At 72.8% G+C, this 113,772-nt stretch carries 104 protein-coding genes (1 of these 104 only partly in view); 61 read left to right on the plus strand and 43 right to left on the minus strand.

Annotation, left to right across the window (positions count from 1 at the left end; genetic code table 11):
- The coding region (locus tag AB0E05_RS02140) for a hypothetical protein (protein WP_361957288.1) at positions 1-339 on the minus strand (339 nt) is incomplete at its 3' end.
- A gap of 167 nt (positions 340-506) precedes the next feature.
- Between AB0E05_RS02140 and AB0E05_RS02145 the strand changes: the two genes are divergently transcribed.
- From AB0E05_RS02145 to AB0E05_RS02200, 12 genes are all read left to right on the plus strand, one after another.
- On the plus strand, positions 507-653 hold the full coding sequence (locus tag AB0E05_RS02145; RefSeq protein WP_361957291.1) for a hypothetical protein: 147 nt from the start codon (positions 507-509) through the stop codon (positions 651-653).
- Positions 654-766: 113 nt separating this feature from the next.
- Positions 767-4,006: a lantibiotic dehydratase gene (locus tag AB0E05_RS02150; RefSeq protein ID WP_361957294.1), complete on the plus strand. Its 3,240-nt coding sequence runs from the start codon at positions 767-769 to the stop codon at positions 4,004-4,006.
- Positions 4,003-5,355 (plus strand): lanthionine synthetase C family protein, encoded by a 1,353-nt coding sequence (locus AB0E05_RS02155; RefSeq protein ID WP_361957297.1) that lies wholly within the window; start codon positions 4,003-4,005, stop codon positions 5,353-5,355. The genes AB0E05_RS02150 and AB0E05_RS02155 overlap by 4 nt, the downstream gene beginning before the upstream one ends.
- 788 nt (positions 5,356-6,143) lie before the next feature.
- Positions 6,144-6,299, plus strand: a complete 156-nt coding sequence (locus tag AB0E05_RS02160; RefSeq protein WP_361957300.1) for a hypothetical protein — start codon at positions 6,144-6,146, stop codon at positions 6,297-6,299.
- Positions 6,300-6,329: 30 nt separating this feature from the next.
- Positions 6,330-7,625 carry an alpha/beta fold hydrolase gene (locus AB0E05_RS02165; RefSeq protein WP_361957303.1) on the plus strand — a complete coding sequence of 432 codons (1,296 nt, stop codon included), beginning with the start codon at positions 6,330-6,332 and terminating at the stop codon, positions 7,623-7,625.
- Positions 7,626-7,637: 12 nt separating this feature from the next.
- On the plus strand, positions 7,638-8,264 hold the full coding sequence (locus AB0E05_RS02170) for an MBL fold metallo-hydrolase (protein ID WP_361957306.1): 627 nt from the start codon (positions 7,638-7,640) through the stop codon (positions 8,262-8,264).
- Between the two features lie 56 nt (positions 8,265-8,320).
- Positions 8,321-9,100 (plus strand): exodeoxyribonuclease III, encoded by a 780-nt coding sequence (locus tag AB0E05_RS02175; protein ID WP_361957309.1) that lies wholly within the window; start codon positions 8,321-8,323, stop codon positions 9,098-9,100.
- A gap of 132 nt (positions 9,101-9,232) precedes the next feature.
- On the plus strand, positions 9,233-9,679 hold the full coding sequence (locus tag AB0E05_RS02180; protein WP_361957312.1) for a DUF6278 family protein: 447 nt from the start codon (positions 9,233-9,235) through the stop codon (positions 9,677-9,679).
- A 216-nt stretch (positions 9,680-9,895) separates the two neighbouring features.
- Positions 9,896-10,642, plus strand: coding sequence for an amino acid ABC transporter ATP-binding protein (locus AB0E05_RS02185; RefSeq protein ID WP_361957316.1), 747 nt, complete (start codon positions 9,896-9,898; stop codon positions 10,640-10,642).
- Positions 10,643-10,654: 12 nt separating this feature from the next.
- Entirely contained in the window at positions 10,655-11,569 is a 915-nt protein-coding gene (locus AB0E05_RS02190; protein WP_361957319.1) for a glutamate ABC transporter substrate-binding protein, read from the plus strand.
- A 16-nt stretch (positions 11,570-11,585) separates the two neighbouring features.
- Positions 11,586-12,230, plus strand: a complete 645-nt coding sequence (locus AB0E05_RS02195; RefSeq protein ID WP_361957322.1) for an amino acid ABC transporter permease — start codon at positions 11,586-11,588, stop codon at positions 12,228-12,230.
- Positions 12,227-13,102, plus strand: a complete 876-nt coding sequence (locus tag AB0E05_RS02200; RefSeq protein WP_361957325.1) for an amino acid ABC transporter permease — start codon at positions 12,227-12,229, stop codon at positions 13,100-13,102. The genes AB0E05_RS02195 and AB0E05_RS02200 overlap by 4 nt, the downstream gene beginning before the upstream one ends.
- 182 nt (positions 13,103-13,284) lie before the next feature.
- Here the strand turns inward: AB0E05_RS02200 and AB0E05_RS02205 are convergent, their stop codons facing one another.
- Positions 13,285-14,016, minus strand: coding sequence for a hypothetical protein (locus AB0E05_RS02205; protein WP_361957328.1), 732 nt, complete (start codon positions 14,014-14,016; stop codon positions 13,285-13,287).
- 91 nt (positions 14,017-14,107) lie between these two features.
- Here AB0E05_RS02205 and ggt point away from each other — a divergent pair, with 91 nt between their 5' ends.
- The gene (ggt, locus tag AB0E05_RS02210; protein ID WP_361957331.1) at positions 14,108-15,928 is read left to right on the plus strand and encodes a gamma-glutamyltransferase; all 1,821 of its coding nucleotides are present in this window, start codon (positions 14,108-14,110) and stop codon (positions 15,926-15,928) included.
- Positions 15,929-16,124: 196 nt separating this feature from the next.
- Complete coding sequence (locus AB0E05_RS02215) at positions 16,125-16,928, plus strand: glycoside hydrolase family 75 protein (protein ID WP_361957334.1); 804 nt, start codon at positions 16,125-16,127, stop codon at positions 16,926-16,928.
- Positions 16,929-16,957: 29 nt separating this feature from the next.
- Here the strand turns inward: AB0E05_RS02215 and map are convergent, their stop codons facing one another.
- A complete protein-coding gene (gene map / locus AB0E05_RS02220) occupies positions 16,958-17,725 on the minus strand; it encodes a type I methionyl aminopeptidase (RefSeq protein WP_361957337.1) in 768 nt (255 codons plus the stop codon).
- A gap of 41 nt (positions 17,726-17,766) precedes the next feature.
- Between map and AB0E05_RS02225 the strand changes: the two genes are divergently transcribed.
- The 3 genes from AB0E05_RS02225 (at position 17,767) to AB0E05_RS02235 (ending at position 21,275) form a co-directional block, all read left to right on the plus strand.
- Entirely contained in the window at positions 17,767-18,021 is a 255-nt protein-coding gene (locus AB0E05_RS02225; protein ID WP_361957340.1) for a helix-turn-helix transcriptional regulator, read from the plus strand.
- Positions 18,022-18,079: 58 nt separating this feature from the next.
- Positions 18,080-19,303, plus strand: a complete 1,224-nt coding sequence (locus AB0E05_RS02230; protein WP_361958115.1) for an AAA family ATPase — start codon at positions 18,080-18,082, stop codon at positions 19,301-19,303.
- A 355-nt stretch (positions 19,304-19,658) separates the two neighbouring features.
- Positions 19,659-21,275, plus strand: coding sequence for a VWA domain-containing protein (locus AB0E05_RS02235; RefSeq protein WP_361957343.1), 1,617 nt, complete (start codon positions 19,659-19,661; stop codon positions 21,273-21,275).
- Between the two features lie 15 nt (positions 21,276-21,290).
- On the opposite strand, the gene AB0E05_RS02240 is transcribed toward AB0E05_RS02235, so the two are convergent.
- Positions 21,291-21,971 carry an NAD(P)H-binding protein gene (locus tag AB0E05_RS02240; protein WP_361957346.1) on the minus strand — a complete coding sequence of 227 codons (681 nt, stop codon included), beginning with the start codon at positions 21,969-21,971 and terminating at the stop codon, positions 21,291-21,293.
- Between the two features lie 82 nt (positions 21,972-22,053).
- Here AB0E05_RS02240 and AB0E05_RS02245 point away from each other — a divergent pair, with 82 nt between their 5' ends.
- The 8 genes from AB0E05_RS02245 (at position 22,054) to AB0E05_RS02280 (ending at position 30,795) form a co-directional block, all read left to right on the plus strand.
- Positions 22,054-22,464 (plus strand): helix-turn-helix domain-containing protein, encoded by a 411-nt coding sequence (locus tag AB0E05_RS02245; protein ID WP_361957349.1) that lies wholly within the window; start codon positions 22,054-22,056, stop codon positions 22,462-22,464.
- On the plus strand, positions 22,461-22,865 hold the full coding sequence (locus tag AB0E05_RS02250; RefSeq protein ID WP_361957352.1) for a PPOX class F420-dependent oxidoreductase: 405 nt from the start codon (positions 22,461-22,463) through the stop codon (positions 22,863-22,865). Before AB0E05_RS02245 ends, AB0E05_RS02250 begins: the two co-directional genes overlap by 4 nt.
- A 203-nt stretch (positions 22,866-23,068) precedes the next feature.
- On the plus strand, positions 23,069-23,911 hold the full coding sequence (locus AB0E05_RS02255; RefSeq protein WP_361957355.1) for a nitrilase-related carbon-nitrogen hydrolase: 843 nt from the start codon (positions 23,069-23,071) through the stop codon (positions 23,909-23,911).
- Positions 23,908-25,200 carry an aspartate aminotransferase family protein gene (locus tag AB0E05_RS02260; RefSeq protein ID WP_361957358.1) on the plus strand — a complete coding sequence of 431 codons (1,293 nt, stop codon included), beginning with the start codon at positions 23,908-23,910 and terminating at the stop codon, positions 25,198-25,200. The genes AB0E05_RS02255 and AB0E05_RS02260 overlap by 4 nt, the downstream gene beginning before the upstream one ends.
- A gap of 67 nt (positions 25,201-25,267) precedes the next feature.
- The gene (gene hydA / locus AB0E05_RS02265; RefSeq protein WP_361957361.1) at positions 25,268-26,671 is read left to right on the plus strand and encodes a dihydropyrimidinase; all 1,404 of its coding nucleotides are present in this window, start codon (positions 25,268-25,270) and stop codon (positions 26,669-26,671) included.
- Positions 26,672-26,693: 22 nt separating this feature from the next.
- Positions 26,694-27,710, plus strand: a complete 1,017-nt coding sequence (locus AB0E05_RS02270; RefSeq protein ID WP_361957364.1) for a TIGR03842 family LLM class F420-dependent oxidoreductase — start codon at positions 26,694-26,696, stop codon at positions 27,708-27,710.
- Positions 27,711-27,749: 39 nt separating this feature from the next.
- Positions 27,750-28,625, plus strand: coding sequence for a PhzF family phenazine biosynthesis isomerase (locus AB0E05_RS02275; protein ID WP_361957367.1), 876 nt, complete (start codon positions 27,750-27,752; stop codon positions 28,623-28,625).
- Positions 28,626-28,767: 142 nt separating this feature from the next.
- Positions 28,768-30,795 (plus strand): serine/threonine-protein kinase, encoded by a 2,028-nt coding sequence (locus AB0E05_RS02280; protein WP_361957370.1) that lies wholly within the window; start codon positions 28,768-28,770, stop codon positions 30,793-30,795.
- Between the two features lie 66 nt (positions 30,796-30,861).
- Here AB0E05_RS02280 and AB0E05_RS02285 read toward each other — a convergent pair whose 3' ends face one another.
- Positions 30,862-31,929: a biotin/lipoate A/B protein ligase family protein gene (locus tag AB0E05_RS02285; RefSeq protein WP_361957373.1), complete on the minus strand. Its 1,068-nt coding sequence runs from the start codon at positions 31,927-31,929 to the stop codon at positions 30,862-30,864.
- Between the two features lie 74 nt (positions 31,930-32,003).
- A complete protein-coding gene (locus AB0E05_RS02290) occupies positions 32,004-32,237 on the minus strand; it encodes a hypothetical protein (protein WP_361958118.1) in 234 nt (77 codons plus the stop codon).
- A 65-nt stretch (positions 32,238-32,302) separates the two neighbouring features.
- On the opposite strand from AB0E05_RS02290, the gene AB0E05_RS02295 reads away from it, so the two are divergent.
- A complete protein-coding gene (locus AB0E05_RS02295; protein ID WP_361957376.1) occupies positions 32,303-32,689 on the plus strand; it encodes a TetR/AcrR family transcriptional regulator C-terminal domain-containing protein in 387 nt (128 codons plus the stop codon).
- Positions 32,690-32,755: 66 nt separating this feature from the next.
- Here the strand turns inward: AB0E05_RS02295 and AB0E05_RS02300 are convergent, their stop codons facing one another.
- Positions 32,756-33,538: a TIGR02569 family protein gene (locus AB0E05_RS02300; protein ID WP_361957379.1), complete on the minus strand. Its 783-nt coding sequence runs from the start codon at positions 33,536-33,538 to the stop codon at positions 32,756-32,758.
- Between the two features lie 172 nt (positions 33,539-33,710).
- Between AB0E05_RS02300 and AB0E05_RS02305 the strand changes: the two genes are divergently transcribed.
- The 6 genes from AB0E05_RS02305 to AB0E05_RS02330 all read left to right on the plus strand — a co-directional run bounded on the left by AB0E05_RS02305 (position 33,711) and on the right by AB0E05_RS02330 (position 39,607).
- The gene (locus AB0E05_RS02305; protein WP_361957382.1) at positions 33,711-34,514 is read left to right on the plus strand and encodes an inositol monophosphatase family protein; all 804 of its coding nucleotides are present in this window, start codon (positions 33,711-33,713) and stop codon (positions 34,512-34,514) included.
- Positions 34,515-34,662: 148 nt separating this feature from the next.
- Entirely contained in the window at positions 34,663-36,081 is a 1,419-nt protein-coding gene (locus AB0E05_RS02310; RefSeq protein WP_361957385.1) for an NAD(P)/FAD-dependent oxidoreductase, read from the plus strand.
- Positions 36,082-36,122: 41 nt separating this feature from the next.
- Positions 36,123-36,653 carry an O-acetyl-ADP-ribose deacetylase gene (locus AB0E05_RS02315; protein ID WP_361957388.1) on the plus strand — a complete coding sequence of 177 codons (531 nt, stop codon included), beginning with the start codon at positions 36,123-36,125 and terminating at the stop codon, positions 36,651-36,653.
- A gap of 94 nt (positions 36,654-36,747) precedes the next feature.
- Positions 36,748-38,229, plus strand: a complete 1,482-nt coding sequence (locus AB0E05_RS02320; protein ID WP_361957391.1) for an AlkA N-terminal domain-containing protein — start codon at positions 36,748-36,750, stop codon at positions 38,227-38,229.
- A gap of 107 nt (positions 38,230-38,336) precedes the next feature.
- Positions 38,337-38,825, plus strand: a complete 489-nt coding sequence (locus AB0E05_RS02325) for a methylated-DNA--[protein]-cysteine S-methyltransferase (protein ID WP_361958121.1) — start codon at positions 38,337-38,339, stop codon at positions 38,823-38,825.
- Positions 38,826-38,887: 62 nt separating this feature from the next.
- On the plus strand, positions 38,888-39,607 hold the full coding sequence (locus tag AB0E05_RS02330) for a Sir2 family NAD-dependent protein deacetylase (protein ID WP_361957394.1): 720 nt from the start codon (positions 38,888-38,890) through the stop codon (positions 39,605-39,607).
- Positions 39,608-39,635: 28 nt separating this feature from the next.
- On the opposite strand, the gene AB0E05_RS02335 is transcribed toward AB0E05_RS02330, so the two are convergent.
- The 3 genes from AB0E05_RS02335 to AB0E05_RS02345 all read right to left on the minus strand — a co-directional run bounded on the left by AB0E05_RS02335 (position 39,636) and on the right by AB0E05_RS02345 (position 42,026).
- Positions 39,636-40,256 (minus strand): DUF6506 family protein, encoded by a 621-nt coding sequence (locus tag AB0E05_RS02335; RefSeq protein WP_361957397.1) that lies wholly within the window; start codon positions 40,254-40,256, stop codon positions 39,636-39,638.
- 122 nt (positions 40,257-40,378) lie between these two features.
- Positions 40,379-40,903 (minus strand): NUDIX hydrolase, encoded by a 525-nt coding sequence (locus AB0E05_RS02340; RefSeq protein ID WP_361957400.1) that lies wholly within the window; start codon positions 40,901-40,903, stop codon positions 40,379-40,381.
- Between the two features lie 10 nt (positions 40,904-40,913).
- Positions 40,914-42,026, minus strand: coding sequence for an ADP-ribosylglycohydrolase family protein (locus AB0E05_RS02345; protein ID WP_361957403.1), 1,113 nt, complete (start codon positions 42,024-42,026; stop codon positions 40,914-40,916).
- 62 nt (positions 42,027-42,088) lie between these two features.
- Between AB0E05_RS02345 and AB0E05_RS02350 the strand changes: the two genes are divergently transcribed.
- Positions 42,089-43,795 carry a GNAT family N-acetyltransferase gene (locus AB0E05_RS02350; protein WP_361957406.1) on the plus strand — a complete coding sequence of 569 codons (1,707 nt, stop codon included), beginning with the start codon at positions 42,089-42,091 and terminating at the stop codon, positions 43,793-43,795.
- Positions 43,796-44,132: 337 nt separating this feature from the next.
- Here the strand turns inward: AB0E05_RS02350 and AB0E05_RS02355 are convergent, their stop codons facing one another.
- From AB0E05_RS02355 to AB0E05_RS02400, 10 genes are all read right to left on the minus strand, one after another.
- Positions 44,133-45,971, minus strand: a complete 1,839-nt coding sequence (locus AB0E05_RS02355) for an AMP-binding protein (protein WP_361957409.1) — start codon at positions 45,969-45,971, stop codon at positions 44,133-44,135.
- 122 nt (positions 45,972-46,093) lie between these two features.
- Positions 46,094-46,948 carry a CDP-diacylglycerol--serine O-phosphatidyltransferase gene (pssA, locus tag AB0E05_RS02360; protein ID WP_361958124.1) on the minus strand — a complete coding sequence of 285 codons (855 nt, stop codon included), beginning with the start codon at positions 46,946-46,948 and terminating at the stop codon, positions 46,094-46,096.
- Positions 46,941-47,600 carry a phosphatidylserine decarboxylase gene (locus AB0E05_RS02365; protein WP_361957412.1) on the minus strand — a complete coding sequence of 220 codons (660 nt, stop codon included), beginning with the start codon at positions 47,598-47,600 and terminating at the stop codon, positions 46,941-46,943. The genes pssA and AB0E05_RS02365 overlap by 8 nt, the downstream gene beginning before the upstream one ends.
- Before the next feature lie 181 nt (positions 47,601-47,781).
- The gene (locus AB0E05_RS02370) at positions 47,782-48,987 is read right to left on the minus strand and encodes an acyl-CoA dehydrogenase family protein (RefSeq protein ID WP_361957415.1); all 1,206 of its coding nucleotides are present in this window, start codon (positions 48,985-48,987) and stop codon (positions 47,782-47,784) included.
- A complete protein-coding gene (locus AB0E05_RS02375; RefSeq protein ID WP_361958127.1) occupies positions 48,984-49,502 on the minus strand; it encodes a MaoC family dehydratase in 519 nt (172 codons plus the stop codon). The genes AB0E05_RS02370 and AB0E05_RS02375 overlap by 4 nt, the downstream gene beginning before the upstream one ends.
- A gap of 5 nt (positions 49,503-49,507) precedes the next feature.
- Complete coding sequence (locus AB0E05_RS02380) at positions 49,508-50,479, minus strand: CoA ester lyase (RefSeq protein WP_361957418.1); 972 nt, start codon at positions 50,477-50,479, stop codon at positions 49,508-49,510.
- Positions 50,476-52,488, minus strand: coding sequence for a protein meaA (locus tag AB0E05_RS02385; RefSeq protein ID WP_361957421.1), 2,013 nt, complete (start codon positions 52,486-52,488; stop codon positions 50,476-50,478). Before AB0E05_RS02385 ends, AB0E05_RS02380 begins: the two co-directional genes overlap by 4 nt.
- A 22-nt stretch (positions 52,489-52,510) precedes the next feature.
- Positions 52,511-53,881 (minus strand): crotonyl-CoA carboxylase/reductase, encoded by a 1,371-nt coding sequence (gene ccrA / locus AB0E05_RS02390; protein ID WP_361957424.1) that lies wholly within the window; start codon positions 53,879-53,881, stop codon positions 52,511-52,513.
- Positions 53,882-54,357: 476 nt separating this feature from the next.
- A complete protein-coding gene (locus AB0E05_RS02395) occupies positions 54,358-55,239 on the minus strand; it encodes a TetR family transcriptional regulator (RefSeq protein ID WP_361957427.1) in 882 nt (293 codons plus the stop codon).
- 83 nt (positions 55,240-55,322) lie between these two features.
- Positions 55,323-57,116: a 3-hydroxyacyl-CoA dehydrogenase family protein gene (locus AB0E05_RS02400; protein WP_361957430.1), complete on the minus strand. Its 1,794-nt coding sequence runs from the start codon at positions 57,114-57,116 to the stop codon at positions 55,323-55,325.
- A 421-nt stretch (positions 57,117-57,537) separates the two neighbouring features.
- Here AB0E05_RS02400 and AB0E05_RS02405 point away from each other — a divergent pair, with 421 nt between their 5' ends.
- Positions 57,538-58,107 (plus strand): adenylosuccinate lyase, encoded by a 570-nt coding sequence (locus tag AB0E05_RS02405; RefSeq protein ID WP_361957433.1) that lies wholly within the window; start codon positions 57,538-57,540, stop codon positions 58,105-58,107.
- 52 nt (positions 58,108-58,159) lie between these two features.
- Here the strand turns inward: AB0E05_RS02405 and AB0E05_RS02410 are convergent, their stop codons facing one another.
- The gene (locus tag AB0E05_RS02410; protein WP_361957436.1) at positions 58,160-58,750 is read right to left on the minus strand and encodes a hypothetical protein; all 591 of its coding nucleotides are present in this window, start codon (positions 58,748-58,750) and stop codon (positions 58,160-58,162) included.
- Positions 58,751-58,948: 198 nt separating this feature from the next.
- Here AB0E05_RS02410 and AB0E05_RS02415 point away from each other — a divergent pair, with 198 nt between their 5' ends.
- Positions 58,949-60,391 carry a helix-turn-helix domain-containing protein gene (locus AB0E05_RS02415; RefSeq protein WP_361957439.1) on the plus strand — a complete coding sequence of 481 codons (1,443 nt, stop codon included), beginning with the start codon at positions 58,949-58,951 and terminating at the stop codon, positions 60,389-60,391.
- A gap of 11 nt (positions 60,392-60,402) precedes the next feature.
- Here AB0E05_RS02415 and AB0E05_RS02420 read toward each other — a convergent pair whose 3' ends face one another.
- Both AB0E05_RS02420 and AB0E05_RS02425 read right to left on the minus strand, forming a co-directional pair.
- Positions 60,403-60,918, minus strand: a complete 516-nt coding sequence (locus AB0E05_RS02420) for a GNAT family N-acetyltransferase (protein WP_361957442.1) — start codon at positions 60,916-60,918, stop codon at positions 60,403-60,405.
- Positions 60,919-60,998: 80 nt separating this feature from the next.
- On the minus strand, positions 60,999-62,057 hold the full coding sequence (locus AB0E05_RS02425; protein ID WP_361957445.1) for an Rv2578c family radical SAM protein: 1,059 nt from the start codon (positions 62,055-62,057) through the stop codon (positions 60,999-61,001).
- 198 nt (positions 62,058-62,255) lie between these two features.
- Here AB0E05_RS02425 and AB0E05_RS02430 point away from each other — a divergent pair, with 198 nt between their 5' ends.
- From AB0E05_RS02430 to AB0E05_RS02450, 5 genes are all read left to right on the plus strand, one after another.
- Positions 62,256-62,702, plus strand: a complete 447-nt coding sequence (locus AB0E05_RS02430; protein ID WP_361957448.1) for an SRPBCC family protein — start codon at positions 62,256-62,258, stop codon at positions 62,700-62,702.
- A 313-nt stretch (positions 62,703-63,015) separates the two neighbouring features.
- Positions 63,016-65,454, plus strand: coding sequence for an MFS transporter (locus AB0E05_RS02435; protein ID WP_361957451.1), 2,439 nt, complete (start codon positions 63,016-63,018; stop codon positions 65,452-65,454).
- A 181-nt stretch (positions 65,455-65,635) separates the two neighbouring features.
- The gene (locus tag AB0E05_RS02440; protein ID WP_361957454.1) at positions 65,636-68,173 is read left to right on the plus strand and encodes a SpoIIE family protein phosphatase; all 2,538 of its coding nucleotides are present in this window, start codon (positions 65,636-65,638) and stop codon (positions 68,171-68,173) included.
- Between the two features lie 145 nt (positions 68,174-68,318).
- A complete protein-coding gene (locus AB0E05_RS02445) occupies positions 68,319-69,065 on the plus strand; it encodes a class I SAM-dependent methyltransferase (RefSeq protein WP_361957457.1) in 747 nt (248 codons plus the stop codon).
- A gap of 199 nt (positions 69,066-69,264) precedes the next feature.
- Positions 69,265-70,101, plus strand: coding sequence for an urea carboxylase-associated family protein (locus AB0E05_RS02450; RefSeq protein ID WP_361957460.1), 837 nt, complete (start codon positions 69,265-69,267; stop codon positions 70,099-70,101).
- Between the two features lie 127 nt (positions 70,102-70,228).
- Here the strand turns inward: AB0E05_RS02450 and AB0E05_RS02455 are convergent, their stop codons facing one another.
- Positions 70,229-70,945 carry a GntR family transcriptional regulator gene (locus AB0E05_RS02455; protein WP_361957463.1) on the minus strand — a complete coding sequence of 239 codons (717 nt, stop codon included), beginning with the start codon at positions 70,943-70,945 and terminating at the stop codon, positions 70,229-70,231.
- Positions 70,946-71,229: 284 nt separating this feature from the next.
- Here AB0E05_RS02455 and AB0E05_RS02460 point away from each other — a divergent pair, with 284 nt between their 5' ends.
- The 9 genes from AB0E05_RS02460 to AB0E05_RS02500 all read left to right on the plus strand — a co-directional run bounded on the left by AB0E05_RS02460 (position 71,230) and on the right by AB0E05_RS02500 (position 82,642).
- Positions 71,230-72,744: an APC family permease gene (locus tag AB0E05_RS02460; RefSeq protein WP_361957466.1), complete on the plus strand. Its 1,515-nt coding sequence runs from the start codon at positions 71,230-71,232 to the stop codon at positions 72,742-72,744.
- Positions 72,741-73,712: a hypothetical protein gene (locus tag AB0E05_RS02465; RefSeq protein WP_361957469.1), complete on the plus strand. Its 972-nt coding sequence runs from the start codon at positions 72,741-72,743 to the stop codon at positions 73,710-73,712. Before AB0E05_RS02460 ends, AB0E05_RS02465 begins: the two co-directional genes overlap by 4 nt.
- A gap of 72 nt (positions 73,713-73,784) precedes the next feature.
- Positions 73,785-74,387 (plus strand): urea carboxylase-associated family protein, encoded by a 603-nt coding sequence (locus tag AB0E05_RS02470; RefSeq protein ID WP_361957472.1) that lies wholly within the window; start codon positions 73,785-73,787, stop codon positions 74,385-74,387.
- The gene (locus tag AB0E05_RS02475) at positions 74,384-75,997 is read left to right on the plus strand and encodes an amidohydrolase (RefSeq protein ID WP_361957475.1); all 1,614 of its coding nucleotides are present in this window, start codon (positions 74,384-74,386) and stop codon (positions 75,995-75,997) included. The genes AB0E05_RS02470 and AB0E05_RS02475 overlap by 4 nt, the downstream gene beginning before the upstream one ends.
- The gene (locus AB0E05_RS02480; RefSeq protein WP_361957478.1) at positions 75,994-77,373 is read left to right on the plus strand and encodes an amidase; all 1,380 of its coding nucleotides are present in this window, start codon (positions 75,994-75,996) and stop codon (positions 77,371-77,373) included. Before AB0E05_RS02475 ends, AB0E05_RS02480 begins: the two co-directional genes overlap by 4 nt.
- A 47-nt stretch (positions 77,374-77,420) precedes the next feature.
- Positions 77,421-78,254 (plus strand): M55 family metallopeptidase, encoded by an 834-nt coding sequence (locus AB0E05_RS02485; protein ID WP_361957481.1) that lies wholly within the window; start codon positions 77,421-77,423, stop codon positions 78,252-78,254.
- On the plus strand, positions 78,247-79,611 hold the full coding sequence (locus tag AB0E05_RS02490; protein ID WP_361957484.1) for a M20/M25/M40 family metallo-hydrolase: 1,365 nt from the start codon (positions 78,247-78,249) through the stop codon (positions 79,609-79,611). The genes AB0E05_RS02485 and AB0E05_RS02490 overlap by 8 nt, the downstream gene beginning before the upstream one ends.
- 11 nt (positions 79,612-79,622) lie before the next feature.
- On the plus strand, positions 79,623-81,632 hold the full coding sequence (locus tag AB0E05_RS02495; protein WP_361957487.1) for a prolyl oligopeptidase family serine peptidase: 2,010 nt from the start codon (positions 79,623-79,625) through the stop codon (positions 81,630-81,632).
- The gene (locus tag AB0E05_RS02500; RefSeq protein ID WP_361957490.1) at positions 81,629-82,642 is read left to right on the plus strand and encodes an LD-carboxypeptidase; all 1,014 of its coding nucleotides are present in this window, start codon (positions 81,629-81,631) and stop codon (positions 82,640-82,642) included. The genes AB0E05_RS02495 and AB0E05_RS02500 overlap by 4 nt, the downstream gene beginning before the upstream one ends.
- Before the next feature lie 367 nt (positions 82,643-83,009).
- Here AB0E05_RS02500 and AB0E05_RS02505 read toward each other — a convergent pair whose 3' ends face one another.
- Positions 83,010-84,101, minus strand: coding sequence for an adenosine deaminase (locus AB0E05_RS02505; protein ID WP_361957493.1), 1,092 nt, complete (start codon positions 84,099-84,101; stop codon positions 83,010-83,012).
- A gap of 23 nt (positions 84,102-84,124) precedes the next feature.
- Positions 84,125-84,871: a GntR family transcriptional regulator gene (locus tag AB0E05_RS02510; RefSeq protein WP_361957496.1), complete on the minus strand. Its 747-nt coding sequence runs from the start codon at positions 84,869-84,871 to the stop codon at positions 84,125-84,127.
- A 169-nt stretch (positions 84,872-85,040) separates the two neighbouring features.
- Between AB0E05_RS02510 and AB0E05_RS02515 the strand changes: the two genes are divergently transcribed.
- From AB0E05_RS02515 to AB0E05_RS02530, 4 genes are all read left to right on the plus strand, one after another.
- The gene (locus tag AB0E05_RS02515) at positions 85,041-85,292 is read left to right on the plus strand and encodes a lipopolysaccharide assembly protein LapA domain-containing protein (RefSeq protein WP_361957499.1); all 252 of its coding nucleotides are present in this window, start codon (positions 85,041-85,043) and stop codon (positions 85,290-85,292) included.
- Between the two features lie 66 nt (positions 85,293-85,358).
- Complete coding sequence (locus tag AB0E05_RS02520) at positions 85,359-85,937, plus strand: GNAT family protein (protein WP_361957502.1); 579 nt, start codon at positions 85,359-85,361, stop codon at positions 85,935-85,937.
- A 31-nt stretch (positions 85,938-85,968) separates the two neighbouring features.
- Positions 85,969-86,865 (plus strand): arginase family protein, encoded by an 897-nt coding sequence (locus tag AB0E05_RS02525; protein ID WP_361957505.1) that lies wholly within the window; start codon positions 85,969-85,971, stop codon positions 86,863-86,865.
- Positions 86,866-87,000: 135 nt separating this feature from the next.
- Complete coding sequence (locus AB0E05_RS02530) at positions 87,001-88,971, plus strand: DUF5107 domain-containing protein (RefSeq protein WP_361957508.1); 1,971 nt, start codon at positions 87,001-87,003, stop codon at positions 88,969-88,971.
- Between the two features lie 42 nt (positions 88,972-89,013).
- Here the strand turns inward: AB0E05_RS02530 and AB0E05_RS02535 are convergent, their stop codons facing one another.
- The 3 genes from AB0E05_RS02535 to AB0E05_RS02545 form a co-directional block, all read right to left on the minus strand.
- Positions 89,014-89,367, minus strand: a complete 354-nt coding sequence (locus AB0E05_RS02535; protein ID WP_361957511.1) for a VOC family protein — start codon at positions 89,365-89,367, stop codon at positions 89,014-89,016.
- An 80-nt stretch (positions 89,368-89,447) separates the two neighbouring features.
- Positions 89,448-90,269 (minus strand): class I SAM-dependent methyltransferase, encoded by an 822-nt coding sequence (locus AB0E05_RS02540; RefSeq protein ID WP_361957514.1) that lies wholly within the window; start codon positions 90,267-90,269, stop codon positions 89,448-89,450.
- Between the two features lie 102 nt (positions 90,270-90,371).
- The gene (locus tag AB0E05_RS02545; RefSeq protein ID WP_361957517.1) at positions 90,372-91,856 is read right to left on the minus strand and encodes a phosphatase PAP2 family protein; all 1,485 of its coding nucleotides are present in this window, start codon (positions 91,854-91,856) and stop codon (positions 90,372-90,374) included.
- Between the two features lie 190 nt (positions 91,857-92,046).
- On the opposite strand from AB0E05_RS02545, the gene AB0E05_RS02550 reads away from it, so the two are divergent.
- Together AB0E05_RS02550 and AB0E05_RS02555 are read left to right on the plus strand one after the other, a co-directional pair.
- A complete protein-coding gene (locus AB0E05_RS02550) occupies positions 92,047-93,276 on the plus strand; it encodes an aminotransferase class I/II-fold pyridoxal phosphate-dependent enzyme (protein ID WP_361957520.1) in 1,230 nt (409 codons plus the stop codon).
- 122 nt (positions 93,277-93,398) lie between these two features.
- Positions 93,399-94,430 (plus strand): MBL fold metallo-hydrolase, encoded by a 1,032-nt coding sequence (locus AB0E05_RS02555; RefSeq protein WP_361958130.1) that lies wholly within the window; start codon positions 93,399-93,401, stop codon positions 94,428-94,430.
- 11 nt (positions 94,431-94,441) lie between these two features.
- Here the strand turns inward: AB0E05_RS02555 and AB0E05_RS02560 are convergent, their stop codons facing one another.
- Positions 94,442-95,107: a VTT domain-containing protein gene (locus AB0E05_RS02560; protein ID WP_361958133.1), complete on the minus strand. Its 666-nt coding sequence runs from the start codon at positions 95,105-95,107 to the stop codon at positions 94,442-94,444.
- A gap of 29 nt (positions 95,108-95,136) precedes the next feature.
- Positions 95,137-95,913, minus strand: a complete 777-nt coding sequence (locus AB0E05_RS02565; RefSeq protein WP_361957523.1) for an MBL fold metallo-hydrolase — start codon at positions 95,911-95,913, stop codon at positions 95,137-95,139.
- A 422-nt stretch (positions 95,914-96,335) separates the two neighbouring features.
- Here AB0E05_RS02565 and AB0E05_RS02570 point away from each other — a divergent pair, with 422 nt between their 5' ends.
- From AB0E05_RS02570 to AB0E05_RS02585, 4 genes are all read left to right on the plus strand, one after another.
- A complete protein-coding gene (locus AB0E05_RS02570; RefSeq protein ID WP_361957526.1) occupies positions 96,336-98,528 on the plus strand; it encodes a phage holin family protein in 2,193 nt (730 codons plus the stop codon).
- 175 nt (positions 98,529-98,703) lie between these two features.
- A complete protein-coding gene (locus tag AB0E05_RS02575; protein ID WP_361957529.1) occupies positions 98,704-99,108 on the plus strand; it encodes a hypothetical protein in 405 nt (134 codons plus the stop codon).
- Positions 99,109-99,193: 85 nt separating this feature from the next.
- Positions 99,194-99,364 carry a hypothetical protein gene (locus AB0E05_RS02580; protein WP_361957532.1) on the plus strand — a complete coding sequence of 57 codons (171 nt, stop codon included), beginning with the start codon at positions 99,194-99,196 and terminating at the stop codon, positions 99,362-99,364.
- Positions 99,365-99,591: 227 nt separating this feature from the next.
- Entirely contained in the window at positions 99,592-100,014 is a 423-nt protein-coding gene (locus tag AB0E05_RS02585) for a hypothetical protein (protein WP_361957535.1), read from the plus strand.
- On the opposite strand, the gene AB0E05_RS02590 is transcribed toward AB0E05_RS02585, so the two are convergent.
- The 12 genes from AB0E05_RS02590 to AB0E05_RS02645 form a co-directional block, all read right to left on the minus strand.
- Positions 100,004-100,819, minus strand: coding sequence for a helix-turn-helix transcriptional regulator (locus AB0E05_RS02590; RefSeq protein ID WP_361957538.1), 816 nt, complete (start codon positions 100,817-100,819; stop codon positions 100,004-100,006). The two genes, AB0E05_RS02585 and AB0E05_RS02590, sit on opposite strands and share 11 nt — an antisense overlap.
- Positions 100,820-100,892: 73 nt before the next feature.
- A complete protein-coding gene (locus AB0E05_RS02595) occupies positions 100,893-101,312 on the minus strand; it encodes an SsgA family sporulation/cell division regulator (protein WP_361957541.1) in 420 nt (139 codons plus the stop codon).
- A gap of 103 nt (positions 101,313-101,415) precedes the next feature.
- Complete coding sequence (locus AB0E05_RS02600) at positions 101,416-102,633, minus strand: MAB_1171c family putative transporter (RefSeq protein WP_361957544.1); 1,218 nt, start codon at positions 102,631-102,633, stop codon at positions 101,416-101,418.
- Between the two features lie 15 nt (positions 102,634-102,648).
- Complete coding sequence (locus AB0E05_RS02605; RefSeq protein ID WP_361957547.1) at positions 102,649-103,215, minus strand: hypothetical protein; 567 nt, start codon at positions 103,213-103,215, stop codon at positions 102,649-102,651.
- A gap of 325 nt (positions 103,216-103,540) precedes the next feature.
- Positions 103,541-105,259 carry an ABC transporter ATP-binding protein gene (locus tag AB0E05_RS02610; RefSeq protein WP_361957550.1) on the minus strand — a complete coding sequence of 573 codons (1,719 nt, stop codon included), beginning with the start codon at positions 105,257-105,259 and terminating at the stop codon, positions 103,541-103,543.
- On the minus strand, positions 105,256-106,020 hold the full coding sequence (locus AB0E05_RS02615) for a methyltransferase domain-containing protein (protein WP_361957553.1): 765 nt from the start codon (positions 106,018-106,020) through the stop codon (positions 105,256-105,258). Before AB0E05_RS02615 ends, AB0E05_RS02610 begins: the two co-directional genes overlap by 4 nt.
- Positions 106,017-106,628, minus strand: a complete 612-nt coding sequence (locus tag AB0E05_RS02620) for a hypothetical protein (RefSeq protein WP_361957556.1) — start codon at positions 106,626-106,628, stop codon at positions 106,017-106,019. Before AB0E05_RS02620 ends, AB0E05_RS02615 begins: the two co-directional genes overlap by 4 nt.
- Positions 106,625-108,514: an alpha/beta fold hydrolase gene (locus AB0E05_RS02625; RefSeq protein WP_361957559.1), complete on the minus strand. Its 1,890-nt coding sequence runs from the start codon at positions 108,512-108,514 to the stop codon at positions 106,625-106,627. Before AB0E05_RS02625 ends, AB0E05_RS02620 begins: the two co-directional genes overlap by 4 nt.
- A gap of 87 nt (positions 108,515-108,601) precedes the next feature.
- Positions 108,602-108,784: a hypothetical protein gene (locus AB0E05_RS02630; protein WP_361957562.1), complete on the minus strand. Its 183-nt coding sequence runs from the start codon at positions 108,782-108,784 to the stop codon at positions 108,602-108,604.
- Positions 108,785-109,250: 466 nt separating this feature from the next.
- Positions 109,251-109,895, minus strand: a complete 645-nt coding sequence (locus tag AB0E05_RS02635) for a response regulator transcription factor (protein ID WP_361957565.1) — start codon at positions 109,893-109,895, stop codon at positions 109,251-109,253.
- Positions 109,896-109,959: 64 nt separating this feature from the next.
- Positions 109,960-110,622, minus strand: a complete 663-nt coding sequence (locus AB0E05_RS02640) for a GNAT family protein (protein WP_361957568.1) — start codon at positions 110,620-110,622, stop codon at positions 109,960-109,962.
- Positions 110,619-112,049 carry an aminobutyraldehyde dehydrogenase gene (locus AB0E05_RS02645; protein ID WP_361958136.1) on the minus strand — a complete coding sequence of 477 codons (1,431 nt, stop codon included), beginning with the start codon at positions 112,047-112,049 and terminating at the stop codon, positions 110,619-110,621. The genes AB0E05_RS02640 and AB0E05_RS02645 overlap by 4 nt, the downstream gene beginning before the upstream one ends.
- 443 nt (positions 112,050-112,492) lie before the next feature.
- Here AB0E05_RS02645 and AB0E05_RS02650 point away from each other — a divergent pair, with 443 nt between their 5' ends.
- Positions 112,493-113,569 (plus strand): beta-ketoacyl-ACP synthase 3, encoded by a 1,077-nt coding sequence (locus AB0E05_RS02650; protein ID WP_361957571.1) that lies wholly within the window; start codon positions 112,493-112,495, stop codon positions 113,567-113,569.
- Positions 113,559-113,772: the 5' portion of a phosphopantetheine-binding protein gene (locus AB0E05_RS02655; RefSeq protein WP_361957574.1), read on the plus strand. The gene runs 44 nt beyond the window's last position; only the first 214 of its 258 coding nucleotides appear in the window; the start codon lies at positions 113,559-113,561; its stop codon lies beyond the right edge, outside the window. The genes AB0E05_RS02650 and AB0E05_RS02655 overlap by 11 nt, the downstream gene beginning before the upstream one ends.

Genomic DNA, 113,772 nt, shown 5'->3' on the forward strand with positions numbered 1-113,772 from the left:
CTCAAACGAAGCCTTCCCCGCACTCACAGGGCCAGGAACCAGGCCGAACTCGCCGCCGAAACCCGCAGGTTCTTCCACCGTCGACAGCGTCAGCCCCACGTCGTCACCGGCTACTTCAAAGCCCCGCACGTCCACTACATCCTCGACGAGTGAACCCAATGAGTTTCTGATCAATAGGGCGCCGAGCCTGGCCTGGTCGCACAAGCCGATCAGCTGCGTCGGCCGCTTGTGAGGCAGCGGCAAGGTGTTGAGCACCAGTGTGCCGGACATGGTGCTGTGCCCGGTGAAGGACACCGGCAGGACCGGTGTGTCCGGGTACCGGGCGAGCACGGCGTCCATGTTGACAGGGCTGCTCAGGCCGCGCGGCTGGGAGCGCCGGACCGTGAATTAGGTCTCCTTAAGCGGCAGTTTGGAAGACCCGCCTAAATCTTCGTCCCGTACCACGGCGCGATGGGCGACCGGCCGAACCGGCCGTCATAGCGACCGCGAATCCTTGGAGGAACACCATGACCACCGTCCTCACCGCAGAGCTGGAGTTCGACCTGGACCTCGACCTGGAGATCGTGGTCCAGGAGTCGCCCGGCATGGAGGCAAAGTCCTACACGGGTACCGGTACCTGCCTCTCCTGCCCGATCACCTCCTGGCACTGCTGATCGGTCCGGAAGCCGACCGGCTGACCGGGCGCCGGGCGGCGCGACCTGTCAGGGGCGCGCCGCCCGGCGTACTCCCGCCACTACCACGCACAGAACGGACCAGGGACGGATACATGACGGACAGCGTGCTCTTCGACGCCGCCGATGTGCTGCTGTTGCGTGCGGCGGTCGGCCCCCTGCCGCCCGTGCCCGACGAATCCGCTGGCCTGTACGGCTGCTTCGCATCCGAGGCCGCACTGCGGGCCGAGGTCGTGCGGCTCTCCGCGGAACCTGCCTTCCTGGCCGCCGTGCGGCTGGCCAGCCCGAGCCTCGCCGACGAAGTTGAGAAGGTTCGGGCGGGTGTTCCGCTCAAGCGCAAACGCCTGACCCGGGCGCTCGTCTCGCTGGCCAAGTACCACCTTCGAACGACGTACCGGCCCACTCCCTTCGGTCATTTCGCGGGCGTGACTCTTGCCGAGGTGGGTCCCACTCCCGAACAGAGGGTGGGCACCGCGCACCGGACACTGAGCCGCCCCGATGCGGCTTGGCTGTACGGCGTCCTCGCCACCGACGTCGTCACCACTCCCGGCCTGCGCGAACGCGCTGCCCTGACTGCTAACCCGCTGCGTACCGTCCGAGATGGCCGTGTAGTCCTCGTCGACCACCATGACCCCACGGGCAAGCGACAGTTGTCGCATTCGGTGCGGCTGACCGGCGTCGTGAAGCAGGTCTTGGAGCGGGCCGCCGCTCCGGTCGCCTGGCCCGACCTCGTTGGGATGCTGATTGACCAGTTCCCACAAGTTCCGGCCGCGACCGTCGAGCGGAGCGTGGAGCAACTGGTGCGCAACGGTTTCTTGCTGAGCGACCTGGTGCCGCCGCCCGACCACACCGCCCCGCTCGACCATGTGCTGGAACGGCTGGCAGGCAACGACTGCTCTGTGACCCGAGCCCTCGCCGCGATCCGTGCTGGGCTGGCCGCCCTGGACACCGCACAGCCTGCCGACCGGCGCAGGGAGCTCGCTGAGGTCACCGCCCGGATGCGGGAACTGTATGAGGCCGACGACGTGATCCAGTCCGATCTGGGGCTCGACGCGTGCCTCGTCCTGCCGACCGAGGTCGCTCTGGAGGCCGCGCGAGCCGCTGCCGCCCTGTGGCGCACGGCGACCGCCCCGCCCGGCATGCCGCATCTGCGCGCCTACCACCTGGCCTTTCTGGAGCGGTACGGCACCGACCGGGGTGTACCACTGCTCGAACTTCTCGACGAGGCACGGGGTCTTGGCCTCCCGGCGAACTACCGAGGGGCCGGTGGCGCTGACGGTTCGCTCGTCGAACCGTCGGCAGCCGACCGGCGCCGCGATCAACTCCTCGGCGAGCTGGTGCTTGGCGCCCTCTCGTACAGAGGCGTTGGCGAGATCGTGCTCGACGAGACGACCCTGGGCGCCCTCACGGCCACGGAAACCGGGATCGAACCGACCGCCGGTTCAGGCGCGCCCGACGCGTCCGACGGCTTCGGCGCCGTCCGTCGGACGCCCGCGTCTCTGGAACAGGGTGCCGAGATCGTCGCCGACAGTTGGGAAGCGCTGTGCGCGGGAGAGTTCCGGCTGGTCCTCGGCGCGAACCCAGGCTCACCCCGAGCCGGGGCCACGTTCTCCCGCTTCGCGCCTGTCCTGGGCGGGGCCAGCGGCCCACTCGGTGCGGTCGTCGCGCGCGCTGAGGAGGCGGCCATGGAGGCGGAGCCCGGGGAGCTGATGGCCACGGTGGCCTACTGTCCCCGGGTGGCCCGCTCCGCGAACGTGGCCACCGTGCCGCAGTGGCTCTCGCACCGGATTCCTCTGGGCGTCCCGCAGGCCGCCCGCGACGATGTCACTGACCTGCGCCCCGAGGAACTCGCCGTCCACGCGGACCTGGACGGGCTGAGGGTCGTACATATACCGACCGGCCGTCTGGTGCGCCCGGTGTCGTATTCGATGCTGAACCCCGGCAGCGGCCATCTTCCTTACGTGGCACGCTTCTTGATCGACCTTGGCTATGAGGGACAGGACTGGTGCACTCCCTGGAACTGGGGGGCTTGGGCCTCGGCGCCCGCCCTGCCCCGGGTCCGTCTGGGCCGTACGGTGCTGTCCCCTGCTCGCTGGCTCCCGGATCGCACGTTGAGGGAGAGCGCTGCGGAGACCGAAGGCGCGTCCCCTGACTGGCACGACGCGGTCGCCGCGTGGCGGCAACGCCTGCACGTACCCCGATACACACGGCTCACCCGGGTGGACAACCGGGTGACGGTCGATCTCGACAACCCGCTCCATCTGCTGGTCCTGCACGACGAGATGAAGCGTCCCCGAGGTCTGGTGATCACCGAGTGGTACGGCGGCCCGGACGGCGCGGGCTGGTTCACCGCCGCAGACGGCCCGCACGCCTGCGAGTTGGTTGTCCCTCTCTTCGCCAGGCGCCAGAAGACCGCCACGGCTAAGCCTCGTACGGTCCCCGCCCGGTCACCCAGGCCTGTGGCCGGGGCCGAGGTACCGGCCCGGACGCTGAGGGCAGCAGCCCTGCCTGGTGGCGAATGGTTGTACGCCAAGCTCTACGTTCCCGACTCCCTTCAACAGCGGGTTCTTGCCAAGCATCTGGGGCGACTCGTCGACTCCGCGGCGGTACGCGCCGCTGGCGCCGACAACTGGTTCTTCTTGCGGTACGCGGACCCCGACTCCCATCTGCGCCTGCGCTTTCACGGCAAGCCGGAGGTCCTGTGGCCGGTGCTGCTGCCTGCCGTACGGGAATGGGCCGAGGAACTGCGGGATGCTGGGTTGACCGACCGGCTGGTGCTCGACACGTACGACCCCGAAATCGAGCGATACGGCGGACCAGCCGCACTCGGCCATGCCGAGCGGGTCTTCCACACCGACAGTGCCGTGGTTCTCGCCCGGCTCGCCCCGTTGGCCGCCGCCCCGCCGTCCGTCACTCAGACGGCGCTCGGGGTCCTCGGTCTCCTTATCGGTCTTGGCAGCCCGCAGGAGATCCTCGGCTGGCTCGACGACACACGGTTCCTCACCCGGCGTTCCGAGGTGGCACGCGCCACGAAGGAGGACGTCGCCGACCGGCTCGACAGGAGGCTGGCGAGCGGTACAGACCCGGCGGAGTCACCGGGCCTCGCCGCCGCCTTGGCCGCGCGTGGAGTGGCGCTGGCCGGGTTGCGGGAGGTCCTTGCCACCGCCCCGGCGGGGGCGGGATCCGGAGACCGGCGCGCCGCGGTCGCGATGAGTCTCGCCCATATGCACTGCAACAGACTCCTGGGGCCCCGGCGCGACGAGGAGATCCTTGCCCACGTGACGGCCCGCGAGGGCCTCGCCCTCCACCTAAACAGGAAGAGGCATGGCCGATGACCCTCGTCCATGATCTGGGGGCAGCGGCACTGGAGACCGCACGCAATGTCGCGGAGCGGCTCCGCGATCCGGCGAGGGTCGCCAGGATCGCGGTGGCCGCGTTCGCCGACGTCCCGGCTGACCTGATGCTGCCCGGCTGGCAGCCGGCGTCCTTGCTCCTCGGCCACCCCGGTGTCGGCCTGCTCCACATGGGCTGTGCATCCGATGACGATCAGTGGTCCGCGGTGGCCCACGCCCACCTCGCCGCAGCCGTCGCCGTGGTCCCGAGCAGGGGGCCGGCGGCCGTGGGCAACCTCGTGCTGCCCTCCCTGCTGGGCGCCGAGAACACCGGGGGTTACATACGCTTGCTCGACCGGAGTACCGGCGTGCTCGCCGACCACACCCGAGCCCGGGTCGCCGCGCTCCGCGCCCGCCGCGCCGCAGGCTTCTCGTACCTGGATTACGACGTCGTCACGGGGCTCACTGGCCAGGGCCGGGTGCTCCTCGCCGTGGCTGGCCGGGGTGACGAACGGGCGGCGGACGCGCTTGCGGGTGTCCTCGCTTTCCTGGTTGAGCTCACCGAGCCGCTGTCGGTCGACGGCGTGAACGTCCCAGGATGGTGGTGTGCGCCGGACTGTTACCCGGTTCCCCGGGACCGGACCACCTACCCGCGCGGTGACTTCAACGTGGGTGCCGCCCACGGCATCTGCGGCCCACTCGCCCTGCTGTCGCTGGCGTACCGGGCAGGCCACCGGGTGCCAGGAACCCTGGCCGCGGTCCGGCGGATCACCGACTGGCTGTTGAGCCACGCTTATGCCGACGAGCGGGGCCACACGTCGTGGCCCGGCCGGGTCGCTTTCGAGGAGGAGACCGGTGCCGCGCGGGTCGCCCCGAGTACGACCGCACGACCAGGGTGGTGCTACGGCATCTCGGGTATCGTCGGCACTCTCCACCTGGCGGGTATGGCGCTCGCCGATGAGTCGACGTCGCGGCTGGCCGTGGTCACTCTCTCGGCTCTTTTGCGTCGGCCGATCGCCGAACTTGGCGGCGAGGACCCGGGTTTCTGCCACGGTCTCGCCGGTGTCTTGCATGCCGGAGTCCGGCTGGCCAGGCAGACGGGTGACGCGGAACTGTGGCGCGGTGCCGACCGCCTGGCAGCGGCACTGACCTCCTTGTACGACGTTGGCTCCGTCTTCGGCTACCGGCAGTTGGTTCGCACGGCCGCCGGGCCGGTCTACCTGGAGAGTCCTGCCCTCATTGACGGCGCGGCCGGCGTGGCCCTGGCCCTCCTCACCTATGCGCAGACCCGTGGCACGGGCCCGCAGGACCCACCGCCTACGGCCTGGGACGCGGTCTTCCTGACCTCATGATCATGACTGGGCGTTGTTCCTGCTGAGTCGTCGCTTCGCGCAGGTCGTCTGGGTCCCGCTGCGCCTGCGCGGACAGTAACGGGCGGACAGGAACAGTACGAGCGTTTCGTCGCCTCCGCCGCCCCGACTCGGCGTTGACCTCCGAGAACCTGTACGCCGTGTGGCACGGGCCTGGTGGTCCGGTCACCGTGGCGCCGCTGTTCGTGCTGGACGACTACTCGTTCCGGCGGCCCGGAGCCACCACCAAGGAGCGTTCTTCTCGCCGTCGCCGAGGTGAACGGCATCGTCTGCACGGATGAGTTCGTCCTCCACTCCAATCCGTATCCGAGCCGCAGGGGGGCGGTGTGAGGCCAGAGCCGCCGTGGGCGGGGGAGCGATTCACGGCCCGTGCACCAGACCTGCCGGCCGTGCTCGTCAGCTGCTATCCGCGCGTCTGCGAACCGATCCGCATCCTGCGGCATTCCGACTTCGAGCAGCGCAGCGGTGCGGTGTGGACCGCGGCACGGCAACATCGGTGATTGTGTCGCCTGTGCCCGTGAGACATCCGGACCTTCGACGCCGAGGGGATCGCCGATCCCATCAGTGGACGGCCGTGTCAGCTCAGGCTGACCCTGCCTCGGTCCGGATTACCCTGACTACGGCTACGTCCCGGTGGACGAGATAGGGGAGGCCCGGAACATCGAGCAACCCCGCTGACGGGCATACCGGAGCATGGAGCTGCTGGGGCTCTGTCAGGTGCGCCTGCACGATGCCGGGCGTCCTGCTCCACGCACCTCGCCAACAAGGGCGTGCCGGATCACCTGTTGGCTCGGTGGGCGGGACACACGAACGTCAAGGCCACGAAGAAGTGGTATGTCGAGCCGGGTGTGGAGGACCTTCGTGGAGCTGTCACAGTGTGGGGTGGACTGCATGGATCCGGAGAGGGACAGACCACGCGGTCGTGAGAGATCGTGAGATATGAGAGCGTGATGCGGATGCCCGAGACGACACTGCAAACCCTGCAATACCGCTGTGACGGGCCGGAAGACGCCCCGGTCGTCGTTCTGGGGCCGTCCCTGGGCACGACGTGGCACATGTGGGATCGTCAGATCGCCGAGCTCTCCCGAGCCTGGAGAATCTTCCGCTTCGACCTGCCCGGCCACGGCGGCGCGCCCGCGCGCCCCGCGTCCTCCGTGGCCGATCTCGCCGACCGGCTGTTGGCCACCCTCGACGGGCTGGGCGTCCAGCGCTTCGGGTACGTGGGGTGTTCCATCGGCGGCGCCGTCGGACTGGACCTCGCGCTGCGGCGGCCGGACCGGGTCGCGTCGCTCGCGCTGGTGGCCGCGTCGCCGCGGTTCGGGACCGCGGACGAGTTCCGGCAGCGCGGGGTGGTGGTGCGGACGAACGGGCTCGACCCCATGGCGCACGCCGCTCCCGAGGCGTGGTTCACCCAGGGCTTCGCCGCGGCCCAGCCCGCCATCGTCGAGTGGGCCGTACAGATGGTGCGCACCACCGACCCGGGGTGCTACATCGCCGCCTGCGAGGCGCTGGCCGCCTTCGACGTACGGTCGGAGCTGGGGCGCATCGGCGTCCCCACCCTGGTCGTGGTGGGCTCCGAGGACAAGGTGACCGGGCCCGCCGAGGCCCGCACCCTGGTCGCCGGGATACGCGACGCGCGGCTGGCGCTGGTGCCGGGGGCGAGCCACCTCGCGCCCGTGGAGCAGCCCGCGGCCGTCACCGACCTGCTGGTGCGGCACTTCTCCACGGTCCCCCAGGACACCCTCTCGGCGATCCCCGTCCAGCAGCAGGCCATGCCGTCGGTGTCGATGCCGGCGATCTCGCCGCCCGTGGCCCCCGTGGCGCAGATCACCGCCGCGCCCCCGCCGCCCGAGCTGCCGGAGCAGGGCCGGCCCGATCCGTACGAGCCGGGGATGAAGGCGCGCCGGGAGGTCCTCGGCGACGCGCACGTCGACCGGGTCGTCGAGGACTCCGACGGCTTCAACGAGCCCTTCCAGGACCTGGTGACCCGCTACGCCTGGGGCGAGGTGTGGACGCGCGAGGGGCTGGACCGGCGCACCCGGAGCGTCGTCACGCTCACGGCGCTGGTCGCGGGCGGCCATCTGGACGACCTCGCGGTCCACACCCGCGCCGCCCTGCGCAACGGCCTCACGCCCGACGAGCTGCGGGAGATCCTGCTGCACGCCGCGGTGTACTGCGGGATCCCAGCAGCGAACGCCGCGTTCTCGGTCGTGCGCACCGTGGTGCAGGAGGAGACGACCCCGCGGACGTAGCAGGATGGGTGCATGAGGCTGACCAAGAAGAAGCACTCCTGCATCCGGCTGGAGAAGGACGGAGCCACCCTCGTCGTCGACCCCGGTGCCTTCAGCGAGGAGGACGCCGCCGTCGGGGCGGACGCCGTGCTGGTCACGCACGAGCACCCCGACCACTACGACGAGGGGCGGCTGCGCGCCGCGCTGGAGGCCGGCGCGGAGGTGTGGACGCTGCGGAGCGTCGCCGCCGAACTCGCCGCGGCGTACCCCGGCCGGGTGCACACCGTGGGCCACGGCGACACCTTCACCGCGGCCGGCTTCGACGTCGAGGTGCACGGCGAACTTCACGCCGTGATCCACCCGGACCTCCCGCGGGTCACCAACGTCGGCTTCCTGGTCGACGACGCCGTCTTCCACCCCGGCGACGCCCTGACCGTGCCCGAGCGCCCGGTGGACACGCTGATGCTGCCGGTGATGGCGCCCTGGAACAAGGTCTCCGAGGTGATCGACTACGTACGGGAGGTCGGGCCGCGGCTGACGATCGACATCCACGACGCCCTGCTCACCGAGCTGGCGCGGCCCATCTACGACCGGCACGTGAGCACCCTGGGGCGGGCCGAGCACCAGCGGCTGGCCCCCGGCGACGTACGGGAGCTGTGAGCGCCCGACCCCCCGGCGACCGGTGACTGTCACACCCCGGCAGTAGGCTTCGTGCCATGCGGATCGCCACGTGGAACGTCAATTCGATCACCGCCCGGCTGCCCCGGCTGCTGGCCTGGTTGCAGAGCAGCGGCACCGACGTGCTGTGCGTGCAGGAGACCAAGTGCACCGCCGAGCAGTTCCCCGCTGACGAGCTGCGCGAGCTGGGCTACGAGTCCGCGGTCCACGCCGACGGCCGGTGGAACGGCGTCGCGCTGATCTCCCGCGTCGGCCTGGCGGACGTGGTGAAGGGGCTGCCCGGCGGCCCGGCGTACGACGGCGCGCAGGAGCCGCGGGCGATCTCCGCCACCTGCGGCGGGGCCCGCCTCTGGTCGGTGTACGTGCCGAACGGCCGGGAGGTCACCCACGACCACTACGCCTACAAGCTGGAGTGGCTGGCCGCGCTGAAGACGGCGGTGGCGGCGGACGCCGCGGGCGCCCTCCCCTTCGCCGTCCTCGGGGACTACAACATCGCGCCCGCCGACGAGGACGTGTGGGACCGCTCCGTCTTCGAGGGCAGCACCCACGTCACCGAGCCGGAGCGGGCCGCGCTCGCCGCGCTGCGCGAGACGGGCCTCACGGACGTCGTCCCGCGCCCCCTGAAGTACGACCACCCGTTCACGTACTGGGACTACCGCCAGCTGGCCTTCCCGAAGAACCGCGGCATGCGCATCGACCTCGTGTACGGGAACGCCCCCTTCGCGGCCTCTGTGAAGGACGGCTACGTGGACCGCGAGGAGCGCAAGGGCAAGGGCGCGTCGGACCACGCGCCGGTGGTGGTGGACCTCGACGTCTGAGCCCGGCGCCCGGGGCGGCGGCGCGAGCGGTCGCCGTCGCAGTTCGGGTCCGCAGGATCTTCACCGCTCCCGGGGATCCTTGACGCGCGTCCTTGTGGTCCGTGCGCCGGGGAAGATGCGAGGCTGACTGGTATGAACATCCCTTTCCTGGACAACTGGCTCAAGCGGCACGGCCCCGAGCGGAAGGACGCCCTCGCGGCGGCCGTGGACGATCCCGAGCGCGCCGCGGCCATCGCGGAGTTGTTCGCCGAGTGCGAGCTGCTGCGGGTCCGGGTGGAGCGCATGGGGCTCGAACTGGACGACAGCCCCGCCTCCTTGTCCGCCCTGGACCAACTCCCGCCGCGCTGGCGGGACGACCAGGAGGAGCTGCCCTGGTTCGGCAACGACGCGGGGCTCTATCTCGGTACGGTGATCGTACGGACGATCGACGGTGCGTCCTGGCACCTGTGGCCCGGCGGCCACCCGGTGGTGCGGCTCGCCTCCGGCCGGGAGATCGGCGTGGTCGAGGCCGGGCTCGACTGGGCCCTGTACGGCGCCCCCGAGCTCTCCCGGGTGTACGCGGAAGCGGCCGAAGCCTGAGCCCGTACGGCTCCGTGCCCGTACCGAACGCCCGTACCGAGTGTCCGTGCCGAACGCCCGTGCCCAACGCCCGTGCCCGTTCCGTGCCCAGATGAGCTGATCTATCAGCCAATAAATACGGCTTATGCCCCTTTTGTGCGTGTCGTGCGCTAAGTCCCCTATGGGGGCGGATAGTTTGCGCTGACCTCGTCACAGCGACAAGTGGGTGGGCAGCGTATGGCCGTCGTCGATCCGTTGATCGAACTGCGGGATGTGAACAAGCACTACGGGCAGTTGCACGTCCTGCGGGACATCAACCTCTCCGTCGGCCGCGGGGAGGTGGTCGTCGTCATCGGCCCCTCCGGGTCCGGCAAGTCGACCCTGTGCCGGACGATGAACAGACTGGAGGCCATCGAGTCCGGCAGCATCACGATCGACGGGGAGCCGCTGCCGGAGGAGGGCAAGGGACTCGCCCGGCTCCGCGCCGACGTCGGCATGGTCTTCCAGTCCTTCAACCTCTTCGCGCACCGCACGGTGCTCGCCAACGTCTCCCTCGCCCCCGTGAAGGTCCGCGGCCGGAAGAAGGACGACGCCGACCGGCGCTCCCGCGAACTCCTCGACCGCGTCGGACTCGCCTCCCAGGCGGAGAAGTACCCCGCCCAGCTCTCCGGCGGCCAGCAGCAGCGCGTGGCCATTGCCCGCGCCCTCGCCATGGAGCCCAAGGTCATGCTCTTCGACGAGCCGACCTCGGCGCTCGACCCGGAGATGATCAACGAGGTGCTGGAGGTCATGCAGCAGCTCGCCCGGGACGGCATGACGATGGTCGTGGTCACCCACGAGATGGGGTTCGCCCGTTCCGCGGCCAACCGCGTGGTCTTCATGGCGGACGGCCGCATCGTCGAGGACCGCGCCCCCGAGGACTTCTTCACCCACCCGGAGAGCGACCGCGCCAAGGACTTCCTCTCCAAGATCCTCAAGCACTGACGGGGGGACACCATGCCGCGCACCCGACGCGCCCTCGTAGCGCTCGCACTCCTGCTCACCGCCGTCCTCGCCGCCGCGTGCGGCAAGGAGGGCAGCCCGCCCGTCAAGGGACCGCAACCCGACGAGCTGCCCGTCTACCCGGTCAACACCGACTTCCAACTGCCCGAGTCCCCGACCTGGCGCAAGGCCAAGAGCCGGGGCCACCTCGTCGTCGGGGCCAAGGAGGACCAGCCCTACCTCGGTGAGAAGGACCCCGCGACCGGCGTGTACTCGGGCTTCGACATCGAGATCGCCAAGATGGTGGCCGCCTACCTCGGCTTCGGCCGCGACGAGGTCCGCTTCCGCACCATCGCCTCCGCGAACCGCGAGACCGCGCTCCAGAACGGCCAGATCGACTACTACGTCGGCACCTACACCATCAACGACATGCGCAAGAAGCTCGTCGGCTTCGCGGGCCCGTACTACATGGCGGGGCAGTCCCTGCTGGTGCGGGCCGACGAGCACGACATCAACGGCCCCGACGACCTCGACGGCAAGCGCGTCTGCTCGGCCACCGGCTCCACGCCCTACCAGCGCATCCAGAGCGACTACCCCAAGGCGATCCTCGTCGGCTACGACACCTACTCCATCTGCGTCGACAACCTCCTGACCTACCAGGTCGACGCCGTCACCACCGACAACGCCATCCTCATCGGCTACGCGGCCAAGGCGCCCGACGAACTGAAGATCGCCGGCAAGCCGTTCTCCCAGGAGCCGTACGGCATCGGCGTCCCCCGCTCCGACAACGCTCTGCGCTTCGCCATCGACGACGCGCTGGCCGCCGGCGAGAAGAACGGCTACTGGAAGCAGGCGTACGACGCCACCCTCGGGCTCTCCGGCGTACCGGCGCCACAGCCGCCCCCCATCGACCGCTATCCGGCGAGCTGAGGAGGAGCCACCGCGCATGGACGTACTGACCGACAACATCTCCCTCTACTGGCAGGGCTTCCTCGGCACCGTCGAGCTCACCTTCTACTCGTCGGTGCTCGCCCTCGCCCTCGGCTTCCTGATGGCCTCCTTCCGGGTCGCCCCCGTCGGCTCGCTGCGCGCCTTCGGCACGGTCTGGGTGACCGTGCTGCGCAACACCCCGCTCACCCTGCTCTTCTTCGCGGTCGTCCTCGGCCTGCCGCGGTTCGGGATCGTGCTGCCCTTCGAGGTGTTCGCCGTGCTCGCCCTCGGCTGCTACACCTCCGCCTTCATCTGCGAGGCGCTGCGCTCCGGCATCAACACCGTGCACAAGGGGCAGGGCGAGGCGGCACGCAGCCTCGGCATGACCTTCGGACAGACCCTGAGCACGGTGATCCTGCCCCAGGCGTTCCGCCGGGTGATCCCGCCCGTCGGCTCCACCCTGATCGCGCTCGCCAAGAACTCCGCGATCGCCGGCGCCTTCAGCGTCACCGAACTGCTCAGCACCTACAAGACGCTCAGCGAGCTGGGCTACAACATCATCTGGACCTTCGTCTGGATCGCCGTCGGCTACCTCATCATCACCCTGACCATCAGTGCGCTGTTCAACGTGCTGGAGAAGCGCTACGGAGTCGCCGGATGACCGATTCCACCGCCCTGTACGACATCCCCGGGCCGCGGGGCCGGCGGCGGCACCGGATCTACGGAATCGTGTCGACCCTCGCCATCCTCGCCCTGCTGGGCTGGATCCTGTACCTCCTCTTCGACACCGGACAGTTCACCGCGGAGAAGTGGACCCCGTTCGAGTACAAGGGGATCCAGGAACTGCTGCTCCAGGGGCTCGGGAACACCCTGAAGGCGTTCGCGTACGCGGCCGTGCTCTCCCTGCTGCTCGGCGGGCTCCTCGCCACCGGCCGGCTCTCCGAGCACAAGCCGGTGCGCTGGCTCTCCACCCTGCTGGTGGAGTTCTTCCGGGCCATGCCGGTACTGGTGATGATCTTCTTCATCTTCGTGGCGCTGAAGGTGCAGCCGCTGCCCGCGCTGGTCGCCGGGCTGACGCTCTACAACGGCTCGGTCCTCGCCGAGGTCTTCCGCACCGGCGTGAACTCGGTGGACCGCGGGCAGCGGGAGGCGGCGTACGCGCTCGGCATGCGCAAGACGCAGGTCATGTCGTACGTGCTGGTGCCGCAGGCGGTCCGGGCCATGCTGCCGGCCATCATCAGCCAGCTGGTGGTCGCGCTGAAGGACACCTCACTCGGCTATCTGATCACCTATGAGGAGTTCCTGCACGCGGGCAAGTTGATCGCTTCCAACCTCGACTACGACCTGCCGTTCATCCCGGTCGTGATGGTGATCTCGCCGATCTACATCGGGATGTGCATGCTGCTGTCCTGGTTCGCCAACTGGGTGGCCAAACGGCAGCGCAGGAACCCGAAGACGGAGGCGGTGGACGTGGCGCCCGCGGAGCCGGGGACGCTGCTGCCCGGCGCTCCGACCGCCCCCGACCGGCCCTGAGCCCTGCGCCTCCCCAGCCCCCGGCGGGGCCCCGGCGGCAGCCGGTGATCACTTCCCGTACGACCGGACCGTTCCCGAAGGCGGCCGGGTCGACGACGGGAAGAAGGTCAGTTGCCGCGGACCGCCGAGGCCGAGCGGGTCCCCGCCGCCGCAACGACGCGGCGGGGGCCGGCCTCCCGCCCTCAGCCACTGCCGTCCGCCGCCGCGACCGGCGCGGTCCTCGCGGCCGTGGTGACGTCGGCGACCAACTCGACCACGTCGGGCCCGTACGCGTCCGAGTTGACGACCCGCAGCAGCAGGCAGAAGGAGTCCTTGCCGTGCGCGCGGGCCAACTCGCCGTGATGACGGGCGAGATAGCGGGCCGCGGCCTGGTTGTTGATCGACCGCTGACCGCACAGCAGGAACACGGGCCGCTCCTGCCCGTGGGGAGTGACCCGGGCCAGCAGCGCGTACTCCTCGGTGCCCCGGTCCGCGCCGTAGACCTGCGAACCGATCCGATACGCGTTGAGGTGGGGACCCACGCCTTCCGTGTCGATCCGCACCCCCGGCAGCAGGATGCGCAGATGCGCTTCCACCCGGCGATTCGACACGGGCCCACCCACGCAGAACTCCGTCTGCTCACCCACCCCCTGATGGGCTCCGTCGTGCCAGACGACCTGCATCTGCGCGCCGCAGTCCTTGATCAGCCCGGAGAGCTCCAGCAGGGCGAAGACGTCGAAACGGCGCACACCGCCGTCTTGCCCCGCCTGCCGGTTGACGACCAGCAGGGCCTGCGAGTTGGCCGGGAGGCCGAAGAAGTCCTGCATGCGGGCCAGCCGGCGGCGCCAGCGGGCGGTGCGGGCCAGCCAACCCAAGGTGCCGCTGATCCCGGCGGCGACGAGCCCCAACACGATGTTGCGTATGTCGTCGTTCATGTGTGCGGATGCTATCCGTCGCGGGCGGCGCCCCTGACGGTGTCGGCCACGGCCGCTACGCTGCGCGCACAGGTGTCGATCGGAGGTACGAATGCTTCGCTCCACCGCACGGACCACAGCACCGCTCGCCGTCGCGCTGACCGCCGTCTTACTCGGCGCGGCGGCCCCGCCCGCCGCCGGCGCCGCACCGCCGGGGCCCGCCGCGGCTCCGGTGAAGGTCCCGGTCGCCGTCGGGCACGGCGGCGCCGTCGCCAGCGCCGACGCGGACGCCTCCGCAGCCGGCATCGAAGTGCTGCGGCGCGGCGGGAACGCCGTGGACGCGGCCGTCGCGACCGCCGCCGCCCTCGGCGTCACCGAGCCGTACTCCGCGGGCATCGGCGGTGGCGGCTACTTCGTCTACTACGACGCGAAGAGCCGCACCGTCCGGACCGTCGACGGACGCGAGACCGCGCCCCGCTCCGCTGACGCGTCGCTCTTCCTGGAGGACGGCAAGCCCATCCCGTTCGAGCAGGTGCAGACCAGCGGGTTGAGCATCGGCACTCCCGGCACCCCGGCGACCTGGGAGACGGCGGTCCGGGCCTGGGGCAGCAGATCCATGTCCGACATCCTCCAGCCCGCGGAGAAGTTGGCGCGGGAGGGCTTCACCGTCGACGCCACCTTCCGCGCCCAGACCGAGGCGAACCAGGCGCGGTTCGCGGACTTCCCCGACACCGCGAAGCTCTTTCTGCCGAGCGGCCGGCTCCCGGTCGTCGGCAGCACCTTCACCAACCCCGACCTCGCCCGCACCTACCGTCACATCGGCCGCGACGGCGTCGAGGTGATGTACCGCGGCGACATCGCCCGCGACATCGTACGGACGGTGCGCAAGCCCCCCGTGCGGCCCGACACCACCCGCGTCGTGCGCGCCGGCGATCTGACGACCCGGGACCTGCGCTCGTACGCCACGCTCCGCCCCGCCCCCGCGAAGGTGGGCTACCGGGGGCTGGACGTCTACGGTGCGGCGCCGTCCTCCTCCGGCGGCATCGGCGTCGGGCAGGCGCTGAACATGCTGGAGCGCACCGAGCTGAAGAAGGCGTCCCCGGCCGCGTACCTGCACCGCTTCATCGAGGCCAGCAGGGTCGCCTTCGCCGACCGCGGGCGCTGGGTGGGCGACCCGGCGTTCGAGGACGTGCCCGCCAAGGCGCTGCTCTCCCAGCGGTTCGCCGACGCCCGCGCCTGCCTGATCAAGGACGACGCGGTGCTGACCAGCCCGCTGGCCCCCGGCGACCCGCGGAACCCGAAGCCCTGCGCCAGCGCCGGCGCCGCCGCGCCCACGACGTACGAGGGCGACAACACCACCCACCTCACCACCGCGGACAAGTGGGGCAACGTGGTCTCGTACACCCTCACCATCGAGTCGATCGGCGGCAGCGCCATCACCGTGCCCGGCCGGGGCTTCCTGCTCAACAACGAGCTGACCGACTTCTCCTTCGTCCCGGCCAACCCGGCGGTGCACGACCCGAACCTGCCGGGACCGAGCAAGCGGCCCCGGTCGTCGAGTTCGCCGACGATCGTCCTCGACGACGGTCGCGCGGTGCTCGCGCTGGGCTCGCCGGGCGGCGCCACCATGATCACCACCGCGATCCAGGTCCTGACCGGACGGGTGGACCGGGGCCTGCCGCTGGTGGAGGCGATCGCCGCGCCGCGCGCCAGCCAGCGCAACCAGGCGACCACGGAGCTGGAGCCGGCGCTGTGGGACGGCGCGCTCCGGGGCGAACTGGAGCGCATCGGCCACCAGTTCCGGCTGAACAAGGAGATCGGCGCGGCCACCGGGATCGAACGGCTGCCCGACGGGCGCTGGCTGGCCGCGGCGGAGAAGGTGCGCCGGGGCGGCGGCTCGGCGATGGTGGTCCGGCCCGCCGGTCGACCGTAACCGCCCTCCCTCGTACGGGCGTACTCCATCCGGCTCTTCGTGCGACGGGCCCGCGCGGCGTCAACAGCCGTGCGGGCCCGCTCACATGGGGGCCGGCGCCACCCGTCCGGCCGCCCGGGGTGGGGGATCGCTCCTGACGGAGAACGGGTAAAGACGCTTTTCCGCGCGGTATCCGCACAGAAAGGCGACCCAGCCCATGCACTCTCGCCCCATCGCCCTCACCGCCGTGCTCGCGGCGGCGCTCCTCGCGGCGGCCACCCCCGGGCCGCGGGCGTCCGCGGGCGTCGCGCAGCCGCCGCAGGACGATGCCCGCGGCGGCGCATCACGCGAGGCCCGGGCGGTCCGCGCCACGCTGATCGCCCGCGACACCGGCGAGGTCCGGGCGGCCCGCAGCGCCGGCGAGGCCCGCGAGGGCGCGGTGAGCGCGGCCGAACTGCTGGCGAAGGTCAAGGACTGCACCCCGATCTCCCGGGGCTCGTACCGCAAGGACGCCGGCGCGAAGGCGACCGTGCCGGTCTGCGGCACGGACGAGGTGGTGCACTGGACGGCGGACATGGACGTCTCCTGCGACGGCCAGTCCACCCCGCAGTGCAATGCGCAGACCGACCCGTGGTTCATCGAGGACACCGCCTTCCGGCAGTCCGACGGCAAGCCGCTGAACGCGGCGACCCTGCCCTACGTCGTGGTGCCCGGGCCCAGCGAGACGTGGCGGCACGCCGAGTCCGGGGTGCGCGGCGGGACCGTGGTCGCGGTCGTCCACGACGATCGGGTGCGCTACGGCGTCGTCGGGGACACCGGCCCCAAGGACGTGATCGGCGAGGTGTCGCAGGCGATGGCCCGCTCGCTCGGCGTCAATGCCGACCCGGTGGCCGGGGGAGTCGCGTCGGACGTCACGTACGTCCTGTTCCGCGACTCCAAGGCCAGCCCGATCGAGAGCCACTCGGCGGCGACGAGCCTCGGCGCGGAACTGGCCCGCGGCTTCGTCAACGGCACCGGCTGATCCGTCGGCCCGCCGGGGCCCGGCGGAGCTCAGGGCGCGGTCAGCACCCGCGGGCCGTCGGCGGTGACGGCGACGGTGTGCTCGGCGTGCGACGCCCGGCTGCCGTCGAGCGTCCGGACCGTCCAGCCGTCCTGCGCGGTGTACGTGTCGTCCGCGCCCGACGAGATCAGCATCGGCTCGATCGCCAGCACCATGCCGTGCCGCAGCGGGAGGCCGCGGCCGGCGCGCCCCTCGTTGGGCACGGTCGGGTCCTCGTGCATGGAGCGGCCCACGCCGTGGCCGCCGAAGCCGTCGGGGATGCCGTACCCCGCGGCGCGGCACACCCGGCCGATCGCATGGGCGACGTCCCCGATGCGGTTGCCGACGACGGCCGCGGCGATGCCCGCGCGCAGCGCCTCCTCGGCGGTGCTGATCAGACGGCGGTCCTCGGGGCGGGCGCGGCCGACGGTGAACGAGATCGCCGCGTCGCCGACCCAGCCGTCGAGGACCGCCCCGCAGTCGACGCTGACGAGGTCGCCGTCGCGCAGGCGGTAGCCGTCGGGGATGCCGTGCACCACGGCGTCGTTCACCGAGGTGCACACCACCGCAGGGAAGGGGACGGGGGCCCACTGCGGGTGGTAGTCGAGGAACGGCGAGCCCGCGCCGGCCCCGTCCAGGACGGCCCGCGCGGCCCGGTCCAGGTCCGTGAGCTCCACGCCCACCGCGGCGGCCTCGCGGGCGGCGGCGAGGGCCTGTGCCACGACCCGTCCGGCGGCGCGCATCGCTTCGATCGACTCGTCCGTCTTGATCGTCACCATGCCAATTACTATACCGGTCCCTCCGGTATTAGAATGACGGCATGGTGCGCACCCCCCTGACCCCAGAAGAGCGCGAACGCGGCGAACGGTTCGGCCGGCTGCTGCGCGACGCCCGCGGCGACCGCAGCATGGTGGACGTGGCCGCGCAGGCCGGGATCTCCGCGGAGACCCTGCGCAAGATCGAGACGGGTCGGGCGCCGACCCCCGCGTTCTTCACCGTCGCGGCCCTCGCCGCGGCCCTCGGGCTGTCCATGGACGAACTGGCCGCCGACTGCGTCCCCGTCTCTGCCGCCTAAGGTGTGGGGTCCGTCACCGGCGAGGAGTCTGCCCATGGGCGCGCAGGACGCGCACGACATGCTGAACGAGCACGACCAGCGCGACGAGCGCGGAGCGGATGGTGCGCAGGACACCGCGGGGCTGCTGCGGGCGATCTGCGACGAGCTGTCGGACCGCTTCTACGAACGGGCCGACGTCGTGCGCACGCTGGTGGTGACGCTGCTCGCCGGACGCCACTCGCTGGTGCTCGGCCCGCCCGGCACCGCGAAGTCCGAGCTGGCCAGGGAGCTGACCGGCCGGGTCGAGGGGGCGGCGTACTGGGAGATCCTGCTGTCCAAGTTCACCGCCCCGACCAGGATGTTCGGCCCGATCGACGTCGCCGCGCTGGCCCGGGGCGAGTACCGCCAGGTGTACGACGGGCGCGCCACGACCGCGCACATCGCCTTCATGGACGAGATCTTCAAGTGCTCCACGGCCGCCCTCAACGAGACCCTGGGCTATCTCAACGAGCGGATCTACCACCCCGAGAGCGGCGGCGAACCGATCCGCTGCCCCCTGATCGGGGCCATCACCGCGAGCAACGAACTCCCCGACGGCGAGGACTCGGCCGCGATCTACGACCGGCTGCTGGTGCGCATCGAGGTCGGCTACCTCGCTGACCCCTCGAACTTCGCCGCGCTCGTCCGCTCCGCCGTCAGCCGCCCGACGCCGCCGCGGCGCACCTCGATCGAACTCACCGCGCTCCAGCGGGCCGTGAGCGACGAGGTGCCCGCCGTGGCCGTGCCCGACGCGATCGTGGACGCGATCTGCACCCTGCGGGCCGCCCTGCGCCGCAAGGAGATCGTCGCCTCCGACCGCCGTTGGCGGCAGGCGGTGGGGCTGCTCCAGGCGTCCGCGTACCTCGACGGCCGCCCGGCGGTCGCCGAGACCGACCTGTCGGTGCTCACCCATGTGCTGTGGTCGTCCCCGGCCGAGCGCCCGACCGTCGAGCGCGAGGTGCTGCACCTGGTCAACCCCGACGCCCGGGAGGCGCTCGACCTGGCCGACGCCATCGAGGAGCTGGAGGTCCAACTGGACGCGATGGCCGGGCAGTCCCGCGAAGCCCTGAGCGAATGGGTCATCACCAAGGCGCACAACAAGCTCGCCACCGCCGGCCGGCGACTGGCGGAGCTGCGCGCCGAGGCGGCCGGCGCCGGCCGCTCCACCGCGGCCATCGACCGCGTCACCGGCCGCCAGCGCGCGGTCCGCGCCCGGGTGCTGTCCGAAGCGCTCGGCCTGGACGCGAGCCTGGTGCAGAGCTAGGGCGTGTCTGTCGGCTGTGCCCTTGGCCGCGCTCTGGAGAGCACCGTGGTGCGGTCCGTGAGCCGTGCTCCCTCGTGCCTCTGGACCGAGCCGCCGTGGCCCGCGGGAGCGTTGGCCACTGCGGCCCGGCGGGTGGCCCTGCCCCCTACGCCCGGAGGGCATGGGGGACCCCCAGCGTGGCCTGCGGATCTTGCTGGGGCGCGCAGGGTGCGAGGGCCCGAGAGGAGCGGGCGACGCTACTCTGCGGACACGCCAAGGGCATCGTCTGACGCATCCCGTCCGCGCCGTGGGTTCGGCCAGGAGCGCGTTCGTCCGTAGCCCTTCCCGCGGGGGCGAGGAACTCGATCGGAGGGGCATGAGGACGACACCCAGCAGGCTCGACGCCTTGGCGAGCCGGTCCGGGACGTGGCTGGCCCGGTCTTCCCGGGGGGACGAGGCGCACACCGCGGGCGTGGTTGCCGACGCCTTCGACCCGATCGCCTGGCGGGACACCCTCGCGCAGTCCGCCGGGCTGCGCGAACTGGCGGCGGAGCTGGCCGAGCGTCACGACCACGCCGCCGACCTCCTCGGCGACGTCTTCCTCGCCGCCTACAAGGCCGCACCGCAGGTGCGTCAGCCCGCCGAGATGCGCCCCTCCCACCTCGTCAACCACCAGGTGATCAGCGCGCTGATGGAGTCACCGCGCTTCGCCGAGCTGCGCCGGGAGACGGCCGGCGACCCGTACGCCGCCGCCCTCGCCGTGCTCGCCCAGGCGTCCGAGCTGCGCCTGCTGCTGGATCGGGTCAAGGACGCCCAGGCGCGGGCCGAGCAGGCGCACGGCGCCGAGCAGGACGCCGTACGCGCGGCTGCCGCCGTCAGCCGGGCGCTCCGGCAGACCGCCGAAGCCTCCGACGACGGCGATGGTGACGATGGCGACGACGGGGCCGTGGAGCGGGCGATCGAAGCCGCTGAGACGGCCGACTCCGCCGCCCGGCAGGCCGCGCACGCCGCCGCGCAGGCCCTCGCCGCCGCAGCCCCCGGCGTCCGCAGCGCCGCACGGAACGCGGCGGCGAAGGCCGCCAGGGCCGTACGGCAGGAGGCCGAGCTGATGCGCGCCTGGGGCGTCGGCCCCGGCGAGCTGGAGCGCATGCCGTACGACGAACGCGCCCGACTCGCCGAACGGCTGCGCACCAGCCGCCTCGCCCAGTGGGCGGAACTGATCGGCCGCTTCCGCCAGATGGCCAGCGGCGAACGCGCCCGCAAGGTGGAGCACGCCACCGGCGAACTGGTCGGCGTCACCCTCGGCGACGACCTCTCCCGCGTCGTCCCGTCCGAACTGGTCGCCCTCGGACTGCCCGAGCTGCGCGCCGTGTTCGCCGCCCGCTACGCCGCCGGCGAGCTGATGCTGTACGACAGCCGCGGCGAGCAGACCACCGGCCGCGGCGCCGTCGTCGCCTGCGTGGACACCTCGCACTCCATGTACGTGGAAGGGCCCGGCGGCGTCTCCCGGGAGGCGTGGGCCAAGGCGTGCGCGCTGGCGCTGCTGGACCAGGCCCGCCGCGCCAAGCGGGACTTCGTGGGCATCCTGTTCTCCTCCGCCGACCGCCACCACGTCGTCCGCTTCCCGGCCGACCGGCCCGCCGGCATCGCCGACGTGCTCGACTTCGCGGAGAGCTTCCTCGGCGGCGGCACCAGCTACCAGACGCCCCTGTCGGTCGCCGGCGACCTCCTCGCGGAGGAGTTCGCCGACACCGGGCGCGCCCGCGGCGACATCGTGCTGATCACCGACGACGAGTGCGACGTCACCGAGGAGTGGATGCGCGGCTGGCAGGACGTCCGGCGCCGGCTGGGCTTCCGCGTCTTCGGCGTCGCCATCGGCGCCCCGCGCGCCACCGAGACGGGCTCGGCGCTGGACGCCCTGTGCGACAACCTCCGCGCCGTCGACGACCTCACCGACGTGCACGCCGCGGCGGACCTCTTCCGCGTGATCTGAGCCGGGGACCGGCGGTCACGCGGACACGGCCAGCTGGATGCGGTGGTGGCGCGGGGCTTCGACCTCGTCGAGGAGGGCCAGCGCCAGGTCGGCGTGGGAGATCCGGCCGCCGCCCTCGAAGAGGGTGCCGTCGGCCGTGCGGTAGCGGCCGGTGCGCGGGACCTCCGGAGCCAGCTCCAGGGGCGGGCAGACCATCAGCCAGTCCAGTGCGTCCGCTGAGGCGCGCAGCGCGTCGAACTCCGCGACGTGCCCCTGCGAGAACACCCGGTGCTGCTCGGGGAAGTCCGGCCCGTCCATCATCCGCACGCCCGGCGACACTTCAAGCGTGGACGCTATGCCGAGGGCCAGGAACCGCCGTACCCCCGCCTGCGCCAACCCGCTGACCATCGCCTTAGCCGCGCCGACGAAGAACTCCTCGGAGCCGACGTCCATTCGGACCGCCGCATTGATCGCCGCCCGGTGGCCCGGTGCGAGGGCCGCCACCGACGCGGCGTCCGTCGCGTCGCCCCGCGCCACGGTGACGCCGTCGCCCGCGAGGTCCCGGTGCCGCGCCGGGTCCCGTACGACCGCCGTCACCGGGTGCCCGCGGCGCACCGCCTCCGCGACCGCGGCCCGGCCGACCCGGCCGCCCGCTCCGAAGACGAGGACCGCCGCCCCGCCGCCCGTTCCCTGTGTGTGCGTCATGTCGTCGCTCATGGCCGCGACCGTACGGCGGCACCCTCCGGTTACTTCAACGGTACCGGGCCGGGCGCCCCGTCCGGTGGGGGAGCATGAGGGCATGGACGCCGTACGGGAACCCCTGCACCGGGACATGTTCGAAGACGCCTGCCTGGCCCCGATCCAGCCCTTCCGCTTCGGGGACAAGTGGTCCGCCCTGGTGCTGCGCTGTCTGGAGGGCGGCCCGCGCCGCTTCGGTGAACTCCGGGTGCCGCTGCACTGGATCACCCCCAAGGTCCTCACCGAGACCCTGCGCGCGATGGAGCGCAAGGGCTTCGTCAGCCGCACCGCGTACGAGGAGAGCCCGCCGCGCGTCGAGTACGGGCTCACCGCGCTCGGCCGGTCCGCGGTCGGTCCGCTGAACGTGGCCTGCGCCTGGGCGCGCGAACACCTGTCGGAGCTGTCGGCCGCGCAGGAGCTCACCGCCCCGGGCGGCGGAGCGGGTCCCGACGGCGTACCCTCGGGCCCGTGACAGCAGCCGCCGCATTCGCCCCCGCGCGCTACATCAGCGTGACGACGTACCGGAAGAACGGCACCGGAGTCGCCACCCCCGTCTGGTTCGCCGAGGACGCGGGGAAGTTGTACGTCTGGACCAACAGCGACTCGTGGAAGGTCAAGCGGCTGCGCCACGACGACCGGGTCTCCGTCGCCGTCTGCGACATGCGCGGCAAGGTCGCGGAGGGCGCGCTCACCGCGGAGGGCACCGCCGTCCTCCTCGACCGCTCGGGCACCGACGCCGTCCGGGCGCTCATCGCCCGCAAGTACGGCTGGCAGTTCACCCTCGTCGACCTCCCGGCCCGGCTCGTACGGCGCGGTCGGACCCCGCACACCGGCATCGCCGTCACCCTGGGCGACGACGCGGCCGGCGCCTGAGCACGCCGGCGGCTCCGCGGGGCCGCCGTCCGGGTGAAACGCGATCGGCACCCCCCGTTCGCGGCGATGGTCTTGCCCCCGTGTGTGACGGGGCTTACGTTCTCCATCTACGTTCCGCGTCTACGTGCGTAGAGGCGACGCGCCGTCGCGACGGGCCGTTGCGACGGTCGGCGTTCGCCGACGCCCGGCCGAAGGAGCAGCAGATGGCCCATGTCGTACGCGCCGCACTCGTCCAGGCGACCTGGACCGGCGACACGGAGTCGATGATCGCCAAACACGAGGCGCACGCTCGCGCCGCCGCGGAGCAGGGCGCCCGGGTCATCGGCTTCCAGGAGGTCTTCAACGCCCCCTACTTCTGCCAGGTGCAGGAGCCCGAGCACTACCGCTGGGCCGAACCCGTGCCCGACGGGCCCACGGTGCGGCGGATGCAGGAGCTGGCGCGGGAGACCGGGATGGTGGTCGTGGTCCCGGTGTTCGAGGTCGAGGGCGCCGGCTTCTACTACAACACCGCCGCCGTCATCGACGCCGACGGCTCCTACCTCGGCAAGTACCGCAAGCACCACATCCCCCAGGTCAAGGGGTTCTGGGAGAAGTACTACTTCCGGCCCGGCAACGCCGGCTGGCCCGTCTTCGACACCGCGGTCGGCAAGGTCGGGGTGTACATCTGCTACGACCGGCACTTCCCCGAGGGCTGGCGACAGCTCGGCCTCGGCGGCGCCCAACTGGTCTACAACCCCTCCGCGACCTCGCGCGGCCTGTCCGCCTACCTCTGGCAGCTGGAGCAGCCGGCGGCGGCCGTGGCGAACGAGTACTTCGTCGCCGCGATCAACCGCGTCGGCCGGGAGGAGTACGGCGACAACGACTTCTACGGCACCAGCTACTTCGTCGACCCGCGCGGCCGGTTCGTCGGCGACCTCGCCAGCGACGAGGACGAGGAACTGGTCGTCCGGGACCTCGACTTCGACCTGATCGACGAGGTCCGCCAGCAGTGGGCCTTCTACCGCGACCGGCGCCCCGACGCCTACCAGGGGCTGGTGCAGCCGTGACCGACTCCGTCACCCCGCTGCACGAGCGGCACCGGGCCGTGCTGCCCGACTGGCTGGCCCTCTACTACCGGCGCCCCATCGAGATCACCCACGGCGAGGGCCGGCACGTCTGGGACGCGGACGGCAACCGCTACCTCGACTTCTTCGGCGGCATCCTCACCACCATGACCGCGCACGCCCTGCCCGAGGTCACCAAGGCGGTGGCTGACCAGGCGGCGCGGATCGTGCACTCCTCCACGCTGTACCTCAACCGGCCGATGGTGGAGCTGGCCGAACGCATCGCGGCGCTCTCCGGCATCCCCGACGCCCGGGTCTTCTTCACCACCTCGGGCACCGAGGCCAACGACACCGCCCTGCTGCTCGCCACCGCCCACCGCGGCACCAACCAGGTGCTGGCGATGCGCAACAGCTACCACGGCCGCTCGTTCTCGACCGTGTCCATCACCGGCAACCGCGGCTGGTCACCGACGAGCCTGTCCCCGCTGCAACGGCTGTACGTCCACGGCGGGGTGCGCACCCGCGGCCCGTACGCCCCGCTGACCGACGAGCGCTTCATCGACGCGTGCGTGGCCGACCTGGAGGACCTGCTCGGCCACGCCCGCGCCCCCGCCGCGCTGATCGCCGAGCCGATCCAGGGCGTCGGCGGCTTCACCTCCCCGCCCGACGGGCTGTACGCCGCGTTCCGCGAGGTCCTCGACCGGCACGGGGTGCTGTGGATCTCCGACGAGGTGCAGACCGGGTGGGGGCGGACCGGGGACCACTTCTGGGGCTGGCAGGCCCATGCCCGCAACGGCCCGCCCGACCTCCTCACCTTCGCCAAGGGCATCGGCAACGGCATGTCCGTCGGCGGCGTCGTCGCCCGCGCCGAGGTCATGAACTCCCTGGACGCCAACTCCATCTCCACCTTCGGCGGCTCGCCGATCACCATGGCCGCGGGGCTCGCCAACCTCGCGTACCTGCTGGACCACGACCTCCAGGGCAACGCCCGACGCGTCGGCGGGCTGCTGATCGAACGGCTGCGGGCGGTCGCCGCGGGCGTGCCCGCGGTCCGCGAGGTGCGGGGCCGGGGCCTGATGATCGGCATCGAGCTGGTCCGACCGGGCACGGAGCACGCCGATCCGGAGGCGGCGTCGGCCGTGCTGGAAGCGGCCCGCGAGGGCGGGCTGCTGATCGGCAAGGGCGGCGGCCACAACACCAGCACCCTGCGGATCGCCCCGCCGCTCACCCTCACCGTCGCCGAAGCGGAAGAGGGCGCGGCCGTCCTGGAGCAGGCCCTGCACGCCCTGTGACGTCCCGTCCGCACCGTACGCCGACACCGGCACCGCAGGTCCACGTACGAAAGGGAGCGCACCAGCCATGAGCAGCACCCGCACCCTGATCCGCGGCGGTCTGGTCGTCACCGCGGCGGAGGAGACCCACGCCGACGTCCTGGTGGAGGACGGTCGCATCGCCGCGCTCGCCGCGCACGGCTCCTCCGTCGCACAGGGCTGGACGGCCGACCGCGTCATCGACGCCTCCCACAAGTACGTCATCCCGGGCGGGGTCGACGCGCACACCCACATGGAGCTGCCGTTCGGCGGCACCTTCGCTTCGGACACGTTCGAGACCGGGACACGGGCCGCGGCCTGGGGCGGCACGACGACGATCGTCGACTTCGCGGTGCAGTCGCAGGGCCACTCGCTGCGGGCGGGCCTGGACGCCTGGTACAAGAAGGCCGACGGAAAGTGCGCCGTCGACTACGCGTTCCACATGATCGTGTCGGACGTCAACGAGCGCACCCTCAAGGAGATGGACCGACTCGTCGAACACGGCGTGACCTCGTTCAAGCTGTTCATGGCCTATCCGGGCGTCTTCTACTCGGACGACGGGCAGATCCTGCGCGCCATGCAGCGGGCCTCGGACAACGGCGGGCTGATCATGATGCACGCCGAGAACGGCATCGCCATCGACGTGCTCGTCGAACAGGCCCTCGCGCGCGGCGAGACCGACCCGCGCCACCACGGCGAGGTCCGCAAGGTGCTGCTGGAGGCCGAGGCCACCCACCGCGCCATCCAGCTCGCGAGGGTCGCGGGCGCCCCGCTGTACGTCGTCCACGTCTCGGCGCAGGAGGCGGTGGAGGAGCTGGCCGCCGCTCGGCACAAGGGCCTGCCGGTCTTCGGGGAGACCTGCCCGCAGTACCTGTTCCTGTCCACCGACAACCTCGCGGAACCCGCCTTCGAGGGCGCCAAGTACGTCTGCTCCACCCCGCTGCGCCCCCGCGAGCACCAGGCGGCGCTGTGGCGGGGGCTGCGCAGAGACGACCTCCAGGTGGTCTCCACCGACCACTGCCCGTTCTGCTTCCGCGGGCAGAAGGAGCTGGGCCGCGGGGACTTCTCCAAGATCCCCAACGGGCTGCCGGGGGTGGAGCACCGCATGGACCTGCTCCACCAGGCCGTGGTGGACGGGCACATCAGTCGTCGGCGCTGGATCGAGATCGCCTGTGCGGCCCCGGCCCGGATGTTCGGCCTCTATCCGCAGAAGGGCACCATCGCGCCGGGGGCCGACGCCGACGTGGTCCTCTACGATCCGCACGCCGAGCAGGTCATCTCCGCCCGGACGCACCACATGAACGTGGACTACTCGGCGTACGAGGGCAGGCGGATCACCGGACGCGTCGACACCGTCCTGTCCCGCGGCGAACTGGTCGTCGACCGCGGCGAGTACACCGGTCGCGCCGGCCACGGCACGTTCGTCCCCCGCTCCATCTGCCAGTACCTGTAAGTGGACGTAAGGAGCCGCCGGCATGGACTTCGGACTCGTCTTGCAAACCGACCCGCCCGCCTCGCAGGTGGTGGACCTCATGCGCCGCGCCGAGGGCAAGGGCTTCGGCTACGGCTGGACCTTCGACTCGGCAGTGCTGTGGCAGGAGCCGTTCGTCATCCACAGCCGGATCCTGGCCGAGACGCAGCGGCTGGTCGTGGGGCCGATGGTGACCAACCCGGGCACCCGCACCTGGGAGGTGACCGCGTCCACCTTCGCCACCCTGAACGACATGTACGGCAACCGCACCGTCTGCGGCATCGGGCGCGGCGACTCCGCGATGCGGGTCGCCGGGCGCCGGCCGAACACCCTGGCCCGCCTCGGCGAGGCCATCGAGGTGATCCGCGACCTCGCGGAGGGCCGCGAGGCGGAGGTGGACGGCACCCGACTGCGCATCCCGTGGATCGAGGACGGCCGGCTGCCGGTGTGGATGGCGGCGTACGGGCCGAAGGCGCTGGCCCTGGCCGGGCAGCGGGCGGACGGGTTCATCCTCCAGCTCGCCGACCCCTTCCTCACCGAGTGGATGGTCAAGGCCGTCCGTCGGGCCGCCGCCGACGCCGGCCGTGACCCCGCCGCGCTCACCGTCTGCGTCGCCGCCCCCGCCTACGTCACCGCCGACGACTCGCCCGGGGCCCTGGCCCACGCCCGGGACCAGTGCCGCTGGTTCGGCGGCATGGTCGGCAACCACGTGGCCGACCTGGTGGCCAAGTACGGCGAGCACTCGTCGATGGTCCCCGACGAGCTGACCGCGTACATCAAGGACCGGCACGGCTACGACTACCGCCACCACGGCCGCGCCGGGAACCCCGACACCGACTTCGTCCCCGACGAGATCGTGGACCGCTTCTGCCTCGTGGGCCCCGTCGGGGCCCACGTCGAAAAGCTCCGCGCCCTGCGGGACCTCGGCGTCGACCAGTTCGCCGTCTACGCCATGCACGACGCCCGGGAGCACGTCGTCGACGTCTACGGCGACCAGGTCATCCCAGCCGTCAACACCTGACCAGGAATAGCGGCGGGACCGTCCCCGGTTGCCACCAGCATGACGACGAACGCGCCCCGGCCCGAGGTCCTGCGGTACACCGCCTTCTCCAGCGACCCCGACGGCGGGAACCCCGCGGGCGTCGTCCTGGACGCCACCGGCCTCGACGACGGCGACATGCTGGCCGTCGCCGCCGACCTCGGGTACTCGGAGTCCGCGTTCCTGACCGCACCCCCCACGGGCCTCGGCGACGGGGAGGAGCGGGCGTACGGCATCCGCTACTTCAGCCCCAGGGCCGAGGTGCCGTTCTGCGGGCACGCCACCGTCGCGACCGCCGTCGCCCTCGCCGAGCGAACGGGCCCCGGGAAGCTGGTGTTCGCGACGCGCGCCGGCACCGTGCCGGTCGAGGTGACCGAGGAGGGCGGGACGGTCCGGGCCACGCTCACCAGCGTCGAGCCGTCCGTCGAGGAGATCGCCGACGCCGACCTGACGGAGGCGCTCGCCGCGCTCGGCTGGCCGGCCGCCGACCTCGATGCGGCCTTCCCGCCCCGGGTCGCGTTCGCCGGCGCCCGCCACCTCGTCCTCGCGGCGGCCACCCGCGCGCGCCTCGCGGACCTCAGTTACGACTTCGCGCGCCTCGAAGCGCTGATGCACCGTCTGGACCTGACCACCCTCCAGTTGGTGTGGCGGGAGTCGGCGACCGTCTTCCACGTCCGTGACCCGTTCCCCGTCGGCGGCGTCGTCGAGGACCCGGCGACCGGCGCCGCGGCTGCCGCGTTCGGTGCGTACGCCCGTGAGCTGGGCCTGGTCCCCGCGGACGCCGTCCTCACCCTGCACCAGGGCGAGGACCTGGGCCGCCCCGGCGAGTTGACGGTGACGCTGCGCGCGGGCGATGCGCGCGTCCGCGTCAGCGGCGCGGGGGCGCGCATCGGCTGAGCGCCGGCCAAGGGGGAACGTCGAGCGGACGAGGTGTCCCCACGGTGTCGCCCAGTTCCTCGGGAACCTTCATCTCACCTCTCTCTGCGCCCCTTTGACTGAGCGTCTACTGTTTGCCTGGTCCAGGTAGCAAGGGGGGCACATGCAAGGTGAAGACAGGGCCGGGGCCAGCGGTGGAGCCGACGACCGCCGGGCGGGGAACTCCCCTCAGAACGCGGAATCCGGGGCGACGCAGCGGTGGCCCCGGACTCAGCCCGACGAAGCACCCGCGCCCGACCGCCCCAATGTGGTGATCGAGGGCCGTTACGAGCTGCTGGAGCCGGTCGGCAGCGGCGGCATGGGCGAGGTGTGGAAGGCCCGTGACCTGCGGCTGCGCCGATTCGTCGCCGTCAAGGGGCTGCTCGACCGGAACGCGATGACCGCTGACACCCAGGCCGCCGCCATGGCGCGGGCGCGCCGGGAGGCGGAGGCGATCGCCAAGATCGAGCATCCGAACGTGGTGACGGTCCACGACCAGGTCGAGACCGACAACCAGGTCTGGATCGTGATGAAGCTGCTCGACGCCGGGTCGCTCGCGTCCCTGCTGCGCGCGCAGCAGGTGCTCGCCGTGCCGAGGGCGGCGCACATCGGCCACCAGATCCTCAAGGGCTTGGCCGCGGTGCACGCGGAGTCGGTCGTCCACCGCGACGTGAAGCCGGGCAACGTGTTGGTCAGGGACGACGGGCACGTGATCCTGGTGGACTTCGGGATCGCGACGTTCGAGGGCGCGACCCCCTTGACCCGGTCCGGCAGCGTCATCGGCACGCCCCCGTACATGGCGCCCGAACTCTTCGCCCCCGGCTCCCGCGGCCCCACCCCCGCCTCCGACCTGTGGGCGCTGGGCATCACGCTGTACCAGATGGTGGAGGGCCGCCTCCCCTTCGCCGGCAGCGAGGTCTGGGAGGTCCAGCAGAGCATCCTGGAGTCGCCGCACCCGACCCTGCAGTACGCCGGCCCCCTCACCCCGGTGATCCAGGGGCTGTTGCACCCGGATCCCCACGAGCGCCTGGACGCGGCCACGGCGGACGCGATGCTGCGCGAGGTGTTGGCCGCCCCGCCGCCCCCGACCCCGGCCAAAGCGGTGACGCCGCCGGCGCCCGTGCACGGATCGGAACCCGAGCCGAGGGGCACCGGTTCCGCCGAGCGGTCTCGGCCCGCCCCGCCGCCCGCGGAGCCCGCGGGCAATCGCCTGCGGTCCGCCCTGAGGAAGAGACCGAAGGCGCTGGCGGCGGCCCTGTGCGCGGTGCTGCTGGCCACCGCCGGCTGGTTCGTGACGAACGGCTCCGACGCGGGCGAGAAGGACAAGGACGGCAGCGCCACCGGCTCGGACGGCCGGGGCGGCGGCGCCGCGACGCAGACGTGGAAGCAAACGCACCCCAAGCTGCGGATCGGCGTCAAGGACGACCAACCGGGCCTGAGCGAGCGGGTGAAGGGGGAGAAGGACGCGTACGCGGGCTACGACATCGACGTGGCCTACGCGGTCGCCCATCACATGGGGTACACGAACAGGGACGACGTCGAACTCGTCCCGGTCACCACCGAGAACCGCAGCAGCTACCTGAAGAACAAGTCGGTGGACCTCGTCATCGCCTCGTACAGCATCAGGAAGGACCGCGAGGTCGACTTCGCCGGCCCGTACTACACGGCGGGCCGGGGGTTCCTGGTGCGCGAGAAGTCGAGCAAGTACACGATCAACGACTCCAGCGACCTGAAGAAGGAGGGCGTGGAGGTGTGCACCGCCCGGGACTCGACGTACGGGACGGTGCTGCCCGACCTCGGCTTCACCATGATGAAGTCGCCGCCGGCCACCTACCAGCGCTGTCTGGAGCAGCTGTTGGACAAGCGCACCGACGTCTACGCGGTGGCCTCGGACGACGTCATCCTCGCGGGGTACGCGAAGAAGAACCCGGGGAAGGTGCGACGGCTGGACAACATCAAGGGCACGGAGGACTACGGCGTGGCGATGCTCCCCGGGCAGCCGGTCCTGAAGGCCGAGGTGTGCTCCGCGGTGCGGAAGGTCCTGGCGGACAAGGCGGGCTGGGAGCTGATGTACCGGAAGAACCTGGCGGATCTGATCGGCATCAAGAACCCGCCGGGCGCCCCGGACCCGACGGAGTGCAAGGGGTACTGAGGAAGTCGGCGGCGGTCGCCTGCCCGACGTACGCCCCGCGGGAGCGTACGTCGGTAGGCCCAGCCGCTACGGGACGCGGCTGGTCCACTCCTCGCTGGCGAACTTGGTGCGCACCAGCTCCTGGGCGCGGGCCAGTTCGTCCGCGGTGAGCCGGCCCTCCGCCAGGCCGTAGCGGCTGCGGAAGGACTCGACCATGCGCTCGATGACGGCCTCGCGCGGCAGGCCCGTCTGACGGCGCAGCGGGTCGACGCGCTTCTTCGCGCTCTTGGTGCCCTTGTCGGAGAGCTTCTCCCGGCCGATGCGGAGCACCTCGGTCATCTTGTCGGCGTCGATGTCGTACGACATCGTCACGTGGTGCAGCACCGCGCCGGGGCCGCCGTCCGGGCCGACCATGCGCTTCTGGGCCGCGCCGGCGACCTTGCCGACCTCGGTCGCGATGTCGTTCAGCGGCTGGTACCAGGCGCGGATGCCCATGTCGCCGAGGGCGCCGAGGACCCAGTCGTCGAGGTAGGCGTAGGAGTCCGCGAAGGAGAGGCCGGAGACCATGGCCTCGGGCACGGACAGGGAGTACGTGATGGTGCTCTTCGGCTCCACGAACATCGCGCCGCCGCCCGAGATGCGGCGCACCACGATCACGCCGTGGCGGGCCGCGCCCTCGGGGTCCACCTCGTTGCGCAGGGACTGGAAGCTGCCGATGACGACGGCGGGGGAGTCCCACTGCCAGACGCGCAGCGTCGGGGGCCGTCGGCCGGCCGCCACCTCGGCGGTGATCACTTCGTCCAGCGCCATGTGGAGGGCGGGCGGCTGCGGGGGCTCGTGGATGAGCTGCCAGTCGTAGTCGCTCCACTCCGTGGCCTGGGCCAGCGCCCGGCGCACGGCGATCGCCACGCCCTCGGCGGTGAAGCCGAAGAGGATCGCCGACGGGGGCAGCGCACCCTCGATGCGGGCCCTGAGGCCGGCGGTGTCGGTGTCCGAGGGGGCGCCCTCCAGGGCGGAGTCGATCCGCTCGATGGCGTCGTCGGGCTCCAGGAAGAAGTCCCCGCTCACCCGGACGTCCTTGAGTCGTCCTCCGTCGTCGAGGTCGAGGTCGACGACGACCAGCTTGCCGCCCGGGACCTTGTATTCGCCGTGCACCGTACTCCTCCGCCTGTCAGGCGCCGCGACCGGACCGTTGCCCGGTCCCTGCGGACCAACGCTAACCGCACGGGTCAACAACCGGCGGCGGCCGATCCTTCCGCCGGCCGGCCCGCCCAGGTGGCGAGGGCCCGGGCGCGGCCGGCGCGGCGGGCGGGGGCGTCGGCGCCGCGGTGCACCCAGGCCACGTGTCCGTCGGGGCGCACCAGGACCTCGCTGGCGCCCGTCAGCTCCGGATGGGCGGCGCACTCGTCGACGACGGCGGTGTCCACGCGCCCGGCCCAACCCGCCGTGACGTCCTCGCGCAGGCCCCGCCCCCCCGGTGAGGTCCAGCAGGACGAAACGACCCGGGGCGAACAGTTGGTACACCCGGGTGGCGGCGGAGCCTTCGACGGTCACGTCCACGTCCGGCATCCGTCGGCCGACCAGGACGTCCGGCTGCGGGCCGCCGGCGGGCCCGTCCGCGGCCGGGCTGCTGCGCACCGCCGGGTTCAGCGACGAGGAGGCGGCCCGGGCCCTGCTCGCGGTCACCCAGTACACGGTGGGGCACACCCTGGAGGAGCAGGTCGCGGTGGACCCGTCGGACGCCGGGGCGCTCGGCCCGGCCGTGCTGGTCGAGGCGGTGGGGGCGGGGGACTACCCCCATCTGACGGCCACCTTCACCAGCCTGGACTTCGCACCGCAGTTCGCCTTCGGGCTCGACCTGTTGGTCGACGGCCTCGCGGCGCGGCGGCAGCGGCACGCCCCGACGGCGGGCTGACGACGCCCCGGCCAAGCCTGCGGACCCCACAGGGCCTGAGAGGGGCCCTGGGCGCCCCTCACGCACTCACAGCACCCAGGCACACGCCTTCGCGTACGCGTCCCGCTCCGCCGTCGTCAGCGGCTCGGAGTGCGTCGCGATCCGGAACACCAGCGCGCGGACCAGCATCTGCCGCCACTGCGGCAGGTGCGACCAGCGCTCCACCAGCGACCGCTCGGCGCCCCACCAGCACACCGCGTCCACCACGACCACCGCCGACGCCCAGGCCGCCGGCCGCCAGTAGGGCGCCCAGTCGATGACCGCGGGCGGTCGCCCCGGCGCGAACAGCACATTGCCCAGCAGGTCCCCGTGGACCAACTGCGCCGGGACGGACACCGGCTCGCGCGCCGCCAGCAGCGGGGTCAGCAGGTCCGCTCCCGGAGCGTCGGGCGTCAGCTCCCGCTCGCCCCAGGCCAGCCGGTCCGCCCGCGCCCAGGGGTGGTCCCGTACGTCCAGGAAGTGCGGGCGCGGCAGCCCGGCGATCGCCACGTGGAACGCCTCGCCGGCGCGCACCACGTCGTCCGCCCGGTGCGGATCGGGCGCGCCTCCGACCAGCGCCCACGCCTCCCAGCCGCCCTTCGACCAGGAACCGTCGGCCGCCGGCAGGGGACGGGCGACGCGGAAGCCCGCGTCTTCGGACACGTGCCGCAGGACGCCCGCGCGCCAAGCAGTCTCGGCCGAAGCGGCGGGCTTGAGCACGACCCCACCGGCGCGCCAGGTCGTGCCCTGCCCGCCCGGCAGCGGCACGGCGGCGTCATGCGCGCCGAAGGAGGAGAGCACCGCGGGGGAGGGGGCGCCGAATCGGTCCACGTTTCCGCAGGCTAGTTGCTGCACGGGCGTCGGGCCTGCGGTTTTTCCCCTCGGCCCCTCGCTCGCGCAGCTCCCGCCACCGCTGCGGGAAGCGAGCACCGGGCCCCGGCGCAGGTCAGCAGCGCCGTCGTGCTTAGCTGGACGGGTGACGCATCATGTGCTTTCCGGAAAGATGTCCGACGTCGAGGAAGCGATCCGCGAGGCCGCCGCCGCCGAGATCATGCCCCGGCACCGCCAACTGGCCGCGGACGAGATCGTCCAGAAGACCGGCCCGCACGACCTGGTGACCATCGCGGACCAACTGGCCGAGAAGCACCTCACCGCAGCCCTGACCGCGATCCTGCCCGGCTCCGTCGTCGTCGGCGAGGAAGCCGTCACCGCCGACCCCGCGGTGTACGACGCGGTCCGCGGCGACGCACCCGTCTGGATCGTCGACCCGGTCGACGGCACGCGGCAGTTCGTCCGTGGCGAGGACCGCTTCTGCACTCTCGTGGCCCTCGCGCACCGCGGCGAACTCCTCGCTTCCTGGACGTTCGCCCCCGTCCTCGGCGAACTCGCCACCGCGGTGCGCGGCGGCGGCGCCCGCCTCAACGGCGCGCTCCTGCACGCCGGCGCCCCCTCCCCGGGCGCGGACCTCACGGTCGCCATGTCCCACCCCGACTTCACCACCCCCGCGCAGAAGGAGGCCCTCCTCGGCCTCGACGTCCCCGGCATCCGCGCCCGCCCCTGCGGCTCCGCCGGCATGGAGTACCTGGCGATCGCCCGCGGACAGCTGGACGCCGTCGCCTTCTCCTGGGAGTACGCCTGGGACCACGCCGCAGGCCTGCTGCTGGTCACCGAGGCGGGCGGGGCGCACCTCACCCTCGACGGGTCCCCCTTCCGCATCGGCGGCGGGAACCAGCTCCCCTTCACCGCGGCGCGCGACGCGGACACGGCCCGGCGCGTCCGCACGGCCCTGACCGCCGGCCGGGGCTGACGGTCAGGGCCGTGCGGACCCGCCGTCGGCCTTCGGCGGCGCCCGTCGGTCCGCACCGGTCGCCCGATTATCACGAGAGCCCCTTGGGGCGCCCGAGGGAGCCGGAATATCCTGAGGTCGCTGTCCTCGGTCGACGAAGGAGTCCGAAGTGCCGCCGATGCTCGATGCCGTCGTCGTGGGAGCGGGCCCCAACGGACTGACGGCCGCCGTCGAACTGGCCCGGCGCGGCTTCTCCGTCGCCGTCTTCGAGGCCCGGGAGTCCATCGGCGGCGGAGCGCGCACCGAAGAGCTGACCCTCCCCGGGTTCCGGCACGACCCGTGCTCCGCCGTGCACCCCCTCGGCATCGGATCGCCCGCGTTCGCCGCGATGCCGCTCGACCGGTACGGCCTGGAGTGGCTCCAGCCCGAGCTGGCGCTCGCCCACCCCTTCCCCGACGGCACCGCGGCCGTGCTCGACCGCTCCGTCGGCCAGACCGCGATGTCCCTCGGCGTCGAGGACGCCGGCGCGTACCGCCGGTTCGTCGAGCCCTACCTCGGCCACTGGGACTCCGTCGCCGCCGACTTCCTGCGCACCCCCTGGGAGCGGCTGCCCAGCGACCCGTACCGCTTCGTCCGCTTCGGGCTGACCGCGCTCCAGCCGGCGACGTGGACCGCGCGCCGGTTCCGCGGCGAGAAGGCCCGCGGGCTGCTCGCCGGCCTCGCCGCGCACGCCATCGCCCCCACCTCCGGCCTCGCCACCACCGGGATCGCCCTGATGTTCGCCCTCGCCGCGCACGCCCGTGGCTGGCCGGTGCCGCGCGGCGGCTCCCAGGCGATCTCCGACGCCCTCGCCTCCTACCTGCGGTCCCTCGGCGGCACCGTCCACACCGGGGTCGAGGTCAAGCGCCTGGACGAGCTGCCGCCCGCCCGCGCGTACGTCTTCGACACCTCGCCGACCGCGCTGGCCCGCATCGCCGGCCTCGGCCGCGCCTACGACGGCTACCGCTACGGCCCCTCCGCCTTCAAGATCGACTACGCGCTCTCCGGGCCGATGCCGTGGACCGCGCCGGAGGCCCGCGCCGCCGGGACCGTGCACATCGGGCCCAGCGCGGAGGAGATCGCAGCCGCGCTCGCCGCCGCCGTCGGCGGGCACGAGCCGGAGCGACCGTTCCTGATCACCGCCCAGCCCACCCTCGTCGACCCGAGCCGGGCGCCCGAGGGCCAGCACGTGTTCTGGGCGTACGGACACGTGCCCGCCCGCTGGGAGGGCGACGCCACCGAGGTGATCGAGCGCCAACTGGAGCGCTTCGCCCCCGGGTTCCGCGACCTGGTGCTCGCCCGCGCCGTCGCCGGGCCGCCCGCGCTCGCCGCCCACAACGCCAACTACGTCGGCGGCGACATCGCCTGCGGCGCCTACGCCGGCCTCCAGACCGTGCTGCGCCCCAAGCTGGCCCGCGTCCCGTACGCCACCGCCCACCCCGCCGTCTTCCTCTGCTCCTCGGCCACGCCGCCGGGCCCCGGGGTCCACGGCATGTCCGGCCACTGGGCCGCCAAGGCCGTCTGGCGGCGGCTGCGCGCGACCGGTTGAAATCGCTCCGGGGGCACCCGGAGCGGTGGGATGATGACGCCATGACGCAGCAGCCCGCCATCGTGCTCGTGCGCGGAGACATCACCGAGCAGCACGTCGACGCCATCGTCAACGCCGCCAACACCTCGCTGCTGGGCGGTGGCGGGGTGGACGGCGCGATCCACCGGCGCGGCGGACCCGAGATCCTCGCCGAGTGCCGGGCCCTGCGCGCCTCCCACTACGGCCGCGGCCTGCCCACCGGCCAGGCCGTGGCGACCACCGCGGGCCGGCTCCACGCGGAGCACGTCATCCACACCGCGGGCCCGGTCTGGTCCCCCGAGCACGACCGCAGCGAGCTGCTGGCGTCCTGCTACCGCAACGCGCTCGTGCTCGCGGCGGAGCTCGGCGCCAAGACCGTCGCCTTCCCCGCGATCTCCACCGGCACCTACGGCTGGCCCATGGACGACGCCGCCCGCGTCGCGGTCCGCACGGTGCGGGCGGCGGCCCTGCTGCCGGTGGCCGAGGTGCGGTTCGTGCTCTTCGGCGAGTACGCGTACGTGGAGTTCGGCGCCGCCCTCGCAGCCAGGTACTGACGCGGCCCACGCAAAACGGCGGGGTCCCGGCAGACGAAGGGCCATGTCGTTTTCTCGCCAGCCCGAGGGTGCCGGATGCCTCATCCTTGAAGGCATGCACACCGACACCGAGCGCTGTGTGCGCGCCGTGCAGTCCAAGGACGCCCGCTTCGACGGCTGGTTCTTCACCGCCGTGCTGACCACCCGGATCTACTGCCGTCCCAGCTGTCCCGTCGTGCCGCCCAAGCCGGAGAACATGACCTTCTACCCCAGCGCCGCCGCCTGCCAGCAGGCCGGCTTCCGGGCCTGCAAGCGCTGCCGCCCCGACACCAGCCCCGGATCGCCGCAGTGGAACGCCCGCGCGGACGCCGTGGCCCGGGCGATGCGGCTGATCAGGGACGGGGTCGTGGACCGCGAGGGCGTCCCGGGCCTGGCGACCAGGCTCGGCTACTCCACCCGCCAGATCGAACGCCAGCTCCGCGCCGAACTCGGTGCCGGCCCGCTCGCCCTCGCCCGGGCGCAGCGCGCGCAGACGGCGCGGGTGCTGATCGAGACGACCGCCCTGCCGATGGCGGAGATCGCCTTCGCCGCCGGCTTCGCCTCCATCCGCACCTTCAACGACACCGTGCGCGAGGTCTTCGCCCTGGCCCCCGGCGAGCTGCGGGCCCGCTCCGCGAAGCGCGGCACCGACCCGGCGCACCCGCCGACCCCGGGCGTGATCGCCCTGCGGCTGCCCTTCCGCCGCCCGCTGAACCCCAGCAACCTCTTCGGGCACCTCGCCGCGACGGCCGTGCCCGGGGTGGAGGAGTGGCGGGACGGCGCGTACCGGCGCACGCTGCGCCTCCCGTACGGGCACGGCGTCGTCGCCCTGAGCCCGCGGCCCGACCACGTCGCCTGCCGGCTCTCGCTGACCGACGCCCGGGACCTGACCATCGCGATCAGCCGGTGCCGGTGGATGCTGGACCTGGACGCCGATCCCGTCGCCGTCGACGACCACCTGCGCACGGACCCCCTGCTGCGGCCCCTGGTGGACCGGGCGCCGGGGCGCCGGGTGCCGCGGACGGTGGACGCCGACGAGTTCGCCGTACGGGCCGTGCTCGGGCAGCAGGTGTCGACGGCCGCCGCCCGCACCCACGCGGCACGGCTGGTCACCGCGCACGGCGAGCGGATCGAGGACCCCGAGGGCGGGCTCACCCACCTCTTCCCGACCTCCGGGGCGCTGGCCGGTCTCGACCCCGGGGCCCTGGCGCTGCCCCGCACCCGGCGCACCACGCTGACCACCCTCGTCGCCGCGCTCGCCGACGGCTCGCTGCGGCTCGGGGTGGACAGCGACTGGGACGCCACCCGCGCCCGACTGGCCGAGCTGCCCGGCTTCGGCCCGTGGACCGTCGAGGTCATCGCGATGCGCGCGCTCGGCGACCCGGACGCCTTCCTCCCCACCGACCTCGGCATGCGCCGGGCCGCGGCCGGCCTCGGGCTGCCCGCGACCCCGGCCGCGCTCACCGCCCACGCCGTCGGCTGGCGGCCTTGGCGGGCGTACGCGGTCCAGTACCTGTGGGCCACCGACGACCACCCCGTCAACCACCTCCCGGAGTGACGGCCCGGCCCGCCGGGGCCCGCAGCCACCGCCCGAGACGACCGCAGCACCCGCGAGACAGAGGACCCTCCCCAGTGACCAGGCAGACCAGGCAGACCAGGCAGCACATGATCGTCGACAGCCCGTACGGCCCGCTGACGCTCGTCGCCACCGACGGCGTCCTCAGTGGCCTCTACATGACCGACCAGCGCCACCGCCCCGCCGAGGAGGCGTTCGGCGAGCCGGCCGACGAACCCTTCGGGGAGGTGGTCCGCCAGCTCGACGCCTACTTCGCCCGCGAGCTGACCGAGTTCGACCTGCCGCTGAACCTGGCGGGCACCGACTTCCAGCGCCGCGTGTGGGAGCAACTGGTGCGCATCCCCTACGGCGAGACCCGGACGTACGGCGAACTCGCCCGCGACCTCGGCAACCCGAACGCCTCCCGCGCGGTCGGGCTGGCCAACGGCAAGAACCCGGTCAGCATCATCGTGCCGTGCCACCGGGTGATCGGCTCCACCGGCAGCCTGATCGGCTACGGCGGCGGGCTCGACCGCAAGCAGCGGCTGCTGGCCTTCGAGGCGCCCGACGCGCCCGGCACTGCCCAGGCGCTCTTCTGAGGGCCGTCGCGGTAGCACAAACCGTTCGCCCGTCTCCGTCCGGGCCGCCTATCGTCGCCGGTATGACTCTCGTCGCGATCCTCAGCGGCGCCGGTGTGTCCACCGACTCCGGCATCCCCGACTACCGGGGCCCCAACGGCCTGTGGCGGCGTGACCCGGAGGCCGAGAAGCTGGTCACCTACGACGCGTACATGTCCGACCCGGAGATCCGGCGCCGCGCCTGGCAGGTGCGGCGCACCAGCGCCACCTGGGACGCGCGGCCGAACGCGGCGCACCACGCGATCGTGGAGCTGGCGGGGCGGCCGGGCATGGCGGTGCGGGTCGTCACCCAGAACGTCGACGGGCTCCACCAGGCCGCGGGCCTGCCGGACCGCAAGGTCCTGGAGCTCCACGGCACCGCCCGGACGGCCCTGTGCACCGAGTGCGGCGCCCGCTCGCCCATGGCCGACGCGCTGGCGCGGGTCGAGGCGGGCGAAGAGGACCCGCCGTGCCTCGTCTGCGGCGGGATCCTGAAGTCGGCGACGGTGATGTTCGGCCAGTCCCTGGACCCGGCGGTCCTCGGCCGGGCGATCGAGATCGCCCGCGCCTGCGAGGTCTTCATCGCGGTCGGCACCAGCCTCCAGGTGCAGCCGGCGGCCTCCCTGACGGGGATGGCGGCCGAGGCCGGGGCGCGGGTCGCCATCGTGAACGCGGAGCCGACGCCGTACGACGCCATCGCCGACGAGGTCGTCCGCGAGCCCATCGGCACGGCCCTGCCCGAACTCCTGCGCAAGCTGACCTGATGCCGGGGACGGTCGCCGCGGCGGTTCGTCAGGCGGCGGGCCGCGCGGCCGGGGACGGCGTCGGATAGCTGACGACGCCCACCGGGACGCGCTCGCCCACGGCCTCGATCACCGCGGCCACGTCCCCCGCTTCCCACGCGCCGTACAACTCGATCAGCTGGATGCCGTCGGCGAACTCGGCGGCGACGGCCGCACCCGCCGCCGCCTCCGGGACGGCCACGAACTGCGACGTGGACGCGCCCTCGGAGCGGACGAACCGGTCCACGGCCGGGTCGGCGCCCGGCTGGACGTACAGGAACAGCTCCCGCAGCGCCTCGCCCGCGGACGCCCGCCGCTTGTAGTCGGCGACGTCGAGCAGCGACTCGAAGCCGAAGAGCACCGTGCCCACCCGGGCCCGGCCGCCCACCGCGGCCTGAACCGCCGCGGCCCACGGATAGCCCGTCGCACCGCACAACTCGACCGTGTCGACGCCCCGTTCGACGTACTTCGCCGCCAGCGCCGCAGCGGCGGCCGGCGTGGGCGCGGTCAGGACGTGCGTGACGGCGCCGTCCGGGCCGGTCCGCAAGGGCTCCGAAGGGTCGGAGCGGAAGATGATCGCCTTCTCTCCGGGCATGGTGTCCTCCATGGACTCGTGGGGCGACGCGGTCATGTGGTGCTGTGGTGGCGACAACGCGGAGGGGGATCCGGCTGTTCCCGGCACCCGCCGGGCCCCCTGCGTGTCCGCATGACGAAGCATCACCGCCCGTTGGCCCCGTCCAGCGTGACGGTGGGTCACCCGCTGGGCAGGCCGTCCACCAACTCCGCCGGCCCGGAGCCCGAGTCGAGCGCCTCCAGCGCCGCGGTGATCCGATGGCCCAGCGACTTCAACAGGTAGCCGCCCAGTTCCACCCGCTCGACCAGCCGCCACGACAGCAACTCGTCCTCCTGGAGCCGGATCGCCGACAGCTGATCCGGCGTCAGCACCCCGCCGTCGTACACGAAGGCGACGACCGGTGGTCGCAACGGCCCGCGCACCCAGTCGATCGCCAGGAGTCTGCCCGGCTCCACATCCAGCCCGATCTCCTCCAACGTCTCCCGCCGCGCCGCCTCCCGCGGCGTCTCGCCGCCGTCCGACTCGACCGTGCCGCCGGGAAGGGCCCAGCCCTCGCGGTAGTTGGGCTCGACGACGAGGACCTTCCCCTCGGCGTCCCGGAGCAGGGTCGCCGCTCCGGAGAGCACACGGGGCAGGGAAGCGATGTAGGCGCCGTACGCGCTGTCGTCGGCGCTGGGGCTGGCGCTGTTGTTGTCCTGGGTCACGAAGGGCAGCCTAAGTGCTGCTCACCTTCCCGTCCTCCAACGCCAGCCGGACCGTCCGGGTCGCCAGCTCGCTGATCCGGGCGCCGTCGAAGCCGAACACCGCGCTGCGCAAGCGGTCCTCCAGGGGCTCCGTCCACTGCGCGGGCAGCGCCGCGGCGCCGCACAGCACGCCCGCCACCGACCCCGCCGTGGCCCCGTTGGAGTCCGTGTCCAGGCCGCCGCGGACCGTGAGCGCGATGGTGCGGGTGAAGTCCCCCTCGCCGTACAGCAGTCCGGCGGCCAGCACCGCGACGTTCGGCACCGTGTGGATCCAGCCGAGTCCGCGGGTGCGCTGCTCCGACTCCGCGAGCGCCTCCTCCCACCCGGCGCCCGCCTCGTGCAGGGCGATCACGTGCCGCACCGTGCGGGCGAACCGGCTGTGTCCCGGGACCTGCCGCAGGCCCGCCTCCACGGCGGCGCGCGGCCCCGGCGCGGTGAAGGCCGCGGCGATCGTCGCCGCCGCCCACACCGCGCCGTGCACCCCGTCCCCCCGGTGCGACAGCAGCGCGTCCCGGCGCGCCAGCGCGGCGGCGCGGTCCGGGGCGCCGGGGCTGGTCCAGCCGAAGACGTCCGCCCGGATCAGGGCGCCGATCCACTCCTGGTACGGATTGTCGTGCGTGGCCGTCAGCGGCGGGACGACGCCGTCGACCAGGTTGCGGTACGCCACCCGCTCCGCGGTGAACGTCTGCAAGTACGGCAGCCGCTCCAGCCACACCTCGCCGACCTGCTCCGTCGTGAACCCGAAGCCGCGGCTCTCCAACAGGTGCAGCCCGAGGACCGCGTAGTCCACGTCGTCGTCCCGGCAACTGCCGTGCACCCGCCCGCGCACGCACTCCGGCCACTCGCGGCGCAGGTCGAACTCGCCCGGCGCGGCGTCCGCCGGCGGCGGGGGCAGGTAGTCGGTCAGGGGGAGCGCGTCCGTACGGCGCAGATAGGCGTCGATGCGCGCCCGCGTCCAGTAGTCGCCGCGCTCGACCGGTTTGCCGAGCATGTTGCCCGCGACCCGGCCGAGCCAGCCGCCCAGCACCCGATCGGCCAGCCCGCCCGGCTCCGACGACGCACGCGTTTCGAAGTCTCCCGTCATGCCCGGTGTTGTACCCCGCGCGGGGCGGACCGTCCCAGGGGCGTGCCGCTACGCTCACGCGCGTGTGGATACGCGAGGCCCAGCCGACCGAAGCCGAAGCGCACGCCGTCACCGACCTGGTCCTGCGGTCCAAGGCGCACTGGGGGTACGACGCGGCGTTCCTCGCCGCGTGCCGGCCGGAGCTGACCGTCACCGCGGCGGACGTCCGACCGCGCCGGATCGTCGTCGCGGAGGGGGACGACGGCGCGCTCCTCGCCGTGGCCTCGCTGGAGGGCGAGCCGCCGCACGGCGCGCTCGGACTGCTCTTCGTCGCCCCCGAGGCGATCGGGCGCGGCATCGGCAGGGCGCTGTACGCACACGTCCTGGAGGACGCCCGGGCCCTCGGCTTCACCGCACTGAGCGTCGACGCGGATCCGCACGCCGTCGGGTTCTACCGGGCGCTCGGCGCCCGCCTGCTGCCGGACGCGGGCGGGGCGCTGCCCCGCCTCGCGGTCGACCTGCCGCCCCGGCCGCCCTGGGCCCGGGCGTGGGCGGACGGACGGCGCGCGGTCCACCTGGGGAACGTCGCCGAGTTCCAGTCGCAGTTCACCGGGGCCGATCGACGCCCGCGGCCCGCCGCTTCTCCCGGCCGCTTCCCGGCGGCGGACCACTACGCCTGCCTCGCCGCCTTCGCCAGCCCCCACCCCGTCGCCGTCGCGCTCCCCGCGCGCATCCCCGCCGGCTGGATCGACCTGGTCGCCCGACAGCTGCGCTGGGCCCGGGTCGAGGTGTACGACCGGCTCGACGAGGCCGCGCTCCTCGCCCAGGGCGGCCTCGGGGAGCGCTGGCGCGACCGGCCCCTCGTCGCCTGGGGACACACGGACGCCGCGGCCCGGCTCTCCGGCCGTCGACTGCCCACCGAGGCGCTGCGGTACGAGTCCAAGGAGGAGTCAGGCGCCCTCTTCCGGCGGCTCGCCCCCGACCACCCCGGCATCCGCGTCCCCGACCGCTGGCCCGCCCCCACCCGCCGCGCCGCGGCCCGGCTGATCGCGGCGCGCGCCCGCATCGGCGCCCGTACGGTCGTCAAGACCGCGCACGGCGCGGGCGGCTCCGGCACCCGGATCGCCACCGGCCGCGTCCGGGCACTCTCCCTCCCGCGCGGCCCGCTCCTCGTCGAGGAGTACGTCTCCGGGGACGGCACCCACCCCACGTACGACGGCCTCGTCGACGCCCGGGGCGCCGTCCACGACGTCGGCGTGGCGAGCATGGACATGGGCGCCCCCGACGGCACGGCGTACCGCGGCGCGACCGTCGGCCCCGGTGCCGTACCGGAGCGCATCACGGAGCCGGCCCTGCGCTTCGGCCGCGCGGTGGGGCGCGCACTGGCGGCGGACGGGTACCGCGGCTGGTTCGACGTGGACTTCGTGACCGGGGACGACGACCTGCTCGCCCCGGTCGAGACGAACCTGCGGCTCACCGGCCCGTCCGTCGCCTTCATGCTCAAACTCCGCCTGGACGAGACCCGCGGCGGCGACCACCTGGTGCGCTGCGTCGACCGCGTCGACCTCGGCGCACGGCTGCCGGACGGCGAACTGCTCGCGTTCCTCACCGAGCTGACGGAGCGCTGCGCCGGGGTGGACGCGGTGCTGATCCCGACGATCCCCTCCGCGGCGTACGACCCGGAGCCGTACGTCGGCGTGGCCCTCGCGGCGCACACGCTGCCGCGCCTGGACGCGGCGGTGTCCTTGACGCAGACGTCCTGCGCGTCGCTCGCGCGGGCCTTCCGCTGAGCCGGGGTGAGCGCCCCCCCCGGACCCCTGACGTATCCGCCGTTTCCCTTCGGGGACGTTGGCCTCTGCGGACCGTGGATGGCTGGTCGCGCAGTTCCCCGCGCCCCTGTTGTGCTGCGCTCGTCCCTCAACCGCAGGCCGTGTGCGGGACCTCGCGCTCAGTCGTCTGCCCTATGCCCGCGGGGATGGCGAGCATGTCAGGGGCGCGGGGAACTGCGCGAGAACCATCCGCGGTCCGCAGAGGCCAACGCCCCGCAGGGAAACGGCGGATACGACCAGTGGCCCGGGGCCGGGCCGGCACCGGCAGGGCGCACGCCTTCCGCGGGGCGCCGCGACGTCACCGCCCTTCGTCCGCGCGGGACGACGCGCCCAGGACCGCCGCCCACAGCGCCACCACCGCCGCCGCCAGCATCAGCGGGACGTTGAAGGCGTAGACCAGCGCCGCCTGGCGCTCCCAGTCCTGTTTCGCCGCCAGGCGGTAGAAGTTGTCCTGCGGCCACCAGGACGCCAGCAGATAGACGATCGACAGGTGCGCCGCCGCCGTCAACGCGCGGGGTGCGCCGGTGCGGGGCATCAGGGTGGGGCCGGCGAACAGGAAGCCGACGCCCGCCGCGAAGGCCAGGTGCTCCGCGAAGTACAGGCCGCGGAAGAAGCCCGCCCAGGGGCTCGGCACGATCGACAGGTCCGTGGAGCCGGGCCAGAAGACGTCCGTGAGGATGAGGGAGGCGAAGAAGGAGACGAAGGCCATCAGCCCCCCGACCGTCCGCAGGACGTCGCTGGCCGTCACCGGCCCGCCCTTGCCGCTGTGCCGTGTCGTCTCTTCGGCGTGCTGTTCTGCCGGAAGGACCAGCCCGTCGCGGTCCAGCTTGCCCGCCGAGGTGCGCGGCAGCGCGGTGAGGCTGATGACGGCGCTGGGCAGCTCGGTCGCCGGGCCCATGCCGCGCAGATGGGCCCGTACGGCCTCCAACTGCGGTGCCGACTGCTGCGCCGTCGGGACGACGTAGGCGATCAGCGAACCGTGCTGCGACCGTTTGACCAGCGCGTCCCGTACCTTCGGGTGTGTCGCGAGCCGTGCCTCGATCAGATACGGGTTGAGCTGGCGACCGTCGTGCCGGAAGCGGTCGGCCATCCGGCCCAGGTACTCCAGCGGCCCCGTGCCGTGCCGCTGTCCGAGGTCACCGGTGGGCACTGCGTCCCCGCCGTCCGGCGGCGTCAGCCATATGTGCTTGCCGTGGATCTTCGTGCGGACCCCGGTGAAGGGCTGGCCCAGGAAGACGTGCCGCTCGGGGTGGACCGTCGGCCCGGGGAGCTGGTCGGTCTCGAACCAGGTTCCGCAGCCGGCGACCTCCGCCGTGCCGTACACGCTGATCAGCCGCGCGCCGGGCGCGAGAGCGCGTTCCAGGCGCAGGTGCTCGTCGAGCCGGAGCCGTTCGCCGCCGACTGCCACCAGCCGCAGCCCCTCGACCCGGGGGCCGGCGAGCAGAGCCGCGGCCGTCGCGGGATCGGTGTCCGCGACGGTGTACGGCACCCTCGTGGTGAGCACCAGCGTCGCCCCGGCGCAGAGGGTGCGCAGCCAGCCCGCGGCGAACGCGAGCGTGTCGCTGCGGCCGGTGACCAGCACCCGGTCGTCCGGCCGCAGCCCGAAGACCTCCGAGCAGGCTTCGTACGCGGCGGTCAAGCGGGTGTGCCCGACCGCCACCGCCTTGGGCTTGCCGCTGGTTCCCGCGGTGAAGAGCAGCGACGCTCCGTCCCCTACGGGCGCGTCGACCGGGACCGCGGGCTGTTCCTCGATCGCCGCCGCATGGCCGTCGAGCAGGATCAGCGGCTTGTCCGGCAGGTCGGTGAGCCGGCCCGAGTGGACCAGGTTGCTGATCACGGCACGGGCCCCGGTCAGGGCCTTCGGCTCGGGTCTGCTGGGCGACGCGACGGCGAAGACGCCCCCGGCCTTGAGCACCGCGAGAGCCGCCACGAGCACGTCGGGCGCGCGCAGCGTACGGATCGCGACCAGGTCCCCCGGCTCCAGGTGCGCGACGTCGAGAAGGTGGTGGGCCAGCCGGTTGGCCCGGGCGTCGAGCTGCCCGTAGGTCAGCTCGACGCGGTCGGTGACGACGGCGGTGCGGTCCTGCCCCTCCCGCACCCGCCCTTCGAAGAGCTGGTGAAGTTTTCCCCCTGACATGACAGCCGATGGTCCCAGAAGCGGGCGCGCATGACGAGGGCCCGGGCGCTTGGTGCACCCGGGCCCTTGCATCGGCTACGAAGGCTTCCGCGCGGCCCGGTGGGGCCGGCGACAGCGGTGGATCAGGGCAGCTGGGCCGCCCGCGCCTCCCGGCGGTTGTAGCGGAAGGTGTTCACCCGCCGCGCGGTGGCGAAGAGCGGGATCACCGCGCCCAGCACCACCTGGAGCGCACAGCCGGTCTGGAGCAGCAGCAGCCCGCCGGGCGCGTCGAACGCCCAGGCCGCCAGCAGCCCCATCGCGGAGACGATCCAGCCGAGCATCGCCACCGCGAGGACGCCCCGCGGCTTGGGGTACTCGACCCGGCTCACCATCAGCCAGGCCGTGCCGACGATCGCCAGCAGGGTCGGGATGAACGGCAGCTCCAGCAGGACGATGGAGACCACCGTCAGCGCCCCGAAGGGGCTCGGCATGCCCTGGAACATGCCGTCCTTCATCGTCACGCAGGAGAATCTCGCAAGCCGCAGCACCACCGCCAACAGCACCACGATCGCGGCCACCGCCGAGACCTTCTGGTGGGCATCGTCCGCCACCATCCCGTAGACCAGCACGAAGTACGCGGGCGCGAGGCCGAAGCTGATCAGGTCCGAGAGGTTGTCCAGCTCGGCGCCCATCGGCGAGCTGCGGAGCTTGCGCGCCACGAGCCCGTCGAAGAGGTCGAAGATCGCGGCGAGCAGCATCAGGATCACGGCCGTCGCGGCGCTGTGCCGCGCCATGCCGGACTCCCCGCTGCCCTGGAGGTGCGGGATGAGGATTCCGGTGGTGGTGAAGTACACCGCCATGAATCCGCACGTCGCGTTGCCGAGGGTGAGGGTGTCCGCTATCGACAGGCGCAGCGACAGGGGCATCTCCTCCGTGTCCCCGTCGGCGTCCGCATCGGCTTCGGCAGCCCAGCCGCTCTGTGTGTCGGGATCAACCACGGTCAAGGCGAGTCACCCCCGCCGTCGTGGTCTGACCGACTTCGACCGCGACCTCGATGCCCTCGGGCAGATAGACGTCGACGCGGGAGCCGAAGCGGATCAGGCCGATCCGCTCGCCCTGCTCGACCTTGGTGCCCTCGGGGACGTACGGCACGATGCGCCGGGCGACGGTGCCGGCGATCTGGATCATCTCGATGTCGCCGAGTTCGGTGTCGAAGTGCCAGACGACGCGCTCGTTGTGCTCGCTCTCCTTGTTGAACGCCGGCACGAAGCCGCCGGGGACGTGCTCCACGGAGGTCACCGTGCCCGCCAGCGGGGCGCGGTTGACGTGGACGTTCAACGGGCTCATGAAGATCGCGACGCGGGTGCGGCCGTCCTTCCACGGCATGATGCTCTGCACCACGCCGTCGGCGGGCGAGATCACACGGCCCTCGGCGATCTCACGCTCGGGGTCGCGGAAGAACCACAGCATGCCCGCCGCCAGCGCGGTGGCGGGCACGGCGACGATCGCGGCGCTCCGGGAGCGTCGCGCACGGGCCAGGCTGAGGGCTGCGGTGGCGACGGTCGGCAGAAGCCACGGCGATGCTCCGCGGGCAACGAGGCGTCCCTTGGGGGCGCCGTCACGGGGTGCAGAGGTTTGGCTGTGGGGCATGGATGACCTTCGTAGCGGATGAATGCCGCGCGGGTAAGGGGGACGGCGGCTTTCCGGCCGATGCTAGCGGTTGCGAGGAGCAACTGGGAAAGCCAGCAGCCCAGTCGGCGGCGGGAAGCTGATGGCGGGATGTGACCTACTTCGCGCCACCGACGGGGGCAAATCCCCTGGAACGCGACATTCATCCCTGGAGTCGGTACTCCTCCAGCAACCGACGACCAATGATCATTTTCTGGATTTCGGCGGTGCCTTCACCGATCAGCAACATGGGTGCCTCACGGTACAGCCGCTCGATCTCGTACTCCTTGGAGAAGCCGTAACCGCCGTGGATACGGAACGCGTCCTCGACGACCTCCTTGCAGTACTCCGACGCCAGGTACTTCGCCATCCCTGCCTCCAGGTCGTTTCGCTCCCCGGAGTCCTTTTTGCGTGCAGCGTTCACCATCATCGCATGGGCCGCCTCCACCTTGGTAGCCATCTCCGCCAGCTTGAACTGGATGGCCTGGTGCTCGGCGATCGGCCGGCCGAAGGTGTGCCGCTGCTGGGCGTAGGAGATCCCCAGCTCGAAGGCGCGCCGGGCGACCCCGCAGCCGCGGGCGGCGACGTTCACCCGCCCGACCTCGACGCCGTCCATCATCTGGTAGAAGCCGCGGCCCGTGGTGCCGCCGAGGACCTGGCCGGCCGGCAGTCGCAGCCCGTCCATGATCATCTCGGTGGTGTCGACGCCCTTGTACCCCATCTTGTCGATCTTCCCCGGGATGGTCAGACCGGGGCGGACCTCGCCGAAGCCGGGCTCCTTCTCGATCAGGAAGGTCGTCATCGACCGGTGCGGCGGGGCGTCCTGCGGCTGGCCCTCGTCACTGCGGACCAACACCGCCACCAGGGACGACGTGCCCCCGTTGGTGAGCCACATCTTCTGGCCGGTCAGCACGTACTCGTCGCCGTCCCGGACCGCCTTGGACGTGATCGCCGACACGTCCGAGCCGAGCGCCGGCTCCGACATGGAGAAGGCGCCGCGCACCTCGCCCAGCGCCATCCGCGGCAGATAGGCGTCCTTCTGCTCCTGCGTGCCGTGCTGCTTGAGCATGTACGCGACGATGAAGTGGGTGTTCACGATGCCGGAGACCGACATCCAGCCCCGCGACAGCTCCTCGACGCACAGGGCGTACGTGAGCAGGGACTCGCCCAGTCCGCCGTACTCCTCCGGGATCATCAGCCCGAACAGCCCGAGCTCCTTCAGACCCTCCACGATCTGCGTCGGGTACTCGTCGCGGTGCTCCAGCTCGGTCGCGACCGGCAGGATCTCCTTGTCGACGAAGCCACGGACCGTCGACAGGATCTCCTGCTGGACGTCGGTGAGCCCGTGCGTCTGGGCGAGTCGCGTCATCCCTGCTCCCCCTGCTCCTTGACCTCGGGGCGGCCGGCCTGCTCCCCGCCGCGCTCCTTGACGTACGCCTCGGTCGGCACCATCACCTTGCGGCGGAAGACGCAGACGAGGGTGCCGTCCTGCTTGTGGCCGCGGGTCTCCACCTGCACGATCCCGCGGTCCGCCTTCGACTTCGACGGGGTCTTGGCCAGGACCGTGGTCTCCCCGTAGATCGTGTCGCCGTGGAAGGTCGGCGCCACGTGCCTGAGCGACTCGACCTCCAGATTGGCGATGGCCTTCCCCGACACGTCGGGCACCGACATCCCGAGCAGCAGCGAGTACACGTAGTTCCCGACGACGACGTTGCGGCCGAAGTCGGTGGCCTGCTCCGCGTAGTGCGCGTCGAGGTGGAGCGGGTGGTGGTTCATGGTCAGCAGACAGAAGAGGTGGTCGTCGTACTCGGTGACCGTCTTGCCGGGCCAGTGCTTGTACACGGCGCCGACCTCGAACTCCTCGAAGGTGCGGCCGAACTGCATGGTGATCACGCCTTAGGGGGTGTGAAGGTGCTGGTACGGGTCATGCCGGCGGCCCGGCCCTTGCCGGAGATCACCAGCGCCATCTTGCGGCTGGCCTCGTCGATCATCTCGTCGCCGAGCATCGCCGAGCCCTTCCTTCCGCCCGCCTCCGAGGTGTAGTGCTCGTAGGCGTCCAGGATCAGCTCGGCGTGGTCGTAGTCCTCCTGCGAGGGCGAGAACACCTCGTTCGCCGCCTCGACCTGGCCCGGGTGCAGCACCCACTTGCCGTCGTAGCCGAGCGCCGCCGCCCGGCCCGCCACCTCGCGGAAGCCGTCCACGTTCCGGATCTGGAGGTAGGGGCCGTCGATCGCCTGGAGGTCGTGCATCCGGGCGGCCATCAGGATCCGCATCAGGATGTAGTGGTACGCGTCCGCCGGATAGCCGGGCGGCTGCTCGCCCACCACCAGCGACTTCATGTTGATCGACGCCATGAAGTCCGCCGGGCCGAAGACGATCGTCTCCAGCCGGGGCGAGGCGGCGGCGATCGCGTCCACGTTCACCAGACCGCGGGCGTTCTCGATCTGCGCCTCGATGCCGATCCGGCCGACCTCGAAGCCCATGGTCTTCTCGATCTGGGTCAGCAGCAGGTCCAGGGCGACGACCTGCTGGGCGTCCTGCACCTTGGGCAGCATGATGCAGTCCAGGTTGGGGCCCGCGCCCTCGACGACGGTCACCACGTCGCGATAGGTCCACTCCGTGGTCCAGTCGTTGACGCGCACCACCCGGGTCTTGGCGCCCCACTCGCCCTCGTTCAGGTACTTCACGATCGTGTGCCGCGCCTCGGGCTTCGCGAGCGGCGCGCACGCGTCCTCCAGGTCCAGGAACACCTGGTCGGCGGCGAGGCCCTGGGCCTTCTCCAGGAAGCGCGGGTTCGATCCGGGCACCGCCAGGCAGGAGCGGCGCGGACGGAGCGGACGGTCGGTGGACGGGCGGGTCATGCGGGGACCTCCAGGGGGTCGAGCTCGTTCGCGGTGCGGATCTCGTCGACGATACGACCGATGATCTCGGTGATGCCGAAGTCCTTCGGGGTGAAGACGGCGGCCACGCCGGCCGCCCGCAGATCGGCGGCGTCGGCGCTCGGGATGATCCCGCCGACGACCACCGGGACGTCGCCGGCGCCCGCCGCACGCAGCCGCGCCAGCACGTCGGGAACCAGCTCGGCGTGCGAGCCGGAGAGGATGGAGAGCCCGACGCAGTGCACGTCCTCGGCGAGCGCGGCCACAACGATCTGCTCCGGGGTGAGCCGGATGCCCTGGTACACCACCTCGAAGCCGGCGTCCCGCGCACGTACGGCGATCTGCTCGGCACCGTTCGAGTGCCCGTCCAGGCCCGGCTTGCCCACCAGGAGCCGCAGCCGGCCCACGCCCAGCTCCCGGGCGGTGTGCGCCGCCTTGCTGCGCACCAGCGCCAGCGGCGTGCCGGGCGCCGCGGCGACGGCGACCGGTGCGCCGGAGACCCCGGTCGGGGCCCGGAACTCGCCGAAGACGTCGCGCAGCGCCCAGGCCCACTCGCCGGTGGTGACGCCGGCGCGGGCGCACTCCAGCGTCGCGGGCATCAGGTTGTCCGTGCCGGCCGCCGCCTTCTTCAGCGCCGCCAGGGCCTCGACGGCGCGCGGCTCGTGCCGGCCCTCGCGCCAGGCGTGCAGGGCCGCGACCACCCGGGCCTCGTTCGCCGGGTCGACCGTCATGATCGCGGTGTCCAGGTCGGCGGTGAGCGGATTGTCCTCGGTGGTCTCGAAGACGTTCACCCCGACGATCTTCTCCTCGCCCGCCTCGATCCGGGCGCGCCGCTCGGCGTGCGAGGCCACCAGCTGCGACTTGAGGTAGCCGGACTCGACGGCGGCCATCGCGCCGCCCATCTCCTCGATGCGCCCCATCTCGGCCAGGCACTGCTCGACCAGCGCGTCCACCTTGGCCTCGACGACGTGGGAGCCGGCAAAGATGTCGTCGTACTCCAGCAGGTCGGACTCGTAGGCGAGCACCTGCTGGATGCGCAGCGACCACTGCTGGTCCCAGGGTCGCGGCAGGCCCAGCGCCTCGTTCCAGGCCGGGAGCTGTACGGCCCGGGCCCGGGCGTCCTTGGAGAGGGTGACCGCCAGCATCTCCAGGACGATCCGCTGGACGTTGTTCTCCGGCTGGGCCTCGGTCAGCCCGAGGGAGTTGACCTGGACGCCGTAGCGGAAGCGGCGCTGCTTGGGGTCCCCCACGCCGTACCGCTCCCGGGTGATCCGGTCCCAGATGCGGCCGAAGGCGCGCATCTTGCACATCTCCTCGACGAAGCGGACGCCCGCGTTCACGAAGAACGAGATCCGGGCCACCACCTCGCCGCGGCGCTCGGCCGGCACCTGGCCGGAGTCGAAGACCGCGTCCAGCACGGCGACGGCGGTGGCCATGGCGTAGCTGATCTCCTGGACGGGCGTGGCCCCGGCCTCCTGGAGGTGGTAGCTACAGATGTTGATCGGGTTCCACTTGGGGATGTGGTGCACGGTGTACGCGATCATGTCCGTGGTCAGCCGCAGCGACGGGCCGGGCGGGAAGACGTGCGTCCCGCGCGACAGGTACTCCTTGACGATGTCGTTCTGCGTGGTGCCCTGGAGCGCGGCGACGTCGGTGCCCTGCTCCTCGGCGACGACCTGGTAGAGCGCCAGCAGCCACATCGCGGTGGCGTTGATCGTCATCGAGGTGTTCATCTGCTCCAGCGGGATGTCCGCCAGCAGTCGCCGCATGTCGCCGAGGTGGGCGACGGGGACGCCGACCCGGCCGACCTCGCCGCGGGCCAGGACGTGGTCGGGGTCGTACCCGGTCTGGGTGGGCAGGTCGAACGCGACCGACAGGCCCGTCTGGCCCTTGGCGAGGTTGCGCCGGTAGAGCGCGTTGGACGCCTCGGCGGTGGAGTGGCCAGCGTAGGTGCGCATCAGCCACGGCCGGTCCTTGTGGCGTTCGGTCATCGAGGTGTCCCCAACCCTTTCGTCACGCGGCGCTGTGGTGTGCGGTCGACCCGGCGGGTGCGGTGCGGAACCGGTTGATGGCGTCGAGGTGACGGGCGCGCAGTTCGGGGTCGCGGACGCCGAGCCCCTCGCGCGGGGCGAGGGCCAGGACGCCGACCTTGCCCTGGTGGAGGTTGCGGTGGACGTCGTACGCGGCCTGGCCGGTCTCCGCCAGCGGGTACACCCGGGAGAGCGTGGGGTGGATCTTGCCCTTGGCGACCAGCCGGTTGGCCTCCCACGCCTCCCGGTAGTTCGCGAAGTGCGACCCGATGATCCGCTTCAGCGACATCCACAGGTAGCGGTTGTCGTACTCGTGGGTGTAGCCGGAGGTCGAGGCGCAGGTGACGATGGTGCCGCCCTTGCGGGTGACGTACACGCTCGCGCCGAAGGTCTCCCGGCCCGGGTGCTCGAAGACGATGTCGACGTCCTCGCCGCCGGTGAGTTCCCGGATCTGCTTGCCGAACCGCTTCCACTCGCGCTGGTCCTGCACGCCCTCGTCCGTCCAGAAGCGGTAGCCCTCGGCGTTGCGGTCGATGATCAGCTCCGCGCCCATCGACCGGCAGATCTCCGCCTTCTCCGGGGAGGAGACGACGCAGATGGGGGTGGCGCCGCCGGCGAGGGCGAACTGGGTGGCGTACGAGCCGAGCCCGCCGGACGCCCCCCAGACCAGCACGTTGTCGCCCTGCTTGAGCTGGGCGCCGTTGCGGGAGACGAGCTGGCGGTACGCGGTGGAGTTCACCAGGCCCGGCGCCGCGGCCTCCTCCCAGCTCAGATGGGCCGGCTTGGGCATCAGCTGGTTGGACTTGACGAGCGCGATCTCGGCGAGTCCGCCGAAGTTGGTCTCGAAGCCCCAGATCCGCTGCTCGGGGTCGAGCATGGTGTCGTTGTGGCCGTCGCTGGACTCCAGCTCCACGGACAGGCAGTGCGCCACCACCTCGTCGCCGGGCCGCCAGGCGTTCACCCCGGGGCCGCAGCGCAGCACGACGCCCGCGAGGTCGGAGCCGATGACGTGGTACGGCAGGTCGTGGCGCCGGGTGAGTTCGCTGAGGCGGCCGTAGCGCTCCAGGAAGGAGAAGGTGGACAGCGGCTCGAAGATCGAGGTCCACACGGAGTTGTAGTTCACGGAGGAGGCCATCACGGCCACCAGGGCTTCGCCGGGGCCGAGTTCGGGGACCGCGACGTCCTCCACGTGGAGCGACTTGCGCGGGTCCTTCTCCCTGCTCTCCAGGCCGGCGAACATCTCGGCCTCGTCCTTGTGCACGGTGACCGCGCGGTAGGACTCGGGCAGGGGCAGTGCGGCGAAGTCCGCCGGCGTGGCGTCGGCCGACTGGATCGCGTCCAGGATTTCCTTCACGGTGTTGCCTCCGGCGAAGCGCGTCGGGGGGATCGTCTCCGGATCCCCCCGAAGAGAGGGTGAGGGGGCGGTGCTGCTGCTGTGGAGGTGTGCCGTCGGTTCGGCGGGTGGTGCTGGTTCGACTGCGCTGGTGGGCGCGGTCGGGAGCCTGTGACGCAGGCGTCCGGACGCATGAACGCGATCGTTCGCGGGGACAGCCGGCGTGCGTGGGGTTCCCGAGCGCCGGCCGCCCGGACGACTTCACCGTATGGCACGCCGTGCCAGGTGACAAGACACTGCGTGCCATGATTTTCGCTCGGCTGTCAGCCGTGCGGCACTGATGAGCGGACGCGCGACGGCCGCCCCGGGCTGGCCGGGGCGGCCGTCGTGGTGCGTGGAGCCAACGGTGCGGAGCGCAGGAAAGGGATGGCCGAGCGTCAAGAGGCGCGAGACGTCGGGGGATTGCCTCAGGTGCGGCGGGTCCGGACCGGGCGGGGTCAGTCGCGGTCGGAGCGGGTGGCACCCCGGTTCTGGAGGGCGCGTTCGATCGTCCGCATCACGTCGTCCAGCGGCGCGTCCGTCCGCGCCACCGCGACCACCACCTCGTGCGGGTCCTTCCCGTTCGCACCGGCGGGCGCGAGCGGGGCCGCCGTCGAGGTCAGCACGGTCGTCTCGACCGCGGCCGGGGCGCGGCCCGCGGCGATCCCGGAGCCGAAGGTGTCGCGGACGATCGCGAAGGCGTGGTCGAGCTGGGACTCGACGTCGCCCTTGCCGCCGGCCCGCAGCCAGCGCCGCAGCACGTGGTTGTGCGCGGTGACCACCGCGGACGCGGCGACCTCCGCCAGCAGCGGGTCGTCGTTGCCGTCGTGGTGGTCCCGCTCGTCGAAGTGGCCCAGCAGATAGCGGGTGAACAGCCGCTCGTACCGCGCCACCGAGGCGATCTCCCGCTCCCTGAGCGTCGGCACCTCGCGGGTGAGGCGGTAGCGCTCCACGGAGACCGCGGGGGAGGCCGCGTACATCCGCATGACCTCCTTGATGCCCCGGCACACCGTGTCCAGCGGGTGCTCGTGCGGGGGCGCCGCGTTCAGCACGGCCTCCGCGCGCACCAGGGTGTCGTCGTGGTCCGGGAAGATCGCCTCTTCCTTGGAGCGGAAGTGCCGGAAGAAGGTCCGTCGGGCCACTCCGGCCGCCGCCGCGATCTCGTCGACGGTCGTCTCCTCGTACCCCTTGGTCGCGAACAGTTCCATCGCCGCCGCCGCGAGTTCGCGGCGCATCTTGAGGCGCTGGGCTGCCGCGCGGGTGCCGGCGGCGCTCTCCGGGGCGTCCGGGGAGGTCTGCGGTCGGGACGTTCGACGACGGGGATCAGCGGGCTGGGCCATGCCCTGAAAGTACTGCATCCGTGCAGGAGAGCGCGCCCGCGGGGAGCGCCTGCGGGCCCCGCGGACGCCCTCCGCGCCGGCGGTCAGCGGCTGACGTGCTCACGGAAACCGCGCCCCGTCTTGCGGCCCAGGCAGCCGGCGGCGACGAGGTGTTCCAGCAGTGGCGCCGGGGCCAGCCCCGGGTCGCGGAACTCCCGGTGCAGCACCTTCTCGATCGCCAGCGACACGTCGAGCCCCACGACGTCCAGCAGCTCGAAGGGGCCCATCGGGTAGCCGCCGCCCAGCTTGATCGCCGCGTCGATCTCGTCAACGGTCGCGTAGTGCTGCTCGACCATCTTGACCGCGTTGTTCAGGTACGGGAACAGCAGCGCGTTCACGATGAAGCCGGCGCGGTCGCCGCAGTCCACCGGGTGCTTCTTGAGCGTGGCGGTCACGGCGCGGACCGTCGCGTGGACGTCGTCCGCGGTCAGGACCGTACGGACCACCTCGACCAGCTTCATGGCGGGCGCCGGGTTGAAGAAGTGCATCCCGATCACGTCCTGCGGGCGGGAGGTCGCCCGGGCGCAGGCCACCACGGGCAGCGACGAGGTGGTGGTGGCCAGCACCGCGCCCGGCTTGCAGACCTTGTCGAGCGTGCCGAAGAGCTGCCGCTTGACCTCCAGGTCCTCCGCGACCGCTTCCAGCGCCAGGTCGACGTCGGCGAAGGCGTCGAGGGACCCCGCGGGCACGATCCCGGCGAGCGCCGCGTCCCGGGCCGCGGCGGTGAGCCGGCCCCGGCCGACGGAGCGGGCGAGGGAGGCCGCGATCCGCGCCGTGGCGGCCTCGGCCTTCTCGGGTGATCGCGCCGCGATGACCACCGGGTAACCGGCCTTGGCGAACACCTCGGCGATGCCGGAGGCCATCGTCCCGGAGCCGGCGACGCCCACCGAACGGACCTCGCGCGGGGTGCCGGCCCCGGCGGGCGGCCAGGTCGTCGGGGCCGGGGTCCACGCGTCCGGCACGGTCTCGGCGCTGCCGGGAGAGGCGTACGCATAGAAGCCGCGGCCCGCCTTCCGGCCCGTCAACCCGGCGTCGCTGAGCTGGCGCAGGATCGGCGCGGGCGCGTGCAGCCGGTCGTGGGAGTCGGCGTACATGGCGTCCAGGACGGTGCGGGCGGTGTCGATGCCGATCAGGTCCAGCAGCGCGAGCGGCCCCATGGGCAGTCCGCAGCCCAGCCGCATGGCCGCGTCGATGTCCTCGCGGGAGGCGTACCTGGACTCGTACATCGCCGCCGCCTGGTTGAGGTAGCCGAACAGCAGCCCGTCGGCGACGAAGCCGGGCCGGTCGCCCACCGCCACCGGCTCCTTGCCCAGCGCGCGGGCGAGTTCGGTGACCGCGGCGACGGCCGCCGGCGACGTCAGCACCGAGGAGACCACCTCGACCAGCTTCATCGCGGGCGCGGGGTTGAAGAAGTGCATCCCGAGCACCCGCTCCGGATGGCGCGACTCGGCCGCCAGCCGGGTCACGGAGAGCGCGTTCGTCCCGGTGGCCAGGATCGCGGTGGGGCGGACGACGTCGTCCAGCTCCGCGAAGACCCGCCGCTTGGTCTCGTACTCCTCGGTGACCACCTCGATCACCAGGTCGGCGCCGGCCGCCGAGCGCAGGTCGACCGAGGTGCGGAAGCGGCCGAGCGCTGCGCGGCGTTCGGCCTCAGAGAGGTGCCCGCGCGCCACGGCGCGCGCGGTGGAGGCGGCGAGGGCGGCGACGGCCCGCCGCGCGGCGGATTCGCTGACGTCGATGCCGACCACCTCGCGGCCGGCCCGCAGGAGCACGTCGGCGATGCCGGTGCCCATGGTGCCGAGGCCGACGACGGCGATGGAGCGGAGAGGGGTGCCCATGGGGAACTCCAGGGAGAGTGACGACGAGTGACGACGGGGGAGCGCGGGCGCGCGAGGCGCGGGCCTCGTACAAGGGCCGCGCACCGGGCGACGGCAGGTGCTGCCCGTCGTGGAGCGGAGCATGGTGCTGGAGGAGGCGGCGGGCGCTGTCCCGAGATCCCGCCGCAGGAACGCGCGACCGACTCCACGCGTCGTTGTTCGCCGAACCGACGGCACGCGCGACGGCTGCGTCACCAGGCCGTCGCGGCTTCGTGCACCCGTACGGAGCGCGGTGCTTTCCGTACGGGGGGCGGGGGTTGCCCGCTCACCTGAGATTAACTCGCGGGTAATGAGCGCGCCAGACCTCGGTCCTGCCCCTTCGGTGTGATCTGGGTCGCGGTACCGGCCCGCGGCGTTGCGGGGCGTCGATACGCTGATCGTCATGGACGACGAGTTACGGTCGCTGGCCCGACGGCTGCGGGCCGAGTCGGGGGGCTCGACGGAGTACGAGCGACTGCTCGTGACGGAGGACGAGGAGGAGCTCGCGGGCGTCCTCACGGAACACCAACGCCCGCTCTGGGCGCGGGAGCTGGCCGCCTTCCGGCTCGGCTGCGCCGGTGACCGCAGGGCCTTCGAGACGCTGGTGCTGCTGCTCAACCACCGCGACCCCGAGCGCTGCGTCTCCGCGGCGCACGCGCTGTACCGGCTGGCCGACCCGCGGACGCCGCGGGCCGCGGCGGCGCTCGCCACGAACGAACTGCGGGTCGCCTACGCCCTGGTGCCGGCCCGGCTGCTGATCCGGCTCAGGGCGCCCGAGTCCGTACCGGCGCTGATCACCGTGCTCAGGCGCAGGCTCGGCCCCGGGGATCCGTACTGGCGACTGGCGCTGGCGTGCGTGGAGGGGCTGGGGGCGCTCGGCGACGAGCGGGGCCGCGAGGTGCTGACCGCGGCCCGGGCGCATCCCCGGCTCACCGCGGCGGCGGAGGCGGCCCTGGCCCGACTGGCGCGCTGACGTGCCTGCGGTCCCTACGCGAGGCGCAGGGACCGCACGCGACCCGGTACGGCTAGTACAGCTTGGTCACCGCGGTCCGGGTGGCCTGCTGGAAGCCGTTCAGCGAGGCGTCGTCGAGGTCGCCCAACTGGCCCCAGGCCACGACCGTCACGGTCCGGCCGTCCCGTCCCACGGAGTAGAGCGCGACGTCGTTCGAGCCGCCCACCGGGTCGAAGCTGTCGATGCCGTACACGTGCGCGCCCCCCTCGACGGGCAACTCGCCGTAGTACAGCGCCTCGCCGTCCACGTTCGGGTTCTCCTGCTTCATCCGGTCGAAGCAGCTCTCGATGGCCGCGCGCAGCCGGGTGACGAGCACCTTCGCCTTCGCCTCGCTGGCGGCGACGGTGATGGTCTGGCGCCCGTTGGTGTCCAGTTCGGTGGCGTACAGGCGGTGCTTGCTGCTGCCCTGCGGCGCGGTGGTGCCGGTGCAGAAGTCCGCCGGCAGGCCCGACGTCGCGGGGCCCGCCGTCCACGGGGTGAGCGCGGCCGGCATCTCGGCGGCGGCGAGGAACTTCGGCACGGGCGCGGCGGTGGCCCAGGACATCGACGTCAGGGTGAGCCCGAGCGCCGCGGTGGTCAGGGCGGCGGTGCGGAGCAACTTCATGGTGGTCCCCGTTGTTCGGTGGCGGACGGCGGGTGGGTGGATCGGGTGGAGCGCTCACCAGCTTCCGCACCTGCCCGGGCGGCGACAAGCGTTCCACCCCGCCCTGGCGCCATGGAACCGTTCCACCCCCGGTGACGTGGGAGGACGTGAGGGGGTGGAACGGGGCCCCGGGGGCGTTCGAGGGGACGGGAGCGGGACGTGGGGGAAGCGGGGAAGCCGGGGGCGGCGGACACCGGGCGCACGGAGGAGCCCGGTTGCGCCGAACACGCGGAACGCACGGCACACGCACGGGACTTCGCCCGACGACTGCGCGAGCTGCGGGAGGGCTCCGGGCGCAGCTACGGCTCGCTGGCGCGCCGGGTGGGCGTGAGCGCGTCCACCCTGCACCGCTACTGCTCCGGTGCCACGGTCCCGCAGGAGTTCGCCCCGGTCGAGCGCCTCGCCAAGCTCTGCGGCTGCTCCGGCGACGCGCTGGTCGACCTGCACAGTGCGTGGGTACGGGCCGACGCGGAGCGCACGCTGCGGGTGGAGGCCGCGGCGGCGCGGGGCGGTCGAGACCTTGAACCCGTACCGGCACCGCCGCTTGTGCCGCCGCCCGCCCGTACTGCCGCACCGCCGTCCGACCCCACCGACCCGGCCGTGCTCGCGACCGGTCCCGTCCGTCGCCCCGAGCGGTCACGGGTGACGCGCCGCGCGGCCTACGCGGGCTCCGCGGCCCTGGTGTTGGCGGTGAGCCTCGTCCTGCTCGGCACCCTCGAACAGCCCACCGCGCCCGCCACGGACCGGACCCGCAGCGAGGCGGTCGAGCCGAACGGCCGGGCCGGGACCACCGCGTCCCCGTCACCGGTCGGGCCGCGCCCGTCCGCCTCCTCGCCCCCGGGCGCCTCGGCAGCGCCGTCCGTGTCCGTCGCGGCGGGCCGCGGCGGCGCTGCCCGGACCGACCCCCGGACCGGTCCGTCGAAGGGCGGCGGGTCCGCGGCCGGCGGGGGCGGCCGTGGTGGTGCCCGCGGGAGCGACGACGTCCCGTTCACCGTGAACGTCAACCAGCACGTGTGGGACGCCGGGTGCGACCACGCCTATCTGATCGACCGGGCCCCGTCGGACGTACCGCCGCCGCCCGCGGCGGAAGGAGCGGCCCAGTGGGCCGGGGCGATCGGCGCGCTGCACGGCGGGCAGACCCTGGCGCGGATCACCGTGCAGGGCAAGAGCGACCAGGCGGTGGTGCTGCACGGGCTGCGGGTGCGCACCCAGGCGCGCGGCACGTCGGTGCCGCGGGGCGACGTGTACCGGATGGACACGGGGTGCGGGGGTTCGCTGACGCCCCGGAGGTTCGAGGTCGACCTCGACCGGTCGCGGCCGGTGGCCCGCTCGGTGCCAGGACACGACGGGAACGCGCCCCTGCCGGCCGTCGCGTTCCCCTACGCGGTGTCACAGCGGGACCCGGAGGTCCTGCTGGTGGACGCCCGGGCCGTCCGGTGCGACTGCACGTGGTACTTGGAGCTGGAGTGGAGCAGCGGCGACCGCTCCGGGACCACGCGCATCGACGACCGGGGACGCCCGTTCCGCACGACGGGCGTGCGCGGCGCGTCGGTGTACGCGTACGACTTCCCCAAGCGCCGTTGGCTGCCGTGGGCCGAGTGACGCACGGCCCGCTACAGGTCGCGCGCGTAGCGGACCTCCCGGACCGTGGTGCCCTCGATCTCGAACTGTCCCTCGCCGCCGTCCGGGGCGAAGCCGGCCTTCTCGTAGAAGCGTCGGGCGGGCGCGTTGTCCCGGAGCACCCACAGCCGCATCCGGTCGGCCTCCGAGGCCGTCGCGCGTGCGGTGAGTTCGGCCAGCAGCGCGCGGCCGACGCCCGTCGACAGGTGCTCCGGCATGACGTACAGGGCGTACAGCTCGCTCTCGCCCGCCGGGACGTCCTCGTCCCGGCCCGGGCCGGTGCAGCCCCAGCCCACGACGGTGCCGCCGCGCTCCGCGACGAGATGGGTCGCGGTGCCCCGACCGGCGACGACCCGTTCGTACAGCTGTGTCGACTCGTCGGGCACGCTCATCGCGTCCAGATAGGGCTGCGGCACCATCCCTGCGTAGGCGTGCTGCCAGCCCCGTACCCGCACGAGCGCGACGGCGGTGCAGTCCTCGGTCGTGATCTCCCTGATGTGGATGTCCATCGGCTCATGATCAGCGAACCCCGCCCCGGCGGGCCTTCGATTTTCCGCGGCCCCTGTGCCGCCGCTTCCCCCGGGCGTGCTCAGAGCAGCGTGAGCTGGGTGGGCTCGCGGTCCGGCCGGCCGTCGGGCAGCGCGCCCCGCTCCGGTGGGGGAGCGGGCCGCCTGATGCGTCGGGGCGCTGCGCGGTCCGCGGGGCCGATGCCGAAGTCCGCGGCCAGTTCGTGCACGTACCGGGTGATCCGGCGCTGGTACCAGGTGGGGGCGTACGCGCCGTCCGCGTACAACCGCTCGTAACGGGGCACGAGCCGCGGGTGGTGTCGGGCCAGCCACGCCATGAACCACTCGCGGGCGCCGGGGCGCAAATGGAGCACGAGCGGGGTCACTGAGGTCGCACCGGCCTCGGCGATCGCCCGCACCGTGGCCCGCAACTGCTCGGGCTCGTCGCCGAGGAAGGGGATGACGGGCGCCATCAGGACGCCGCAGCCGATGCCGTGGTCCGTGAGGGTGCGCACCACGTCGAGACGGCGCTGGGGCGAGGGGGTGCCCGGCTCGACGGTGCGCCACAGGGCGGTGTCGACGAAGCCCACCGAAACGGAGATCCCGACCTCGGTCACCTCGCTGGCCTGCACCAGCAGGTCCAGATCGCGCAGCACCAGCGTGCCCTTGGTGAGGATCGAGAACGGGTTGGCGCGGTCGCGCAGGGCCTCGATGATCCCCGGCATCAACCGGTAGCGCCCCTCGGCGCGCTGGTAGCAGTCGACGTTGGTGCCCATGGCGACGTGCGCGCCCTGCCACTGCCGGGAGGCGAGTTGGCGGCGCAGCAGCTCGGGGGCGTTCACCTTGACCACGATCTGGGAGTCGAAGTCGAGGCCGGTGTCGAGGTCCAGATAGCCGTGGGTCTTGCGGGCGAAGCAGTACACGCAGGCGTGCGTGCACCCGCGGTACGGGTTGACAGTCCACTCGAACGGCATCCGGGACGCCCCCGGGACCCGGTTCAGGATCGAGCGGGCCCGCACCTCGTGGAAGGTGATCCCGCGGAACTCGGGGGTGTCGAAGGTCCTGGTGGTGACGGCGGACGCGGCGAAGAGGGCGGCGTCGCCGGCGGGGGCGGGGCGTTCGGTCAGATGGTCCCAGCGCATGGGGTCGCCTCCTCGGTCGTCCGTCGAACAGCACGACCACGAGAATAGAACACATGTTCCCTTGATCGTCGGGGGGCGCCCGCGACCCTGCCTGAGCCACCCGGCTCGCCGCCCTGACCGGACCCGGATTTGGGTCCGCGGGAGGGAGGTGGTTGGCTAGCGGCACCCCTTGAACCACCACACGCTGGAGGAACAGCAATGGCGCAGGTCGAGGCCACGACGGAACGGATCATCGCGGCCAAAGCGGAGACGGTGTTCGACACCCTGGCCGACTACGAGAAAACCCGCGCGAAGCTGCTGACCGAGCACTTCAGCGAGTACGAGGTCCAGGAGGGCGGCGACGGCGAGGGCACCCTCGTCCACTGGCGGCTCCAGGCCACCAGCAAGCGCGTCCGCGACTGTCTGCTGGAGGTCACCGAGCCCTCCGACGGTCAGCTCGTCGAGAAGGACCGCAACTCCTCCATGGTCACCACCTGGACCGTCACCCCCGCCGGCGAGAGCCGCTCCAAGGCCGTCGTCACCACCGTCTGGAACGGTGCCGGCGGCATCGGCGGCTTCTTCGAGAAGACCTTCGCACCCAAGGGGCTCGCCCGCATCTACGACGGCGTTCTCGCCAACCTCGCGGCCGAGGTCGAGAAGGGCTGACGCGCACCCCTCGCGCGTCCCCTCACCCCGCTACCGGGCGGCCGTGCCCGACCGTTCCACGAACGTCGGGGCGCTCACCGGTTCGAGTGGTTTTCCCCGCGGTGTCGGGCTGCGCCCCGCGCACCACGGGCCGCGGGAAAAGCCCCTGATGAGCGCCTGACACGCGCCCCCCGCACGGCAGTTGGGCCACCGCCCCACCCCCGTCTCCGGCCGTCACAGCCGGTTGCTCCTCCTTCACGGCGAATGTGAAGAATGACGCCCGCGCAAGGGCCGCGCGAGGGAATCGACGGGGTTGACGAAGGGGAGCGGACACGTGGGCGGCAGCACGCTGGTGAAGGACGAGCAGGCCGCACCGCCGGACCGCGGCGGCCCCCGCCCGCCTGCGCCTCCGTCCGCGTCCGGCCAGTCGCTGAGCCCCCGCCGGGTGCGCCTGGTCTTCTTCGCCCTGATGCTCGCGCTGCTGCTGGCCGCGCTGGAGCAGATGATCGTCGCCACCGCGCTCCCGAAGATCGTCGGTGAACTCCAGGGCCTGGACCGGATGTCCTGGGCGATCACCGCGTACCTCCTCACCTCCACCGTCGGCCTGCCGATCTACGGCAAGCTCGGCGACCTCTTCGGACGCAAGGGCGTCTTCCAGTTCGCGATCGTCGTCTTCGTCATCGGCTCCGCCCTCGCCGGCTGGTCGCGCACCATGGACCAGCTCATCGCCTTCCGCGCGCTCCAGGGCGTGGGCGCGGGCGGCCTGATGATCGGAGTGCAGGCGATCATCGCGGACATCGTCCCGGCCCGCGACCGCGGACGCTTCATGGGGCTGATCGGCGCCGCCTTCGGCCTCGCCTCCGTCGCGGGGCCGCTGCTCGGCGGCTTCTTCACCGACCACGTCTCCTGGCGCTGGTGCTTCTACTTCAACGTGCCGTTCGGGCTGGTCACCCTGCTCGTGGTCAGCCTGGTCCTCAAGCTTCCCAAGCCCACCGCCCGCGCCCGCCTCGACGTCCTCGGGATGCTGCTGCTCACGGCCTCCTCCACCTGTCTGGTGCTGCTGACCAGTTGGGGCGGGACCGAGCACGCCTGGGACTCCGGCACCATCCTGGGCCTCGCCGCCGGCGCCGCCGTCACGGCCCTGCTGTTCCTCGTGGTCGAGGCGCACGCCGCCGAACCCCTCATCCCGCTCCGGCTCTTCCGCGACTCCGTCTTCAACGTCTCCGGACTCATCGGGGCCGTCGTCGGCGTCGCCCTGTTCGGCGCGGCCAGCTATCTGCCCACCTTCCTCCAGATGGTCGACGGCGCCAGCGCCACCGAGTCCGGGCTGCTGATGCTGCCGATGATGGCCGGCGTCGTCGTCGCCTCCGTCGTCTCGGGCCAACTCATCAGCCGCACCGGCCGCTACCGGCCCTACCCCATCCTCGGCGGACTGCTCTCGGCGATCGGCATGTGGCTGCTGTCCCGCATGGAGACCGACACGTCCCGGCTGGAGTACAGCATCTGGCAGGCCGTCCTCGGCATCGGCATCGGACTGGTGCTGCCCGTGCTGATCCTCGCCGTGCAGAACTCCGTGCGCCCCGCCGACCTCGGCACCGCCACCAGCGCCAACAACTACTTCCGGCAGATCGGCGGCAGCGTCGGCGCGGCCGTCTTCGGCACCCTCTTCGCCCAGCGGCTCGCCGACGCGCTCGCCGACCGGCTGCCCGAGGGCGCCGGACTCCCCGAGGGACTCGACCCCGAGTCCATCACCCCGCAACTCGTCCACGCACTGCCGCCCGACGTGCGCGACGCCTATGTGCACGCGTACGCCGACGCCATGCCGAGGATCTTCCTCTTCCTCGTGCCCGTGCTGCTGCTCGGCCTCGTCCTCGCCTTCTTCCTCAAGGAGAAATCACTGGTGTCCCAGAACGTCCCGACCGCCGAGAGCTACGACACCTCCGCGCTCGACCCCTCCGCGTACGCCGCACCGGCCGCCTCCGTGCCACCGGCCCGCAGCGCGCCCGCGACCACCTTCGGTGTCCCCGTCTGCGGCGCGGTGCTGCACCACGACGGCACGACCGTGCCCCGCGCCGCACTGACCCTCATCGACGTCCGCGGGCAGCAGATCGGCCGCGGCGCCAGCGGCGAGGACGGGCGGTACGCGCTGAGCGTGCCGGGGCCCGGGGCGTACGTGATGATCGCGGCGGCCGGCGGCCACCAACCCCAGGCCGTCGCCGTCACCGTCGGGGAGCGCCCCGTCGACCTCGACGTCGTCCTCGGCGGCGCGGGCCGGCTCGCGGGCTCGGTGCTCACCGCCGACGGCCTACCGGTGCGCGATGCCACCGTCACCCTCACCGACGTCCGCGGCGACGTCGTCGCCACCGCGCGCAGCGGGCGCGAGGGCGGCTACGTGATGACCGAACTCGTCGCGGGGGAGTACACCCTCGCCGCGAGCGCTCCCGCCTTCCGCCCCGCGGCCCTGCCGGTGAGCGTGCAGGCGTCCCGGGAGACCCGGCAGGACATCGAACTCGCCGGCGGCGCCGTGCTGCGCGGCACCGTGCGGGCCGGCGGCGGTCGGCCCGTGGAGGACGCCCGGGTCACCCTGCTGGACGCCGCGGGCAACGTGGTCGACACCCTCACCACCGGCGCCGACGGCACGTTCCGCTTCGTCGACCTGTCGTCGGGCGAGTACACCGTGATCGCCGCCGGCTACCCGCCCGTCGCCACCGTCCTCCAGGTCGCCGGCGGAGGTCGCACCGAACGCGACCTCCAACTGGGGCACGAGGACTGACACCGCAGCCCACCCCCGTCCGCACGGACCACGGGGCGCGCACGGCACGCGCGGGGCGGGAACACCACCCGATTTGCGCGGGCGCACGACCTTTTCGGCTGTTGCGCCACGCACGGAGTGCCGCGCCCCGTACGGTGGTGTGAGCCGCGCAGCCCCGCGGCAGGGAAGGAGCCCTCCACCCATGGACAGTGGCGTTCCGCCGAGAGTGCCACGGCAGTTCGCCGCGGCTGGCCGGATTCCGCTTGCCGTGATCGTCGTGGACGGCGACGGCCTGGTGTCGCACTGGTCGACCGGCGCCCGGCGGTTGTTCGGCGCCGCTCGGGAGGAGGCGGTGGGACGGCGCGCCACGGACCTGCTCCCGGTCCCGCGCCCGCACGCCGCCCCGGCGTTCGACGCCGCATCCACCGACGACGAGCCCTTCGACGCCGACTTCGACGCCGCCGACTTCGATGACGACGGCGACGAACTCACAGCCGGGGAACGCGAAGCCCACGAGCGCGAGGGCATCGGACCCGGTCTCGGGCCCGCACTCCGGGGCCGTGCCGCGTACCCCACGGCGGGCCGCGCCCGCCTCCCCGCGCCCGGACGGGGACGGGTCGACGTGCTGTGGTGGGCCTACCCCCTCGTCGGCACCGGCCGCGCCCGCCTGCTCGTCCTCGCCGCCGACGCGGCCCAACTCACCGCCGCGGACGGACCGGACACCGACACCGACCCGGGTGCCGCGGCCGGCGAGCGCGTCACTCCCGCCTTCGGGTTGCCCAGCGACTTCCCCGACGTCGACGAACTCGGCCGCCGCCTCCCCGAGATCCTGCCGAGCACCAGCGTCCGGGAAGCCACCCGGATCGTCGAGCAGGTGCTGGAACTCGGCTATCCCGTCCTGGAGTTCAGCCACCAGGAACGGGTGCCCGTCACCGCCGACTGGGGCGTGGCCCGGTACGCAGAACGCCGCGCCCACCGGCGCGCCGCCCAGGAAGCCGTGGCCGCCGGCCTCCCCATCGACCGCGCCGACCGCACCGGCCTCGACGACGACCTCGAATACGCCGCCGTACGCGAGCGGCTGGAGTTCCTCAACGAGGTCAGCGGCTGCATCGGCTCCTCCCTGGACCTCGCCCGCACCATCGAGGAGGTCAGCGCGGCCGTGGTGCCGCGCTTCACCGACGTGGCCGGCACCTATCTGCGCGAACAGGTCATCGCCGGCGAGGGGTTCCCCGACGGCCCGCCCGACGCCACCACCCTGTGGCACCGGGTCGCCTTGGAGCACGTCGACGAGCCCGGCCGCTGGGACGACGTGGTGCCGGTCGGCGAGTCCATGCCGTTCCCCGAGCACACCCCCTTCTTCCAGTGCATGACCAGCGGATCCCCCGTCCTGGTGCCCCGCATCAGCGAGCAGATGGGCACCGCCATCGCCTCGCAGTTCGAAAAGCGCGACATCCGCCCGCTGATCAACGGCCGGTCGATGCTGGTGGTCCCGCTCAAGGCGCGCAACGTGGTGCTCGGCTTCATGATCCTGCTGCGCCACCCCGAGAGGCCGGTCTTCAACGACATGGACCGGGTCACCGGCGCCGAACTCGCCGCCCGCGCCGGCCTCGTACTCGACAACGCCCGGATGTACACCTACCAGGAGAACGTCGCCGAGACCCTCCAGGACTCGATGCTGCCGCAGGTCACACCGGAGATGGCGGGCTGCGACACCGCCACCCGCTACCTCCCCGGCACCCTCCTGGGCCGGGTCGGCGGCGACTGGTTCGACTCCGTGAAGCTGCCCGGCTCCCGGGTGGCGCTCGTCGTCGGCGACGTGATGGGCCACGGTCTGAACTCGGCCGCGATGATGGGCCAGCTGCGCACCGCCGTGCAGACCATGGCCGCCCTCGACCTGCCGCCCGCGCAACTGCTGCGCAACCTGGACGACCTCGCCCAGCGCCTCGGCGAGAACTACCTCGCGACCTGTCTGTACGCCGTGTACGACCCGATCGGCCACGAACTGGTCATCGCCAACGCCGGCCACGTGCCGCCCGTCCTGGTCCGGGCCGCCGACGGCCGCAGCGAACTCCTCGACCTGCCGACGGGCGCGCCCGTCGGCGTCGGCGGCGTGCCCTTCGAGAGCCGACGGGTGCGGGTGGCGCCCGGCGACCGGCTGGTGATGTGCACCGACGGGCTGGTGGAGGTGCGCGGCGAGGACATCGGCGTCGGGCTCGCCGCGCTGTGCGAGTCCGCCGCCCACCCCGCCGCGTCCATGGACGCCGCCTGCGACACCATCATCCGCGCCCTGAACACCCGCGGCGGACGCAAGGACGACGTGGCCCTGCTGATGGCCCGGCTCAACGGCGTTCCGGCCGAGTCCGTCGCCACCTGGGAGCTGTCCCTGGAGCCGCGGGAGGCCGCCCGGGCACGCCGTCTGGTGCGCGGCCAGCTGCGCCACTGGGGCCTGCACTCCGTCACCGACACCGTGGAACTGCTCGTCGGCGAGGTCGTCGCCAACGCCGTGCGGCACGCCGCCGGCCGCCGCGCCGAGCTGCGCCTGGTCCGTGCCAAGACGTTGCTCTGCGAGGTCTTCGACGACGACCAGACCCTCCCCACCCTGCTGGACGCGGGCCCGGACGACGAGGCCGGCCGGGGCTTGCGGGTGGTCAGCTCGCTGGCCCGGGAGTGGGGCACCAGCCGCACCGGCGACGGCAAGACCGTCTGGTTCGAGGTCGGCCTGGAGCGGGGATTGCGTTAGGGCCTGATCCACAAGCGCAGGCCCTGGGGGGATCTGGTGTCGTGTCCGGCGAATTCGTACGAAGGTGCCGTCTGTGCACTTGCCGTGACAACCCCAGCGCGATACACCGATCTTGACGTCACGTCTTTGACCTGGGGAGCTGTTCATGAGCGTCACGAGCCGGTACAAGGATGCCTGGGAAGGGTTCTGGAACGAGGTCCCCGGTGACGAGCCGGGCGAGGTCATCTGGGACGCCGATCCCACCCTCACCGCGGGGCTGCACCTGGCGCTGTACGAACCGCTCGTCGACGCCCCCGGGCTCACCCTGTTGGACCTGGGCTGCGGCAACGGCACCCAGACGCGCTTCCTCGCCGACCGCTTCCCCCGGGTGATGGGGCTCGACCTGTCGGCCGCCGCGATCGAGCTGGCCAGAGCCGCCCTGGCGGCCGAGGGCGACCGGCCGTCGGGCGAGATATCCTTCCGGCGCATCGACGCCGTGGACAAGGACGCGGTCGCCGAACTCCACGAGGAGCTGGGCGACTGCAACGTCTACATGCGGGGCGTGCTCCACCAGGCCGACCCCAAGGACCGCCGCCCCCTCGTCGAGACGCTCGCCGTCCTCCTCGGCGACCGGGGGCGCGCCTTCGTCGTCGAACTGGCCGAGGCCGCCGGCGCCCGCCTCGCCAGCCTGGCCCAGGCGCCCGACGGGCCCCCGCCCAAGCTCCAACCCGTCTTCAAGCACGGCATCGTGCCGGGCGCGGTCGCCGACGCCGCCGCCGTCGACCTCTTCGAGTCCACGGGCCTCACCGTCCTCGCCGGTGGCGACCTGCCGCTGACGACGACCGAGTACGAGCAGGACGGCTCCCGGATCGAGCTGCCGTCGAAGTGGTCGGTCGTCGGCCGTACGGGCTGACCGCCCAGGGTGCGCCCACCACGCCCGTCCGGTTTGGTAGGACAACCTTCCCTCTCCGCGGCACATCAACGGGTGGCCGCTGCCACCAGTTTCCGCAGGCTAGCGTAGTACCGATCAGATGCACCCTTGGATTGTGGAACAAAAATGGCTACGGTGAGCCCCGGGCCGATCGGTCCAACGAATCCGGGGAGGGAAGACATTGGGCGCAGAGGCGGCATACCGGTCGAACGGCGGCGGTGCGCTGGCCGTGGACCGGGAGTTCTACCGGAAGATCGCCGACGGCGATCGCGAACTGGTGGACTTCTTCGAGATCCCGATCCGCTCGGGCCGCGCCTGGGAGGTGCCCGCCGGGCATCTGTGCAGGCTGGTGACGGTGGACGGGCCACAGGTCGGCGATCTGAACATCTGGAACGCGAACGACCCCCGGGAGCGGCTGTGGGCCGCGCGGACCCGGCAACTCCAGGCGGCACACGTGACCACCTACGACCGGCTGTGGTCGAACCTGCCGTTCCTCCGCCCCCTGGTGACCATCACGAAGGACACCCTCGCCGCCTACGGGCGCGACGGGGACGGCGGCCGGGTCCACGACCTGCTCGGCACCCGGTGCGACCCCTATGTGAACCGGATGCTCAGCGGGGTGGACTTCGACTTCCACTGCCACTCGAACCTGGTGCGGGCGGTGCTGCCGTACGGGCTGACCGAGTTCGACGTCCACGACGTGCTCAACGTCTTCCAGTGCACCGGGCTCAATGAAGAGGACCGCTACTTCATGAACCCGTGCCCGGCGCAGCCCGGCGACCACTTCGAGTTCCTCGCGGAGACGGACCTGCTCTGCGCGCTGTCCACCTGCCCCGGCGGCGACCTGTCCGTGCCGCTGTGGGGACCGGACGCCCGTGACCCGCTGGACACCTGCCATCCGATCGGGGTCGAGGTCTACCGCCCGGACCCCGGGCTGCTCGCCGGCTGGGAGCAGCCGCGGCGCGCCGCGTACCAGGGCCTGCACGGAATGACGCTGCCGCGCTGGCCGCAGGGCTAGGCCCTGCCGGGTATCGTCCGTCGGGCCTCTGGACGGAGCCGCCGTTCCCTGCGGGGGCGTTGGTCTCCGCGGGTGCATCGTGGTTTCTCGCGCAGTTCCCCGCGCCCCTCAACCCCCCTGCGCCCAGTCAGTCGGCCGGGCCCCGGGCCGACCGCAGTGCCGCGAGGACCAGGCGTTCCGAGTCGTCGAGGTAGACGGCGAGGACGCCCTGGGCGTGGTCGATCCGGCCGCGCCTGATCAGCTCGTACAGATCGCGGTCGCGCTGGGGCCACGGCCGCTCGAACTCGGCCTCGTTGCCGACCGCCCCCCAGGCCAGCCGCAGCATCGCGCCGAGCCGGCGGAAGAAGTCGTCGCACAGCGGGCTGTCCAGCAGTGAGACGAGCGCCTGGTGGAAGCGGAGGCTCGCGGTGCCCACGTCCCGCCAGCGCTTCTGCGCCGCGGCGAGCTCGACCGCCTCGACGGCGGACTCCAGGGCCGTCAGCCGGGCGTCGTCCAGCAGGGCGCTCGCGGCGATCGCCTGCGGTTCGATCACCCGGCGGACCCGGTAGATGTCCCGCACCTGTGCGACGTCGATGGACGCGACCACCGCGCCGCGGTGCAGCTCCTGGTGCACCAGCCCCTCGGTGACCAGCAGGCGCAGCCCTTCGCGCAGGGTGTTGCGCGAGATGGCGAACAGCGTCGCGAGCTGCACCTCGCGCAGCCGGCTGCCCGGCGCCAGCTCCCCTTGCAGGATCAGCTCCCGGATCCTCGCGGCCACCCGGTCGGCGGACGCGATCCCCTCGCCGTCGGCTGCCGCGCCCGGCCTGCTCGTACCGTCTGCCTTGTCCGCCACGTGTTGGGTCACCGAGTCATCGTATGAGTCATGTGATTCAACAATCAAGATGGCTCGGTGGCGAGGTTTTGCAGGCTAAAAGCCCGATTTGCCTGGCCCTTTCGGATGCTCGCCGAATTCATTGACATGGATCGTTGAGCAATCTAGCGTCTGCGCTCATGACTAGCGAGAGAACCGCCGCACGGCGCGATCGAGCCTCGTCGGATCGGGCCTCGTCGGGCCCGGTCTCGTCTCGCTGGGCCACCGCGCCCGGGGTCCGAGGCACTCACCAGGGTTTCGTCCGACGTTCCACGGGGGTGGTGCGGCAGATCTCCGGCGCCGACGCCGTCATCGGGAACATCCTGCTCGTCAACTTCGTGGCGGCCGTCGCCACGCTCGTCGTGGTCCCCTTCACCTTCCCCGGCGCCAACCTACCGCTGGCCGTCCTGCTGGCCATGCTGCCCGCACTGGCGCTGGCCACGGTGTACGTCCTGTTCGCCCTCGCCCTGCCGCGCTCCGGCGGCGAGTACCTCTACGTGTCCCGGGTCTTCCACCCGTCGATCGGCTTCGCCGCGAACTTCAGCTTCATCGGGTGGAACATCCTCTTCGGCGGTCTGCTGGTGAACCAGTTCACCACCGTCTACCTCTCCGGCTTCTTCGCCTCGCTGGGCTGGTCCGCCGGGGTCAGCGCGATGTCGCACAAGGGGGTCGTGCTGCTCGTCGGCATCGCGCTCATCGCCCTCACCACCATCCCGATGATCATCGGGACCCGGTTCGCGATGCGCCTGATGAAGGCCGCGTTCTCCACCGGGTCGGTGCTGCTGCTGATCACCCTGGCGGTCCTGGCGTTCGCCGGCCACGACACCTTCGTGGCCTCCGTCGACCGGCAGGCGTCGTACGACGGCGTCATCGAATCCGCCCGACAGGCCGGCTTCGAGTCCCGCCCGGAGGGCTTCGGCCCCACCGTGCAGGCCGTCGCGCTGATCAGCCTGGCCACGATGTTCGTGATGTGCTCCACGTACACCACCGGCGAGGTCCAGAACGTGCGCCGGACCGTGCCCAAGGCCATCTACGGCTCGGCGCTCATCGGCGGCGCGGTCATCCTCGTCATGGCGCTGATCGCCACCCGGGTCTGGAGCACCGACTTCCTCGCCGCGGCGAACTACCTCGCCTCGGCGGCGCCGGAGCACTATCCGCTGGAGTCCACCCCCGACTTCTCCTATCTGGCGGTCCTCACCCGACCCGGATGGCTGTTCTCCACGGTCGTGAACGTCTCCTTCCTCTGTCTGATCATCGGGAACCTGATCTTCTCGACGGCCACCATGAGCCGCTGCTTCTCGGCCTGGTCGTTCGACCGGATCGTGCCGCAGGGCCTGGCTTCCCTGCACAGCCGCCGCCGGACCCCGGTCAACGCCCTGGTCGTGTTCGCGCTCTGCTCCGCGCTGGCGCTGGTGTACTACACGTTCGACGGCGACGTGACCTTCCTGGCGGGGGCCACGCTCGGCTTCATCGCGACCTTCCTGACGGTCTCGGTGGCCGCGATCGCCTTCCCCTATCTACGGCCCCGGCTGTTCCGGGGCTCCGCCGCCGACATCCGGGTGCTCGGCGTCCCGCTCATCGTGATCGCCGGAGCGGCGTCCGCGCTCATGCTCGGCGCGATGGTGTACGCGTTCCTCACCAATGACGCGTTCGACGCCAACGGCACCACGGGCCTGCTGTTCTTCGCCGGGTTCTGGGTCATCGGCCTCGTCGTCTTCGGCGTGGCCCGGCGGCTCCACCTCGCCCGGGGCCTGCCCTTCGACGCCGCGTTCAAGGAGCTGAGCGGAGAATGAACGCCAACGGCACGACCGGGACCAGGCTGTACTTCGCGACGGACCTGCGCGCCGCGGACCGCTGCTTCACCAAGTTCCTGAGCGCGGCCTCCACCTACGACGCCCAGGTGCTGGTGCTCGGCGGCAACCTCACCGGCACCCGGATGGCACCGGTCGTACGCCACCGGGCGGGGGAGTGGCGCGCGGTGCTCGACGGGGTCCCCGTCGAGCTGTGCACGGACCGGGAGGTCGCCGGCTTCGAGAGGCGGGCGGCGGACGTCGGTGCGTACGCCTTCCGCACCGACCCGGACGAACTGGCCGCGCTGGACGACGATCCTGCCGCCGTCGACGCGTTGTTCCACCGGCTCGCCGCGGAACGGCTGCGGCGCTGGCTGGAACTGGCCGCCGACCGGCTGCCCGAGGACCGGGTGCGCCTGTTCGTCTGCTGCGGCAACGACGACCCCACGGCGCTGGACGCGCTCATCGACGACTCCCCGGCGGCCCTGCTCACCGAGGGCCGGGCGGTGGAACTGGACGACCGTAGGGTGCTGGTCGGCGTCGGCTACTCCAACGCGACGCCGTGGCAGTGCGAGCGGGACCTGCCGGAGGAGGAGCTGGCGCAGCGGCTGGCCACCGCGCTGGACGGGGTGGAGCGCTCCGGCGCCCAACTCGTCCTGCACACCCACTGTCCTCCGTACGACTCCGAACTCGACTCCGCCGTGGTCCTCGACGAGGAGCTGCGGCCGAGGACCGAGGCCGGTCAGGAGATCGTGGCGCCGTCGGGCAGCACCGCCGTGCGCGAGGTCGTCGAACGGTACGAGCCCGTCCTGTCGCTGCACGGCAGGGCGCTGGAGAGCCGGGGTTACGTACGCCTGGGCCGCACCCTCGCGGTCAACCCGGGCAGCGAGTACTCCGACGGCATCCTGCGCGGGGTGCTGGTGGACTTCGACACGGACGGCGTGGCCCACCATCTGCTGACCTCCGGCTGACGGCCCGGCCGGCGCACCCGGCCAAGAAGAAGACGGACACACCAGACACCGCTCAAGAGGTGGAGAGCAGCAATGAACGAGACCGCACGATCGGTGACGGTTCCGGCACGGCAGGGGCGCGCGTTCACCGTCGCCGCGGGCGAACCCGTGAGGATCACCGATGTCCAGGGCCACCAGGTCGGCGACCTGTGGGTGATCGACGCCGCGGACCACGGCCGCTGGCTGTCCACCAGCCACACCAGGGACCGGCTGGAGCGGATGTTCCCCCGGCCGGGGGAGTCGTTCACCGACCAGTTCGGCGACCCGATCGCCGAGTTCGCCGAGGACGACTCGCCCGGCCGGCACGACATGCTCTTCCCGCCCTGCAACCGCTGGCTGTACGAGAGCCACGGGCTCGTCGACCACCCCAACTGCCACGACAACTTCCTGGCCGCGGCGGCCTCGGTCGGCGTCACGCTGCCGGTGGTGCCCGACCCGGTGAACCTCTTCCAGAACTCGGTGCCCGACCCGGACGGCGCCCTCAACGTCCTGCCCGCCGCATCCGCGGCCGGTGACTCCGTCACCCTGCGGATGCTCCGCCCGGCGGTGGTCGTCCTCACCTCCTGCTCCGTGGACAACTGGCCGACGAACAACGAGAACTGCACCCCGCTGCTGGCCCTGATCGGCTCCGCATGAACACGCCGTCGCACGCCCAAGAACCCGCGGGGTCGGTACGGATCGTCAGCGCCCGCCGCGTCCACACCCTGACCGGCGCCCCCGGAACGGCCGGGACGGACCGGCCCGTCACCGCATTCGCGGTCCTCGGCGAGCAGGTCGTCGCCACCGGGACGACGGCCGAGCTGCGGTCGCGCTTCCCCGGGGCCGAACACCTCGACCACCAGACGGGGGTGATCGTCCCCGGCTTCAACGACGCCCACCAGCACCTCAGCGACCTGGCCAACGGACTCGACGAACTCGACCTCGCAGCACCGGAGTTCAGCGAACTGACGGCGGTGCTGGCGGCGCTGGCCGACCGGATCAGGGCCGCGGCGCGCGGTCAGTGGGTCCGCGCCCACCGCTACGACGAGACCCGCACCGCACCCCGCGCGCTCACCCGCGGCGACCTGGACTCCCTGGGCGGCGACGCACCGGTCCTGGTGACCCACGTCTCCGACCACAGCGCCGTACTGAACTCCCCGGCCCTGCGGCTCGCCGGGCTCGACCCGGAACGCGTGCCCGACGGCCGGGTGCACGGACCGGAGCTGTTCCGACTGCTGTGGAGCGACGAGGCGATCGTGGACCAGCCGTCCACGGACGGCTGGATCGCGGGCGTGGAACGGCTCGTCGCGCGGTACCACGCGGCGGGCATCACCTCGATCGGCGACGCACTGGTCTCCCCGGGCCAACTCGGCCGCTACCAGGAGGCCCGCCGCCGGGGCCGGCTGACGGTCCGGGTGAACGCGCTCGTCGACGCCGTCCACGCCGACGCCTTCCTCGCGCTCGGCGTCGGCAGCGGCTTCGGCGACGCCTGGCTGCGCGTCGGCGGGTTCAAGGCGTTCGTCGACGGGGCGGTGGCCGGGCACTCCTGTCTGCTGGAGCAGCCCTTCAGCGACTCGGACCCGCCCGACCACGGCGAGCAGGTGACCCCGACCGCCGAGCTGCACGCCCTCGTCGAACGGGTCCACCGCGCCGGGAGCGCGATGGCCGTCCACGCCAACGGGGACCGGGCGATCGGCGTGCTCCTCGACGTCGTCGAGCAGGTCCAGGCGGCCCACCCGCGCCCCGGACTCATGCACCGCATCGAACACTGCACGGTCCTCGGCCCCGGCCTCGCGGCCCGGATCAAGGCGGCGGGCCTTGCCGCCGTCCCGTTCGGCTCGTACCTCACCGCCCACGGCACCAAACTGCTCCGGTGGTACGGGGTCGAACGGCTGCATCGGATGTTCCCGCACCGCACGCTGCTGGACCACGCGATCCCGGTCGCCGGCGCGTCCGACCACAGCGCGGCCCCCTTCGAACCGCTGATCGCGCTGCGGGACATGGTCACCCGCACCGCACCGGACGGGGTGGTGCTCGGCGCGAGCCAGCGGATCACGGCCGCCGAGGCGCTGTGGATCCAGACCGTGGGATCGGCGACGGTCGCGGGGGAGGCGCACGTGAAGGGCAGCCTCACCCCCGGGCGGCTGGCCGACTACGTGGTGCTGGACGACGATCCGCTCACGGTGGACCCGGACGGCCTGCCGGAGATCGGCGTACGGGAGACGGTGGTCGGCGGGGTCACCCGCTGGTCGGGCGGTGCCCGATGACCGCCCGACCGCTGCCGCTGGACGCCGCGGCCCGCGCCGAACTGGACGCGCTGCGCACCGGCCTGGCCGAGCTGAGCGGCTCCGCGCACTGCGTCCTCCCGCACCCGCCCGTCGCCCGACCGGAGTTGCCGGCACTGCCCGAGGTCGGGCCCGTCCGGCCCCGGGCCGCGGTCGATCCGGCGTGGGCCGAGCGGCTCGACGCCCGGCTCGGCGCGCTCACCTGGACCGACTGGGACGCGGACTTCACCCCGGACGGCCCGCTGTCCAAAGTGACCTTCGGCGTCAAGGAGAACCTCGACGTGCACGGCCGCCCGAGCCGCGCCGGACGCGCCGCGGCGCCCCCGCCCGCCGACCGGGACGCGGCGGCCGTGGCCCGGCTGCGGTCGGCCGGCGCACGGCTGGTGGCCGGGTGCACGATGACCGAACTCGCCGTCTGTCTGGACGGCAATCCGCACCGGCCCGAGACCCGCAACCCCCGGGACGACACCCGGATCGCCGGCGGCTCCTCGTCCGGCTCCGCCGTCGCCGTCGCCGCCGGGTTCGTGGCGGCGGCCCTCGGCACCGACACCGGCGGCTCCGTACGGATCCCGGCCGCGCTGTGCGGAGTCGTCGGCTTCAAACCGACGTACGACCTGCTGCCCCGCGACGGCTGCGTGCCGCTGGCCCCCTCCCTCGACCACGTCGGCGTCATCACCGGGGACACGGCCACGGCGTTGGCGGCCGTCCTCGCGATGGCCGCCCCGGGCTCCTGCACCGTCCCGGCGCCGGTACGGCGCCGGGTCCGGGTCGGCTGGCCCGTCGACTGGACCGCCTCGGCCGACCCGGCGGTGAACGCGGCCTGCCGCACCGCGCTCGCCGCGCTGCCCGACGCGATCGAGGTCGTCCCCCTGGAGCTGCCGGTGACCACCCGCACCTCGGCGCTCACCAACGTCGCCGTGCTCGCCGCGGAGGCGGCGACCGCGCTGCGGCCCCAGGCCACGGACCGCTCCACCGACCCCCGTGTGCGCGCACTCCTCTCCGCCGGCGCTTTCCTGACCGCGGACGAGGTGCGCGACGCGCACTGGCAGCGGCTGCGCATCACGCGGGAACTGCGCTCCGCGTTCCACTCGGTCGACGCGATCGCCACGCCCACCGTCGCCGTCACCGCCCCGCCGATCGGCGCCACCGAGCTGCCCCTGCCCGACGGGCGCACCCTGCGCTGGCCCGACGTCGGCGACCACTTCACCGCCGCCGCCAACAGCACCGGATTCCCCGCCGTGTCGCTGCCCGTGGGACCGGTCGAGGGGCTGCCCGTCGGGCTCCAACTCGTCGCCGGCCCCCACGAGGACGCCTGGCTGCTGCGGCTCGCCGCCCTGCTCGAAGGCGCACGGGGGTGAAGGAGGCCCTGCTGCACGCCGTCGACCGGCGCGTAATGTGAGGCAGCATGAAGATCCTCATCAGCGCCGACATGGAAGGCGCCACCGGAGTCACCTGGCCGGCGGACGTGCTGCCGGGCACCCCCCAGTGGGAGCGGTGCCGGTCGATGTTCACCTCCGACGTGAACGCCGCCGCCCTCGGGTTCTTCGACGGGGGCGCCGACGAGGTGCTGATCAACGAGGCCCACTGGACCCAGCGCAACCTGCTGCTGGAACGGCTCGACGAGCGGGTCCAGATGCTCACCGGACGCCACAAGGCCCTGTCGATGGTGGAGGGCGTCCAACACGGCGACGTCGACGGGATCGCCTTCGTCGGGTACCACACGGGCGCGGGCACGGAGGGCGTCCTCGCCCACACGTACCTCGCGAACTCCCTCACCGGGGTGTGGCTGAACGGCGACCGGGCGAGCGAGGGCTGGCTGAACGCGCACGTCGTCGCCGAGTACGGCGTCCCCGTCGTCCTCGTCACCGGCGACGACCTGACCTGCGTGGACGCCGAGGGCTACGCGCCGGCCGCCCGCAAGGTCGCGGTGAAGGACTACGTGTCGCGTTACGCGGCGGTGTGCCGCACCCCCACCCGTACCGCCGCCGACATCCGGGCGGCGGCGAAGGAGGCGACCGGGCTGGCCGTCCGGCACGAGCCGGCCGCCGCCGGCCCGTTCACCGTGGAGTTGGAGTTCGACGCCGAGCACCTGGTCGGCTCGGCCACGGTGGTGCCCGGCGTGCGGCCGAGCGGCGAGCGCAAGGTCGCCTACACCAGCGAAACCATGTACGAGGCGATCCGCGCCTTCAAGGCGGTCACGACCGTCGTCTCGGCGGCGATGGAGGAACAGTATGGCTGAGTCGACGACCCCCACGAGCGCCCTGGAAGACACCGGGTCACCGATCGACGCGCAGGCGCGGGACGAGGTGGTCGCCTTCACCTCCGAGCTGATCCGCATCGACACCACCAACCGCGGCGGCGGCGACTGCCGCGAGCGGCCCGCGGCCGAGTACGCGGCCGAGCGCCTGGCCGCCGCCGGCCTGGAGCCCGTCCTGCTGGAGCGCACCCCCGGCCGGGCGAACGTCGTCGCCCGCATCCCCGGTACCGACCCGACCGCCGACGCCCTCCTCGTCCACGGGCACCTGGACGTCGTTCCGGCCGAAGCCGCGGACTGGAGCGTCCACCCCTTCTCGGGCGAGGTGCGCGACGGCGTCGTGTGGGGCCGGGGCGCCGTCGACATGAAGAACATGGACGCGATGATCCTGGCCGTCGTACGGGCCTGGGCGCGCGCCGGCGTCCGACCGCGCCGGGACGTCGTCGTCGCGTTCACCGCCGACGAGGAGGCCAGCGCCGAGGACGGCTCCGGCTTCCTCGCCGACCACCACCCCGAACTCTTCGAGGGCTGTACGGAGGGCATCAGCGAGTCCGGGGCGTACAGCTTCCACGCCGGGCCGGGGATGACGCTCTACCCGATCGCCGCCGGTGAGCGCGGCACCGCCTGGCTGAAGCTGACCGCCCACGGCACCGCCGGACACGGCTCCAAGGTCAACCACGCCAACGCGGTCAGCCGGCTCGCCGCCGCCGTCGCCCGCATCGGCGAACACCAGTGGCCGGTGCGGCTCACCCCCACCGTGCGCGCCGCGCTCGCCGAGCTGGGCCGGCTGCACGGCATCGACGCCGACCCGTACGCCGCGGACTTCGACGCCGACGCGCTGATCGCCAAGCTCGGCCGGGCCGCGGAACTGGTGGAGCCCACCGTCCGCAACAGCGCCAACCCGACGATGCTGGACGCCGGGTACAAGGTGAACGTCATCCCCGGGCACGCCACGGCCTTCGTCGACGGCCGGCTGCTGCCGGGCGGCGAGGACGAGTTCCACACCACGATGGACCGGCTCACCGGTCCCGACGTGGCGTGGGAGTTCCACCACCGGGAGGTGCCGCTTGAGGCCCCGGTCGACTCGCCGACCTTCGCCAAGCTGCGGGCCGCCGTCGAGCGCTTCGACCCGACCGGACACGTCGTGCCGTACTGCATGGCCGGCGGGACGGACGCCAAGCAGTTCTCCCGCCTCGGCGTCACCGGCTACGGCTTCTCGCCGCTGAAGCTGCCCGAGGGCTACGACTACGCGGCCATGTTCCACGGCGTCGACGAGCGGGTGCCGGTCGAGGCCCTGCACTTCGGCGTCGACGTCCTGGACCACTACCTGCGGTCGGCGTGAAGGAGCCCGGCATGACGACCACCACCGACACCGGCACGGCGCCGTACGGCACCTGGCCGTCCCCGATCGGCGCGGACCTCGCCGCGCTGCACGACGGACGCCCCGAATTCCTCGGCACGGTCGGCGAAGAGGTCTGGTGGACCGCGCCCCGCCCCGCCGAGGACGGCCGCCGCACCCTGGTGCGCCGCCGCGCGGACGGGCGCGAGGAGTCCGTACTGCCCGCGCCGTGGAACGTCCGCAGCCGGGTCGTCGAGTACGGCGGCCACCCCTGGGCCGGGACGGTGCGCCCCGACGGCAGCGCGCTCGTCGTCTTCGTCCACTTCCCCGACCAGCGGCTGTATGCGTACGAGCCCGACGCGCCGGGGGCCCTGCCGCGCCCGCTGACCCCGCTCTCCGCCGTGGGGGAGGGGCTGCGGTGGGCCGATCCGCAGCTTGTGGCGGGCCGCGGCGAGGTGTGGTGCGTCCTGGAGGAGTTCACCGGCGACGCGCCCACCGACGTGCGCCGGGTGGTCGCCGCCGTGCCGCTCGACGGCTCGGCCGCGGACGACCGCGCCGCCGTGCGGGAACTGACCGACGACCGGCACCGCTTCACCACCGGCCTGCGGCTCTCCCCGGACGGGCGGCACGCCGCCCGGATCGTCTGGGACCATCCGCGGATGCCCTGGGACGGCACCGAAGTGCTGCTCGGCGACGTCACGGACGACGGGCGGATCACCGACGTGCGGACCGTGGCCGGCGGGCCGGACGAGTCGGTCTGCCAGGTCGACTGGGCGCCGGACGGCTCCCTGCTGTACGTCTCCGACGCCGCCGGCTGGTGGCAGCCCTACCGCCGGCGGCCGGACGCCGAAACCGGCACCGCGCTCTGTCCCGGGCGGAACGAGGAGTTCGGCGGCGCCCTGTGGAAGGTCGGCCAGCGCTGGCTGTGCCCGCTGGACGACGGGCTGATCGCGGTCGTCCACGGCCGGGGCACCACCGCGCTCGGCGTGCTCGACCCCGAGCGCGGCGAACTCGTCGACGCCGTCGGGCCGTGGACCGAGTGGGCGTCGGACCTGGTCGGACTCGGCGAGCGGGTCGTGGGCGTGGCCGCCGGGCCGCACGGCGGCTACGAGGTCGTCGAACTGGACACCCGCACCGGCCACACCCGGGTCGTGGGCGCGGCGCACCGGGACCCGGTCGACCCCGCGTACTACCCGCGGTCCCGGGAGCGCACCTTCACAGGGCCCGACGGCCGGGAGATCCACGCCCAGCTCCACCCTCCGCACCACCCCGGGCTCACCGGCCCCGACGACGAACTGCCGCCCTACGTGATCTGGGCGCACGGCGGTCCCACCGGGCGGTTCCCGCTGGTGCTGGACCTGGAGGTGGCCTACTTCACCTCGCGCGGCATCGGCGTCGCCGAGGTCAACTACGGCGGTTCCACCGGGTACGGGCGGGAGTACCGCAACCGGCTGCGCGAGCAGTGGGGCGTGGTGGACGTGGATGACTGCGCGGCGGTGGCCCGGGCGCTCGCCGAGGAGGGCACCGCCGACCCCGACCGCATCGCGGTGCGCGGCGGCAGCGCCGGCGGCTGGACCGCGGCGGCATCGCTGACCAGGCCGGACGTCTATCCGTACGCCTGCGGCACCATCATCTATCCAGTGCTCGACCTGATGGGGTGGGCCAGCGGCGAGACCCACGACTTCGAGTCCCGCTATCTGCACTCGCTGATCGGGCCCCTCGCGGAGGTGCCCGACCGCTATCGGGAGCGCACGCCGCTGCACCACGTGGACCGCGTCGTGGCACCGTTCCTGCTGCTCCAGGGGCTGGACGACGCGATCTGTCCGCCGGTGCAGAGCGAACGGCTGCGGGACCTGGCGGTGGAGCGCGGCATTCCGCACGCGTACCTGACCTTCGAGGGCGAGGGACACGGCTTCCGCAAGGCGGAGACGATGGTGCGGGCGCTGGAGGCGGAGCTGGCGCTGTACGCGCGGGCGTTCGGCATCGCGCGCACGGACGTGCCCGTGTTGGAGCTGGGCCCGTGACGGACGCGATGGACGTCGTCGGCGCGCGGCAACCGGCTCCGGTTCTCGCTGCTGCGCCTGCCGTTGCTGCCGTTGCTGCCGTTGCGCCGCTCGCGCGGGCGCGGCGACTGAGGGCCGGTGACCGGGTCGCGGTCGTCGCCCCCAGCGGGCCCGTGCCCGCGGAGGCCCTCGACCGCGGACTGCACCTGATGCGCGACTGGGGACTCGACCCCGTCGTCCTGCCGCACGTCCTCGGTGCACACCCGCGCTTCGGCTACCTCGCCGCCGGGGACGAGGAGCGGGCCCGGGACCTCACGGCGGCGTGGTGCGACCCGTCGTACGCGGCCGTGTTCTGCGCCCGCGGCGGCTACGGCGCACAACGCATGGTCGACCTGGTCGACTGGGCCGCGATCCGGGCGGCCGGGCCGAAGGTCTTCGTCGGCTTCAGCGACGTCACGGCGCTGCACGAGGCGTTCGCCGTACGGGCCGGCTTCTCGACGTTGCACGCGCCGATGCCGGGCACGGCGAACTTCACGGCGGACCGTGCTTCGCGCGAGGCGCTGCGGGCGACCCTCTTCGCCCCGGAGACCCAGCTCACCCTGGGTGCCCCGACGGCCCGCACCCTGGTGCCGGGCGTGGCCCGGGGCGTCACCCTCGGCGGCTGCGCCAGCCTCCTCGCGGCGGACCTCGGCACCCCGCACGCCCGGCCGTCGGCGCGCGGCGGGCTGCTCCTGCTGGAGGACGTGGAGGAAGAGGGCTACCGCCTGGACCGCATCCTCACCCAGCTGCTGCGCAGCGGCTGGCTCGACGGCGTCGCGGGCGTCGCCCTCGGCTCCTGGTCCGCCTGCGGCCCGTACCCCGCCCTGCGCGAACTCTTCCTGGACCGTCTGGGCGACCTGGGCGTCCCGGTGGTGGAGGAACTGGGCTTCGGCCACGGCGCCAGCAACGTGACGGTGCCGTTGGGCGTGCGGGCGTGCCTGAACGCGAACGATGCGACCTTGACCGTGGAGACCCCCGCGCTCGGCCCGTGACATGCGGGTTCCTTGCGATCCCGCGCCCTGGCACGTTCGCCGTAGCCCTGCGGGCTGCTTGGCCTCCGCGGACCGTGGTGGGTCGGTCGCGCAGTTCCCCGCGCCCCTGGAGCCCCGCGCCCTTCGGGCGCAGGGGCAGAGCCAGGCAACGTGCCTGCGGCAACCAGCACATTACGGACGGGGGCAGGCACTCAGGGGCGCGGGGAACTGCGCGAACAACCACAGACGGCCCGCAGTGGCCAACCAGCCCGCAGGGCTACGGCGGGGGTGCCCCCATGCCCGCGAGGGAGCTGTGCGAGTAACCGCAGACGGCCCGCAGCAGGGGCAACGCACCCGCAGGGGACGGCACGCTGGGCGCCGTGGGGCGTCAGGCGACCCGGGGGTCGCCCGCCTCCGCGCGGAGCGCGGCGTACCCCGGGACGATCACGTCCTCGATCAGCCGCTGGCGCTCCGGCAACGACAGGAACGTCGCCTTCGCCGCCGACAGCGTCAGCTCCTCGAACTCCGCCAGCCCGTACCCGAACGCCTCCGCCACGTGCCGGAACTCCTCGCTCATGGTCGTGCCCGACACCAGACGGTTGTCGGTGTTCAGGGTGACCCTGAAGCCGAGGCGGCGCAGCAGGTCCAGCGGGTGCGTGGCGTAGTCCTTCGCCGCGCCCGTCTGGAGGTTGGACGTCGGGCAGACCTCCAGCGCGATCCGGTTGTCCCGGACGTACGCCGCCAGCCGGCCCAGCGTCGCGGTGCCGTCGTCGTGGACCGTGATGTCCTCGGTGATCCGCACGCCGTGACCGATCCGCTCCGCGCCGCAGACCTGCACCGCCTCGTGGATGGACTCCGCGCCCGCGGCCTCACCGGCGTGGATCGTGAAGTGGCAGTTGTGCTGCTTGAGGTGGCGGAAGGCCGGCAGGTGCCGCGCCGGCGGGTTGCCGATCTCGCCGCCCGCGATGTCGAAGCCGGCGACGCCCCGGTCGCGGTGGGCCACGGTCAGCTCCGCGATCTCCAGCGAGCGGTCGGTGTGCCGCATGCCGGTGAGCAGGGCGCGGACCGTGATCCGGCCGTCCGCGCGGCGCTCGCCCTCGCGGAAGCCGGCGTTCACCGCGTCGACGACCTCGTCGAGGGTGAGCCCGCGCTCCTGGTGCTGCTCGGGGGCGTACCGCACCTCCGCGTACACCACGCCGTCCGCCGCCAGGTCCTCGGCGCACTCCGCCGCGACCCGCTCCAGCGCCTGGCGGGTCTGCATCACCGCGCAGGTGTGGGCGAAGGTCTCCAGATAGCGCTCCAGGGACCCGGAGTCCGCGGCGTCCCGGAACCACACGGCGAGCGCCGCCGGGTCCGTGGTCGGCAGCGCGTCGTATCCGCACTCCCGGGCCAGCTCGATGATCGTGGCGGGGCGCAGACCGCCGTCGAGGTGGTCGTGGAGAACCACCTTGGGTGCGCGGATGATGTCAGACAAGTGCATGCAGTGGGAGTGTACGCGACACCTCAGTTCGACTGGAGCACGGGCAGCGCGGGCGACCCGGTCGGCAGCATGTGCTTGGCCGCGAGCACCGGGGTGTCCCCGACCCGTACGACCTGGGTGACCAGCACCGCGGGGGTGTCCGCCGTACGATCCAGCTGCTCGCCGCGCCGCCGCCCGAGAAGGGTGGCCGTCACCCCGCTGTGCGCGGTGAGGGAGACCCCCCGGGAGGCGCCGGCCAGCACCGCGAGCATGGCGCCCTCGGGTGCGCCGGGGTCGCGCAGGGCCGCGGCGAAGGCGGGGTGCGTCCGGGCCAGCACGTCGTCCGGCGCCGCCCACTCCTGGCTGAGCGCCGCCGCCGTGCCCTCCGCCACCAGCGCGGACTCCCAGAACCGCAGTTCGCAGCCGGCCGGGGCGTGCAGGTGCTGGGTGGTGAAGTCGGTCGGCTCCTCCATGTCCCGGGCGAGCGGTCGCACCCGGAGCGCACCGCCCGTGCCCAGCAGCTCCTCCAGCGGCTGGAGGTGCTCGTAACCGCGTCGGGGCGGAGCGGCGTTCACCGTGCGGCCGACGCCCCGGCGCACGGTGAGCAGCCCGTCCTCCTGGAGCAGCAGCAGCGCCTCGCGCAGGGCGGGCCGGCTGACCCCGAACTCCTTGGCGAGCTGCGGCTCGGACGGCAGGGTCGAGCCGGGTGGGTGGACGCCCGTGTGGATCGCGTCCGCGATCCGCTCGTACAGGGCCACGACGGGCCGGCGCGGCCGTCGGTGGGTCGTCACACTGCCTCCTGGGTCGGGTGCTTCAGCGGCTGACAGGGGCCAGCTTGTCAGACAGCGCTGGGGTGCGGTGGGTGGTTCGCTCGATGAACCCCCGTGGACGGGCCCGGCGCGTCACCCGTACGGCCCCGTCCCCGGGGTCCGCCCGCGCGGCCCGGGCCATCCTGGAGCCATGAGCCCCAAGGAAGCACCGAGGGTGCGCAGAAGCGGACGGGGACGCGTCGCCGACTGGTTCACCCCCGCCAGGACGCTGGTCGTGGTGCTGGTGGTCCTCGCGATCGTCTTCATGGCCGAGAACACCGAACAGGTCCGGATCCGGCTGATCATTCCGCTCGTCACGATGCCGCTCTACCTCGCGCTGCTGCTGATGTTCCTGGTCGGCGCGTTGTGCGGCGGACTCTTCTTCCGTCGCCGCTCCGGATGACGCGCCCGCCCGGCCCGCCCGTCGGCCGCGGTTGACGCACCCGGGCCGCGCGGCGAGGCTGGCGCGATGTCGTACCTCGTCAGCGGCGCCCGCGTCGCCATCCGCCCGTTCGCCCTCGACGACGCCGAGGAGTTCTGCGCGGCGGCCCGGGCCAGCACCGGGCTGCACCGGCCGTGGCTCCACCCGCCGCTGCGGCCCGAGGAGTACGTGCCGTACGCGACGAAGCTCCTCGCAGCCGGCGACCGGGGCGACCGGGGCGACAAGGCGGGCTTCCTCGTCTGCGAGCGGCAGGACGGCCGGATCGCCGGCTTCGTCAACGTCAACAACATCGTCCAGGGGGCGTTCCGCTGCGGGGCCCTCGGATACGGCGCCTTCGTGCACGCCGCCGGCCGCGGGCTGCTGGGGGAGGGCTTGGACCTGGTGCTGGACCACGCCTTCGGGCCGGCGATGTCCCTGCACCGACTGGAGGCCAACATCCAGCCGGCCAACACCGCCTCCATCGCCCTGGTGAAACGGGCCGGCTTCCGTCTGGAGGGCTACTCGCCCGACTTCCTCCACGTCGACGGGGCGTGGCGCGACCACGAGCGGTGGGCGATCACGACCGAACTGCGCGACGCCCGCCGGCCCGGGGCGAACCCCCGTTGAACGGCACGGCTCTTGAGGTGAGGATGGGGCCATGCGAGACATCGTGGTGATCGACGCCCCCTCCAACCTCGGGCTGCGGCCCCCCGCCCCCGGCACGGTCCCCGGCTGCTACAAGCTCGCCGGCGCCCTGCGCGAGCAGCGGATCGTGGAGCGGCTGCGCGCCCTGGAAGGCGGGGTCGTGGTGCCGCCGCGCTACGACCGCGGAACCTGGCAGCCCGGCGACGGCGTCTTCAACGCAGCCGCGATCGCCGCGTACACCCCCCGTCTCGCCGACCGGATCGAACAGCACGTGCGCACCGGCGCGTTCCCGCTCGTCCTCGGCGGGGACTGCTCCATCCAACTCGGCGCCGCGCTCGCGCTGCGCCGCCTGGGACGCTACGGACTGGCCGCCATCGACGCCTCTGCCGACTTCCGGCACGTCGGCAACTCGGCTGCCGAAGCCGTCGGCGCGGCCGGCGGCGAAGAGCTGGCCATCGCCACCGGCCGCGGCCAGCGGGACCTCAGCGACCTGGAGGGGCTCGGCCCCTATCTGCGCGACGAGGACGTCCGACTCGTCGGCATCCGGGACGGGGACGAGGACCTGGTCGAACTCGCGGAGCTGAAGATCCCCGTGTTGACCGTGGGCGAGCTGCGCCGCTGGGGCACCGAGACCATCGCCGGCGTGGTGACCAGCCTGGAGACCGAGGCGCTCGACGGCTTCTGGGTGCACCTGGACGCCGACGTCCTCGACCCCGAGGTGATGCCCGCCGTGGACGCCCCGGACCCGGACGGACTGCTGCCCGACGAGGCCGCCACCGTCCTCGCGGCCCTGGTGAACTCGCCGCGCTGCGTCGGGATGAACGTCACCATCTACGACCCCGACCTCGACCCGGACGCCACCGCCGCGGCCCTGCTCACCGACCTGGTGGTGGCCGCGTTCGCCGACTGACCCGGCGGCAGCGCGCGGTGCCGGGCAGCCGCTCTTGTGCGGGCCCTGTTCGCCGGGCCCGGGAACCTGTTCCATGGTCACCGGGCCCCGGGAGCGCCGGGCCCGTGAAGAAGGCGCGAACGAAGCGAGGTTGCCTTGGCCACCACCGTGCGGCGTACCGTACTGACCCTGCCCGCGGCCCCCGTGGGCGCGGCGAATCCGCTGCCCGCGCTCCGGCCGCTCGACGAGGTGCACGTCCTCGACGAGCACGCCAGGCGGGACCTGCCGCGCGACATGGCGCGGCAGATCGGCTACGAACCGCTGCGCACCCTGCTGCCGGTGCGGATACTCGACGGCTACGGCCGCGACCGCACCCCCGTCGACCTCGACGCGATCGTCATCGAGAACGACCGGCTGCGGGCCACCGTGCTCCCCGGCCTCGGCGGCCGGATCCACTCGCTGCACCACAAGCCGACCGACCGCGAACTCCTCTACGTCAACCCGGTGTTCCAGCCCGCCGACTTCGCGCTCAACGGCGCCTGGTTCTCCGGCGGCATCGAGTGGAACATCGGCGCCACCGGTCACACCGCCCTGTCGTGCGCCCCGCTGCACGCCGCGGTGGTGCCGGCACCCGACGGCGGCGAGATGGTGCGGCTGTGGGAGTGGGAGCGGCTGCGCGACCTGCCGTTCCAGGTCGACCTGTGGCTGCCGGCCGACTCCGACTTCCTCCACGTCGGCGTGCGCGTCCGCAATCCGCACGAGCGCACCGCGCCCGTGTACTGGTGGTCCAACATCGCCGTCGAGGAGCACCCGAGGACCCGGGTCGTCGCCCCCGCCGACGAAGCCTGGTACTTCGGCTACGAGCGCACCCTGCGCCGGGTGCCGGTGCCCGAGTTCCGCGACGTGGACCGCACCTACCCGCTGCGCAGCGAGTTCCCCGGCGACTACTTCTACGAAGTGCCGACCCCGGCCCGCAAGTGGATCGCCTCCCTCGACGAGGACGGCCACGGGCTCGTCCAGACCTCCACCGACCTGCTGCGCGGACGCAAGCTCTTCGTGTGGGGCTCGGGGCGCGGCGGCAGGCGCTGGCAGGAGTGGCTGACCGAGCCGGGCACCGTCGGATACGCCGAGATCCAGGCCGGCCTGGCCCGCACCCAGCTGGAGCACGTGCGACTGGAGGCCGGCGAGGAGTTCAGCTGGCTGGAGTCGTACGGTCCGCTGGCCGCCGACGCGGGCACCGTGCACGGCGACAACTGGCCCGCGGCCGTCGCCGAGGTGGAGCAGAAGCTCGCCCGCGCGCTGCCGAGGTCGGCGGTGGACGCTGCGTACGACGCCTGGCGGCCCGGCGCCGACGCCGAACCGGTCCGCACCCTGGCGGTCGGCTCCGGCTGGGGCGCGCTCGAAGTGCTGCGCTCCGGGGTGAAGCTGCCCGGCACGCCCTTCGACGAGTCCACCATCGGCGACGAACAGGCGCCCTGGCGGGAGCTGCTGACCACCGGTGCGCTGCCGCAGCCGCGCCGGGTCGCCCCGCCGGGCCCCTCGCTGGTCTCCCCGGCCTGGCGCGACATGCTGGAGACCGCGCCCGCCGATCCCCTCACCGAGTACCACCTCGGGGTCGCCCAGTGGCACGCCGACGACCGCGCCCAGGCCGTCCGCAGCTGGGAGCGCGGTCTCGAACTCGCCCCGTCCCGCTGGCCGTTGCTGCGCTGCCTCGCCGTCGCCGACCAGGAGGGCGGCCATCCGGAGCGGGCGGCGGAGCGCTGGTTGGACGCCTTCGACGACCTGTGCCAGGAGCGCCGCGACGACAAGGAGGGCTGGACCGCGGCGACGGCCGCGCTGGGGCGGGAGGCCATCGAGGCGCTGCTCGCCGTGGGCCGTACCGCCGACGCCCGCTCCGTGTGGGCCCGGCTGCGGCCCCGGGTCCAAGAGCGCGGTCGCTTCCGACTGGTCCACGCCCGGCTGCTGGTCGCGGAGGGCCTTCGGGAGGAGGCCCGGGCGATCTTCGACGCCGGGTTCGAGGTGGCGGACCTGCGGGAGGGCTCCGAGGTCCTCAACGAGGTGTGGGCCGAGCTGGCAGAGGGGCCGGTCCCGGACGCGTACGAGTACCGGATGCGCCCGGGGTCGTGACCCGCCGTCGGGACCGCTGGCGACGCGGCGGTCCCGACCGACTCAGGAGGACGTCTTGCGGTCCGCGTACTCGAAGACGGAACCGTCGGGGTGGACGGCGAGCAGATTGCGTCCCACCGGCGTGGCCAACGGGCCGGCGACCACCTGCGCGCCCACCGCGGCGAGCTTGGCGTGCGTCTCCTCCACGTCGTTCACCGCGATGGTCGCGGTCACCTTGCGCAGCACCTCCAACTCCGCCTCCGGGCCGCTCATCAGCAGGAAGCAGCCGACCGCGGCGGCCGAGACGCCGCCGCGGTCGAAGCGGTGCGCGGTGCTGCCGGTGAGCTGCTCGTAGAAGGCGGTGGCGGTGTCCAGGTCGTCGACGCAGATGCGCAGGGTGGTTCCGAGGATTTCCATACGGGGGAGGGTAGTTCGCGCTGCCGGGCGGCGGAAACGGAGTCGGGGAAGACCCCTGCGGCCCGCCGCCCGACGACCCGTCAGGCGCGGCAGAGCAGTTCGCCGTGCGGCACGAGGAACCACGCGTCCTCGTGCGCACCCCAGGTGCGCCAGCCGTCGGCGATCGCGGTCAGCTCCTCGGGGGTGGCGTGGCCGCCGTCGACCGCGATCCGGCCGTACTGGGAGGCCGTCGTGCGGTCCGCCCACAGCCCGCTCCACCAGGCGCGGTCCTGCGGCGTCGCGAAGCACCACAGGCCCGCGCCGGGGGTGACGTCGGTGAAGCCCGCGGCGCGCGCCCAGGACTGGAGCCGGCGGCCGGCGTCGGGCTCGCCGCCGTTGGCGCGGGCGACCGTGCGGTACAGCGCGGACCAGGTGTCCAGGGCGGGCACTGCCGGATACCAGGCGAACGCGGCGTAGTCGCTGTCCCGGACGGCGACGGTGCCGCCCGGGCGACAGACCCGGCGCATCTCGCGCAGCGCCCCCACCGGGTCGCCGAGGTGCTGGAGCACCTGGTGGGCGTGGACCACGTCGAAGGAGTCGTCGTCGAACTCCAGCGCGTTGACGTCCGCGACGGCGAACCGGACGTTGTCGACGCCCCGCTGCGCGGCGTGCGCCCGCGCCTGCTCGACGACGTCCGATGCCAGGTCCACGCCGGTGACGTGGCCGCCGGGGACCAGCTCGGCGAGGTCGGCGGTGATCGTGCCCGGCCCGCAGCCGATGTCCAGGACCCGCATCCCGGGGCGCAGCTCGCCGACGAGGTACGCGGCGGAGTTGGCGGCGGTGCGCCAGGTGTGGGAGCGCAGCACGGACTCGTGGTGCCCGTGGGTGTAGACGGCGGTCTCGCGCACGGCGGGCTCAGACACGGCAGTTGGTCCTCTCGACGATGGCCGGCGGGGGCTCCACCTTAGAGGCGCCGTATCGCATGACGGGATAGACGTCTCAAGATGTGGTCAATGGCGAGGGTGTCAGAGCAGCTGCTCGGGGCGGTACACCACCAAGGCCCGGGGCAGCTTGTCGACCGTCAGCGTGCCCGGGCACTCGGTCACCTCGCCGTCGTACGCGAGCGGGGTCCCCGGCGCGATGCCCGCGACGCGCACGCGGTGGCGCTGCCGGGCCGCGTGGACAGGGGAGCGGCTGAGCGGGCCCGCGAGCGCCGCGGCCACCAGCCGTAGCCCCGGACCGGCGCCGCCGTGCACGATGCGGACGTCCAGCAACCCGTCCGAGAGGTCCTGACGCTTGCCGGGCGCCGGACCCGACTGCCGGTACAGGCCGTTCCCGGCGAACAGCAGCCACACCGGGCGCCGGCGCCCCGCCACCTCCACCACCAGCGGACGGCCCCGGCGCAGCACCTTCGCCGCCGCCAGCACCCCCGCCGGCCAGCCGCCCACCCGGTGCTCCCAGCGCTCCCGGTACGTCACCAACTCCGGATAGACCCCCAGGCTGAGCGTGTTCACGAAGTACCCGACCGACGCGCGCCCCGCCGAGGTGACCGGACCCGGCGTGAAGCGCCCCAGGTCCACCCGCGCCGCCTCGCCGTCCGCGAGCGCACGACACGTGTCCTGCACCGACTCGATCCCCAGGTCGTGCGCGAAGTGGTTGTACGTGCCGCCGGGGAACACCGCGAGCGGCAGTCCGCGCGAGACCGCGACCGTGGCCGCGGCATTGATCGTGCCGTCGCCCCCGTACACCCCCAGCACCCGGGCCCGCCGCGCCGCCCGCGCCAGCTCCCCGGCCACCTCGCCCGGCTCGCACTCGACGACCTCCGCGCGCGGCAGCGCGGCGGCGACCAGGCCCGCCAGCGCCGCCGACCCCGACCGGCGGTTGACCACGACCACCAGGCCGTCGCCGTCCGGCAGCGCCGGCGGATCCACCGGGTGGGCCACCGGCGGCGACAGCTGGGAACGGGTCGGCACCAGCCCGCGCACCGCGAACGCCGCACCCACCCCGAGCGCCGCACCCACCAGGACGTCACTCGGATAGTGCACGCCCGTGTAGACGCGGGAGAACGCCACCGAAGCGGCGAGCGGCGCGACCACCGCACCCCACCCCCGCGACTCCATCGCCACGCCCGTGGCGAAGGCGGCGGCGGACGCGGAGTGCCCCGAGGGGAACGACGTCGTGAACGGCTGCCGCTTCAGCTGCCGCACCAGCGGCACCGAGTCCAGCAGCGGACGCGACCTGCGGACCGCCCGCTTGCCGACCGTGTTGATCAGGGCCGAGGCGAGGGCGAGGGACGCCACGCCCCGCCCGGCCGCGCGGCGGGCCCGGGCGTCGCGGCCCATGACGGCGATGCCGGCCGCCGCGCCGAACCACAGCACGCCGTGGTTGGCCGCCCGGCTCAGCCGGGGCAGCACCGGCTCCGCACCCGGCCACTGCTGCCGGGCCACGCCCTGGAAGATCCGTCGGTCCCACCGGCTCACCCACCGGCGTTGAAGTTCCGTGTCGTTCATGGCTCGCGGTTACCCGCCACCGCCCCCGTCCACGCTCCCCACCCGCCGATCGGCCGCCGACCCGGACCGTCCGGCGGCCCCGCGCGGGTGGCCCAGGTCGACGGGCGGACGACCCCCGCCGTCCGTATAAAGGGCAGGGAGGGCGGTACGGCAGGAGGACGCCGCGGCACGAGCGACGGAGGTGACGCGCATGGCCCCCGGCCGCACCGAGGGCGACGGGCCCGCCGAGGACCACGGCCCGGTCCGCTTCGGACCGGGCGCCCCCGAGGCGGGGCTGCCGGTGGTGGCGGAACTCGTCACGGCCGTCGCCGACGCCGCCGCCCGCGCCTCGGGCGAACCCCCGGGCGGCACGGTCGCGGTGCGCGAGTCGGCCGCCGGGTACTGGGCCCGCCGCGGACTGCGCACCCGCCCCGACGAGGTGGTGTGCGCCAGCGGGGCGCAGGCGCTGCTGTTCGCGCTGCTCGCCGCGTACGACGGGGACGTGCTGCTGCCCCGGCCGAGCCCCGCCTGGTGGACCCCGCAGGCCCGGCTGCTGCGGCACGCGGCCTACCACGTGCCCACGCCCGCGGAGAGCGGCGGCGTGCCCGACCCGTACGCGCTGCTGGAGACCGTGCGCAGGGTACGGGCCGAGGGCGGACGGCCCGGCGTGCTGCTGCTCTCCGTCGCCGACGACCCCACCGCGAGCGTGGCGCCCCCCGAACTCGTCCGGGAGGCGTGCGAGGCGGCCGTGTCGGAGGGGCTGCACATCGTGAGCGACGAGACGTGGCGGGACACCCTGCACCGACCCCACGAGACCGTGCTGGTCAGCCCCGCGGAGATGTGCCCCGACGACGTCACCGTCCTCACCGACCTGGTGGGCGCGCTGCTGCCGTCGTCGTGGCCGGCCGCCGTCGCCCGGTTCCCGGAGTCCGACCGGGCGCACCGGGAGCGGACCCTGGACGTGCTGACCGCCCTCGGCGCGTTCGTCGCGGAGCCCGTCGCGGTCGCCGCCGCGTACGCCCTGGACGAACCGGCACCCGTGTTGGACCGGGCGGAGCGGGCCGCGGCCCTGCACGGACAACTCGCCGAGGCGGCCCACCTCGCCGTCCTTGCGTCCGGCGCCCTCGCCCGCCCGCCGCAGGCCGGACGCCACCTCTACGTCGACCTCGGACCGCTGCGCCCCGCCCTCGCCGCCCGCGGGGTGAACGACTCCATGGAACTGGAGGAGTACCTGACGGGGCGGTTGAACGCGCCCGTGCCCGGCGGACACCGGTTCGGGGACGAGTTGGGCGCACTGCGGGTGCGGATCTCCACCGGGCCGCTCGCGGGGGCGACGCCCGAGGAGCGCTCGCAGTCGCTGACGTCCCCGGCGCCCCTGGAATTGCCGCACGTCGCGGCGGCGTTGAGCACTTTGGGCACGGCCTTCGATGAACTGCGGTGATCGGAGCCCCGGATGACGGACGGCACGGAGGGAAGGACCGCAGTCGAGACCGTGCGGCACGCGGAGGCACACGAGGAACCGGCACAGGGGGCGCTGTGGACACCATCGACCTGGCGAAGACGATGAACACGCCGAAGACGACGCAGCAGGAGACGCGGGCTGCCGGTGGGGCGCGTACCGCACCACCGGGCTCCCGCACCCGGCGCCTCGGCGAACTGCGCCGCTGGCCCCGGTCGTTCGCCGACCGCCTCACCGCCCCCATGCCGGGCTTCGGCGCCATGCTGCGCCTCGCCGGCGAGGGCGGACTGCGCCCCGGCGTCCGGGGGCTGCGGGACGTGCCCCGGCTGCCCTTCGAACCGGGCCCGCTGCCCGCCGTGGATGCCACCACCATCGCCGTGACCTGGGCCGGACACGCCAGTTGGGTGCTGCGCATGGGCGGGCTGACCGTACTGACCGACCCGGTGTGGTCACGGCGCATCCTCGGCACCCCCGCCCGGCTCACCCCCGTCGGCGTGCGCTGGGAGGACCTGCCGCCGGTGGACGCGGTCGTCATCAGTCACAACCACTACGACCACCTGGACGCCCCCACCCTCAAGCGGCTGCCGCCCGCCACCCCGGTGTTCGTGCCCGCGGGACTCGGGCGCTGGTTCCGCAGACGGGGGTTCACCCGGGTGACGGAGCTGGACTGGTGGGAGGGCGCGGAGCTGGCGGGCGTCCGCTTCGACTTCGTACCGTCCCACCACTGGTCGCGGCGCACCCTCACGGACACCAACCGCACCCTGTGGGGAGGTTGGGTGCTCACCGACGCCACCGGCGGATCGGTGTACTTCGCCGGGGACACGGGCTACGGCCACTGGTTCGAGGAGATCGGCCGCCGGCACCCCGGCATCGACGTGGCGCTGCTGCCGATCGGCGCGTACGCGCCGCGGTGGTGGCTGAGCGACGTGCACACCGACCCGGAGGAGGCGGTGCGCGCCTTCGAGGACCTGGGCGCCCGCCACCTGGCGCCCATGCACTGGGCGACGTTCGCGCTGTCCGCCGAGCCCGTCCTGGAGCCGCTGGAGCGACTGCGGGCGGCGTGGGAGCGCACGGGCAGGCCGCGCGAGCGGCTGTGGGACCTGCCGGTCGGTGCGTCGCGCGTCCTGGAGGGGTGACCGTACAGGTCCTAGGCGTGGCCGCCGGCGGAGTCCGGGCGGTGCGGGCGGCCTTGGCGCAGCCGGCGCCACACCGCGGGGGCGCCGCTGATGACGACCGTGAGCGTGACCGCGAGCAGCACGCCCTTCCAGGGCTCGTCGAAGAGCGAGCCGCCCAGGATGCCGATGAGCTGGTACGTCGCCGCCCACGCCAGGCACGCGGGGACGTCGCCGCGGACGAAGGCGCGCAGCGGCATCCGGGCGAGCAGACAGGCCAGCATCACCGGGATCCGCCCGGCCGGGACCAGCCGGGAGAGCACCAGGACCGCCACGCCGTGGTCCGTCAGCTTCTGCTGCGCCTGCTCAAGCCGTTCGGGCGCGGCGCGGGCGCGCAGTTCCGCCAGCCAACGGGAGCCGTTGCGGGAGCGCACGCCGCGCTGGCCGAGCCAGTACAGCGTCACGTCGCCCAGGAACGCGGCGGCGGCGGACACCAGGAAGACGTACAACAGGGCCAGCGGGTCGGTCTGGTGGAAGGCGACCACGGCGGCGGAACTGACCACCGCGCCCGTGGGCACCACCGGCACCAGCGCTCCCAGCGCCACCAGCAGGAAGAGGGAGGGGTAGCCGACGGCCTGCTGGGTGGACTCGGGCGGCAGCCGCCCGACGGCGTCCGAGAGCCCGCCCACCGTTTCCGACAGCTGTCCGACGACCTCGGACAGGCGTGATGTCACCGAGCGGCCTCCGGCCCGAAGCGTCCCCGTTCGCCGTGGCCGAGGCGCCGCACCGCCACCCGGGGGGCGAGCCGGGCGGCCTTGCGGACGAACTCGTCGCCCGGCGAGTGGAACTCGTGCGGTCGTACGCTGTCCATGCCGATGGGCCAGTACGTGCCGTAGTGCACCGGAACCGCGGAGCGGGGCGCGAGGGCGGCGAGCGCCTGGGCCGCGCGGCCCGCGTCGAGGTGGCCGTGGCCCAGGTAGGGGCCCCAGCCGCCGACGGGTAGCAGGGCGACGTCGACCGGGCCGACCTCGTCCGCCATGGTGTCGAAGAGGCCGGTGTCTCCGGCGAAGTAGGTGCGCGCCGCGCCGTTGATGACGTAGCCGAGGGCGGGTGCGCGGCGCGGGCCGAGCGGCAGTCGCCGACCGTCGTGGAGTGCGGACACGGCCCGTACGGAGACGTCCCCGACGTCGACCTCGTCGCCGGGGGCGACCTCGGTGACCCGCAGGTCGAGCCGGGCGAGGGCCGGGATCGCGCGGGGTGCGCCGCGCGGCACCACCAGACGCGTCCCGGGCGCCAGCCGGGCCAGCGACGGCAGGTGCAGGTGGTCGGAGTGCAGGTGCGAGACGAGGACGGCGTCCGCCACGGCGGCCGCGGGCGGGGGGAGCGCGCCGCGCCGGCGGCGCAGGTGGGCGAGGCGGCGCACGAACAGCGGGTCGGTGAGCACCCGCACGCCGGAGTCCTCGACGGTGCAGGTGGCGTGCCCCCACCAGGTGACCTCCACCGCCACGCGACCCCTCCCTCGTCTCCTTTGTCCGCTCCCTCGACCGTGAGCGCGTGTTCGTACCGAGCCTAGGCCCTTCGCTGCGGTGGTGACGTCTTCCGTCGAACGGCTGGACGGCGGGCGAAGGGGTGTCGGGGCCCGGCGCCCGCCGGTGGACTCGGCATCGGCGCAGGTCGGAGGGCGGGGGCGGGCGTTCCATGGCAGGTTGTCCACAGGGTCGACGGGGTCGGCCGCGGCTGTGCCAGGCTGGTACCGGCGTCCGGCGACAGCGGCCGGCCGGCGAGCGGGACAGGAGCACGGCACGAGCGCGACAGGGGCGACGAACACGAGCGCGACACAGACACAGACACAGACACGGCAGGGACGGCACAGGCACGGCGCGAGTGAGGCGTCAGCACGGCACGGGCACAGTACGGGGTGAAGCGGCAGTGACCGAAGGGCGATGGCACAGGGCGGGGGGCGCCCTGCTCCGGGTGATCGTGGTGTGGGCGGTGTCCACACTGACGATGCTGGCGCTCGCGGGCGCCCTGCCGGACTTCCGGCTCCAGGCCGCCGACGGCGACAGCATCACCCGTACGGCGCTGACCGCGGCGTGGGGCGCGGGCGCCTTCGGCCTGTTGACCGCGCTGGTGTGGCCGCTGGTGGTGCGGGCGCTGTTGCTCGTGCCCGCGCTCGTCCTCGGCCTGCTGGTCTTCTTCTTGAACGGTTCGTTGCTGCTGGTCGCGCTGCGGCTGATTCCGGACGGCCGGGGCGACGTCGGACCGGAGACCGCGGTGGTGGTCGCCGCGGTGATGTCCGCCGTCGCGTCGGCGACCTCCACGGCGCTCGCCGTGCGCGACGACAACGCGTACCGGCGCCGTCTCTCCCGCCTCGCGACCCGCCGCAGAAGACGCCAGGGCGACGACTGCGACGACTGCCCCGGCCTGGTCTTCGTCCAGCTCGACGGGGTGGGGCACGAGGTGCTGCTGAGGGCGGCCAAGGACGGGCTGATGCCGACCGTCGCGCAGTGGATCGCCACCAGCCACCGGCTCACCCCCTGGCGCACGGACTGGTCCAGCCAGACCGGCGCCAGCCAGCTCGGCATCCTCCACGGCAGCACCTTCGACGTGCCCGCCTTCCGCTGGTACGAGAAGGACACCGGCCGGCTCATGGTCAGCAACCGGCCGGCGAGCGCGGTGGAGCTCCAGCGTCGCGCGATCGAGCGGACCGGTGACGGCGGGCTGCTCACCGTGGACGGCGCCAGCCGCGGCAACCTCTTCAGCGGCGGCGCCGAACAGGTCGCCCTGGTGCTCTCCGTGGCCGCCCGCCGCGGCCGGGCCAACCGCTCCCGCGCCGGCTACTTCGCCTATTTCTCCGACCCCGCCAACGCCGTCCGGACCGCGGTGTCCTTCTTCGCCGAGGTCGTCCGGGAGGTCGCGCAGTCCCTGCGGGCGCGGCTGCGCGAGGAGGGCCCCCGGGTGCGGCGCGGCGGGCTGTACCCGTTCATCCGGGCGTTCGCCACCGTCGTGGAGCGGGACGTGGTCGTCGCCGCGGTCATGGGCGACATGCTCGCCGGCCGCACTGCGGTCTACGCGGACCTGGTGGCCTACGACGAGGTGGCGCACCACTCCGGGCCGCACGGCCGGGACACCGCCCAGGTGCTGGCGCGCCTGGACCGCTCGCTGGCCCTGATCGCCAAGGTGGCCGAGCACGCGCCGCGGCCGTACCGGATCGTTCTGCTGTCGGACCACGGCCAGAGTCCGGGGGAGACCTTCGAGAGCGCCTACGGGCTCACGTTGAAGGACCTGGTGCGAGCCGGCTGCGGGTTGCCGGTGCCCCGGCGCGCCGAGCGGTCCAAGAGCGGTGCGGAGGCGCGCGAGGCCGCCCGGATAGCGCTGCGCAGCGCCCTGCACCGCAAGCCGGGCAAGGGTGCCGACGAGCGGCCGGACCCGGGCGCCGACCCTCTGGTGCTGGCCTCGGGGAACCTCGCGCTGATCTCCTTCGGCGACACCTCCGAGCGGCTCAGCCGCGAGCAGATCGACGCCCGCCACCCCGCCCTGCTGAGCACCCTGGCGAACCACCCCGGCGTGGGCTTCCTCCTGGTGCGCAGCGAGGCGCACGGCTCGGTGGTGCTGGGCGCGGCCGGGCAGGAGGTGCCCGTCGCCGAGCTGTCCGACGACGGCCCGCTGGCCGGTTTCGGCAAGGGCGCGGCCGACGCCGTGCGGCGCACGGACTCCTTCCCGCACGTCGCCGACGTCATGGTCAATTCGATGTACGACCCCGAGACGGGGCGGGTGCACGCCTTCGAAGAGCAGATCGGCTCGCACGGCGGGCTGGGTGGCGAGCAGTCCCAGCCCTTCGTGCTCGCCCCCGTCGAGCTGTCCCCGCCGGTGGACGACGGCGCGGAGCTGGTCGGCGCCGAGGGGGTGCACCGGGTCTTCCGGCGGTGGCTGCGCGAGTGCGCGGGACCGCAGATAGCGGTCGAAGGCGCGGCGGAGGAACGCGGGGAGTCGGAAGCGGCCGGGCCGTCGGGTGCGCCGGGGCCGTCGGGTGCGGCCGGTGCCGGGACGCCGTCGCTCAAGGAGCCGGACACGGGGGCGACCGGAGGCGCCGGGCCGACCGGGACAGGGGCCCGGGGGTAGCCGTGCGCAGGCGCCGGGCCGACCGGTGCTGGGCTTGCGATGGGCGGGTGTTCGGGTGGCGACGACGCCGGTAATCGGCGTAACGCCCGTCCCCCGGGAGGGGGGACGGTGACCGGGGTCGGTCGTGTCGGGGCGAAAACCGGGGACAGGATGCCTGTCCAGGAGGTTGCGCCCCATGAATCAGCCACCGGCCGTCCACCCCCGCGCGACGGGTCACGTCCGCGAGTGGTGCGGCACGCGCGGCGGGGCCCGCGGACTGCGCGTCGCGTTCGTCGTGCTGGTGGCGCTGCTCGCCCTGGCGGGGACCTCCGTGGGGGCCGCCGGAGCGCAGCCCCTGGAAGCCACCGAGGTACGGGCCCCGATGTCCGCAGCCGGCGACGCCGCCGGCGGTGGCGGCACGACGGGGCAGAGCGAGGAGGCGTACGCCGGCGCCGCGACCGCCGCCCGTGCCCGTGCCGCCGTGCGGCCGTTCGGCGCGCGCTCGGTGGGCGTCCACGTCGTGGCGCGGCCCGTTCCTTCCCGGCTGCGGCCTCCGCCGCCGCTGCCCGACGCTCCTCGGTGCGTGGTCCTGCGCTGCTGACCCGTGCGCACGCCCGGTCGACCGCCGACCGGTCGCGTGCTCCGCGTCCGTAAGCACTGACCCCACCCGAAAGAGGAGCACCGTCATGCCCATCGACCCCTTTGCCGCCCTGAACGCCATGCTGCGCGCCGAGGCCACCCGCGCCGCCGACGAACGGCAGGCGCGCAAGCGCCAGCAGGCCGCCGAGAACGGACCCGCGAAGGAGTCCGAACCGCACCCCCCGCTGGTCCGCGCCGTCGACGAGCGCAGGGGCTGAACCACGCGAGGGCGGCCGGCCGCACCCTGCGGACCGGCCGCCCCACCGACACCGACTCCACCGCGACGGCCCCTTTGAGCAGGGCATTACCTCTGGCGTAATCGACCGGCCCCCGCCCCCACCGGCAGGCTTTGTCCCACCGGAACCCGGGCGGCGCACTCCGTCCGGGCTCCGGATCCAGACGGCCCGACGGCCGGTCAGTACGTTCCCGATGGAGGCTGGTCCCCATGTCCGCAACCACCCTGCTCGCCGGTATCTCCCGCACCACCGACCCCACCGTGATGCTGCGCCGCTTCCTCGGCCTGGACGCGGTCGTCACCGGGACCAACGGCATCGCGTACATCGCCGCGTCGGGCCCCCTCGGGCGGCTGCTCGGCGTCGACTCCGGGCTGCTGCTGGGCGTGGGGATCGTCATCCTCGCGTACGGGCTGGGCGTCGCCCTCGTCGCGTCCCGTCCCGAGCCCCACCCGGCCGCCGTGACGGCCGTCGTCGACATCAACGTCGTCTATGCCGTGGTCAGCATCCTGGCGGTGCTGCTCTGGTTCGAGCCCACCACCGCGGGCGCCGTGTGGATCCCGCTCCAGGCCCTGGTCGTGGCCGGTTTCGGGGTGGCCCAATGGGCGGCCCTGCGGGCCGTCCTCAAAGGCTGAGCGACTGGAGGTGGGCGTGCGTCGCCGGGTCGGCCGGGAGCATCGTCTCGATGGCCAACTCGGCGACGGTCACGTCCATCGGCGTGTTGAAGGTGGAGATGGACGAGACGAAGGACAGCACCTCGCCCTCGTGCTCGATCCGCAGCGGCAGCGCGAAGTAGGGGTACGGGGCGGAGCCCGGGGCGCCGGCCCCGGGCCCGTCGTCGTCGCCCGCCGGCACGGGATAGCCGACCACCTCCTCGTAGAGCGCGCGCAGTTCCTCCGAACGCACCAGTGCCAACTGGCGCTCCATCTGGTGCAGCAGGTGCTGGCGCCACTCCGGGAAGTTGCGGATCCGCGGCGCGAGCCCCTCCGGGTGGAGGGTGATGCGCATCCCGTTCAGCGGCGGCGTCAGCAGGTGCGGTGCGATGCCCTCGATGAGCCGGGTCATCCCGAGGTTGGCGGCGACGACGTTGTACAGCCCGTCCACGATGATCGCCGGATAGGGGTCGTAGCCGTGCAGCAGCTGCTGCATCCCCTCCCGCAGGCTGCTCATCGCCGGGTCGTCGAGCGAGGTCTCCGTGTAGCGGGGGGCGTAACCGCCGGCCAGCAGCAGGGCGTTGCGCTCCCGCACGGGGACGTCCAGGTGCTCCGCGAGTCTGAGGATCATCTCCTCGCTGGGGCGCGAGCGCCCGGTCTCGATGAAACTGATGTGACGGGCCGAGGAGTCCGCGCGCAGGGCCAGCTCCAACTGGCTGACGCGGCGGCGCTCACGCCAGCTTCGCAGCAGCGGGCCCACTCCGGTGTCCGACGCGAGAGTTGTCATATGCAGACCGTAATACGCCGGAGCCCGGGGCGGGACGGCCCGAGGCCGGGGGCGTGACCTGCGGCGACGGCGCTCAGCCCCGCGTCTGCCCCAGCAGCTCCGCCAGCGCCCGGTCGACGTCGACCGCCCGCTCCTCCAACTCGGCGGGGACGGTCGCGTACGAGTGCAGCAGGAAGTGCCGCAGCCGGGCGGTGGTGAACCGCAGCAGCGCCACCCCCTCGGGCGAGCGCAGCTCCACCAGCGTCCGCCCGTCCTCGCTCGGCCGCACCCGCACGTCCCCCATGCCGGCCGGGGCGCGCAGCCCGCGGTCCAGCAGCACGCGGGCGAACGTCCAGGTCACACTGGCGCCGCTGAGACACGCGGAGGCCGGGAAGGTCATCCGTACCGCCAGGGGGTCGTCGACGCGGTACGTCAGGCACACCGGTACGGCAACGTGCTCGGGGGCCTGGCTGATGAGGTGCGCCGGGACGGACTGCTCGACGGTCGGGAACATGAGGTGCTCCTTCGTGGCTGCTGGTGCGGCTCCTCGTGTGCACTACGACGCACGAGGGCACCGGAGTGCTGCACCCGCCCCGCAAAGATGCGAGTGATCTGCGTCACATCACCGTCGCGTCGCCGTTCGTGGAGTTGGACGTCGCCTCCCGCGCCGCTTCGGCCAGGTACGGCGAACGGAACGCCCCCGCCAGGCGCACCAACCGCTCCCGGCCCAGTCCCAGCGCGGCCGTCAGCGCCTCCGCGCCGGCCTGGGCGTGCTCCTGGTCCGCCTCCTGGGGCGACCGCCCCTGCCCGCGCGCCGCGATCGCGGCGCTCAGCATGGCCGCCACCCCCACGATCCGTGCCTGCTCCGGCTCCGAACGCCCGGCCAGCGCCGCGTCGTGCACCCGCTGGCGCACCCGGTCGTCCAGGTACGGCTGGAGCTTCAGCAACTCGTCGTGGATCACGGTCTCCCGCACGGTGAGCCGCAGTTCGGGCGAGGCCCACCAGGAGATCCCCGGCAGGGGGGTGACCCCCGGGGGCCGCAGCGGACGCAGCCGCCGCCACAACACCCCGAGCTGCACATGGGCGATCCCGGCCCGCAGCGCCTCGGAGGCCTGCGGCCCCAGCAGCGGCAGCAGGAAGCCGACCGTGGTCACCACGCCGCCGAGGGCGGCCAACGGCGGTGCGACGGTGGTGGACAGCTCGTCCCAGTCGTGACCGTTCCAACGCGCGACGACCGCGGTCAGCTTGGCGACGCCGAAGCCGAGGTTGAACACGAAGCCGACCATCAGCACCACCAGGCCCGCGCGCAGCCACCGCCGGACCTCCCGGGCCCACCGCAGACACATCACGCACGTCACCAGCGCCGACGTGATGTGCGCCAGCAGATAGGTGACGACCATCTCGCGGATGAAGGGCGTGGTGGCGTAGTACGTGTCGAGGTCGCGCAGCCGTTCCACGGGCGCGTCGCCGAGCGCGAACAGCACCGAGATGAGGACGATCGCGGCCCCGTACACCGCTATCCACCGCCGGGTGCTGCGGCGGACCCGCTCGGCCGGCCCGCCGCGCCAGTTCACGATCAGGACGAGGCAGGCGCAGCCGAAGGCGCACATGATGCTGTAGACGAGCGGGCCGGAGAGGTTCGCGACCCCGGTGATCCGGTTCACGGCGGTGATCGACGGCGGGGCGGCGAAGAAGAAGCAGGCGCCCGCCGTCAGCAGCAGGAAGTGCACCGAGCGCACCAGCGGATCACGCCAACCGCGCAGCAGCGCGGGGAACTTGGCGACGAAGGCGATGCCGAGGGCGATGGCGGGAAGGTAGTAGTCGCTGTTGCGCATGGTGCGCCCCGTCCGTCAGCCGGCCCGCCCCGCCCGGCGGTTGCCGAGTGAGGTGTGGATCCGTCGGGCGAGCTCGCTGTGGGGTCCGCGGCCCGCCGTCCCCTCCAACCATGACCGCAACTGCGCGCCCAACTCCAGCCCGAAGGTCTCCGCTTCGTGCTCCTGGCGCTGCCGGGAGTCGGTGCGCGCCGCGAGCCCCTGCACCGCGGCGCCGGTCCCGTCCGAGGCCCCCCGGCTCTCGGGCGCGGGGACGGCGCTGCTCGGGAGGTCGGCGTGACCGCCGCCGTGACCGGCCATCATGTGCCAGACCTCGTGACCGAATATCACCAACTGGTGCGTGGGGTGGGTGTTGGCCTGGACGCAGATCACGTCCCGGTCCGTCATGTCCAGATAGAGCCCGCTGGCGGTGCCCGGCGGGAACTCCACCAGCCGGAGCACCACCGGTCTGCCGCGCCGCTCGCTCAGCCGCGCGCAGAGCGCGGCGAACACGTCGTCGGGGCCGTCGGGACCGGCCCGCTCCAGGGCGTGCGCCAGATCGTCACGGAGTTCGCGCATGGCACTCCGGGTGCTCTTGGTGCTCACTCGCCTCCCCTGCTCGACGGCCGTCCCGCATCCCGACGGGAGTGGGCCGCGCCTACGGGCCGCGCGCCGACCATGACCGCCGCCGTGGAGCCTGCGGCGACCTGGCCCGAGGCCACACGACCCTGTCCGGAGCACACCGTACCCATGGTTGAGCCGAGACACTACTCTGACCTGCGTTGATGCACGTCAGAGTTGGCTTGTTGCGGTCCATCGGGCGCCGGACCGACGGGAGGACGTCATCCGGCGGGCCGGTCGTGTCCGATCCCGGAGTCCAGCAGGGCCTCACCGTGAAGACCCGTTCCGACGTCGCCGTCCTCGGTGCGCCTCACGCCGGCGCCCCTTCGGCGGCGAACTGCCGGCCGGCCAGCCGCTGGTACACCTCGTCGGAGGCGATGAGCTGCTGGTGAGTGCCGATGGCCCGGACGCGCCCCTCCTCCATCACGATGATGCGGTCGGCATGGACGATGGTGGACATCCGGTGTGCGATGGCGAGCACGGCGCACTCGCGAGCGGCTTCCCTCAGGGCGTCGCGCAGCGTGGCCTCGGTCTCGCTGTCCAGGTGGGCGGTGACCTCGTCCAGCAGGATCACCTCGGGGCGTTGCAGCAACGTTCGAGCGATGGCGAGCCGCTGGCGCTCGCCGCCGGACATTCCGGCCCCGCGCTCGCCGAGTTCCGTGTCGAGTCCATCGGGGAGCGACGCGACGAGGCCGTCGAGGCTGGCGAGTCGCAGGGCGCGGGCGATGTCGTCGGCGGCCGCGTCGGGATTCGCGTACGTCAGGTTCTCCCGGATGGTGCCGCGCACCAGCGGCGTGTCCTGCTCGACGTACCCGACGACCTCCCTGACCCGGGCCAGGGGAAGCGCGGCGACGTCGGCCGAACCGAGGCGCACGGTGCCGTGGCCAGGTACGCGGAAGCGTTCGACCAGTTGGAACAGCGTGGTCTTGCCCGCGCCGGAAGGCCCGACGATCGCCGTGAGGCCACGCTTGGGGACCGTGAAGGAGACGTCGCTGAGCGTCGGTTCGGAGCCGTACGCGAAGGTGACGCCGTCGAACTCGACGGCTGGTCCCGCCACCTCTGCCCCGGGCACGTCGCCTCGTGGCGCGACGGCCTCCTCCTGCTCCAGGGCACCGAGTTCACGGAGCCGGTCGACGGCGGCCCGGCCCTGCTGTAGCTGGCCGAGTGCCATGAACAGCGTCACGAGTGGTGCGACCAGGTAGAACAAGTACGTCACGAAGGCGGTCAGGTCCGCGAGGGACAGGGTGCCGCTGCCCACCCGGGTCGCGCCCCATCCGACCACGACGGTCAGCGAGATCTGGACGCCGACGTTCATGGTGGGCGGGAGCGCGGCGGAGTACGCGGTCACCCGGATCCCCGACCGCTCGGCCTCTCGTGCCAGGGCGCCGACACGCTCTTCCTCGCGACGCTCGGCACGCGATGCCTTCACGGTCGTCAGCGCTCCCAGGACGCGTTGCAGCCCGCTGGCGAACTCCGAGGTGTCGTCGCGGTTGCGCCGGGCGGCGATCCGGATACGGCGTCCCAGCAGCAGGGAGGCCACGGCCGCAACGCCGAGGCAGCCCAGCGTCACTGACAGCAGCCAGCCGTCGATCCACGCCATGAGGACGAGACCACCGACCACCATCAGACCGGAGGTACTGACCTGCGCGAGTGCCTGCGCCACCGCGATCCGGGCCATCGACGTGTCCGTGACCATGCGGGTGAGCACGTCGGCGGAGTCCCAGCGTGAGAAGGCCGCCATGTCGACCCCCAACAGCCGCCCGGTGAGCACCCGTCTGATGTCGTACACGATCCTCTCCCCGGCCCGACCGACGAGGTACGCCTCCAGGGCGGCCAGGGCTGCGTCCGCGCAGAACAGCGCCGCGGTGAGCGCGACGAGTCCCGTCAGCGGCTCGCCGTTGGACGCCGCCCCGACGAGCTCGCCGATGACGAGGGGCTGGGCGAGGGTGGCGGCAGCGCCCAGCATCCCCAGGAGAGCCCCCCAGATCAGCAGAGGCCGATGCCGCCCGGCGATGCTCCGCAGTCTCATGAGGCGCGCTCGTAGACGCGGATGTCCAGCGCCGCCTCATCGTTGAGGGGAGCCTCCTGCCAGTCACCCCATTGCGCCTTCAGGGTGAGACCGGCCCGTGCCGCCCGTGCGTCGAGCTCGTCGGACGACGACAGACGGATCACGTCGGATCCGACGCGGCTCGTGCCGTCCTGCTCGAACCACACGTGCGAACACCGCCACAGGGTGCCGCCCGGACTGAGGGTGGCGTGTGTCAACAGCCCGGTGCCGGGGTCGGGATAGGGCACGAACGACGTGGTGCTCGCGCTGCTGGCGTGGAGGGCGAGCACCGCCGGCCTGTGGTGGACCTCCAGGACCAGGACGCCTTCGGGTGCCAGCCTCCCCGCCGCCCGGTCGACGGCGCTCTGCTGCTCCTCGGGGGTCAGCAGCAGGGCGAGCGTGGAGCAGACGCAGTACACCAGGTCGTAGAGCTCACCGTCGTCGAAGAGACGGATGTCGCCGTGCACTCCGACGACGTCGGAACCCGTGCGTTCGGCCTTGTCGGCGAGGAGCGTCAGCATCTCGGGGGAGGAGTCCACCCCCACGACGCGTCCGAGCCTCTGGGAGAGCGGCAGGGCGATCCGCCCCGTCCCCACGCCCAACTCCAACGTGCCCGAACCCCGGCCGGGGTGCAGGTCCGCCAGCTTGGCGGCGGTCAGCTCGGCGTCCGCGTCGCTCGGGAAGACCCGGTCGTACCACGAGCTGAACTGCCGTCCGTATCCGCAGTCGTCGATGGCGTTCATGCGTGCGTGGGCTCCTCGGCGGGCGTGGGTGACGTGGTCATGGGCTCGGGCGCCAACTCCGTGTAGGGGGAGACGAAGACGATCTGCGGGTCGTGACCGGTCTCGTAACCTGTGGCCTGGGTCAACGCGAACTGGAAGCCCCGGACACCGCCTAGTCCCTCATCGCGTACCCACCGGCGCACGAAGGCGGCGAGCAACTCGTACGTGGGGGTGCCGCGCGTCCGGGCGACGCCTTGCTCCAGCAGGGGCAGCAGTTCGCTGCAGATGTCGAACACGCCCTTCTCGGGTCGTCGCCCGGGGAACCAGAAGAACTGGTGGAGCCTGCGCCCCGCGATCACGTTGATCGACTTCCACGACGAGGTGCCACCGTCCGTGTCCAGCGTCCGGTAGAGCAGGTGCAGGTCGTGCATCGCGGGATTCGGAGCGAAGAAGCACCAGTTCGGGAGCAACGCCCACTTGTTGCGGACCTTGACGCGGGCGAACGCCTGGTTCGGGTGTTGCACGGCGAGGGTCGCGAGCAGCGACGCGGCGACGAGGGCCCGCGCGGTGCCGCCGGGGGTGAGGAAGGTGCTCCGCACCAACGACCCCACGGTACGAACGGGACTCATCGTCGCGCCTCCGTCTCCGCGTCCGGTTCAACCTGGTCGGCCGCACCCGCGGTCCGGTCGAGGAAGTCGGAGATGTGGCGTCCCGTCGCAGAAGCGAGCCGACCGTGCGTCAGCATCGAGTCGTGGTCCGCCTCCTCCAGGACCGTGGTGTGGACGTGACGGCCCTCGCCGCGGTGGGCCTCGGCCAACTCGTGATGCATCAGCAACTGCTCCGGTTCCCGGTCGACGGTCCGCTGGGCGGAGACCACCAGAGCAGGCACCCGAAGAGCGGGGAGACCGCCGGTGAAGTCACGGAAGTCCGCCTCGACTGCGCGCCACTCGCGTCGGCCCGCCACCCACAGACGGCTGTCCACGTACTGGTCGAAGGCGCTCTGCTGGCACCATCGGGGCAAGGCGTGCAACCACGGTGGTCGCACCAGGAGCGTTCCCAGTCCCGAGCGCAGCGACCAGATCATCGTGGACAACGTGGTGGCGAAGGCACGCGCGGTCGTCTTCTGCTGCTCCGAGCGGTTGAGCTCGTCCGGGTGGGAGGGGTCGAGATAGACGATGCCGCCCAGCTGGTCCCCGAGTTGGGCGGCGGCCCGTCGGGCGAGCTCACCGCCGAGCGAGTGTCCGACCAGCACGACGTCACGGTGCGGGGGGACGGCATCGCGTACGAGGTCCACCAGGTCGTCCACCGCCTCGTCCAACCGGAAGGGCGTCGTGGCCCGACGACGGCTCGCGGCGTATCCGGCACGTGCGTAGGTGACGGCCTCGCAACCGGTGTCCGCGACGACCTGCTCCACGACCCAGGCGAAGTGCTCGGCCGTGGAGGCCAGCCCGGCGACGAGGACCAGGACGGGACGGTCCTCCCCGGAGTCGGTGCCGGTGGAGTCGTACCGCAGCAGGTTGCCGTGCCGGGTCGTCACCGAACTCGTGTGGTCCTCCGAGAGCACCCGCAGTCGACGGTGCACGGCCACGGCTCCGGCGACGGTCATCGCTCCTGCCAGCACGAGCGCGCCGGCGACCACCGCCCGGTCGTCGCGTCCCGCGACGGCGGGGTGGTTCCGGGGCGTCGAGGTGTAGGCGACCGCCGGATGCATCGAGACGAACGAGCTGACGAACCGGCCCAGCCCCATGACGTAGCCGTTGGCGAGGTGGAACGCGAGGACACTGCCGATCACGGGACGGGCCAGCCGCCCGCCGGCCAGGTACACCACCGGGAACAGGCACTCCAGCGCGAGCACGCCGTGTGCGACGGCCCGGGTCGCCTTCGGATACCTGTGTGCCAGCCGGAAGGACGGCTCGTGGCCGTAGGTTCGGGTCCGCAGGATGCCGGGCAGGGCCGACCCGTCCCGCCAGGCCGGGCCCAGGAGCTTCAGCCATCCGGCGACGGCGTACGACAGGTTCGACTGCACCGCGAGGTGCCAGAGCACGGCGTCCTGGGTCTGTGGGGACCTGGCCGTGCGGGCCAGGCCGGTGCAGAGCTGGGTGAGGAGCGCCACCTGGTCGGAGCCGTCGGACCCGTACCGGTGCCGTCGGTACAGCGCGACGGAGCTCAGTCCGAGGAAGAGCCCGCCCGCGCCGCGCCAACGGCCGTTGCCGGGGTGGACGAGCAGCCCCGCGCTCACGGTGGCACGCGCCACGTGCAGGGCCGTCGTCACCCGCCGGGAGCCCGCGACATCCAGCAGACGCCGAGTGATCGGCGAGGCGCCGACCTGAGCCCGCCGCAGGATCCTCCAGTCGTTGAGCCCGCCCTCGTCCGTCTCCCTGTGCTGGACGAGGTATTCGAGCGACGACGTGAGCGTGGTGACCGCGGCGCATCGCTCGGAGATGCCGATGGCGCGGTCGCGTGAGACCGGAACGGGCCCGAGGAGTACGGAGCGGAGTTTCTTCGTGATCTTCACAGATGGCCTCCCCAGCCCGTCGGGCCGGAGTCGGGGACGTCGCCCCGGCCCTCCAGCCCGACGGTTGTCTTGTGGACGGTCGCGCGATCAGCCGATGAGGTTGTGCCTCTCGGCCAGGGCCCACGCGGCCACGGAGGCCACGACCGTCCGTGCGACGACGGCCGGAGTGGCCAGGACCGGAGACATCTCGACTCGGTACGAGCCTTCCTGGTCGGTGATGCCGCCCTGAAGCTCCGGGTGGTTGTCCAGGTAGTCGGCGATGTGCTGCATGAGTTTCTATCCCTCCGTGAGATGGGTTTACGGGTGAGCCGTCGACGGCCGTGGCCGGCGCCCGCGTGATTCCGAACCGGGCTGATCCTGCGAGGTCCGCTTGATTCCGCGGGGGCACGCGGCCCGGTTGGACAAGACCATGAGCGTTCGCGGCATTGATGTCGGAGTTCCGACCCGGCTTTCTCGTCACGGCCCGGAGAAATCCTCAATTCCCCGATTTCCGGCTGATGCGAAGGCGGGGGAGAGGACCTTCCCCACATTATCCGGATCATTGTTCTGGCGTCAGGGATGATGGGGTAGATCGTCATGAGGAATGAGTGTGTGTAGTTCGAAAGTTGACTTGGTGGCGAGTGTGCTTCCCCGAGTTCTCGAAGGGGGCTGCTCCCGTAGGTGCATCGTCGTGGAGTGCGAGCGGAAGGTCGGGGGCGAGCTGGTGCCGGCAGCGGCGGGGGCACCTGCCGCAGGATCAGCCGATGAGGGTGTCCGGCGCGTCCCGGACGGCGATGACCGCCTCGACGCGGCTGCGCAGCCCCAGCTTGGCGAGCAGCCGACTGACGTGGGTCTTCACCGTGTTCTCGGACACCACGAGCTCCTGCGCGATGCGGGCGTTCGACAGGCCCTGGCTCAGGAAGCCGAGCACCTGGCCCTCGCGAGGGGTCAGCTTGTGACCGAGGGACAGGGCGGTCGGCGCGTTCCGCCAGCCGACCGCCGAGGCGAGGGGGCGGACGATGTCGGGAGCCATGTAGCCGCTGCCGCTCGCGACGAGGCGTACGGCGTGGTGCAGTTCCGCAGCCGAGGAGTTCATGGGAACGAACCCCACCACACCTGCCTCCAGGGCGCGCACGACGTCACGGTCGACCCGGCTCGGCGTGAGCAGCAGCACGTCGGTCACGGGCCCGACGACCTCCCGGAGCGTCTCCGGATCGGAGAACCCGGGGCTGCTCCCGTCCCACACCACCACCCGGGGCCGGTGCAGGTCGGTCATCCGGACCACCTGCTCCGGGGTGGCCGCCTGTGCCACCACGGTCATGTCCTGCGCCGCCCGGAGCAGCTGCACCACTCCGCCGCGCGTCAGCCCCTCGGGGTGCGCGACCAACAACGGGACGGTCATGTCCCACCGCCCCCGACGGCGCGACCGCGCTGACGGAGCGCCGCAGTCCTGGTCCGAGGCCGTGTCACGGTGCGGACGACGACCGCTCGTCGGGGGCGATCCGTACCAGTGGGTCGAGGGGGTGGCGAGTGAGGTACTCGGTCAGCAGTCGTCTTGCACGGGCCTTGTCCTCGGCGGGAACGGATTCGGTCCTCGGACGGTCGGTGCCGCTTCCCTGCCCGTGCTCCGCGCGAAGGAGGGAGCAGATCACCGCGTCCTCGTAGCCCCCGTCCAGATAGTAGTAGTCGCGCAGGACGCCCTCCACGACGAATCCGCAGGTCACGACGGCATCGACAGCGAGTTCGTCGAAGAGGCCGGTGACGAGCTGGACTCGATGGGCTGCCAGTGACAGGAAGAGGTGGTCGAGGAGGAGTTCGACCGCCTCCCGACCCGGGCCGTCCCGCCACGCCTCGGGGACGCCGACGACGTACTGGATCGCGTACGAGCCGGTGGGGCCGTTGGCCGTCCAGGTCAGCGCGCCGATGGGCAGACCGGTCTCGCTGGCGTGGACGAGTAGCCAGCCGGCCGCCGAGGACACCAGCTCGTCCGCCTCCGCGGGGGTGAGGAACTGCGGGCCGCCGGAGGAACGCAGGGCGTGGGACGAGGAGAGCCAGTCGGCGACGAGGGGTGCGTCCCGGCCGGCGACCGGGGCGGCCAGCTCGACCAGCTCACCGTGGAGCGCGCTCATGTCGAGGATCCCCCGAGGTAGGTCATCACGTGTTTGATGCGGGTGTAGTCGTCCAGGGCGTAGCCGGACAGGTCCTTGCCGTAGCCGGACTGCTTGACGCCGCCGTGGGGCATCTCGGACGGCAGCTGTGTGTGGGTGTTGACCCACACGCAGCCGCTGTCCAGCGCGGTCGCGCACCGCATGGCGGTGCCGTGGTCCGTGGTCCACACACTGCTGGCGAGGCCCTGCTCGACTCCGTTCGCCAGTGCCAGCGCCTCCTCCTCCGTTCGGAAGGGCTGCACGGTGAGGACGGGGGCGAACAGTTCCTGCTGCACGATCTCGTCGTCCTGGTGCACACCGCCGATCACCGTGGGGGCGAAGAAGTAGCCCCGGTTCCCCACCCGGTGACCACCGGCCAGCACCCGGGCGCGGTCGGGCAGCCGTTCCACCAACCCGGTGATCCGCTCCAACTGCTGCGCGTTGTTGAGGGGGCCGAGGAAGGCGTCGGGATCGTCCGGCAGGCCGGGGCGCAGTCGCCCGGCCAGGTCGACGAGGGCCTCGGTGAACGACTCCAGCAGAGGCTCCTGGACGAGGACCCGGTTGACGGCGACGCAGTCCTGTCCGGCATTGGCGAACGAAGCCCGGGCTATCTGGTCGGCGGCCCGCGCGACGTCGGCGTCGGCGAACACCAAAGCGGGTGCGTTGCCGCCGAGTTCGAGGTGGAGGCGCTTGAGGGAGCGCCCCGCGGACTCGGCGACCTCACGCCCCGCCCGTGTGCTTCCCGTGAACGAGACCAGCGCGGCCCGTGGGTGTCCGGCCACGAGCCGCCCCGTGTCCCGGTCCCCGCAGACGACGTTCACGGTCCCGGGCGGAAGGTGGCGCGCGGCGACCTCTGCCAGCCGCACCGCGGTGCGCGGGGTGGTCTCCGCGGGCTTGAGGACCACCGCATTGCCCGCCGCGAGCGCTGGAGCGATCTTCCACACGGCCATCATCAGGGGGAAGTTCCAGGGGGTGATCTGCGCGCAGACCCCCAGTGGTTCACGCCGGACCAGCGAGGTGTGGGCGCTGACGTACTCGCCGGTCGCCCGCACCTCGCCGGTGCGGGCGGCCCCGGCGAAGAAGCGCAGCACGTCGATGGAGGGTTCGATCTCGTCGTCCCGCAGCCCGGCCAGGGGCTTTCCGGTGTCCGCGACTTCCTTCGTGAGGAGATCGGAGATCTCCGCCGCGATGTCGTCAGCGATGGCGAGCAGCGCCGAGGCGCGTTCCTGAGGCGTACTGAACCGCCATTCCTGAAAGGCGTGGTGTGCTGCGGAGAATGCCGCGTCGACCTCGCTCTCGCGTGATATCGGCGCGTGGCAGGACACCTCCTCAGTCACCGGGTCAATGAGCTTCGAATGCGGTGAGCCTTCTGCTTCCTTCGGTTTTCCACCGATGAAGTTCCGAACCATCTCCACCCCTGATGCCTGTGCTTGACGGTTCTTCTGACGCTAGCAGCATGCCTCTGCGTGTGGGGTGTGCAAGAGACCCTTGGCCGGTAGCGGCCAAGGGCGTTGTCCGCCGTCCGAGGGGTCTGTACGTTCAGGGTGAAGTCGCCGCCCCGGGGACCAATCGGGGAATCATCGGCGAGTTCACATCACGGAGAAGAGAACCTTCTCCGGTGATAACGGAGCCGTATCCGCGGCTTCCGGATTTCCTCTTCTCAAAGGAGTCTGTCATGGACCTCTCCAACATTCTGGACCTGCAGGGCACCGAGGTCGAGGAGGAGAACATCGACCTGCCCGGCAGCACGGACAGCACCACCTGCTGACGCTCTTCCCTCAGCAGTTGCCGCCGGCGTGGAGCGCGCGCCGGCGGCACCACGCGGCGGCCCAGCTGCCGGAAGGAGTCAGTCATGAATGAGCACGTCCTTCTCCCCGACAGCGCCGTGGCCGAGCGCACCCTCACCGCGGGCGGACTGGCGGTCCCCACGGGCATCGTGGGGATCGGTGCGTACCTCCCGCCCCGTACGGTCTCCAACGAGGAGATCATCCAGGACCTGGACACCACGGACGCCTGGATCAGGGAGCGGATCGGCATCGAGAACCGTCGGTTCCTCGACGATCGTCTCGCGACCTCCGACATGTGCGTGGCGGCGGCCCGGAGCGCGCTGGCCGACGCGGGCGTGGCCGCCCGCGACGTGGACGTGGTCATCGTCGCCACGTTCACCCAGGACCAGCCGTTGCCCTCCACCGCGCTCACCGTGGCCCAACAGCTCGGGGCGGGCCACGCCTGGGCACTCGACCTCAATCAGGCGGCCTGTGCCGGCGGCGTGTACGGCCTCGTCGTCGCGAGCCATCTGCTGCAGAACCCCGAGGTTTCCACGGCCCTGGTGATCGGTGCGGAGACGCTGTCCCGGGTCACCGACCCGACCGACCGCACCACGCGGGTGATCTTCGGGGACGCGGCCGGGGCCGTCGTGATGCGCAAGGTGGAGCGGGGCGCCGGACTGTTGTCCTTCAACGCCGGAGGCGCCCTGTCCCACAGCGTGTCCGTGCCCGCGGGTGGCAGCAGGCACCCGGCAGACGCAGCCACGGTCGCCGGCAGAGCGCACTACCTGAAGATGGACGGGAAGGTCGTGTGGGAGCAGGCGACGTCCGAGCTGCCCCTGAGCATCAGGTCCACCGTCCATCGGGCAGGGCTCGGCCTGGACGAGGTGGACCACTACGTCCTGCACCAGGCCAACGTGAACATCGTGCACGCCGTAGCCGACGAACTCGGCGTTCCGCGCGATCGGATGACCACGACCATCGGCGAGCTGGGCAACACCGGTGCCGCCACCGTCTTCACCGTGCTGGACCGGCTGCGCCGCGGCGCCGACCTGCGGGCCGGACAGACCGTCGTGATCTCCGCGATCGGCGCTGGATTCCTGTGGGGATCGCTGTGCACGCGCATCCCGTCCCACCGTGAAGGAGCTCCGAGTGATCACTGAGCTGAGCAACCTGTTCGTCAGGACGTACGAGTTGGACGTCGACTCCGACACGATCGACCCCGACGAACCCCTCTTCGGGCTGAAGTCGCGCTTCGGCCTGGACTCGATGGACACCCTTCAGTTCATCGGCCTGCTGCACACGCACTACGGGCTCGACGTCGGTTCCGCCGACACCGACTCCTTCCGGACCTTGACCCGGATCG

Source organism: Streptomyces sp. NPDC048057 (assembly GCF_040653095.1).
GTDB lineage: Bacteria > Actinomycetota > Actinomycetes > Streptomycetales > Streptomycetaceae > Streptomyces.

Bases quoted from the DNA above. Each gene is read 5' to 3' on its own strand.
- AB0E05_RS02145 (WP_361957291.1), top strand. From the start codon at position 507: ATGACCACCGTCCTCACCGCAGAGCTGGAGTTCGACCTGGACCTCGAC.
- AB0E05_RS02150 (WP_361957294.1), top strand. From the start codon at position 767: ATGACGGACAGCGTGCTCTTCGACGCCGCCGATGTGCTGCTGTTGCGT.
- AB0E05_RS02155 (WP_361957297.1), top strand. From the start codon at position 4,003: ATGACCCTCGTCCATGATCTGGGGGCAGCGGCACTGGAGACCGCACGC.
- AB0E05_RS02165 (WP_361957303.1), top strand. From the start codon at position 6,330: ATGCCCGAGACGACACTGCAAACCCTGCAATACCGCTGTGACGGGCCG.
- AB0E05_RS02170 (WP_361957306.1), top strand. From the start codon at position 7,638: ATGAGGCTGACCAAGAAGAAGCACTCCTGCATCCGGCTGGAGAAGGAC.
- AB0E05_RS02175 (WP_361957309.1), top strand. From the start codon at position 8,321: ATGCGGATCGCCACGTGGAACGTCAATTCGATCACCGCCCGGCTGCCC.
- AB0E05_RS02180 (WP_361957312.1), top strand. From the start codon at position 9,233: ATGAACATCCCTTTCCTGGACAACTGGCTCAAGCGGCACGGCCCCGAG.
- AB0E05_RS02185 (WP_361957316.1), top strand. From the start codon at position 9,896: ATGGCCGTCGTCGATCCGTTGATCGAACTGCGGGATGTGAACAAGCAC.
- AB0E05_RS02190 (WP_361957319.1), top strand. From the start codon at position 10,655: ATGCCGCGCACCCGACGCGCCCTCGTAGCGCTCGCACTCCTGCTCACC.
- AB0E05_RS02195 (WP_361957322.1), top strand. From the start codon at position 11,586: ATGGACGTACTGACCGACAACATCTCCCTCTACTGGCAGGGCTTCCTC.
- AB0E05_RS02200 (WP_361957325.1), top strand. From the start codon at position 12,227: ATGACCGATTCCACCGCCCTGTACGACATCCCCGGGCCGCGGGGCCGG.
- AB0E05_RS02205 (WP_361957328.1), bottom strand. From the start codon at position 14,016: ATGAACGACGACATACGCAACATCGTGTTGGGGCTCGTCGCCGCCGGG.
- ggt (WP_361957331.1), top strand. From the start codon at position 14,108: ATGCTTCGCTCCACCGCACGGACCACAGCACCGCTCGCCGTCGCGCTG.
- AB0E05_RS02215 (WP_361957334.1), top strand. From the start codon at position 16,125: ATGCACTCTCGCCCCATCGCCCTCACCGCCGTGCTCGCGGCGGCGCTC.
- map (WP_361957337.1), bottom strand. From the start codon at position 17,725: ATGGTGACGATCAAGACGGACGAGTCGATCGAAGCGATGCGCGCCGCC.
- AB0E05_RS02225 (WP_361957340.1), top strand. From the start codon at position 17,767: ATGGTGCGCACCCCCCTGACCCCAGAAGAGCGCGAACGCGGCGAACGG.
- AB0E05_RS02230 (WP_361958115.1), top strand. From the start codon at position 18,080: ATGCTGAACGAGCACGACCAGCGCGACGAGCGCGGAGCGGATGGTGCG.
- AB0E05_RS02235 (WP_361957343.1), top strand. From the start codon at position 19,659: ATGAGGACGACACCCAGCAGGCTCGACGCCTTGGCGAGCCGGTCCGGG.
- AB0E05_RS02240 (WP_361957346.1), bottom strand. From the start codon at position 21,971: ATGAGCGACGACATGACGCACACACAGGGAACGGGCGGCGGGGCGGCG.
- AB0E05_RS02245 (WP_361957349.1), top strand. From the start codon at position 22,054: ATGGACGCCGTACGGGAACCCCTGCACCGGGACATGTTCGAAGACGCC.
- AB0E05_RS02255 (WP_361957355.1), top strand. From the start codon at position 23,069: ATGGCCCATGTCGTACGCGCCGCACTCGTCCAGGCGACCTGGACCGGC.
- hydA (WP_361957361.1), top strand. From the start codon at position 25,268: ATGAGCAGCACCCGCACCCTGATCCGCGGCGGTCTGGTCGTCACCGCG.
- AB0E05_RS02270 (WP_361957364.1), top strand. From the start codon at position 26,694: ATGGACTTCGGACTCGTCTTGCAAACCGACCCGCCCGCCTCGCAGGTG.
- AB0E05_RS02275 (WP_361957367.1), top strand. From the start codon at position 27,750: ATGACGACGAACGCGCCCCGGCCCGAGGTCCTGCGGTACACCGCCTTC.
- AB0E05_RS02280 (WP_361957370.1), top strand. From the start codon at position 28,768: ATGCAAGGTGAAGACAGGGCCGGGGCCAGCGGTGGAGCCGACGACCGC.
- AB0E05_RS02305 (WP_361957382.1), top strand. From the start codon at position 33,711: ATGTCCGACGTCGAGGAAGCGATCCGCGAGGCCGCCGCCGCCGAGATC.
- AB0E05_RS02315 (WP_361957388.1), top strand. From the start codon at position 36,123: ATGACGCAGCAGCCCGCCATCGTGCTCGTGCGCGGAGACATCACCGAG.
- AB0E05_RS02320 (WP_361957391.1), top strand. From the start codon at position 36,748: ATGCACACCGACACCGAGCGCTGTGTGCGCGCCGTGCAGTCCAAGGAC.
- AB0E05_RS02325 (WP_361958121.1), top strand. From the start codon at position 38,337: ATGATCGTCGACAGCCCGTACGGCCCGCTGACGCTCGTCGCCACCGAC.
- AB0E05_RS02330 (WP_361957394.1), top strand. From the start codon at position 38,888: ATGACTCTCGTCGCGATCCTCAGCGGCGCCGGTGTGTCCACCGACTCC.
- AB0E05_RS02335 (WP_361957397.1), bottom strand. From the start codon at position 40,256: ATGACCGCGTCGCCCCACGAGTCCATGGAGGACACCATGCCCGGAGAG.
- AB0E05_RS02345 (WP_361957403.1), bottom strand. From the start codon at position 42,026: ATGACGGGAGACTTCGAAACGCGTGCGTCGTCGGAGCCGGGCGGGCTG.
- AB0E05_RS02355 (WP_361957409.1), bottom strand. From the start codon at position 45,971: ATGTCAGGGGGAAAACTTCACCAGCTCTTCGAAGGGCGGGTGCGGGAG.
- AB0E05_RS02365 (WP_361957412.1), bottom strand. From the start codon at position 47,600: ATGCCCCACAGCCAAACCTCTGCACCCCGTGACGGCGCCCCCAAGGGA.
- AB0E05_RS02370 (WP_361957415.1), bottom strand. From the start codon at position 48,987: ATGACGCGACTCGCCCAGACGCACGGGCTCACCGACGTCCAGCAGGAG.
- AB0E05_RS02375 (WP_361958127.1), bottom strand. From the start codon at position 49,502: ATGCAGTTCGGCCGCACCTTCGAGGAGTTCGAGGTCGGCGCCGTGTAC.
- AB0E05_RS02380 (WP_361957418.1), bottom strand. From the start codon at position 50,479: ATGACCCGCCCGTCCACCGACCGTCCGCTCCGTCCGCGCCGCTCCTGC.
- AB0E05_RS02385 (WP_361957421.1), bottom strand. From the start codon at position 52,488: ATGACCGAACGCCACAAGGACCGGCCGTGGCTGATGCGCACCTACGCT.
- AB0E05_RS02395 (WP_361957427.1), bottom strand. From the start codon at position 55,239: ATGGCCCAGCCCGCTGATCCCCGTCGTCGAACGTCCCGACCGCAGACC.
- AB0E05_RS02400 (WP_361957430.1), bottom strand. From the start codon at position 57,116: ATGGGCACCCCTCTCCGCTCCATCGCCGTCGTCGGCCTCGGCACCATG.
- AB0E05_RS02405 (WP_361957433.1), top strand. From the start codon at position 57,538: ATGGACGACGAGTTACGGTCGCTGGCCCGACGGCTGCGGGCCGAGTCG.
- AB0E05_RS02410 (WP_361957436.1), bottom strand. From the start codon at position 58,750: ATGAAGTTGCTCCGCACCGCCGCCCTGACCACCGCGGCGCTCGGGCTC.
- AB0E05_RS02420 (WP_361957442.1), bottom strand. From the start codon at position 60,918: ATGGACATCCACATCAGGGAGATCACGACCGAGGACTGCACCGCCGTC.
- AB0E05_RS02425 (WP_361957445.1), bottom strand. From the start codon at position 62,057: ATGCGCTGGGACCATCTGACCGAACGCCCCGCCCCCGCCGGCGACGCC.
- AB0E05_RS02430 (WP_361957448.1), top strand. From the start codon at position 62,256: ATGGCGCAGGTCGAGGCCACGACGGAACGGATCATCGCGGCCAAAGCG.
- AB0E05_RS02440 (WP_361957454.1), top strand. From the start codon at position 65,636: ATGGACAGTGGCGTTCCGCCGAGAGTGCCACGGCAGTTCGCCGCGGCT.
- AB0E05_RS02445 (WP_361957457.1), top strand. From the start codon at position 68,319: ATGAGCGTCACGAGCCGGTACAAGGATGCCTGGGAAGGGTTCTGGAAC.
- AB0E05_RS02465 (WP_361957469.1), top strand. From the start codon at position 72,741: ATGAACGCCAACGGCACGACCGGGACCAGGCTGTACTTCGCGACGGAC.
- AB0E05_RS02470 (WP_361957472.1), top strand. From the start codon at position 73,785: ATGAACGAGACCGCACGATCGGTGACGGTTCCGGCACGGCAGGGGCGC.
- AB0E05_RS02475 (WP_361957475.1), top strand. From the start codon at position 74,384: ATGAACACGCCGTCGCACGCCCAAGAACCCGCGGGGTCGGTACGGATC.
- AB0E05_RS02480 (WP_361957478.1), top strand. From the start codon at position 75,994: ATGACCGCCCGACCGCTGCCGCTGGACGCCGCGGCCCGCGCCGAACTG.
- AB0E05_RS02485 (WP_361957481.1), top strand. From the start codon at position 77,421: ATGAAGATCCTCATCAGCGCCGACATGGAAGGCGCCACCGGAGTCACC.
- AB0E05_RS02490 (WP_361957484.1), top strand. From the start codon at position 78,247: ATGGCTGAGTCGACGACCCCCACGAGCGCCCTGGAAGACACCGGGTCA.
- AB0E05_RS02495 (WP_361957487.1), top strand. From the start codon at position 79,623: ATGACGACCACCACCGACACCGGCACGGCGCCGTACGGCACCTGGCCG.
- AB0E05_RS02505 (WP_361957493.1), bottom strand. From the start codon at position 84,101: ATGCACTTGTCTGACATCATCCGCGCACCCAAGGTGGTTCTCCACGAC.
- AB0E05_RS02515 (WP_361957499.1), top strand. From the start codon at position 85,041: ATGAGCCCCAAGGAAGCACCGAGGGTGCGCAGAAGCGGACGGGGACGC.
- AB0E05_RS02520 (WP_361957502.1), top strand. From the start codon at position 85,359: ATGTCGTACCTCGTCAGCGGCGCCCGCGTCGCCATCCGCCCGTTCGCC.
- AB0E05_RS02525 (WP_361957505.1), top strand. From the start codon at position 85,969: ATGCGAGACATCGTGGTGATCGACGCCCCCTCCAACCTCGGGCTGCGG.
- AB0E05_RS02535 (WP_361957511.1), bottom strand. From the start codon at position 89,367: ATGGAAATCCTCGGAACCACCCTGCGCATCTGCGTCGACGACCTGGAC.
- AB0E05_RS02545 (WP_361957517.1), bottom strand. From the start codon at position 91,856: ATGAACGACACGGAACTTCAACGCCGGTGGGTGAGCCGGTGGGACCGA.
- AB0E05_RS02550 (WP_361957520.1), top strand. From the start codon at position 92,047: ATGGCCCCCGGCCGCACCGAGGGCGACGGGCCCGCCGAGGACCACGGC.
- AB0E05_RS02555 (WP_361958130.1), top strand. From the start codon at position 93,399: ATGAACACGCCGAAGACGACGCAGCAGGAGACGCGGGCTGCCGGTGGG.
- AB0E05_RS02575 (WP_361957529.1), top strand. From the start codon at position 98,704: ATGAATCAGCCACCGGCCGTCCACCCCCGCGCGACGGGTCACGTCCGC.
- AB0E05_RS02580 (WP_361957532.1), top strand. From the start codon at position 99,194: ATGCCCATCGACCCCTTTGCCGCCCTGAACGCCATGCTGCGCGCCGAG.
- AB0E05_RS02585 (WP_361957535.1), top strand. From the start codon at position 99,592: ATGTCCGCAACCACCCTGCTCGCCGGTATCTCCCGCACCACCGACCCC.
- AB0E05_RS02590 (WP_361957538.1), bottom strand. From the start codon at position 100,819: ATGACAACTCTCGCGTCGGACACCGGAGTGGGCCCGCTGCTGCGAAGC.
- AB0E05_RS02595 (WP_361957541.1), bottom strand. From the start codon at position 101,312: ATGTTCCCGACCGTCGAGCAGTCCGTCCCGGCGCACCTCATCAGCCAG.
- AB0E05_RS02600 (WP_361957544.1), bottom strand. From the start codon at position 102,633: ATGCGCAACAGCGACTACTACCTTCCCGCCATCGCCCTCGGCATCGCC.
- AB0E05_RS02610 (WP_361957550.1), bottom strand. From the start codon at position 105,259: ATGAGACTGCGGAGCATCGCCGGGCGGCATCGGCCTCTGCTGATCTGG.
- AB0E05_RS02615 (WP_361957553.1), bottom strand. From the start codon at position 106,020: ATGAACGCCATCGACGACTGCGGATACGGACGGCAGTTCAGCTCGTGG.
- AB0E05_RS02620 (WP_361957556.1), bottom strand. From the start codon at position 106,628: ATGAGTCCCGTTCGTACCGTGGGGTCGTTGGTGCGGAGCACCTTCCTC.
- AB0E05_RS02630 (WP_361957562.1), bottom strand. From the start codon at position 108,784: ATGCAGCACATCGCCGACTACCTGGACAACCACCCGGAGCTTCAGGGC.
- AB0E05_RS02635 (WP_361957565.1), bottom strand. From the start codon at position 109,895: ATGACCGTCCCGTTGTTGGTCGCGCACCCCGAGGGGCTGACGCGCGGC.
- AB0E05_RS02640 (WP_361957568.1), bottom strand. From the start codon at position 110,622: ATGAGCGCGCTCCACGGTGAGCTGGTCGAGCTGGCCGCCCCGGTCGCC.
- AB0E05_RS02645 (WP_361958136.1), bottom strand. From the start codon at position 112,049: ATGGTTCGGAACTTCATCGGTGGAAAACCGAAGGAAGCAGAAGGCTCA.
- AB0E05_RS02650 (WP_361957571.1), top strand. From the start codon at position 112,493: ATGAATGAGCACGTCCTTCTCCCCGACAGCGCCGTGGCCGAGCGCACC.